This window comes from Sorangium sp. So ce124 (assembly GCF_051525235.1).
Lineage (GTDB): Bacteria > Myxococcota_A > Polyangia > Polyangiales > Polyangiaceae > Sorangium > Sorangium atrum.
In genome coordinates this window covers 6,721,303-6,836,645 of the sequence record NZ_CP150312.1, presented here as the reverse complement: position 1 = coordinate 6,836,645, position 115,343 = coordinate 6,721,303, and the positions used below count along the sequence as shown (strand labels likewise).

87 protein-coding genes (1 of these 87 running past the window's edge) are annotated in these 115,343 nt (G+C 71.1%); 44 read left to right on the top strand and 43 right to left on the bottom strand.

What is annotated here, in order from left to right:
- Positions 1-563, bottom strand: partial view of an N-formylglutamate amidohydrolase gene (locus tag WMF19_RS25490; protein ID WP_437901506.1) — the 5' portion only. 298 nt of this gene lie to the left of the window's left edge; 563 of the gene's 861 nt are visible here — the first part of the coding sequence; its start codon is at positions 561-563; its stop codon lies beyond the left edge, outside the window.
- Between the two features lie 158 nt (positions 564-721).
- On the opposite strand from WMF19_RS25490, the gene xerD reads away from it, so the two are divergent.
- Entirely contained in the window at positions 722-1,612 is an 891-nt protein-coding gene (gene xerD / locus WMF19_RS25485; protein ID WP_437901505.1) for a site-specific tyrosine recombinase XerD, read from the top strand.
- A gap of 13 nt (positions 1,613-1,625) precedes the next feature.
- Here the strand turns inward: xerD and WMF19_RS25480 are convergent, their stop codons facing one another.
- The 8 genes from WMF19_RS25480 to WMF19_RS25445 all read right to left on the bottom strand — a co-directional run bounded on the left by WMF19_RS25480 (position 1,626) and on the right by WMF19_RS25445 (position 10,755).
- Positions 1,626-3,395 (bottom strand): serine/threonine protein kinase, encoded by a 1,770-nt coding sequence (locus tag WMF19_RS25480; RefSeq protein WP_437901504.1) that lies wholly within the window; start codon positions 3,393-3,395, stop codon positions 1,626-1,628.
- Positions 3,396-3,399: 4 nt separating this feature from the next.
- Positions 3,400-4,029 carry a hypothetical protein gene (locus WMF19_RS25475; protein ID WP_437901503.1) on the bottom strand — a complete coding sequence of 210 codons (630 nt, stop codon included), beginning with the start codon at positions 4,027-4,029 and terminating at the stop codon, positions 3,400-3,402.
- Positions 4,030-4,191: 162 nt separating this feature from the next.
- A complete protein-coding gene (locus WMF19_RS25470) occupies positions 4,192-5,238 on the bottom strand; it encodes a DUF4340 domain-containing protein (protein WP_437331068.1) in 1,047 nt (348 codons plus the stop codon).
- Positions 5,235-7,220 carry a Gldg family protein gene (locus WMF19_RS25465; RefSeq protein ID WP_437901502.1) on the bottom strand — a complete coding sequence of 662 codons (1,986 nt, stop codon included), beginning with the start codon at positions 7,218-7,220 and terminating at the stop codon, positions 5,235-5,237. The genes WMF19_RS25470 and WMF19_RS25465 overlap by 4 nt, the downstream gene beginning before the upstream one ends.
- Positions 7,217-7,942: an ABC transporter permease gene (locus WMF19_RS25460; RefSeq protein WP_272093347.1), complete on the bottom strand. Its 726-nt coding sequence runs from the start codon at positions 7,940-7,942 to the stop codon at positions 7,217-7,219. Before WMF19_RS25460 ends, WMF19_RS25465 begins: the two co-directional genes overlap by 4 nt.
- Positions 7,939-9,021 carry an ABC transporter ATP-binding protein gene (locus WMF19_RS25455; protein ID WP_437901501.1) on the bottom strand — a complete coding sequence of 361 codons (1,083 nt, stop codon included), beginning with the start codon at positions 9,019-9,021 and terminating at the stop codon, positions 7,939-7,941. The genes WMF19_RS25460 and WMF19_RS25455 overlap by 4 nt, the downstream gene beginning before the upstream one ends.
- Before the next feature lie 272 nt (positions 9,022-9,293).
- Complete coding sequence (locus tag WMF19_RS25450) at positions 9,294-10,184, bottom strand: hypothetical protein (protein WP_437331065.1); 891 nt, start codon at positions 10,182-10,184, stop codon at positions 9,294-9,296.
- 259 nt (positions 10,185-10,443) lie between these two features.
- The gene (locus tag WMF19_RS25445) at positions 10,444-10,755 is read right to left on the bottom strand and encodes a cupin domain-containing protein (protein ID WP_437901500.1); all 312 of its coding nucleotides are present in this window, start codon (positions 10,753-10,755) and stop codon (positions 10,444-10,446) included.
- Positions 10,756-10,963: 208 nt separating this feature from the next.
- Between WMF19_RS25445 and WMF19_RS25440 the strand changes: the two genes are divergently transcribed.
- Positions 10,964-12,124 (top strand): BMP family ABC transporter substrate-binding protein, encoded by a 1,161-nt coding sequence (locus WMF19_RS25440; RefSeq protein WP_437901675.1) that lies wholly within the window; start codon positions 10,964-10,966, stop codon positions 12,122-12,124.
- 233 nt (positions 12,125-12,357) lie between these two features.
- On the opposite strand, the gene WMF19_RS25435 is transcribed toward WMF19_RS25440, so the two are convergent.
- From WMF19_RS25435 to WMF19_RS25415, 5 genes are all read right to left on the bottom strand, one after another.
- Entirely contained in the window at positions 12,358-13,032 is a 675-nt protein-coding gene (locus WMF19_RS25435) for a cysteine hydrolase family protein (RefSeq protein ID WP_272093342.1), read from the bottom strand.
- Positions 13,029-14,618: an ABC transporter ATP-binding protein gene (locus tag WMF19_RS25430; RefSeq protein WP_437901674.1), complete on the bottom strand. Its 1,590-nt coding sequence runs from the start codon at positions 14,616-14,618 to the stop codon at positions 13,029-13,031. Before WMF19_RS25430 ends, WMF19_RS25435 begins: the two co-directional genes overlap by 4 nt.
- Before the next feature lie 2 nt (positions 14,619-14,620).
- Positions 14,621-15,316, bottom strand: coding sequence for a biuret amidohydrolase (biuH, locus tag WMF19_RS25425; RefSeq protein ID WP_437901499.1), 696 nt, complete (start codon positions 15,314-15,316; stop codon positions 14,621-14,623).
- Between the two features lie 136 nt (positions 15,317-15,452).
- Complete coding sequence (locus WMF19_RS25420; protein WP_437901673.1) at positions 15,453-16,382, bottom strand: ABC transporter permease; 930 nt, start codon at positions 16,380-16,382, stop codon at positions 15,453-15,455.
- The gene (locus WMF19_RS25415) at positions 16,382-17,482 is read right to left on the bottom strand and encodes an ABC transporter permease (RefSeq protein ID WP_437901498.1); all 1,101 of its coding nucleotides are present in this window, start codon (positions 17,480-17,482) and stop codon (positions 16,382-16,384) included. The genes WMF19_RS25420 and WMF19_RS25415 overlap by 1 nt, the downstream gene beginning before the upstream one ends.
- Before the next feature lie 518 nt (positions 17,483-18,000).
- Here WMF19_RS25415 and WMF19_RS25410 point away from each other — a divergent pair.
- The 4 genes from WMF19_RS25410 to WMF19_RS25395 all read left to right on the top strand — a co-directional run bounded on the left by WMF19_RS25410 (position 18,001) and on the right by WMF19_RS25395 (position 23,954).
- Entirely contained in the window at positions 18,001-18,984 is a 984-nt protein-coding gene (locus WMF19_RS25410) for a hypothetical protein (RefSeq protein ID WP_437901497.1), read from the top strand.
- Positions 18,985-19,243: 259 nt separating this feature from the next.
- Positions 19,244-21,655, top strand: a complete 2,412-nt coding sequence (locus tag WMF19_RS25405; protein WP_437901496.1) for a GH116 family glycosyl hydrolase — start codon at positions 19,244-19,246, stop codon at positions 21,653-21,655.
- A 298-nt stretch (positions 21,656-21,953) separates the two neighbouring features.
- Positions 21,954-23,249, top strand: a complete 1,296-nt coding sequence (locus WMF19_RS25400; RefSeq protein WP_437901495.1) for a Kelch repeat-containing protein — start codon at positions 21,954-21,956, stop codon at positions 23,247-23,249.
- Between the two features lie 390 nt (positions 23,250-23,639).
- Entirely contained in the window at positions 23,640-23,954 is a 315-nt protein-coding gene (locus WMF19_RS25395; protein ID WP_129576976.1) for a hypothetical protein, read from the top strand.
- 272 nt (positions 23,955-24,226) lie between these two features.
- On the opposite strand, the gene WMF19_RS25390 is transcribed toward WMF19_RS25395, so the two are convergent.
- Both WMF19_RS25390 and WMF19_RS25385 read right to left on the bottom strand, forming a co-directional pair.
- Positions 24,227-24,430 (bottom strand): hypothetical protein, encoded by a 204-nt coding sequence (locus WMF19_RS25390; protein WP_437901494.1) that lies wholly within the window; start codon positions 24,428-24,430, stop codon positions 24,227-24,229.
- A gap of 887 nt (positions 24,431-25,317) precedes the next feature.
- Positions 25,318-25,530, bottom strand: coding sequence for a hypothetical protein (locus WMF19_RS25385; protein WP_437901493.1), 213 nt, complete (start codon positions 25,528-25,530; stop codon positions 25,318-25,320).
- A 437-nt stretch (positions 25,531-25,967) separates the two neighbouring features.
- Here WMF19_RS25385 and WMF19_RS25380 point away from each other — a divergent pair, with 437 nt between their 5' ends.
- The gene (locus WMF19_RS25380) at positions 25,968-27,233 is read left to right on the top strand and encodes a helix-turn-helix domain-containing protein (protein ID WP_437901492.1); all 1,266 of its coding nucleotides are present in this window, start codon (positions 25,968-25,970) and stop codon (positions 27,231-27,233) included.
- Between the two features lie 248 nt (positions 27,234-27,481).
- Here WMF19_RS25380 and WMF19_RS25375 read toward each other — a convergent pair whose 3' ends face one another.
- The 3 genes from WMF19_RS25375 to WMF19_RS25365 form a co-directional block, all read right to left on the bottom strand.
- Positions 27,482-28,678, bottom strand: coding sequence for a calcium-binding EGF-like domain-containing protein (locus WMF19_RS25375; RefSeq protein ID WP_437901491.1), 1,197 nt, complete (start codon positions 28,676-28,678; stop codon positions 27,482-27,484).
- Between the two features lie 267 nt (positions 28,679-28,945).
- Positions 28,946-29,413 (bottom strand): group II intron maturase-specific domain-containing protein, encoded by a 468-nt coding sequence (locus WMF19_RS25370; protein WP_437901490.1) that lies wholly within the window; start codon positions 29,411-29,413, stop codon positions 28,946-28,948.
- Positions 29,414-30,135: 722 nt separating this feature from the next.
- On the bottom strand, positions 30,136-30,558 hold the full coding sequence (locus WMF19_RS25365) for a hypothetical protein (RefSeq protein WP_437901489.1): 423 nt from the start codon (positions 30,556-30,558) through the stop codon (positions 30,136-30,138).
- A gap of 825 nt (positions 30,559-31,383) precedes the next feature.
- Between WMF19_RS25365 and WMF19_RS25360 the strand changes: the two genes are divergently transcribed.
- A complete protein-coding gene (locus WMF19_RS25360; RefSeq protein ID WP_437901488.1) occupies positions 31,384-32,349 on the top strand; it encodes a hypothetical protein in 966 nt (321 codons plus the stop codon).
- Between the two features lie 216 nt (positions 32,350-32,565).
- Here the strand turns inward: WMF19_RS25360 and WMF19_RS25355 are convergent, their stop codons facing one another.
- From WMF19_RS25355 to WMF19_RS25325, 7 genes are all read right to left on the bottom strand, one after another.
- On the bottom strand, positions 32,566-33,990 hold the full coding sequence (locus WMF19_RS25355; RefSeq protein WP_437901487.1) for a PEGA domain-containing protein: 1,425 nt from the start codon (positions 33,988-33,990) through the stop codon (positions 32,566-32,568).
- Positions 33,991-34,001: 11 nt separating this feature from the next.
- Entirely contained in the window at positions 34,002-34,736 is a 735-nt protein-coding gene (locus WMF19_RS25350) for a hypothetical protein (RefSeq protein ID WP_437901486.1), read from the bottom strand.
- Between the two features lie 11 nt (positions 34,737-34,747).
- Positions 34,748-38,305, bottom strand: coding sequence for an nSTAND1 domain-containing NTPase (locus WMF19_RS25345; RefSeq protein WP_437901485.1), 3,558 nt, complete (start codon positions 38,303-38,305; stop codon positions 34,748-34,750).
- A gap of 56 nt (positions 38,306-38,361) precedes the next feature.
- A complete protein-coding gene (locus tag WMF19_RS25340; RefSeq protein ID WP_437901484.1) occupies positions 38,362-39,381 on the bottom strand; it encodes a hypothetical protein in 1,020 nt (339 codons plus the stop codon).
- Between the two features lie 33 nt (positions 39,382-39,414).
- Complete coding sequence (locus tag WMF19_RS25335) at positions 39,415-39,843, bottom strand: hypothetical protein (protein ID WP_437901483.1); 429 nt, start codon at positions 39,841-39,843, stop codon at positions 39,415-39,417.
- Between the two features lie 123 nt (positions 39,844-39,966).
- A complete protein-coding gene (locus WMF19_RS25330; RefSeq protein WP_437901482.1) occupies positions 39,967-40,689 on the bottom strand; it encodes a tectonin domain-containing protein in 723 nt (240 codons plus the stop codon).
- 214 nt (positions 40,690-40,903) lie between these two features.
- Positions 40,904-42,247, bottom strand: coding sequence for an ATP-binding protein (locus WMF19_RS25325; RefSeq protein ID WP_437901481.1), 1,344 nt, complete (start codon positions 42,245-42,247; stop codon positions 40,904-40,906).
- Positions 42,248-42,363: 116 nt separating this feature from the next.
- On the opposite strand from WMF19_RS25325, the gene WMF19_RS25320 reads away from it, so the two are divergent.
- The 24 genes from WMF19_RS25320 (at position 42,364) to WMF19_RS25205 (ending at position 68,991) form a co-directional block, all read left to right on the top strand.
- Positions 42,364-42,486 (top strand): hypothetical protein, encoded by a 123-nt coding sequence (locus WMF19_RS25320; RefSeq protein ID WP_437901480.1) that lies wholly within the window; start codon positions 42,364-42,366, stop codon positions 42,484-42,486.
- A gap of 97 nt (positions 42,487-42,583) precedes the next feature.
- The gene (locus tag WMF19_RS25315; RefSeq protein WP_437901479.1) at positions 42,584-43,162 is read left to right on the top strand and encodes a DUF4255 domain-containing protein; all 579 of its coding nucleotides are present in this window, start codon (positions 42,584-42,586) and stop codon (positions 43,160-43,162) included.
- A complete protein-coding gene (locus WMF19_RS25310; protein ID WP_437901478.1) occupies positions 43,159-43,968 on the top strand; it encodes a hypothetical protein in 810 nt (269 codons plus the stop codon). The genes WMF19_RS25315 and WMF19_RS25310 overlap by 4 nt, the downstream gene beginning before the upstream one ends.
- A gap of 12 nt (positions 43,969-43,980) precedes the next feature.
- Positions 43,981-45,309, top strand: coding sequence for a phage tail sheath family protein (locus WMF19_RS25305; protein WP_437901477.1), 1,329 nt, complete (start codon positions 43,981-43,983; stop codon positions 45,307-45,309).
- 3 nt (positions 45,310-45,312) lie between these two features.
- Positions 45,313-45,786 carry a phage tail protein gene (locus WMF19_RS25300; RefSeq protein WP_437901476.1) on the top strand — a complete coding sequence of 158 codons (474 nt, stop codon included), beginning with the start codon at positions 45,313-45,315 and terminating at the stop codon, positions 45,784-45,786.
- 9 nt (positions 45,787-45,795) lie between these two features.
- Positions 45,796-46,245, top strand: coding sequence for a phage tail protein (locus WMF19_RS25295; protein WP_437901475.1), 450 nt, complete (start codon positions 45,796-45,798; stop codon positions 46,243-46,245).
- A 63-nt stretch (positions 46,246-46,308) separates the two neighbouring features.
- The gene (locus WMF19_RS25290) at positions 46,309-46,785 is read left to right on the top strand and encodes a phage tail protein (RefSeq protein WP_437901474.1); all 477 of its coding nucleotides are present in this window, start codon (positions 46,309-46,311) and stop codon (positions 46,783-46,785) included.
- A 2-nt stretch (positions 46,786-46,787) separates the two neighbouring features.
- The gene (locus WMF19_RS25285; protein WP_437901473.1) at positions 46,788-46,952 is read left to right on the top strand and encodes a DUF5908 family protein; all 165 of its coding nucleotides are present in this window, start codon (positions 46,788-46,790) and stop codon (positions 46,950-46,952) included.
- A gap of 2 nt (positions 46,953-46,954) precedes the next feature.
- Positions 46,955-47,671 carry a CIS tube protein gene (locus WMF19_RS25280; RefSeq protein ID WP_437901472.1) on the top strand — a complete coding sequence of 239 codons (717 nt, stop codon included), beginning with the start codon at positions 46,955-46,957 and terminating at the stop codon, positions 47,669-47,671.
- An 8-nt stretch (positions 47,672-47,679) separates the two neighbouring features.
- Positions 47,680-49,305, top strand: coding sequence for a type VI secretion system tip protein VgrG (vgrG, locus tag WMF19_RS25275; RefSeq protein ID WP_437901471.1), 1,626 nt, complete (start codon positions 47,680-47,682; stop codon positions 49,303-49,305).
- A complete protein-coding gene (locus WMF19_RS25270; RefSeq protein WP_437901470.1) occupies positions 49,302-49,490 on the top strand; it encodes a hypothetical protein in 189 nt (62 codons plus the stop codon). Before vgrG ends, WMF19_RS25270 begins: the two co-directional genes overlap by 4 nt.
- Entirely contained in the window at positions 49,480-49,896 is a 417-nt protein-coding gene (locus WMF19_RS25265; RefSeq protein WP_437901469.1) for a GPW/gp25 family protein, read from the top strand. The genes WMF19_RS25270 and WMF19_RS25265 overlap by 11 nt, the downstream gene beginning before the upstream one ends.
- A 7-nt stretch (positions 49,897-49,903) precedes the next feature.
- A complete protein-coding gene (locus WMF19_RS25260; protein WP_437901468.1) occupies positions 49,904-50,338 on the top strand; it encodes a hypothetical protein in 435 nt (144 codons plus the stop codon).
- A gap of 15 nt (positions 50,339-50,353) precedes the next feature.
- Positions 50,354-54,568: a baseplate J/gp47 family protein gene (locus WMF19_RS25255; protein WP_437901467.1), complete on the top strand. Its 4,215-nt coding sequence runs from the start codon at positions 50,354-50,356 to the stop codon at positions 54,566-54,568.
- A gap of 70 nt (positions 54,569-54,638) precedes the next feature.
- On the top strand, positions 54,639-55,670 hold the full coding sequence (locus WMF19_RS25250; RefSeq protein ID WP_437901466.1) for a hypothetical protein: 1,032 nt from the start codon (positions 54,639-54,641) through the stop codon (positions 55,668-55,670).
- A 63-nt stretch (positions 55,671-55,733) separates the two neighbouring features.
- A complete protein-coding gene (locus WMF19_RS25245; protein WP_437901465.1) occupies positions 55,734-57,725 on the top strand; it encodes a hypothetical protein in 1,992 nt (663 codons plus the stop codon).
- 4 nt (positions 57,726-57,729) lie between these two features.
- Positions 57,730-59,322, top strand: coding sequence for a hypothetical protein (locus tag WMF19_RS25240; protein ID WP_437901464.1), 1,593 nt, complete (start codon positions 57,730-57,732; stop codon positions 59,320-59,322).
- Positions 59,319-60,848 (top strand): contractile injection system tape measure protein, encoded by a 1,530-nt coding sequence (locus WMF19_RS25235; RefSeq protein WP_437901463.1) that lies wholly within the window; start codon positions 59,319-59,321, stop codon positions 60,846-60,848. The genes WMF19_RS25240 and WMF19_RS25235 overlap by 4 nt, the downstream gene beginning before the upstream one ends.
- A 78-nt stretch (positions 60,849-60,926) precedes the next feature.
- A complete protein-coding gene (locus WMF19_RS25230) occupies positions 60,927-62,192 on the top strand; it encodes a hypothetical protein (RefSeq protein WP_437901462.1) in 1,266 nt (421 codons plus the stop codon).
- An 88-nt stretch (positions 62,193-62,280) separates the two neighbouring features.
- A complete protein-coding gene (locus WMF19_RS25225; protein ID WP_437901461.1) occupies positions 62,281-64,002 on the top strand; it encodes a peptidoglycan-binding domain-containing protein in 1,722 nt (573 codons plus the stop codon).
- A 51-nt stretch (positions 64,003-64,053) separates the two neighbouring features.
- On the top strand, positions 64,054-65,274 hold the full coding sequence (locus WMF19_RS25220; RefSeq protein ID WP_437901460.1) for a hypothetical protein: 1,221 nt from the start codon (positions 64,054-64,056) through the stop codon (positions 65,272-65,274).
- A gap of 41 nt (positions 65,275-65,315) precedes the next feature.
- Positions 65,316-66,659 carry a metallophosphoesterase gene (locus WMF19_RS25215; protein ID WP_437901459.1) on the top strand — a complete coding sequence of 448 codons (1,344 nt, stop codon included), beginning with the start codon at positions 65,316-65,318 and terminating at the stop codon, positions 66,657-66,659.
- An 11-nt stretch (positions 66,660-66,670) separates the two neighbouring features.
- A complete protein-coding gene (locus WMF19_RS25210) occupies positions 66,671-68,413 on the top strand; it encodes a hypothetical protein (protein WP_437901458.1) in 1,743 nt (580 codons plus the stop codon).
- 2 nt (positions 68,414-68,415) lie between these two features.
- Entirely contained in the window at positions 68,416-68,991 is a 576-nt protein-coding gene (locus tag WMF19_RS25205; RefSeq protein ID WP_437901457.1) for a hypothetical protein, read from the top strand.
- 26 nt (positions 68,992-69,017) lie between these two features.
- On the opposite strand, the gene WMF19_RS25200 is transcribed toward WMF19_RS25205, so the two are convergent.
- Entirely contained in the window at positions 69,018-70,286 is a 1,269-nt protein-coding gene (locus WMF19_RS25200) for a hypothetical protein (RefSeq protein ID WP_437901456.1), read from the bottom strand.
- Between the two features lie 179 nt (positions 70,287-70,465).
- Between WMF19_RS25200 and WMF19_RS25195 the strand changes: the two genes are divergently transcribed.
- From WMF19_RS25195 to WMF19_RS25185, 3 genes are read left to right on the top strand one after another with little or no spacing between them, the layout of a single operon-like run.
- On the top strand, positions 70,466-72,460 hold the full coding sequence (locus WMF19_RS25195; RefSeq protein ID WP_437901455.1) for a CHAT domain-containing protein: 1,995 nt from the start codon (positions 70,466-70,468) through the stop codon (positions 72,458-72,460).
- Complete coding sequence (locus tag WMF19_RS25190; RefSeq protein ID WP_437901454.1) at positions 72,457-73,140, top strand: RNA polymerase sigma factor; 684 nt, start codon at positions 72,457-72,459, stop codon at positions 73,138-73,140. The genes WMF19_RS25195 and WMF19_RS25190 overlap by 4 nt, the downstream gene beginning before the upstream one ends.
- A gap of 2 nt (positions 73,141-73,142) precedes the next feature.
- Entirely contained in the window at positions 73,143-74,816 is a 1,674-nt protein-coding gene (locus tag WMF19_RS25185) for a hypothetical protein (RefSeq protein ID WP_437901453.1), read from the top strand.
- A 385-nt stretch (positions 74,817-75,201) separates the two neighbouring features.
- Here the strand turns inward: WMF19_RS25185 and WMF19_RS25180 are convergent, their stop codons facing one another.
- Together WMF19_RS25180 and WMF19_RS25175 are read right to left on the bottom strand one after the other, a co-directional pair.
- The gene (locus tag WMF19_RS25180) at positions 75,202-75,831 is read right to left on the bottom strand and encodes a response regulator transcription factor (protein ID WP_437901452.1); all 630 of its coding nucleotides are present in this window, start codon (positions 75,829-75,831) and stop codon (positions 75,202-75,204) included.
- Positions 75,828-78,044: an ATP-binding protein gene (locus tag WMF19_RS25175; RefSeq protein ID WP_437901451.1), complete on the bottom strand. Its 2,217-nt coding sequence runs from the start codon at positions 78,042-78,044 to the stop codon at positions 75,828-75,830. Before WMF19_RS25175 ends, WMF19_RS25180 begins: the two co-directional genes overlap by 4 nt.
- Before the next feature lie 502 nt (positions 78,045-78,546).
- On the opposite strand from WMF19_RS25175, the gene WMF19_RS25170 reads away from it, so the two are divergent.
- Together WMF19_RS25170 and pbpC are read left to right on the top strand one after the other, a co-directional pair.
- On the top strand, positions 78,547-84,315 hold the full coding sequence (locus WMF19_RS25170; RefSeq protein ID WP_437901450.1) for an MG2 domain-containing protein: 5,769 nt from the start codon (positions 78,547-78,549) through the stop codon (positions 84,313-84,315).
- A gap of 3 nt (positions 84,316-84,318) precedes the next feature.
- A complete protein-coding gene (pbpC, locus tag WMF19_RS25165; protein WP_437901449.1) occupies positions 84,319-86,898 on the top strand; it encodes a penicillin-binding protein 1C in 2,580 nt (859 codons plus the stop codon).
- Positions 86,899-87,007: 109 nt separating this feature from the next.
- Here pbpC and WMF19_RS25160 read toward each other — a convergent pair whose 3' ends face one another.
- Together WMF19_RS25160 and WMF19_RS25155 are read right to left on the bottom strand one after the other, a co-directional pair.
- Positions 87,008-88,282 carry a DUF1501 domain-containing protein gene (locus WMF19_RS25160; protein ID WP_437901448.1) on the bottom strand — a complete coding sequence of 425 codons (1,275 nt, stop codon included), beginning with the start codon at positions 88,280-88,282 and terminating at the stop codon, positions 87,008-87,010.
- Between the two features lie 8 nt (positions 88,283-88,290).
- On the bottom strand, positions 88,291-90,633 hold the full coding sequence (locus WMF19_RS25155) for a DUF1588 domain-containing protein (RefSeq protein WP_437901447.1): 2,343 nt from the start codon (positions 90,631-90,633) through the stop codon (positions 88,291-88,293).
- Positions 90,634-91,069: 436 nt separating this feature from the next.
- Here WMF19_RS25155 and WMF19_RS25150 point away from each other — a divergent pair, with 436 nt between their 5' ends.
- Positions 91,070-92,371, top strand: a complete 1,302-nt coding sequence (locus WMF19_RS25150) for a sigma 54-interacting transcriptional regulator (RefSeq protein ID WP_437901446.1) — start codon at positions 91,070-91,072, stop codon at positions 92,369-92,371.
- Positions 92,372-92,419: 48 nt separating this feature from the next.
- Here the strand turns inward: WMF19_RS25150 and WMF19_RS25145 are convergent, their stop codons facing one another.
- The 3 genes from WMF19_RS25145 to WMF19_RS25135 all read right to left on the bottom strand — a co-directional run bounded on the left by WMF19_RS25145 (position 92,420) and on the right by WMF19_RS25135 (position 95,428).
- Positions 92,420-93,085 (bottom strand): hypothetical protein, encoded by a 666-nt coding sequence (locus WMF19_RS25145; RefSeq protein WP_437901445.1) that lies wholly within the window; start codon positions 93,083-93,085, stop codon positions 92,420-92,422.
- A gap of 68 nt (positions 93,086-93,153) precedes the next feature.
- Positions 93,154-94,302: a GNAT family N-acetyltransferase gene (locus WMF19_RS25140; protein WP_437901444.1), complete on the bottom strand. Its 1,149-nt coding sequence runs from the start codon at positions 94,300-94,302 to the stop codon at positions 93,154-93,156.
- Complete coding sequence (locus tag WMF19_RS25135; RefSeq protein ID WP_437901443.1) at positions 94,292-95,428, bottom strand: quinone-dependent dihydroorotate dehydrogenase; 1,137 nt, start codon at positions 95,426-95,428, stop codon at positions 94,292-94,294. The genes WMF19_RS25140 and WMF19_RS25135 overlap by 11 nt, the downstream gene beginning before the upstream one ends.
- Positions 95,429-95,724: 296 nt before the next feature.
- On the opposite strand from WMF19_RS25135, the gene WMF19_RS25130 reads away from it, so the two are divergent.
- Positions 95,725-97,017 carry a M18 family aminopeptidase gene (locus WMF19_RS25130; protein WP_437901672.1) on the top strand — a complete coding sequence of 431 codons (1,293 nt, stop codon included), beginning with the start codon at positions 95,725-95,727 and terminating at the stop codon, positions 97,015-97,017.
- A gap of 169 nt (positions 97,018-97,186) precedes the next feature.
- Here WMF19_RS25130 and WMF19_RS25125 read toward each other — a convergent pair whose 3' ends face one another.
- Positions 97,187-98,239 carry an agmatinase family protein gene (locus WMF19_RS25125; RefSeq protein ID WP_272093295.1) on the bottom strand — a complete coding sequence of 351 codons (1,053 nt, stop codon included), beginning with the start codon at positions 98,237-98,239 and terminating at the stop codon, positions 97,187-97,189.
- Positions 98,240-98,653: 414 nt separating this feature from the next.
- On the opposite strand from WMF19_RS25125, the gene WMF19_RS25120 reads away from it, so the two are divergent.
- Positions 98,654-99,598: a fatty acid desaturase family protein gene (locus WMF19_RS25120; protein WP_437901442.1), complete on the top strand. Its 945-nt coding sequence runs from the start codon at positions 98,654-98,656 to the stop codon at positions 99,596-99,598.
- Positions 99,599-99,840: 242 nt separating this feature from the next.
- On the opposite strand, the gene WMF19_RS25115 is transcribed toward WMF19_RS25120, so the two are convergent.
- Together WMF19_RS25115 and serC are read right to left on the bottom strand one after the other, a co-directional pair.
- The gene (locus WMF19_RS25115) at positions 99,841-100,161 is read right to left on the bottom strand and encodes a KGG domain-containing protein (RefSeq protein WP_020737259.1); all 321 of its coding nucleotides are present in this window, start codon (positions 100,159-100,161) and stop codon (positions 99,841-99,843) included.
- Between the two features lie 546 nt (positions 100,162-100,707).
- A complete protein-coding gene (serC, locus tag WMF19_RS25110; protein WP_437331048.1) occupies positions 100,708-101,793 on the bottom strand; it encodes a 3-phosphoserine/phosphohydroxythreonine transaminase in 1,086 nt (361 codons plus the stop codon).
- A gap of 193 nt (positions 101,794-101,986) precedes the next feature.
- Between serC and WMF19_RS25105 the strand changes: the two genes are divergently transcribed.
- Positions 101,987-102,961, top strand: a complete 975-nt coding sequence (locus WMF19_RS25105) for a ferritin-like domain-containing protein (RefSeq protein WP_437901441.1) — start codon at positions 101,987-101,989, stop codon at positions 102,959-102,961.
- Positions 102,962-102,975: 14 nt separating this feature from the next.
- Complete coding sequence (locus WMF19_RS25100; protein WP_437901440.1) at positions 102,976-104,133, top strand: 1-aminocyclopropane-1-carboxylate deaminase/D-cysteine desulfhydrase; 1,158 nt, start codon at positions 102,976-102,978, stop codon at positions 104,131-104,133.
- Between the two features lie 34 nt (positions 104,134-104,167).
- Here the strand turns inward: WMF19_RS25100 and WMF19_RS25095 are convergent, their stop codons facing one another.
- Positions 104,168-104,800, bottom strand: a complete 633-nt coding sequence (locus WMF19_RS25095) for a hypothetical protein (RefSeq protein ID WP_437901439.1) — start codon at positions 104,798-104,800, stop codon at positions 104,168-104,170.
- Between the two features lie 159 nt (positions 104,801-104,959).
- Here WMF19_RS25095 and WMF19_RS25090 point away from each other — a divergent pair, with 159 nt between their 5' ends.
- The gene (locus WMF19_RS25090) at positions 104,960-106,171 is read left to right on the top strand and encodes a hypothetical protein (protein WP_437901438.1); all 1,212 of its coding nucleotides are present in this window, start codon (positions 104,960-104,962) and stop codon (positions 106,169-106,171) included.
- A 59-nt stretch (positions 106,172-106,230) separates the two neighbouring features.
- Here the strand turns inward: WMF19_RS25090 and WMF19_RS25085 are convergent, their stop codons facing one another.
- Positions 106,231-107,283, bottom strand: coding sequence for a rhomboid family intramembrane serine protease (locus tag WMF19_RS25085; RefSeq protein WP_437901437.1), 1,053 nt, complete (start codon positions 107,281-107,283; stop codon positions 106,231-106,233).
- Between the two features lie 206 nt (positions 107,284-107,489).
- Between WMF19_RS25085 and apaG the strand changes: the two genes are divergently transcribed.
- Positions 107,490-107,873: a Co2+/Mg2+ efflux protein ApaG gene (gene apaG / locus WMF19_RS25080; RefSeq protein ID WP_044965505.1), complete on the top strand. Its 384-nt coding sequence runs from the start codon at positions 107,490-107,492 to the stop codon at positions 107,871-107,873.
- 237 nt (positions 107,874-108,110) lie between these two features.
- Here apaG and clpA read toward each other — a convergent pair whose 3' ends face one another.
- The 4 genes from clpA to WMF19_RS25060 form a co-directional block, all read right to left on the bottom strand.
- Complete coding sequence (gene clpA / locus WMF19_RS25075; protein WP_437901436.1) at positions 108,111-110,426, bottom strand: ATP-dependent Clp protease ATP-binding subunit ClpA; 2,316 nt, start codon at positions 110,424-110,426, stop codon at positions 108,111-108,113.
- The gene (clpS, locus tag WMF19_RS25070; protein WP_272093285.1) at positions 110,423-110,746 is read right to left on the bottom strand and encodes an ATP-dependent Clp protease adapter ClpS; all 324 of its coding nucleotides are present in this window, start codon (positions 110,744-110,746) and stop codon (positions 110,423-110,425) included. Before clpS ends, clpA begins: the two co-directional genes overlap by 4 nt.
- A 272-nt stretch (positions 110,747-111,018) precedes the next feature.
- Complete coding sequence (locus WMF19_RS25065) at positions 111,019-113,595, bottom strand: glycogen/starch/alpha-glucan phosphorylase (RefSeq protein WP_437331041.1); 2,577 nt, start codon at positions 113,593-113,595, stop codon at positions 111,019-111,021.
- Positions 113,596-113,863: 268 nt separating this feature from the next.
- Positions 113,864-114,727 carry a hypothetical protein gene (locus WMF19_RS25060; RefSeq protein WP_437901435.1) on the bottom strand — a complete coding sequence of 288 codons (864 nt, stop codon included), beginning with the start codon at positions 114,725-114,727 and terminating at the stop codon, positions 113,864-113,866.
- Positions 114,728-115,343 lie beyond the last annotated feature (616 nt).

Below are 115,343 nucleotides of genomic sequence, written 5' to 3'. Positions count from 1 at the left end.
GCGGCGGTCGTCCGCCCGCGCGTGCCGGGGACGATGTCGGCCCGACCGATCGCCCCCTCCGCGTGGCCGCGGCGGCTCTGGCTCGGCATCGAGTGCGCGCAGAGGAGGATCGCGAAGCCGAAGCGCTCGCGCTTGCGGGCGAGGAGCGCGCTGAGGGCCCCGTGATAGGGGCGATAGAAGCGGTCGAGCCGGCGCTCCACCTCTTGCCGCGGCAGCCGGGCGGCGAGGATGGGCTCGCCGTCCGTGGTCATGCGCCAGATGAGCCCCCGCGGGAAGGGCACCCGGCCGCCGCCCTCGACCGCGTCGCCGTCGCAGTCGGCCTCGCTCCGGTTGAGATCGACGACCAGCCGGCTCATCCGGGAGAACAGGAGCGTCGCCCCCTCGGCCGGAGCGTCCTGGAAGAGCGCGTCGACGTACAGGTCCGCGTCGCGCCCGATGCTGCGCGCCGGCGCGATGGTCCAGGACAGCGACTCGGGATCCACGTGGACGCCCGCGTGCGGTACCTCGACGAGGACCGGGCTTTCCGCTCCGCGGGGCTCGATGACCTCGAAGGCTGACACCACGAGGCCCACTGTGACGCATTCCGCGTCCGGCTGGAACCAGGACGGGGAGGTGAAACGCCGGAAGAGAGAAAGACGTACTGCCGTTCGGGGCGTTCTGGGCCGCTCCGCTCCGGCCCGGCTTTCTGGCGCGCTTCGCCGCTTTCGAAGTACCGTTGGCCGTGGACCTCGCGACCTGGGTGGACGCCTACCTGGATCACCTTCGCGTCGAGCGGGCTCTGGCGCCCCTGACGCTCGAGGCGTACGGCCATGATCTCGCCAAGCTCGTCGCTCACGCAGAGGCGAGCGGGATCACGACCGTCGACGGGCTCGACCAGGCGCTGATCGGCACCTACCTGGTCGCGCTCGGCCAGGCCGGGATCAGCGCCAGCTCGGCGGCGCGCCACCTCTCCGCGGTCCGCGGGTTCATCCGCTTCCTGCTCCGCGAGCGCCGCATCGAGCGGGATCCGTGCGCGCTGGTCGAGCGACCCAAGGTCGGACGGCGGCTGCCCAAGGTGCTCTCGTTCGACGAGATCGCGCTCCTCATCGAGGCGCCCGAGCAAGGGACGTTCAAGGGGCTGCGCGACCGCGCGATGCTCCATGTGATGTACGCGGCCGGCCTGCGCGTCAGCGAGGTGGTGCGCCTCAAGCTCGCGGACATCGACCGGCGCAAAGGGATCGTGATGGCGCTCGGCAAGGGGAGCAAGCGGCGGCTCGTGCCGCTCGGCGAGCCGGCGCTCGCCGCCATCGACGCCTACCTGGAGCTGCGCGCCACGCACCCGCGCAGCGCGGCGACCCAGGTGCTGTTCCTCTCGCCGCGCGGCGGGTCGCTCACCAGGCAGGCGGTGTGGAAGCTGCTCGGCGGATATGCGCGCGCCGTGGGCATCGCCAAGCCGAGCTCGCCGCACAAGCTCCGCCACTCCTTCGCGACCCACCTGCTCGAGGGGGGCGCGGATCTCCGGAGCGTCCAGGCGCTCCTCGGTCACGCGAACGTCGTGACGACCGAGATCTACACGCACCTCGCCGACGACCACGTGCGCGCCGCGTACCGGCGGGCGCACCCTCGCGCGTGAGCGCGCAACACGGCTATTTGCAGCGTTTGAGGAATTTGCCGCAAGGCTTGCTCGCCGCCTGCCCCGCCGGCTGAGCCGGGGGGATCTCGGTGAGCTGGAACTCTTGCACGAGCGGCGTTCCGGCCTTGACGACCACGCTCATGCTCCGCGGGAAGTAGCCGGTTCGCTTGACGCTCACCTTGTGCACCCCAGGGGTGAGCCCGAGCTCGACCTCCGGGGCCTGAGTCACCTTGCCGTCGATGGTGATCTCCTCGCAGGCGACGGGCTTGCAGGAGATCTTCACCGTCGCGTCGGTCGCCACGCCGGCGTCGGTCGAGGCGCCGGCATCGATCGGAAGCTCGGCGCTCGGGGTGCCGGCGTCGGCGGCCGGCGCGCTGGGGGCTGGCTCAGGCGGAGCGGGCTCGGCCGACAGCGCAGGGGGAGCCGCCGCGGAAGCGCTGGTCGAGGCGCTGGGGCTCGGCTGCGCCTTGTCCTTGCGGTCCAGGACGTACCATGCGGCGGCCGTGCCCCCGACGAGCAGCACCCCAACGATGCCCACCATCAGGGAGGCCGCCTTGCCCCACGGCGACCGCGGCGCGGTGCTGACCGCCGTCAGCGCGGGGACGCCGCTTCCACGGGACGGGGTCGGGCCCTGGGCCGAAGGCGACGGCGCCTGTCCGGCGGGCGCGTCGGCAGAAGGATGCGGCGAGGGCGCGAGCGGCGGCGAGGGAGAAAACGGCGAGGGCGACGGCTGCGGCGAGGGAGAAAACGGCGATGGCGACGGCTGCGGTGAGGGTGAAAACGACGAGGGCACCAGCTGCGTGGCGTCGCCGGGCGGCAAGGGCGCGGGCGCGCTCGCCGCGGTGACGGCAACGGGCGGCGGCGCGGGCGCGACCGCCTCGTTCACCGAAGGGGACAGGGCGAGCGTCGAGCCGACCTCGATCGCGGCCGCCGAGAAGCCGCTGAGCATGGCCGCGAGCTCGCTCGCCGAGCGGAAACGCTCGCGTGGATCGTGCGCCAGCGCGCGCGCGAAGGCGCCGTCGAGCACGGGGCTCAGCGGGATGCCGAGCTCCGCGGCCCGCACGGACGCGGCGAGGCGCGGCGCCATGAGCTCGCGCTGCCAGGCCTGGACGTCCACCTGACCCTGGCAGGAACGCCAGTACGAGCGACCCGTGAGCGCGAAGAAAGAGACCAGCGCCGCGGAGAAGATGTCGGCGGCCGGTCCCGCCTGGCCGCCCGGCTGAAGCTGCTCGGGCGCCAGCCACGGGGCCGAGAGGACGTACCCCTCCTGCGTCGGCAGCATGCTCCGCGCGAGGGGCGGCCCGAAGTCGGTGAGCTTCACGCTGCCCGGAGCGCTCGGGTCGATGAACAGGTTCGTCGGCTTGAGGCCGTGGTGGGGGACCTCGCGGGCGTGGGCCGCGTCGAGCACCGCCGCGAGAGAGCGGAGCATCGAGCCGACCTCCTCGAAGCCCATCGGCCGGCGTCGCACGAGCTCGCCGAGCGACGGGAACGGGATCATGTCCGTCACCGTGAAGGGCGCGGCCGTCGCCGGGTCGTAGCCGGCCTCGAGGATGTGCGCGGCGAGCTCCGGCGGCAGCCTGTTCGTCTCGGCCACGTACCGCTGGAGGTGCTGCATCGCGTCCGCGCGCTGGCCGACGACCGGCGAGTACAGCTTGAGGGCGACGTCGCGCGCTTGCGCCGTCACCGCGCGGAAGGTGGCCGTCGCGCCCCCGTAGCCGAGGAGCGAGCGGACCGAGAACCTCCCCGCGATGACGCTGCCCGGCGCGACGTTCGGTGCCGTCACGCGATCACTCCGCCGCGACCGAGATCGACTCGATCGATTGCAGGATGGTCTCGTCGGCGCCGGAGTTGTCGTCCTCGGGGACGAAGCCGAGCCCCAGCACGATCTCCCCGTCCTTCCCGGTGTCGCCGAAGATCAGCAGCGGGCCCTTCCTGGCCCCGCGGGTCGCGCCTTCCTTCTGCCAAAGGCCGATCTTCCGCCCGGCGACGTCCTTGATGTCGTCGGGCTTCTTCCAGTTCACCTTCTTCTTCGGCAAGGTCACGTTGATCTCATGCGCCAGCGCCTCGAGCGCGGCGTCGCGCTTCTCGATCGCCTGCTTGCCCTCGCCCGCGTCGATCTGCGCCGTCGCGAAGGCCGGGCCCTCGTCCGCGGCCTGCGCGATCGTGGCGCTCTCGGCCTGGGCGTAGGTCCAGCCCTTCGCGGGCGTGAACACGAGCGAGCTCTGGGCGATCTTCGCCCGGGTCGACGCCTCTGCCTGGCACTGCTCATCGAGCGCCTTGCAGGGCTTCGGAGCAGGGGGAGGCGGAGGCGGAGGCGCCGCTGTCACGGTCGGCGGCGGCGCCACGGGTTGCGGTGGAGGCGGCGAGCTGCACGCCGCGGCGAGCGCCGCCGCAGCGCCCAGCGCTAGGGTAGGCAATCGTCGGAAGAACATTGCGCCCGAGCGTTGCAGGACCGGACCCGGTACGGCAAGTAAAGAGCGACTGGGGGGAGACAGCTTGCGCCGCAGGGTGCGGCCGGCGCCGCACGGAAGGCCGACCGCGCCGGAGCAGCCGCCCGGCGCGGTCGCGAGGCGCAAGGGCTACTTGACGACGGCGCCGACGTCCTGTTCGACCTGCTCGGCGACGCCGACCGGCACCTTGCCGTAGAGGCGGGTGCGCTCCGTGACCAGGAAATAGTCGGGCTTGCCGCTCGCGCCGGGGGGCCCCTTCACGAGCTCGGCGAAGCCGATGTCGCCAGAGCGGCCTGTGTACTCGATCCGCACCACGACCTCCTTCTGCTCCGGGGCAGCGGCCACGTACTCGGTGGGACGGAGGCGGTCGAGCTTGGTCATCCAGTTGCCGACCGTCTCGTCGTTCTGCTCGGGGCTCGCCGGATCGGCCCAGAACTTCTTGCCCTCGTCGCCGCTGCGCACGACCTCGCGGCGCCTGTCCCCGGCGATGACGCGCGCCCTGGCGAGATCGACGTCCTTCCACTCGTGCAGATCCCGCTCCAGGAGCCGTGACTCCGCGGTGTCGAGATCGCGGTAGATGTCGCCCTTGATGGCGTACACCTCGCCCGTGGCCTCGTCGCGCGCGTACCGGTCCGCGCCGCCGGGCGTCGCGCCGCCGAGGACCAGCTTTCGCTCGGCGCCGCGCAGCTTGACGGTGAGCGTGCCCTCGGGCTCGGCCAGGCCGAACTCGGCCGCGCGGTCGTCGCCGATGCGGCCGATCGAGCGCAGCGCCTTCAGCGGCGCGATCGCCTCGGCGAGCTTGTTGCCGGCGGCCACCGAGACGAACGTCGTCGTCTTGACCGTCGGCTCAGCCTGCGCGGGCGGCTCGTCGTCCTGCTCCGCGTCGTCGGGGTTCTGGTGCGGGTCCTTCGGCTTCTCGGCCGGGGGCGTCGTCTTGCGCTCCGTCGTGCCGACGAAGTAGCGGCCCTCCTTGTCCTTCTTCGCCTCGAGGACGACCGTCTTCGATTTCCCCTCGAAGGCGACGCGCTCGACGTCGTCGGCGCGGCCGGCCCAGACGGTCACGTCCGCGACCGAGAGGGCGGCCGCCTTCTCGTCGCGCGTCCAGGCGAGGACCGCGAACAAGGCCGCGACCACAACAAGGCCGAGGTGCACGAAAAAGCTGCGTTCCAACCTCATGCGCGCCTCCCGCTCGCGCGCCGCCCGCGGCGCGTGATGAAGAGCCCGAGACCCAGCACCATGGCCGGAGCCACGAGGATCGTGGCCCAGAACCAGACCTGGTCCTTCTCCTTCGTGTGCTCGATCCGGACGTCCTCGCTCGTCGTGATCTCCCCGGCGTAGCTCTCCTCGCCGCCGAGCCACCGGAGCGCGTCGAGCGCGAGCACGATGTTGGGTTCGTTCCTGAACGCCGCGTCGCTGAACACGTCGGCGTCGGCGACCACGAACGCGCGCAGCTCCTTCTTCTCCTTGTCGTCCCCGCCGGGCGCGAGCTCCTTCGAGACCGCCGCGGCGAGGTTGTAGGCGCTGCGCTTCTCGCTGTCGGCGTCGAATTTGAAGTTGCCGTTCGCGTCGGCGAACGTCTCGCCCAGCGAGCGGACGACGAAGTCGATCTTCAGGTCGCCGCCGTCGCGCTTGTCGAGCGACGACGCGCCCGGGAAGATCGTCGGCGCCTGCTGCGCGTGGCGGCTCAGCGTCGACACCGAGGCGTGCGAGGAGTACCGCGTCGTGACCAGCATCGCCTGGTCCGAGTCGTTGTAGCGCCGTCGCACGTAGACCCGATCGTTCGCCAGGACCTCGGGCTTCCACGTGAGCCCCACGGCGCCGGCGAGCGGATCCAGATCGACCTTGGCGTCCGGATCGAGCGCGAGCAAGAGGTGCCCGCCCTCGTCGGCGTGCCGCTTGAGCGCCGCGACCTCCTCCGGGAGGAACGCCTTCTGCGGGCCGAGCACGATGACGACGCTCGCGTCCTTCGGGATCTCGCTGCCGAGCCCCTGGGCGAGCCCGAGGTCCTTGACGACGTAGTTCTGGGACTCCAGCAGCTTGCGGAGGTTCTTGGTCGTCCGCCCCTCGGGGGAGCTGGCCGACTCGTTCAGCTCGCCGTGGCCGACCGTCAGGTAGGCGGTGCGCTGCGGCCGGATCACCTTGAGCAGCACCTTCTGGAAGTCGGCGTCGAGGCTCTTCAGCTTGGCGCCCGCGCTCTTGATGTCGGAGCCGACGTTGAGCGTCTCGCGCGAGCTGTCGCGCGAGAGCACGATGACGCCGTCTTGCGTGACCTTCGCCTCCTTGGCGAGCGCGGGGACGAGCAGGCGATCCTGCATCTCCACGGTGATCTGCGGCGACGCGGACTTCACCTCGCGCAGGTAGCCCTCCACCTCGGCGCCGACCTCGTTCTGCTGCGGGAAGAAGGCCGTGATCTTGAGCGGCGCGGTCAGGCTCTCGGCGACGCGCTTCGTGGACTCGCCCGGGCGGGCCGTGCGGTAGTACGAGAAGTCCGCCTTGAGATCGAGCTGGCTCGCGGCGAACACGAAGAGCGCCGAGTAGACCGCGGCAAACCCGAGCGTCACGCCCGAGAGCGTCGCGGCGCGCACCCGCCGGCCCTCGATGCGCTCGGCGCGCCGCATCGGCGCGAGCGCCGCCTCGCCGAAGAACAGCGGCACCGTCGCCATGACGAGGAGCGCGATCCAGGCGACCGTCGTGGCCGCGTGGATGCGCGCGCGCATCTCGGGCGCGGCGCGCGAGGCGCCGAGCACGGCCTGCCCCGCGTCGGTCGTCGTGAAGTAGGCCGCCACCGCGACGACGCCGAGCGCCGACAGGATCGCGAGCGCGCGCTCGACCGCGCGGCGCTCGCCCGCCTCGCGCACCGCCGTCGCGAAGCGCAGCGCGGTGACGAGGACCAGGGTCAGGAACCCGAGCCCCGACAGGGCGTAGCGGAGCCACTCGATCGTGGGCACCACGCGCTCGCCGAGGAAGACGGCGAGGAGCGCGCCCGCGTACGCCGGGACCATCCAGCCCCCCGCGCGGATCGCTGGCGCTGTGCGCGGCGCGGCAGGCGCCGGCTCGCCGGCCGGCGGGGCCTCTCGCCCGGCGTCCGGCGGGGGCGCGGAGCCCGCTCCCTCGCCGCGGATCTCGGCCTCGTCGGCCTGAGCTTGCTTGTCCTTCACCGCCACCTCCGCGCCTTCAGGGTGTGGGTCGCCGCGAGCAGGAAGAAGTACGCGACCGCGACGTAGTACAGGACGTTCTCCAGCCGGAGCACGCCGTTCAGGAACGGCTTCTGGTTGAGCGGGTAGAGGTTCAGCGCGCTCACGAAGTCGTTGAGCGGCGGCTCCGTCACGCGGGCGACGAGGAACAGGAAGCCGAGCGTCCCGATGATCGCCGCCCCGAGGATGACCGCGATGACCTGGCTCGCCGCGAGCGTCGAGGCGAAGAGCCCGATCGCGAGCGACGCGGCGCCGAGCAGCAGCACCCCGGAGTAGCCGACCAGGATGTGCCCGACGGACACCTTGCCGTTCACGAAGATGAGCAGCGGCATGTAGATGGTGATCGCCGTCATCAGCGACACCAGCGCGAGCGCGGCGAGGAACTTGCCGGCGATGATCTCGCCGTCGCGCACGGGCGCGGTCTTGAGCAGGATGAGCGTCCCGCTCTCGCGCTCGCCGGCGATGAGCCGCATCGAGAGGATGAGCGCCGCGACCATCGTGATGAACGCCGTGCCGTCGAAGAACTTGAGCAGCACCTCCGCCGACAGCCGCGCGCCCGACCCGAGCGCCGCGACCTGGAAGTAGATGCCGTCGATGAGCAGCGCAGCGGCGGCGACGACGTACCCGAGCGGTGATCTCAGGTACGCGGACAGCTCCCGCCGCGCGACGAGCAATGTCCCTCTCATGTCTCGCCCTCGCCTTCCTCCGCCTGCTCCTCTGCAGGGGCCTTCGTTGCGTCGCCGCCGGCCCTCGCCCTGTCGGCCGCGGCGGACCTGTCCTTCGCCCCGGGCGCCCCACGCGAGGCGAGCCGCAGGAACACCGACTCGAGCTCGCGCTCGCTCCGCTTCACCTCGAGGATGCCGATCCCCGCCTTCACGAGCTCGGCGCACAGCGCCGCGCGCACGTCGCGGTCGGCCTCGACCGCGAAGCTCACGACGTCGCTCCCCGGCTCGGTCGTGGTGAGCTGCTCGACGGACGTGACGCCCTCGACCGCGCGCGTGATGTCGAGCGCCTTCGCCGCCTCGCCGCGCGCCACGCGGTAGCCCGCGCCCTCGGCCGCGGGGCCGCGCACCGTGAGCTCGACCCGGACGCCGTGGAGCAGCTTGGCCGAGAGCTCCTGCTCGGTCCCCTGCGCGCCGATCTCGCCGTCCCGGATCACGAGGATGCGATCGCACGTCTCGCTGATCTCGGAGAGGATGTGGCTGGAGAGCAGGATGGTGTGCTTGCCGCGCAGGCTCCGGAGCAGCGAGCGCATCTCGACGATCTGCACGGGATCCAGGCCGCTGATCGGCTCGTCGAGGACGAGCAGCCGCGGCTTGTGCACGATCGCCTGCGCGATGCCGACGCGCTGCTTGAAGCCGTGGGACAGCGAGCTGATGGGATCCGCGGCCACGTCGTCGAGCTGCGTCACCGCGAGCGCCTCGGCCACCCGCGCGTCGGCCGCGCCGGCGTCGACGCCCCGCAGGCGCGCCGCGAAGTGGAGGAAGGCGCGCACGCTCATCTCGTCGTAGAGCGGCGGCCTGTCGGGGAGGTATCCGATGCGGGACCGCACCTCGTGGGGGTGGTCGACGACATCCAGTCCGTCCACGAGCACACGGCCCGCGGACGGGAGCAGATCGCAGGCGAGGATCCTGAGCGTCGTCGTCTTGCCCGCGCCGTTCAGGCCGAGCAGACCGACGATCTCTCCCGCCTCGATCGAGAACGACAGGGGCCCGATGGCCTTCCGGTCGCCGTAGTACTTGTATAGGTCGCTGATTTCGATCACGGCCGTGCACCCCTCCGCGAAGGGAAGACTCTCCGCGCCGGCGATTCGGATGCCGCAGAGCGCGGCGGTCCAGGCGCCAGCGGCCCCTTACAACAGCGGGTGGCGGAAATCATTCCCGACGCGGAGCGCGGGGGCGCGCTCCGGAGGGCGGTCTTCCCCTCTGACGCGTCGAACGGGACACTCGGTGAAGCGGTGAGCGTAGCGACCAGGACGTGATGGATGTCAGCCTGCTGCGCGGCGAGGTCGGCGATCCGGCAGCGCTCGCCCTGCCGTCAGCAGTGCTCGGCGATGATCGCCCAGCAGGCGTCCGCGAACTCGCGGTACGTCGATCGGTCGAGCGTCGCCTGCGTCACCGGCATCACGTCCTGGTGCTCCGCGAGCATCGGGCGCAGCGCGCCCTCGATGTCCGCGCTCGTCTCGATCCACAGGAACTCTTCGATGCCGTCGGTGATCTGGCCGCGGATGAGCTTCGGCACCTCGCTCAGCCGGACCTTCTTCGGGCTCCGCCGCGCGATCGACGAGGCGATCTGCTCGGCGTGCGCCGGCCAGCGCTTGAGCGCGTCATGGAACGTGGAGCCGACGAGCCGCAGGATCTGCTGGGCGAGCATCGCCACGCGCGGGCGCTGCACGCGCTCCTCGTTCTCCGCCACCATCGCCAGGTACTCGTCGCTCAGGAGCTTGCGCAGGTCGCTCGAGAGGATCTGCTGCGACTCCGGCGTCATCCGCAGATCCGCGACGTGCGCGAGGAAGATGTCCCGCAGCATGGTCAGCCGCGCCGTCACCGAGCCGGTCGGGGTCGTGTCGAGGATCTCGGCGAGCGGGTCGATCAGCCGGCGCCCGAAGGTGGTGAGGATGTGATCGAGGATCCGCTTCTGGTGCTGCTTGTGGCCGAGCACGGACAGCGCGCGTGTGATGTGCGCCTTGCTCGGCGCGTCGACGAGGATCTCCAGCGGCTGGTCCAGCGGCTTCCCCTCGTACATGCGCAGCGACGCGAACATCTCGCGAAACGCGTCCGCCGCGGCCGCCCCCTCGCCCGGCTCGCCGTAGACTCGGATGACGAGCCCCGAGTCGGGGCCGGCGTCGAACAGCCGCCGGAGCTCTTCCCGGATGTCCTCGTCCGTGACGAGCGGCCCCGGAGGGAGCGATTTCCCGCGTGAATCCATGCGCCTCCAGCCTACGGCAAAGCGGAGCGGTCCTGAACCTCTGTGCCCCGAGAAAGCGAGCGCCGGGGGGCGCGCCCGCGGTCCGGTGAGGACGTGCCTGCGGAGATGTCGTACCCCGCACCCAGGTCGCGCCGGCGTGGCCTCGCTGGCCTTCGTGTCTGGAAGCGCCGAAGCCCCGCAGGGCGCGAGGGGGGTGGAGAGGAGATGTCCAGACGCGGGCGGTGCGCTTACATCAGATGAATCAGATGAATCAGATGAATCAGATGAAGACGACGGGCTGCTCCCAGATCGCGAGGACGATGCAGCCCTCCGCGCTCGAGACGCTATGCCGGCTGCCCGGGGCGTTCATCACGAGCGTGCCGGCGCGGTGGTGTCCGCGCTCGTCCGACTGCGAGCCCGCGAGCACGAGGATGTGCTCGTGGCCGCGATGGACGTGCTGCGGCACGGACGCGCCCGGCGCATAGCGCAGGAGCGCGGCCGAGGCGCCGGCGTCGCTGCTACCATAAAGGCGATGAATATCGACGCCCTCCCGGAAGCGCCGCCAGGGGACTGACTCCGGATGAGCGGCCATCGTTGCGACATTCGCAATGATGAATGGCAACTGCACAGGCACAAAATCCCGCGTCGCTGCTGAAAATGTAGCTGTCATCGCGAATCTCCCGTGTTGATGCAACCATGCCACAGCGCGCGGCGCCCACTCAACGGTAATCACGCGAAGCGCGCAAAATTCACGCGTGGGAAAAGTTCCAGAAATGAGGAGTCGCGTACACATCCATGGAGTGAAGAGCACACCGAGAACTCCTCTGTTGCCCGCGGCCGTCGTGGCACGGGGGCAGCGCTTCCTCGCCATCCTCCGTCCACTGCTCCTCTCGCTCTCGCTACTGCCGGCGGCCGGCTGCAGCAAGGAGGGGTCGAGCGATCAGCCGCTCACGGTGGGCTTCATCTACGTCGGCCCCAGGGACGACTACGGCTACAACCAGGCGCACGCCGAGGGGGCCGCCGCGCTCGCCAAGCTGGCCGGCGTGAAGACCCGTGAGGAGGAAAACGTCCCCGAGACGGTCGCCGTGCAGAAGACGCTCGAGAGCATGATCAACCTCGATGGCGCGACGGTGATCTTCCCGACATCGTTTGGCTACTTCGATCCCCACATCCTCAAGGTGGCGGAGAGGTTTCCGGACAAGATCTTCCTCCATTGCGGCGGCCTCTACGACGCGTCGAAGCACCCGAGCAATGTCGGCAGTTATTTCGGTTACATCGACGAAGCCGAGTACGTGTCCGGCGTCGTCGCGGGGATGACCACGAAGAGCGGCAAGCTCGGGTTCATCGCGGCGAAGCCGATCCCGCAGGTGCTCCGCAACATCAACGCCTTCACGCTGGGCGCTCGGAGCGTGAACCCGAGCGCGACGACGGCCGTGATCTTCACCGGTGACTGGTCGATGCCCGTCAAGGAGGCGGAGGCCGCCAACAGCCTCATCGATCAGGGCGTCGACGTCCTGACCGCGCACGTCGACTCACCCAAGGTGATCATTGAGCTCGCGGAGCGGCGCGGCGCGTTCAGCACCGGCTACCACACCAACCAGGCGACGCTCGCCCCAAGGGGGTACCTGACCGGCGCCGAGTGGAACTGGTCCAAGGTCTACACCGACTACCTGACGTTCATCCGTGAGGGGAAGCCGTATCCGCACCTCCTGCGCGGCGGTTTCAAGGAGGGGTACATCAAGATCTCACCCTACGGCCCCGCCGTCTCCGACGAGGCGAAGAAGAAGGCCGAGGAGGCGAAGGCGAAGCTCACAGACGGCACGCTCACCATCTTCAAGGGACCCATCATGAACAACGAAGGCAAGGTGGTGATCGCCGATTCGGTCGCGCAGCAGCAGACCGACATCGCGCTGGAGAGCATGGACTACCTCGTCGCAGGCGCCCTAGGCTCCACCCACTAGAGTGGTGGTCACCCGCTTCGGATACGGGCCCATCTCGACGTTTTCGGTGCTCAGCGCACTGGAGTGCGCTTCCGCGCCGAAAACGCCGAGATGGGCCCGTCTCCTGTGCGGGTGACCACCGCTCTGGAACGGGCATCGAACAGCCGTCTCCTGTGCGGGTGACCACCGCTCTGGAACGGGCATCGAACAGCCGTCTCCTGTTCGGGTGACCACCGCTCTGGAACGGGCCGCGATCAGAGCGCTTCGAGGACGGCGGCGGCGGGGGCGGTCCAGCCGATGATCGCGCCCTGGGCGCGGACCATCTCCAGGGTCGCCGCCTTGAACTCGGGGAAATAGCTCTCGGTGGCGTCCTCGATCAACAGGCACTCGTAGCCGCGATCGTTCGCCTCGCGCATCGTGGTCTGGACGCAGACCTCGGTCGTCACGCCCGCGATGATCAGGTGGGAGACGCCGAGCGCCGCCAGCCTGGCGTCGAGCCCCGTCCGGTAGAACGCGCCCTTCCCGGGCTTCGGTACGACGAGCTCCCCGGGCGCCGGCGCGAGCTCGGGCACGAAGTCGTTGCCCGGCTCGCCCAGGACCAGGATGCGCCCCATCGGCCCGACATCGCCGATCCGCATGCCAGGAGCACCCCGGCTCCGCTTCGCTGGCGGGCAATCCGAGAGATCCAGCCTGTGACCCTCCTTCGTGTGGATGATGGGTAGGCCGTGGTCGCGGAACGCGTCGAGGACGCGCCGGACCGTCGGCACGATGCGCTGGAGCCGCTTGACGTCGTTGCCGAGCGCCGCGCCGAAGCCGCCGGGCTCGAGGAAGTCGCGCTGCATGTCGATGACGAGCAGCGCCACCGCGTCCCGATCGGCGACGCGGAAGGGGTACGGCTTCGCCGCGATCTCGAGGGGCCGCGCCGTCATGGGTGCCCCGCCATCGCGCGGCCGATCTCCGCGACGTCGGCCGAAGCGATCGGCGACTCGTGGACGATGCGGCCTTCGCTCATCACGAGGACACGGTCGGCCATGGCGAAGATCTCGTCGAGATCCGCGCTCACGAGGAGGACGGCGGTCCCGCGGTTGCGCGCCTTCAGGATGCGGGAGCGGATCTCGGCCACGGCCGCGAAATCGAGCCCGAAGCAGGGGTTTGCGGCGACGAGGAGCTCGATGTCCTCGTCCATGCCGAGCTCGCGCGCCAGGACCGCGCGCTGCACGTTGCCGCCGGAGAGCTTGCCTATCGGGGCGTCGACCGAGGGGGCCTTGATCGAATACTCCGCGGCGAGGCGCTCGGCCGAGCGCCTCAGCGCCGCGCGGCTCACGCCCCAGCGGAGCCGCGTGAAGGGCGGCCTGTCGAAGACGCGGAACCCGATGTTCTCCGCGACGGACATCGCGGGGACGCAGGCGTTGCGCAGCGGCTCCTCGGGCAGGCACCGCACCCGGTGCTCCCGGATCTGCGCGCGCCCGGCGCCGTACGGCTCGCCATGGACAAGCACTTTGCCTGCCCGCGCGGGCCGCTGCCCGGCGAGGACCTCGACGAGCTCCTCCTGCCCGTTGCCGGAGACGCCGGCGATCCCGACGATCTCGCCGCGGTGGACCGTGAGCGTCACGCCGTCGAGCGCCGGCCGCCCGCGATCGTCGCTCGCGGCGAGCCCCTCGACGCGCAGGATCGGCTCCCCGGCCGGCGCGTCGCCGCGCGCCGCGGAGATCTGCGCCGGCTGCGCGCCGACCATCATCTCGGCCATGGCCGCCGGCGTGAGGTCCTTGACCTTCCCTCGGCCGGCCATCCGGCCGCGCCGCAGCACCGTGACCTCGTCGGCGAACGCCGTCACCTCGCGGAACTTGTGCGAGATCATGAGCACGCTGATCCGCTGCTCGTCGGCCATGCACCGGAGCATCCCGAGCACCTCGTCGGCCTCCCCGGGCGTGAGCACCGAGGTGGGCTCGTCGAGGATGACGATCCTGCTGCCGAGGTAGAGCTGCTTCAGGATCTCGAGCTTCTGCTTCTCGCCCGCGGCGAGCGCGCGGACGGTCCGCTCCGGATCGAGCCGGAAGGGCATGCGCGCCATGAACGCGCGGATCGCCTCGCGCTCCTTGCGCCAGTCGATCACGAGGGGGAGCGAGGCCCGCGCGAGCACGAGGTTCTCGGCGACCGTCATGTTCATGACGAGGGTGAAGTGCTGGTAGACCATGCCGATCCCCAGCGCCTGCGCGTCGCGCGGGCTCCTGATGGACAGGGCCGCGTCGCCGACCCTCACCTCGCCGGCGTCGGCCTGGTGATAGCCCATGATGCACTTGACCAGCGTGCTCTTGCCGGCCCCGTTCTCGCCGAGGAGCGCGTGGAAGCTGCCGGGCGCCAGGCGCAGCGAGACGTCGTCGAGCGCGAGCAGCGGCCCGAACCGCTTCGTGATCCCCGCGGCGGAGAGCGCCGGCGGCGGCGTGGCGGGGCTGGATTCCCGGGCGGGGGCGCGGGGCGGCCTCGCCGCGGAGCTCGAGAAGACGCGTGGGTCCATGGTCACGAGAGCGCCTCCAGCAGCGCGGCGGAGGTCGAGACCGCGCCGAACACGCCGTTCTGCATCTTGATCATCTTCAGCGCGGCGGCGTGGTTGCCGGGATCCGTGGCCGCGCAGCAGTCGGAGAGCAGCAGGCACTCGTACCCGCGGTCGTTCGCCTCGCGCATGGTGGTGTGCACGCAGACGTCCGTCGTGATCCCCGTGAGGATCAGGTTCTCGATGCGGCGCTGGCGGAGGATGAGATCGAGATCCGTCGCGCAGAACGAGCCCTTGCCCGGTTTGTCGATGATCGGCTCGCCGGGCAGGGGCGCGAGCTCCGGGATGATCTCCCACCCGGGCTCTCCGCGGACGAGCACCCGCCCGCACGGCCCGGGATCGCCGATGCCCACGCCCGTTCCGCGACCGCTGTCGGTCCGGCGGGAGCGCCACCGCTTGTTCGCCGGCAGATCGGAGAGGTCCGGCCGGTGCCCTTCGCGCGTGTGCAGGACGTGATAGCCGCGGCGGCGCAGCTCCGCGAGCGTGCGCTGGATCGGCGCGATGCACGCCCGCGTCAGGGAGATGTCGTAGCCGAGCAGGTCGATGTACCCGCCCTTCCCGCAGAAGTCGGTCTGCATGTCGATGACGATCAGGGCCGTCGTCTCGGGGCGGAGCGCGCCGTTGTAAGGCCAGGCATAGGGATCAGCGGCCACGTAGGGCATCGGTCGAGTCCTCCTGTCATTCAGCGTTTCGCTCGTCTCGTGCGTTTCGCTCGTCTCGCGGGGCTCGCTCCTTTCGTTCGTCTCGTACGGTTCGTCCGGTTCACACGGTTCGTTCAGCGCGCGCAGCCTCGCGCGATCAACGCGCGAGCGTGAGCTCGGCGGGCTGATCGCGCAGGGTCTGGGTCGCGGAGCTCGCGGCGACCATGATGGCCAGCGTCACGATGTACGGCGCGGCGTTGAAGAGGTGGTATCCCCAGGTGATCCCCACGGACTGAAGCGCCGGCCCGAGGGCGCTCGCGCCGCCGAAGAGCAGCGAAGCGAAGAGGCAGCGCACCGGGTTCCAGCGCGCGAAGATGACGAGGGCGACGGCCATGAGCCCCTGTCCGCTCGAGAGTCCCTCGTTCCAGCTGCCGGGGTAGAAGAGCGAGAGGAACGAGCCGCCGACGCCGGCGAGGAAGCCGCCCGCCATGGTCGCGCGCCGCCGGACCAGGTTCACGTCGACCCCCATCGCGCGGGCGCTGTCGGCGCTCTCGCCCACGGTGCGGAGCACGAGCCCGAAGCGGGTGCGGTTCAGCGCCCAGAGCAGGAGCGGGGCGAGCGCGGCCCCGATGAGGAAGAGCGCGTTCACCTGGAGCGCGGAGCGGACCTGAGGGAGATCGCTGAAGAAGCCGAGCGATATCGCGGGCAGGCGGGGCGCCGTCGGCTGGATGAGCGGTTTGCCGACGAAGAAGGCGAGGCCGACGCCGAAGAGCATGAGCGCGATGCCGACGGCGATGTCGTTGACGCGCGGCTTCGAGCAAAGCCACGCGTGCAGCGCGCCGAGCGCGGCGCCGATGGCGCCGGCGGCGAGCACGCCGAGCCAGGCAGAGCCCGTGAGGTAAGAGACGCCATAACCTCCCATCGCGCCCATGACGAGCGTGCCCTCCAGGCCGAGGTTCACGCGGCCGCTCTTCTCGGTGAGGCACTCGCCGAGGCTCACGAAGAGGAATGGCGTGCTGATGCGGATGGCCCCGGCGGCGACCGCGAGGGGGATGCCCCAGAGACCGAGCGCAGCTGCGTCGCTCATCATGCCACCGAAGGCGCCGGAGCCGCCTGAGGGACCTTGGGCTCGCGGACAGCGAGGGAACGGCCGTAAAGCGTCTCGCTCGCGAGGATCGCGATGAACAGGATCCCCTGGAGCACGCTCACCGTCGCGTCGGGGAGCCGCGCCGTCCGCTGCAGCAGGCCGCCGCTCGCGCCGATGCCGCCGAGCAGGAGGGATACCGGCATGATCGCGAGCGGGTTGTGGCGCGCGATGAACGCGACGAGGATGCCGGTGTAGCCATAACCGCTGATCAGCGACGCGTTGGCCCGGCCGTGGACCGCCGCGACCTCCACCATGCCGGCGAGCCCAGCGCACGCTCCGGCGAGCGTGCAGGTGAGCACGACGAGGCGCTTGACCGGCAGTCCGGCGAGGAGCGCCGCGCGGACGTTGCCGCCGCTCATCGCCGCGCCGAAGCCGAACGTCGTCCGGTGCATCAGCACATAACAGAGCGCGCAGGCGAGCACCCCGTAGGCGAGGCCCCAGTGGACCTCGAGGCCGGGCAGGCTCCCCAGCGCGTTCTCGGCGCCGATGGAGGCGGTCGAGGGCTTGTTGAGGCTTGCCGGGTCACGCAGCGCGCCCTCGACGAGGTGGTTCAGGATCGCGATCCCGATGTAGTTGAGGAGCAGGCTGCTGATCGTCTCGCTCACGCCGCGGTAGACGCGCAGCGCGCCGGCGAGGCCGATCCAGAGCGCCCCGGCGGCGAGCCCGGACACGAGCATCGCGGCGAGCACGGCGGCGGGCGGCGCGCCCCACGCCCGGGAGGCCAGCGCCGCCGACGCGGCCGAGAGCCCGCCCATGACGAGCGCGCCCTCGCCGCCGATGACGATCAGGCCGAGGCGCGCCGGCAGCGCCGTGCAGAGCGCGGTCAGCATGAGCGGCGCGGCCCGAAGGAGGGTGTTCTGGAACGAGAACCACGTGCCGAAGGCGCCGCGGTACATGTCGTGATAGACGCTCAAGGGATTGGCCCCCTGGGCGGCCACGAACGCGCCGAACGCGAGGAGCGAGGCCGCGAGGGCCCCGAGGGGGATGGCGATCGCTTCGGTCGTCTCACGCCCGAGCGGCCCGTGCGAGATGACTTTCACGCTGCCGAGGATAAGGCCTCCATTATTTCCACACGTTTTCGGGGAGCTTGCTGGTCGTGACAGGACGGACAGGAGGGGCGCCTCGCGCCCGGACAACCCGCCTGGCCGGCGAGCGGCGCGCCCTTGTCATGACGTGCGACACCCCGGTGGCTCACCTGGTCGAGTGATGCTGTGATGTGGTGACCGCGCTGCAATGTGGCGGTCGCGCTGCGATGGGGTGGCTGCGACGTGGTGGCCGCGCTGCGATGTGGTGGCCGCGGCGACCGCGAACGGTTCGCACAGCGCGGCGGTCTCCGCCTTGCACTCGCCGTCGCCTGCCGGTGAGTTTGCTCGGCGATCATCGCGTAGACGGCGAAGAAAGCGGCGAGCGCTCGCGGGCCTGAAAGATCCGGGAACGCCGAGGTCCGCGTCGTGCGGTCCCGGCGAGCCTCGTTCGTGTGCCCACGTGCACAGCGCGCCGCGCAGAGGACCGCCGATCGATCCCACCCGCAAACCCCTGATTTGGAGGTAATGCTGTCATGCGGTTCGAACGATCGATTTTGTTCCTGCTCGGCGCTGGCGTCCTCATGGCGTCTCGCCCGGCGGTGTCGGCGGACCTGACCTGCTCGTCGAGCGCGACCCTGGAGGCGCTCGTGATGTGCATTCGCGATCAGATGCCCGGCAGGGACTCAGGTATCTTCGTCACCCCGAGCTCGACGCAGCTGAGCGCGTGGCGGAGCGTCGTTCGCACCATGATGGGCGGCAGCTGCAAGTTCGTGCTTCCGTCCAGCCTATCGTCGTCAGCGCGGATCCGGCTCCTCCGCGACGTCGACAATGGACGAAGATACTGTGTGCTCATGGAGGTCGGCGATCGGGACAGCGACGGAGTCGTCGATCTCGGGCTGGGCACGTTCATCGTGGACTCGGCTGCGGAGCGAGAGCTCGCTCATTCGGCGCCGCACGCGACAGCGGACCTGGAGACGGAGATCCAGGCCGTCAGCATCTTCAAGGCGACGAGATCCCGCAGTTTCCTGATGGCCGGCGCTCACCGCGATGCGAGCTTCACCGAGAGCGTTTGCCAGAGCTCGACCATGATCTCGGACGTGGCCCACAACGTGACGAACGCGTTTCACGCGACCTATCTGGAGCTCGCGGCCTTTTACGGATCCAAGCCCTGGTGGGCGATTCAGTGGCATGGCATGGCGAGAGACACCTGCGCGGAGGACGTGTTCGCCTCGCACGGCATGGATGTCGCCCCCGTCTCGGGGGACAAGATACTGGAGCTCAGGCGCAACTTGCTGGCCGACAAGCCCACCTGGCGGGTCGGTGTTCCCGGCAGCAGCGATTGTTCTCTGAACGCGACGACCAACGTTCAAGGCAGGCTCCTCAACCTCGTCTCGTCGAGCCAGGTCTGTGGTCGCTCCGCCGCGAGCTATAGCGGACGCTTCGTGCACATCGAGCAAGATCCGGCCTTCCGCCTCGCTGACTACTGGATCAATGCGGTCAAAGCCACCTGGCCCTGAGCGCCGCTCCTCGGCCGTGAGCTGCGGAGCAAGCCTGGTGATGAACATGAGGAACGCATTGGCCTCGCTCGCGCGCTCGAGTCGTGCGCATCGTGGACGATGCCTGGGACATTTCGCGTCGCGTTAACATTGCCTGGATGAGCGGTGACGCGCGAAGAGGGGTTTCCCCGGAAACGACGGAATCTTCCAGCGGCAACGAAGTGAATGCATTGCCATTGGTACGGTGACGTGTGGTCGAGAACCGCATATGCTCGCCGTCATGACATTGCCCCTTATCCCACTACGCTCTCTGGGTGTCGTCGCTGCCGGTGTCGTCCTCGTCGCCGCGACAGCCGCGTCGTGCGGTGGAGGTAGCTCGAGCTCGTCCTCGTCGGATGGCGGCTCGGGGCCTGGCGGCGCCGGAGCCGGAACAGGAACAGGAGCCGGAGCTGGAACAAGCCAGGGCCCTGCGAGCAGCTCGTCGTCAGCGGCGGGCACCGGCGGCGCTCCCCCCGCCGTCGGCTCCGGCGGCAGCGAAGGCGGCGGCCCGCCGGCGCACGTGCCAGGCGAGCCGATCTCCATCCCGGCTCAGGCGTGGAGCAGGGGTATCACGGACGGCGTCTACGAGGACGGCGCGCCCATCGGCGGCTTCGGTGCCGGCACGATCACGTGGCGGTTCGACGGCAGGTTCTACAAGGGTCGCCTCGACATCGGGAGCAGCGACCAGAGCGTCGACAACAACGCGGGCTTCTTCATGTACCAGAAGGCCGAAGGGGGAAACGCGCAGACGAAGCGCCTCGACAAGGACGGCCTGGGCCAGGGGCAGGCGACGTACTCCTCGCTCTTTCCGCGCTCGTGGGTCGATTACCACGGCGCGGCATTCCCCTGCAAAGCGAAGGTCGAACAATACAGCCCCATCATCCCGGGCGACTACAAGAAGACCAGCTATCCGGTCGGCGTCTATCGGTGGGAGATCACGAATCCGACCGGAGCGCCTTGCGACGTCGCCGTGATGCTGACCTGGAAGAACGATCACGGCGGCAACGGCGCCATGGTGCAGACCTCCGGCGATGACGTCGGCCTTGTCCTCACGCGCGGCGGCGGGGCGCCGAACGCCGAGGGGCAGGGGGAGTTCACGCTCGCCAGCCGGAACGCGCCGGGCGTTGTCGTCTCGTACCAGTCCGCCGACAGCGTCGCCGCCCTGCAGAGCGAGCTCGCCAACGACGGCGCGCTCGCCAACACGACGGGAGGGCACTCGCTCGGGGCGATCGCGTTCAAGGCCACCGTGGAGCCGGGGAAGAGCGTCATTGTGCCGATCGTGCTCGCGTGGGATATCCCGGTCACGCAGGCGGGCTCGGGGGACAGGTGGTACCGCGCGTACACGCGCCACTTCGGGAGGACGGGGAACGCCTCGTGGACGATCGCGGCCGAGGCGCTCGCCGAGCACGAGCCGTGGCTCTGGGCGATCCAGGACTGGCAGGCGAGCGTGCTCGACGACCCGAAGTACCCAGAGTGGCTCAAGGGCGCTCTGTTCAACGAGCTCTATTACTATGCCGTCGCGGGCACGTACTGGGAGGCCGGCGCTGCGTCCGGCCAGCCGGACGACCCGGACGAGGACATGTTCACCAGCCTCGAGTCGTACATCTATCCGTTCTACGGGACGTCGGACGTGCGCTTTTACGGCTCATGGGCCCTGTTCTCGCTCTGGCCTGACATCGACAAGCAGGAGGTGCGGCAGTTCTGCGACAGCGTGACGACCACGCGCTCCGACAGGCCGCGCGCGATCGGGACGACCGCGCACGACTTCGGAGACACCGACACCGTCTTCCGCAAGTGGAACGCGTACACGTACCGCGACTCGACCAACTGGAAGGATCTCAACTCCAAGCTGGTCCTGATGGTCTATCGCGACTGGGCGCTCACCGGGAAGACCGACAAGGAGTTCCTCGATTACTGCTGGCCCGCCGTGAAGATGGCGATGCAGAAGGTGAAGGGCCAGGACGGCGACGGGGACGGGCTGCCGGAGAGCAACGGCATCGATCAGACGTACGACGACATGGATCTGCACGGCAACACCGCCTACTGCGGGGGCCTCTTCCTCGCCGCCAGCGAGGCCGCGAAGGAGCTGGCGACCGCGGTCGGTGACACCTCGCTCGCGGGCACCTACCAGACGTGGTTCGATCAGGCCAAGGGCGGCTTCGAGTCGAAGCTCTGGACGGGGGCGTATTACAAGATCGACACGGGGAGCCGGGACACGAGCCGGATCATGTCGGACCAGCTCGCAGGCCAGTGGTACGCGCGCGCCCTCGGGCTGCCGCCGATCGTCGACCCGAGCCACGCGGTGTCGGCGTTCACGAAGATCTACGAGAACAACTTCAAGCGGTTCGACGGCGGGACCCGCGGCGTCGTCAATGTCATGACCGCCAATGGCTCGGTCGACGGGACGAGCAACCAGACGCGGGAGTGCTGGGTGGGCACGTCCTGGGGCGTTGTGTCCGGCATGATCCAGGAGGGGCTCGCCGCGCAGGCCGGCGAGATCGGCGCGAGCCTGGTCGACACGATCTGGAAGACCGACGGCCTGTGGTTCCGCACGCCGGAGGCATGGGAGGGCAACGGCAGCATCCGCGCGCCCTACTACATGCGCGCCACCACGCTGTGGGCGGCGAAGCACGCGTACGATATCGCGCCGTAGGCCAGTTCCCGCTGCCGACGCTCCGAGGGCTGGAGCGCCCTCTTCCTCATGGGGCCGGAACCACGAACGACGCCGTGAACGGGGCCGGCCCTCCTCGAGGGGGCCTGACGGCACGCGCGCAAAACGGCGCACTTTACCGTACCTCGCTCTCGCTCCGCAATACGACGAACGGGCACCTGTCGCCGGCGTGGGCCCCGTCGTAGCGTACCCGTCGCAGCCATATCACGCACATCCACACGCACATCCAGGCGCGGCCCGACCCTGCTGAGGGCGCCCGAACTGGAGCCGGAGAACACCCATGACCCGTAAAGGTTCGCTCGTCCCGATCGCCTCCCTCCTCCGCATCGTCGTCCCGATCAGCTTCGCGCTCCTCGCGGGCGGCTGCTCGCAAGCGCCGGCGGAGATCCAAGAGCCCTTCGGCGAGGACGAGGCCGCGCTGACCGACGCGCAGCGCCTACCCAGACATCGAGAGGGGGGCCGAGTTCACTCCGCGACCTGCGGGGACCGCCCGAGCGCCGCCCAGCCGAGCTTACCCTACTGGACCGCGATCGCGCAGAACGGAGCCATACCCGACGCCCTCTGGGACGGCTCGAGCGTGTATCAGGACGGCCGCTTCTACATCTTCGGCGGGTTGAACGGGACCTACCCGAACGACGAGCCCGTGGCCGATTTCAGCGTCTTCGACGTCGACACCCGGACCTGGCACGATCTCGGCCAGTACGCGGGCGGGCCCTCCGCCCGGGCCGAGGCGATGATGTGGAGCGTCGCCGAGGACGATGCCCTGATCGTCTCCGGCGGGAGAGGTCCTTTCCGGCGCGGGCTCGATCTCACGCACCAGGACACGTTCCGGTTCGATCGGGGGCACGGGTGGACGCAGATCGCGCAGAAACCGGCCGAAGTCGGGCTCGCGAATCGCTCCGCGGAGGCGGTCGCCGTGCGAGGGAAGGGGAAACACAAGACCGTCGCGTACGCCTTCTCGGGCTCGTCGTCGACGTTGTCGGCCTTCATCAACCGCCCGGACGGCCTCCAGCACGACCTGGTTCGCTACAAGAACGGCTGGAAGCAGGTCGCGACCGGCTCGCCTGTCCCGCGCGCTCGAGCCCATCATCCGCTCGTGTACTCCGAGGGCTGGAACGCCCTCTTGGTCTACGGCGGATACACGAACGACGCTGTGAACGGGACCGGCCTGTTCACGCCGGAGAACTACCTCGGCGATCTCTGGAGGCTCGACGTCGACACGGAGACCTGGGAGCAGATCGCCTTCGACGAGGACAGCGGGCCGGGCCACCGCGACAACGCGAAGCTGCTCGCCGACGAGCGCGGCAATCGAATCTGGCTCTTCGGGGGCAGCCAGTTCGACGGTACCACCCTGTCCGATGTCTGGTACTTCGATCTCGACACCCGGGGCTGGACGCGCGTGGACACCGCGATGGCGGGGCCGGCGCCGGCGCCGAGGTTCGGCCAGTTCTCCTTCTCTCGCAGGACCGCCACAGCCTACGAGCTCTACATCTTCGGGGGAGCGACCGCGGAGTTCGCGCCGGTGCTGCTCAACGACATGTGGCGATTGACGATCCCCATCGCCGGCGACGACTGAACGAACAGGAGGTCGGCCACGGCCAGGAGGAGCCTCGAAGAGCTCCTCGAGCCACCGTTCCATGAACGGCGTGAAGCGCGGTCGTTCACGTGTCTCTTCCGGACACCTCATGACCAGCACCTCTTGCTCCAGCCCGGTTGCTGCGAGGACGACGAGGCCGTCCAGGGCCTCGTCGTCCTCTCGATAGCTCGTCTCGAGCATCCCGAGGGGCTGCGGCGCGATGCCCACCCGCACGATGTTCTTAGGAATGATTAAGGCGACATCGGACGAGTTCGGCGTTACCAGTCGTGGAGCAGCGACATCCTCGAAGCGCGTAGGAGGTCACAGGGCCTTGCTGGTCCTGGCCTCCACGGGCGCGCGTGTCGCTGACAGCAAGATAGGAGAAGAGAAATGGCAACGTCCGTAGTGTTTGGTTCGGTGAGGCAGTCTGACGGCGGGATGCTGAACCCCGGCTCCGGGGGCTGGTCTTCCACGAGGGTTTCGACGGGGAGGTACAAGATCACCTTCAATGCCACGTCGTCGCAGGCTCCGATCGTCGTCGTCACGCCGGTCGACGATGCCGGCAGACAGTCCGCCGACAACCAGTTCTCGACGTACAACCACGAGCACAGCCCACCAGCGGTGTATGTCTGCTCGGTCGACAAGGCTAGCGGTGCGCTGGAAGACGCGAACTTCTCGTTCGTCGCCTACGTCGTTCAGTCGTAGGGCGCATCCTGCCCGGCGGCTCTCCTCGGGTCGCCGATGGCGACGATCCTCCTCCCTCCGTTGAAGACCACGCCACGCCCTCACACCCCTCCACGGCCGCGACTCCCGACGTGATGTGCGGACGGCGCTCTCCCCACCCGGGGTGGATTCGCCGCTCCCAGCCTGCATCTGTCGCGACCTCCACCCTCCGGCGGCGGGAGGGCGGAGGTCTTCCCCAAAAAAACGTTTCGGCGAGGCGCGCATCACTCTCAGCGACCAGAAAATCCAGTATCTCAGCCAGTCACCCACGACGGCAAAGTCGTCTTCTTCGGCACCGCCCCCGACGGGACCATGCCGCAGTACGGCACGAACCTCGACGGCAAGAGCTCGTTTTCGGATCTGGTCCAAGAGATGTACATCGACTCCAGCAAGGCGAAGGCGCCCGGCAGCGAGAGGACGGCCATCCACCTGCTGGTGCCGAAGAAGAGCTCGAGCACCGGCGATCCCACGCTGCCACGGGGCTCGGACCGAATCAAGATTACCCAGTGGAACGGCCGGCGCTGGGGAATAGCGGTGGCCAAAGAGCAGCGCGACCAATACCACCAGCAGGCGCTCAGCGGGCTCTCCGACGCCGACACCGGCTCCCGATCGGCGCTGTCCGACCCCAGGTTTACCTGTGGGGGAAGTAGGGGAGCCGAGCTCGACTGGGAATTTTTCAAGGCGCAGCTGCCGTCCGACTGGAAGCAGCGGGCGGAAACGATGGGGCTCATCCGATCTCAACCGCCGCAGCTCAACGCCAAAGTCACCGAGATCGAACAGGTCCTGCGGCCGCTGATGCATCGGGTCGGCCTGAACAAATCGCTGAGCAGCACGACGGCCGAGGCCGGCAGCGCTGGTGTGGCGGATCTGTCGTCGGTGGCGCTGCAGAAGTGGGAGCACAAGCTCGGCCCCTACTTGGCGACCCTGCTCGCCGAGCTTGCCAAGGAGCAGGCGGAATTCGAGTTCTGGCGCTGGGCCGGCTACGAAGTCGTCATCGCCGATGGGACGACGATCACGCGTCCAGGGGCGACGGGGACCACGGCTCGCGTGCACTACGCCCTGCGGCTCGTCGACTTGACCATTGTGCAGCTGCACGTGACCGATGCTCACGTCGGCGAGACCATCAGGATGTTCGACCTCCAGCCGAACCAGCTCTGGGTGGTCGACCGCAACTTTCTCTGGTTCGGCTCAGCCAGCGACCGGTTAACGCCCATGGGTGGAGGGGGTCGGGTTTGGTGCCCTAAGCGCGACCGAACGAGCTTGGTTAACACCGATGAGAGGGTATGCCTCCCTCAACGGCACGCACCGCCAGAAAATCCCACGAAAATGAGGGATTCTCGCAGGCTCAGGCCTTCAGCCCGTCGAGCAGATCGGCCGGCGGTGGCCATTGCGGCTCGGTCGCCGGCGAGCGCCAGTCGAGGCCGAACACGTAGCCCTTCTCGCACCGGTAGCGATCGGTCTCGTCGCCCTCGTAGATCCGGTGCGCGCGGACGACGGTGCGATCGTCGAGCAGGCACTGCATGCACGCCACCTCGGCTGCGAACTTTCCATCGGCCATGGCATCAACCTACTGTCTAGTACTACAGCCGTACTTGGTCCGAGGTGTGGATGTAGACATCAAAATCGTCGAGAAATCCGTGCCCGTCCGCCCGTCTACAGCCGCAGATGGGCCGCAAGCGCGGCTGTAGTACTAGCGACGCCTGGGATGAGCGGGAAGGTCGCCTTGCACACGACGGTGAGCCGAGAGCCACCCACCCCGAGCTTCCTGAATGCCCGCCGCCGGGGGAAGCCGTTGGTACGACGACCGCACTGGCTGCAATCCGCAGTTCGTTCTGTGGCTGGCGGCTGAGTTCCCCCTGATGCGGACGCGCAGCAACCGCCAAGCATGCCGGGGGAGCAAGCCTCGATCGACAGTCGGCGGTAGCCCCCGCGCATGGAGCGCTCCGTGCGCGGCCGTGGCGTATGGGCCGCCATTGTTCGTATGCTCGGGGTTCCATGACACGCACCTTCCAGCCCTCGCCGCCGTGCCCGCACGATCCGCCCGCCCCGCGGGTCAGATCCCTGATCCGCACGAGCGACGTCGACGAGGCCCGGCTGGCCTTCGGCCGGCTCTACGGCGACGCGACCATCGACCCTCCGCGTCACCACGCGTTCGGCTGCGCGCTCGACGTCGTCCCGTGCGGCGCGGTCAACGTCGTGGCGAGCTCCTGGAGCGGTGGCGGGCGCGCGGCCGGGCCGACGTTCGGCGACCGTTACGGCCTGTGGAGCGTCGCGCGGGGAGTGGGCAGCGGCGAGCACCGGGGCGCGAGCTTGGCCGTGGAGCCCGGCAGGTGCGGGGCGCTGATCTCGCCGGGACGCCCCTTCGTGTTCATGGCGCGCGCGGGGCACGAGGGCCGGATCATCACGATCGAGCGCAGCGCGCTCGAGGCGCACCTCGCGGCGCTCCTGGGCAGCGCGGTGAAGCCCCCTGTCCAGTTCGACGCGCCCGTGGACTTCGAGCGCGGGGCGGGCCCCACGCTGCTCGCGATAGCCCAGGCGTTCCGGCGCGAAGCGGCGCGCCCGGACGCCTCGCCCCTCCTGGTCGCGTCGCTGCGGGACGCGCTCTTCACCGCCCTCCTGACGGGCGTGCCGCACAGCGCCTCGAGCCTCCTCGAGCCCCCGCCGGCGCGCGCCGCGCCCGCGTGCGTGCGCCGGGCCGAGGAATACATCGCTGCCCACGCGCACGAGCCCATCGGGCTCGCCGACATCGTCGCCGCGTCGGGCGCGCCCGCGCGCTCCCTCCGCGCCCTGTTCGCCGCGCGCCACGGCATGACGCCGCTCGCGTTCCTGCGGGAGCGCCGGCTCGCGCTGGCGCGGCGACGCCTCGTCGAGGGCGCGCCGGGGACGACGGTCGCGGGGGTGGCCGCCGCGCTCGGCCTCGGCGACGCCCGCCGGTTCGACGCCGCGTATCGGAAGCGCTTCGGCGAGAGCCCGCATCAAGCGCTCGCGGACGGGCTCGGGGGCCCCGCGCGCGGCTTCGTCGCGCCCTCCGCGCCGCTCCCCACGGAGTACGAAGAGGCCGCCCGGCTCGCCACGCTGACGCCGCGCGAGCGCGAGGTCTGCGATCGTGTCGCGCGGGGCATGCTCAACAAGCAGATCGCCGCGGATCTGCGCATCAGCGAGTGGACGGTGATCGAGCACCGGGGGCGGGCATTCAGGAAGCTCGGGGTGGGCTCCGCCGCGGAGCTGGGGAGGCTCGTGGGACGGCTGCGCGGCGGGTGAGGACGGCGCGGCAGCTCGAGCGGGCGGATGGCTCATCGCATCCGCCCGGCCGCCGAGGGTGGATACGGCGGCGTTGCCGGGCGCGGATCGGGATGCGCCGCGCGCACGCCCGGCGGTCCCGCGCCGCGAGACGCATCATCCACCCAGCGGGATGCGGAAGCTCGAGGCCGGGTCGGTCGCGGAGCTGCTAGGCCTGCTCCGGTTCTCGGGCGGGTGGAGGCGGGCGCCTGCGGCGCGGCCGGCGGGAATCAGTAGAGCCTGCACGAAGCTGCGTAGGTCCAGACGCCGGGCGGGACGGGGGCCAGTTCGTCGCAGGTCGCCTGGGGGTCTTGGCAGCCGACCGCCGGAGGCAGCGTCAGGATGATCCATCCGTAGGGATAGGGGGCGCCGCACTCAATTTGCGTGTAGGGGCAGAGCAGCGTGCCGCCGCAGCCGTCCGACACCCGGTAAGCGTCCGTCGCCGGATCGCAGACAGTCTTCGGCGTGCACGCGGGGACGTCGCAGTTCGCCCCCGTCCAGCCGGTTTCGCAGTCGCAGGTGTACCCGTTGACCTGATCGTTGCATGTGCCATGGACGCAGGGGGCGGACGCGCATTCGTCGATCTCGATGTCGCAGTCGGTGCCCGCCCAGCCGGGAAGGCAGTCGCAGGTGTAGTACCCGTTGACGTGATTGATGCAGTCGCCATTGATGCAGGGGGAAGACTCGCATTCGTCGATGTCGGTGTCGCAGAGTCTGCCCACCCAGCCGGGCTCGCAGTCGCAGGTGTACCCGTTGACCTGATCGTTGCACGTGCCATGGACGCAGGGGTCGGACGCGCATTCGTCGATTTCGGTGTTGCAGTCGGGCGCCGTCCAGCCGGGCTCGCAGTCGCAGGTGTACCCGTTGACCTGATCGTTGCACGTGCCATGGACGCAGGGGGCGGACGCGCATTCGTCGCTGTTGGTCTCGCAGTTCGTCCCCGAGAAGCCGGGCGCGCACGTGCAGGTGTACCCGCTCTCGCTCGCCGCGCAGGCGCCGCCGTTCTGGCACGGGGCCGAGGCGCAGGGGTCCGTGCAGGTGCCGTTCTGGCACAGCAGGCCGTCGCAGCACGGGAGGGTGGCGTCGCACGGCGCGTTCATGGGGAGGCAGCCGCCGCCCTGGCAAGTCGGGTCGCCGACGGCGACGTAGTCGTGCGCGTGGTCGGCGTGCGCGTTGATGCAGCCCTCCTCGCTGGTCTTGAGGATGGTGTAGGGGTGCTTGTCCGAGCCGGTGTAGTGGCAGATGGTGTCTTTGCCGTCGACGTCGAAGTAGCTGCACTGCTCGGCGGTCAGCGCGGCCTCGTCCGCGCCGAGGTGCTCGTCCGTCCCCACCGGCTGCAAGCAGCCGCCCGCGACGAGCGCGAGGCTGCTCATGGCGAGAGCGGGGAGGAGGAAGGCGATCTGCAGAAGCGTACCTTTGTGGGTCACGGGTGCTCTCCGGTTCCCGGGCAGGGCACCAGCCGGAGGGCCGGGCCGCATCGGGAAGTGACTGACGGCACAGCATGGATCACGGAGGAGGCCGGCCGGCACCCCCATCTTTGTGGGGGTTGTCAGGGAGAAGCAGGTTGTGGTATCGTAATGGGTTTCCGCGCCGGAGCCTGATGCCGCGGGATGGGAGGCGGACGTGGCATCAACCGATACGGCCGGCAGCGCCGAGCCGAGGTCGTGACGGTCGACGGCTCGACCGTCCTGGCTCTATGCAAAGCTGCTACTCGCTCCAGCTGCAGGATGCGGCTCAGGACGTCGCGTTCGACGAGCTTGCGCTTCTTGCGCGCAGAGGCGCGGAGCGCGGTCGTGGCGAGTCGGTCGGTGTCGCGCAGGCTGCCGGCGGCCGCCTCGTGCAACATCGCGATCGCATCCGAGGTGAAGAGCTCTTTTGTGCAGCCGACTCGGCCGAGACGTACACGCAGATAGTCGGCCGTATCGTCCGGCGTGAGCGGGTCGATGGTCAGCGTGTCGGTAGAAGTTCGCCCAACCCCGCAGGATGGGGTTGAGCCTCTGGAGCAGATCCCGCAGCGAAGAGCCAGCAGATCTCTTCTTGAAGAGTTGCTTGATCTTCTCCCGGAGGCGCTGGCTGCGCTCCTTTGGGACGAGGCTCGCGCTCACCTGCCGGCCATGTCCGGGGCGGCGTCGGACGAGGACGTGGTGCCCGAGGAAGCTCATCGGCTCCGTGACGGGGGTCACGAGCGTCTTTGCCTCTGCAAGCTCGGCTTTCAGGAAGCTGGTCAGTGCAGCCTTTTCCTCGTTCGCGACTCGCTCGGCCTCCGCAGGCTGCTGCGGTCCGGGCGGGGCGGCAACGAGGATGATGAAGTCATCCGCGTATCGGATGGGGACTCTTCGATGATTCCGCTCACGTGGTCACGCCCGGACGGCGTGAGCGAGGGCGTCGAGCTCGCCAAGGCACCACCCGCACGGCGTCCGGGACGTCGCGGACGAACGAACAGTCACGCGGCCGATCCCGCTTTGCTTCCAGAGATCGACGGGGGGGCCGATCGATGCGTCCGGTCCACGTCGCAAATGCTCGTTGACAGCGCACCCATTCCCTGGGGCGCAGCCGCCCCTCGGACGTCAGGGCCTACGGGCCATGAAGCGGCTTCGAGCCGAGGGACGCGGCACGCTCGCGGGGTCGACATGGCGTTCTGGGTGCGTGAGCCGGTCGGGCCGATGGTCGGCTCGGCGCCGCTCGCAGGCGCCCTGGTCGCGGCCCTCCGCAACGAGGAGCGCGGAGAGCTCGCGGATCGGGTGGAACTGTTGCCGAGCGCGAGGCGATGATCACCTGGTTTTCTCGCGGGCCTATGCCTGGCAGCAGAACGTTGACGGTTCGGCCGGCAGCAACTCGCCGGTGGGCTCGCCGCCGCTCGGAGCGCAGCCGCCTGGGTCCGCGGTCACGACCTCCGCCGACTTGCTGCCGAGGGCGACGCCGTGCTCAGCACGCCGATCGCGAGCTCCAGCCGCTCTCGCTCCGCGACGCGCTGGTCGCTGCTCGGCGCGGGATCGACGGCCTGGCCACGCGGCACGGGGTGCAAGCCGTCCGGCACCTCGCGGCGGCGGTAGGCGCGGTCCAGGTGGTGGCTGACCTTCCGCCACGCGATCCCGCGCACCCAGCGGGCCTGGGGGCTGCTGTGCTGGCGCCGGCCGTCTAGGCGCGGCGGCTCGCCGGCGGCACCGGCCTCGCGCTCCGGCGGGGACCAGGCGGGGTCGAACCGATCCAGGCTCTGGTACGCCGCGAGCAGGATCTCTTGCAAGACGTCGTCGATGTCGGGCTCGGCGACCCCCAGGAGCCGAAGCGCGCGGGGGAGAATTCCCATCGCGGCAGCGTGAACGGAATTCCATGTGCGGTCGCGGGAGGTGCCTTCAGCAGGGGAAAGATGTGCGCTCATATTCTCAAATTGCGCGGGGCTTTCCGGCGCTGTTTGTAAAAATGCGCCTCCCGGTGCGCGGGGTTGGAGGCACGCCTGCCCTGCACACCGCCCGCGGTGGCAGGCGACCCGCTCTGCCGCCCTCGGCGGACCGGCCGCGGTCGTCCCAGGCTAGCTCCGCTGCCTTCGGCGCACCGGACACGGTCGTCCCAGGCTAGCCCCGCTGCCCTCGGCGGACCGGCCGCGGTCGTCCCAGGCTAGCTCCGCTGCCTTCGGCGCACCGGGCACGGTCGTCCCAGGCTAGCCCCGCTGCCCTCGGCGGACCGGCCGCGGTCGTCCCAGGCTAGCTCCGCTGCCTTCGGCGCACCGGGCACGGTCGTCCCAGGCTAGCTCCGCTGCCTTCGGCGCACCGGGCACGGTCGTCCCAGGCTAGCTCCGCTGCCTTCGGCGCACCGGGCACGGTCGTCCCAGGCTAGCTCCGCTGCCTTCGGCGCACCGGGCACGGTCGCCGTCGATGCCCTTCGTCGCAGATGGCACAGCCTTCGCTCCAGGTAGACGCAGGCGCGAACGCCATGGCGCAAGATTACGAATCTGGCGGTACCTCGCTCATGAATTCAGCCGGCAGAGTTGACGGCCTGCGAGGCATAGTTATCCCTGGCCGGAACGTCCGGCATACGCCGGGCGCTCGCATCAGGTCCAGCGCGGGGGGCGAGGAGCATGGCCGTCATGTTCATTCGGCGCCCGGCGAAGGACCACAACGAGAGGTGCTCCCTCATGGCCAAGCCTTCGACTCCCATCAAGAAAATGCCGGCTCCCAAGAAGCCCGCAGCCCCGCCCCAGGCGGCGGCGGCGTTCGACAGGGCTCTCCCCGAGATCGAGGGGCTGAGCCCGGATCGGCTCATCACCATCAACCTCGATATCCCCCGCGCGGTCTCCCAGGTGCTGGGCGTGCTGCCTGGCCTCCTCGCGTTGCGCCCCGCCATCGCCGAGCAGCTCCAGAAGCACGACATCGCGCGGCTCGACCGGCTCGAGACCTATGCGCTCGCCGCGTGGCACGCGCACCTCGTGTACCTGTCCAGCAGAGACCCCGAGAGCGCGCTGAAGCCGCTCCTCGCAGAGGCGGTCCCCCTCCGCGAGAACCTGCTGAGCGACGCCGAGGCGCTCGCCCGTCGCGGCCTGCTCGACGCGGAGACCGTGGCGGAGATCCGCGCGGGACAAGGGCACATCGATACAGCCAACGACCTCGTCGCGCTCTCCGCGCTGTTCAGCGAAAGCTGGTCCGAGATCGCGACCAGGACGGCGGCGACCGAGGAGGAGGTGAAGCGAGCCGGGGAGATCGGGCCGCAGCTGCTCGCCACCCTCGGCGTGAGAGAGCACGGCGCAGGGCCCGGGCCGACCGAGGCCGCGGACAGGAGGGCGCGCGCGTTCGCGCTGCTCGTGCACGCCTACGACCAGACTCGGCGCGCCGTCGCCTACCTGCGGTGGGACGAGGGAGACGCTGACACGATCGCGCCGTCGCTCTACAAGGGCCGTGGCCGCGCGGCGTCGTCCAGCGACACCGCCGCTGCGCCGGAGGACGCCGCGCCGTCCGGCGCCGCGGCGCCGGCACCGCTTGGCACTGGGCCTGCTGTGGCACCGCGTGGCACGGCGGCGCCGGCGGCGCCCGGCGCTGCGCCGGCGGGCACGACGGCACCGGCGGCGCCCAGCGCAGCGCCCAACGGCGCACCGTCGATCAGCTAGCTGGCTGACTGGCTACTCTGCAAGCGTCTTCACACGGTCAGGGGACGATGCAAGGCGGTGTAACGCGCATGCGGCGTCCGCCTACCGTCTTCCTCGAGGGCGGCGCGGGCTCCGGGGGGATCCTGACTCCCATCACTCGATCGACGAAAGGAACCATGACCATGCTTGCTCAACCGAAACGCCCGCTCGCGGCAGCGCGCCGGAGGCACCTCGGCCTCAGTAGAAATCGTATCTGGCGCTCAGGGCAGGCATGAAGAGCGGGAAGAGCGGGGCCGTGAGGGGCCCGCCCGGAAACCAGGCCGAGGCGGCGTGATCGACCCCAGCCGCGGTGTCGACGAGCACCCGCTGGCTCGACGGCGGCCTCGGCACGGCGATGAGCAGGGGCACCTCGAGCCCCAGGGCGAGCTCGACCCGCCTGGCCAGCCGTACGCCGGCGCGCACCTCGGGCGCGACGTACACGAAGCGCGCCGCCGCGCTCTGCTCGAGCGGGCCGAACGACAGCGCGCCGCTCGTCGACGCCCGCGCGCTCGCGCGCGACCCCGCGACCGCGCCGAACAGCCCGCCGGCGCCCAGCCGCGCGTGGAGCAGGAGGCGCTCGCCCGACGAGTACCCGATCCAGGCGCCGAAGAGCGCGCCGCGGATCGCTGTCGTGTCGTCGACGCGCACCGAGTACGACGCCCCGTTGACGGCCTCGATCTCCGCGATGCGCCCGCGGACAGCTTGCTGCACGCTCAGATAGCCCGCCGAGGCGCCGAACGAGAGGTGGTCGATGCCGTACCCTGCGTGGGCGATCAAGCTGACGCCAGACCCGAGGGGGTTGCTGCAGGGCTCCACGCACCCCGTCGGCGTATCTCCGCCGAACGACACCACGAGCGGCGCCGCGGCGCTCACCTCGGCGAGCAAGCGGGGCGTACTGCGCGGGCCGCGCTCCTCGCGGTCGTCGATGGACCCGGCGCCTCGCGCCGGCCGGACCCGGCGTGCGTCCGGCCCCTCCCTCGTCGGCTCGGCGATTTGGAGCGTGCCCGTCTCCTGGAGCCGGATCAGCCGTGCCGTCACCTGGACCGTCTCCCCGCCGTCCACGTCGAGGCGATGCTCGAACGGCTGGTACCCCGCCTTGACCACGCGGACGGTGTGGGGGCCGCGAGGTACGCGCAGGGGCGCGCCGAGCGGGAGCTCGCCGCGCGGTACGCCGTCGAGCAGGACCGTCGCGCCCGGCTCGGCGCCCGCGATCCCGATGGCCCCGACGGCATTGTAAAGGAGCTTTACCACCAGCAGGATATCGCGCTTGTCCTCGCCCTTGAGCCTCTCGGAGAACTCGTGCAGCGCGCTCTCGTACAGCTCGATGGCCTCCAGGTAGCGCTCGAGCTGGATGAGACACGCGGCGGCGTTGGTCGTCCCGTTCAGCGTCATCAACAGCGAGCGCGATGTCTGGAACTCGGCGAGCGCCTCGGCCCAGCGCTCCTGATCGCGCAGCGCGATCCCGCGCTGGAAGTGCGTGCGCGCGTCCTCGCGACGCCGGGCCTCGCCGGGCGCGCGAGGCTGCGCGGCCGCGAGCGAGCCGAAGGGCGGCGGCGCCAGGAGCACCGCGGCGAGAAGGAGGAGGCCGCCACGCGCGGCGCGTGGGCGCGTCGTGCCCGGCATTGCGCGCGCCCTCATTCGAAGGAGTCTCCGGCCAGCACGCCGCTGCGCGGCTTCCCGTGCGCCTCCGCCGCCGCGCCGGTCGGGCACCTGGGGATGACCTGCGCCGCCGGGGGACAACCGCAGGCCGGACCCTCGCTCGGCCGCGCGGCGCCGAGCGCAGCGCCCAGCGCGGATTCGGGCGGCGACTCCATCGCCACGGGACCCGCCAGCACGTCGTGCTCGGCGGCGACACCGGGCAACATGGAGTCGAGCGCGAGCTCCGGCGTCTCGGCGAGCTCCGGCGCGGCGGGGTCGACGGCTTCGGCGGCCGGCGGCTCGGCGGGAGCGGCCGGGAAGAGGCCGCGCCCGGAGCGGCGCGCCGCCCGCGCCAGCGCGGCGAGATCGAGCGAAGGCGGCGAGGCGCCGGCGTCCGTGAGGGTCACGGTCGTCTCGCCGTGCTGTGCTCCCCTGGAGACGCGCACCCGGTGCGTCTGCCCGACCTTGCCCGAGAGCTCGATGACGCCGTCCCGCCGCCGCACCGGGACGCCGTCGACCTCGACCACGGCGTCGGCGGGCAGGACGAGCAGCTTCACCCGGCGTTCGCCGCCGCCGAGCCTGTGCACCGCCGATCGCGGCGTCGCGGGGGCGCCGGTCTCGACGGCGACCTCGCCGGCGGACGTCGCCGGCTCGGCTCCGCCCTCGTCGACGCCGGGCTGCCCGCACGCGCCCAGGGTCGACAGGAATAACAGCGCCGCGGTCGCGGCCATGTCGCGAGCTCTCATTGCCTCGGTACCTCCACGGGGCGCGGCGAGCGCTGGTAGGAGCGCTCGCACGCCGTGTACTGATTGCGGGCGACGGACGCGGGCTCGCCAAGGTAGGTGACGCGCACGTCCGGCGTCAGGCAATCGGTGTGCGCGGCGAGCAGCCGCTGCCTCAGCGTGTCCACGTCGGTCATCCAGGTGTGGATGCCGTTGTCCATGGCCACGGCCATGAGCCGTTGCCCTCCGTCGAGGAAGGTCATGGCGATGATCGGCGTCCGCGCCCCGAGCACGATGGGCGCGCTCGAGCGGTCCGCGCTCCAGAGGCGGACGGTGCCGTCGGCCGACGAGGTGGCCACGCGCCTGCCGTCGGGGCTGAAGAGCGCGCCCGTGACCGCGCCCTCGTGCCCGCGCAGCACGACGGGATCGCCCTCGCCGTCAGCGCTCCACACGCGCGCCGTCCCGTCCTCCGAGGCGGTGACGACGCGCTTGCCGTCGAAGCTCCACGCGCCGGCGTAGACTTCGCCGTCGTGGCCCTCGAGCACGATGGGATCGCCCTTGCCGTCGGCGCTCCACACGCGCGCCGTCCGGTCGAGCGACGTGGTCAGGACGCGCGTGCCGTCGGGGCTCCAGGCCGCGGAGGTGAGCCAGTCCTCGTGTCCGCGCAGCACGACGGGATCGCCCTTGCCGTCAGCGCTCCACACGCGCGCCGTCCCGTCGTCCGAGGCGGTGACGACGCGCGTGCCGTCGGGGCTCAGGACGGCGGCGCGCAGCTCGGCCTCATGGCCCCTGAGCACGACGGGATCGCCCTTGCCGTCGGCGCTCCACACGCGCGCCGTCCGGTCGAACGAGGCGGTGACGACGCGCGTGCCGTCGCCGCTCAGCGACGCGCTCGCGATCCAGCCCTCATGGCCCCTGAGCACCACGGGCTCGCCCTCGCCGTCGACCCTGAAGACGCGCACCGTGCGGTCCTCGAAGGCCGCGACGACGCGCGCGCCGCCTTCGGCGACGGACGCCGCATGAAAAAAGCCGAGGTTGCGACGCCGGTGCGGCATCGATCGAAGCGGCTCGGTGCTCCACACCCTCGCCGTGCGGTCGAGCGAGCGACCCCGCGGATCGGACGCGGCGGTGACGACGCGCGTGCCGTCGGGGCTCCACGCCGCGGCGCCGAGCGGCGCGCCGTGCCCGACCAGGACGAGCGGCGGGCCGCTCCCGTCCGCCGGCCAGAGGCGCGCCGTCCTGTCCGCGGAGGCGCTGGCGATGTACTTGCCGTCGGGGCTCCATGACACGGAGCTCACCGCGAGCGTGTGGCCGGTCAGGACGACCGGCTCGGCCTCGCCGTCGGCGCTCCACACGCGCACGGTCCGATCGGCCGAGGCGGTGGCCACGCGCAGCCCGTCGGGGCTCACGGCCACGTGGCTTATGCTGTCCTCGTGCCCGGCGAGCACCACCGGCGCGCTCTCGCCGGTGAGCCTGAAGACGCGCGCCGTCCGGTCGCGTGAGCCGGTGACGACGCGCGTGCCGCCGGGGCTCACGGCCACGGAGACCACCTCGCCGGTGTGCCCGCGCAGGACGAAGCTCCTGCGCTTCCCACCCAGCTCCCAGACGCGCGCCGTCCGGTCGCTCCCGGCGGTGATGACGCGCTCGCCGTCGGGGCTCCACACGGCCGCGTTGATCGGGCCGACATGGCCGGCGAGCACGATCGGCTTGCCCGTGCCGGCAGCGCTCCACACACGCGCCGTGCCGTCGCTGGAGGCCGTGAGCACGCGCGCGCCGTCGGGGCTCGCGGCCACCGCCGTGACGCCGCCGTCGTGCCCCTCGAGCACCACCGGCGTGCCCGCGCCGTCGGGGCTCCACACGCGCGCCGTCCCGTCCTCCGAGCCCGTCAGCACGTGCGCGCCTCCGGCGCTCCAGGCGGCCGCGAGGATGGCGCCGCCGTGGCCCTTCAGCACCACCGCCTGGCCGGTGCCGTCGGCGCTCCACACGCGCGCCGTGCCGTCGGCCGAGGCCGTGAGCACGCGCTTGCCGTCGGGGCTCCACGCGGCGGCGGAGAGGGCGCCCACGTGCCCGCGAAGGGTCGTGCGGAGCGCGTTCGCGGCGAGGGCGTCGCTCGCCAGCTCGATCCAGCCGCGCCGCATCGCGGGCAGCTCCACCTCGGGCAGGAGCTTCATCGCCACCGGGAGCCGGGCGCGCACCGCGAGCTCGCGGAAGCCGGCGAGGATGCTGGCGTCGTGCGCCTCGGAGCGCTTGCGCTCGGCGAGGTCTCGCAGCCGGTCGGCCTCGCGCCTGGCCCGGACCTCCGCGGCGCGCAGGCGGTCCGCGCGGAGCTTCTGGGAATACGCCACCGAGCCGAGCGACACCGCGAAGGCCGCGATCAGGAGCGACGCCACGGCGACGGCGGCGAGGCGGCGCCGCCGTGCGCGCTCCTCGGCGAGCCTCGCCTGCGCCAGGGCGCGCTCGCGCCGGTGCGCCTCTTCCTGCTGGCGCCGCTGCCGCTCTTCGAAGACCTTGCGCGCCAGCCAGTCGTGGCCGATCTCGAAGTACCGGCTCCCCTGGTGCTCCGCGGCGTGAAGGATGGCCGCGCCTTCGAGCGCCTTCAGCGTCGGCCCGAGCTCGTCCGCGGGGAGGACCCGGAGCAGCTCCTTCTCGGTGCGCAGCGTGCGGCTGCCGTCCGCCGTCACCAGGTGGTCCTCGAGCAGCCGCTGCGCCCCGTCGCGCAGCGCGCGGAGGTCGGCGAGCGTCGCCTCGAGGTACCGGCGCAGGATGGGCTCGGCTTCGGCTGCGTCGGCCGCCTCGCCCTGGTCGCGCTGCTGGAAGAGCGCGCGGCACACGATCTGCGCGTACGCCGCCTGCCCCTCGGCCTCGTCGCCCTCGGCCTGGCCGGGCACGCGCACCTGGAGCATGAGCGGGCGCATCTCCGCCGGCGTCCACGTCTGCGGCGGCTCGCCCGCGGCGGCCGCCTGGCAGACGGCCTCGCAGAGCTCGGCGACCGTGAGCGGACCGACGCGAAAGCCGTGATCCAAGATCCGGTGGTGCTCGCGCAGTCGATCGCGGAAGCGGCCGAGGTAGTCCTCGCGGAGCGACAGCACGAGGCGCAGGGTGCGGATGGGGAGCTCGGCGAGGCGGCTCACCGCGTCGAAGAACACCTCGGCCTCGGCCGCGGGGCGCGCTGCATAGAGCAGCTGCTCGATCTGATCCAGATACACGACCACGAGCCGCGGCGACCCCCGCGCGGCGCGCTGCGCTGCCGTGACCAGCGCCTCCGCGGGCGAGGTGTCGGCCGGTCGCTCGCCGAGGCCGAGGGCGCTGTACACGGCGTCCGCGAGCCAGCGCGTCGGGTCTTGAGCCTCGGGCCAGCCATCGACCCATGCCACGCGGATCGCCTGCCTCTCGATGAGCGAGGGGAGGACCGCCGCCTGCACCAGGGACGACTTGCCCGCGCCGGACGGCCCGAAGACGGTGACGCAGCGGTTGGCGAGGATGGATCCCTCGAGCCTGTAGGCCAAGTCGCCTCGCCCGTAAAAGCGATCACGGTCGGAAGCGCGGTAAGGTTGCGGACCTGGAAAGGGGTTCTGCATTGCGGGGCAGCGAGAGCGAGTAACAGATGAATTCGGCGCGAACACCTTATTGGTTCTTAAGGATCCAAAGGTTGCTCCGGGGCTCGCGATCGACCCGGGTGTGGCGCGCTCCCGGGGGGCGCGCATTTGTCGGGCGACTCCGAGCGGGTCACCCAGCGGCGGAGGTCGATGTTCACCGTCCCCAGGAAGGCTCCCTTGAGCACGCGGACGTTGTAGGTGACGCCGGGCGCCGTCTTCTGCGCCTTTCCCCACGCGCCGAGGGTGCCGCCGAGATCGACCGACGCGCCGCCCTCGCACGAGAGCTTCCCCTTCCAGGCCGCGCCGCCGGTGTCGAGCGCCGCGACGTTGAACGAGCACGCATCGAGATCGCAGACGTTGCCGGGACCCACGGCCGCGCGGGCGCAGTCCTTCTTCTGGTAAACCACGCTGAAGCACTCGGGGTAGTCCGCGAAGAAGAGAGAGGTCCCCTGGAGCCTCCGGCCCGACGTGCTCGACGCGCTCACGGCGGTCCCCCCGAGCGAGGAGGCGTCGATCGCCAGGGTCGCCGCGACCGCCTCCTCGGCCGCCACCTCGAGCGTCCCCGCCTTGATCGCGCGCGTCAGCACCCTGACGTAGCTGGTCCCGGTGTCGGCGAACAGGCTGGTGCACGCGCCGCTCGCGTCGAGGTACACCGCCGAGAGCCTGCTCTCCACGAGGTCCGTCAGCGTGACGCTCGCGCTCCGCTTCGACGACACGCCGGCCGAGGAGGCGACCTTGACGGCAGCGCCGAAGTCGCCGGACAGCTTCCCGTCGAGCACGTCCCCGTAGTGGAGCGTCACCTTCGACCAGCTCGGCGCCGCGGCGCCCTGGTCGCCGTCGAAGCAGGCGTTGGTCTCGGGCTGGTCCCCGAGCAGCCGGCGTCCGAGGCTCGCGGAGCCGCTCGCCGGCGTCCGCGCGCGGTAGTCCGGCGCGAGGTCCTTGATCGCCTTGTCGAGCGTGACCGTCGCGGTGCTCGCGCAGGCCGCGACCGGGAGCGCGGTCAGCGCCGCGATCGCGAGGCGGAACGGTGAGCGGTTTCTGTCATCGTCAATCTTCACGGTGGATCTCCTTCGAGCGCGCCGTGGCCGCGGTCAGGGCGAGACGGCCGAGAGGACGTCCTCTATCTCGCCGGCGAGCTGGTCGACGTCGGCCGACGCGTCGTTGGCGAGCCAGTCGACATCGTCCTTCCGACGGTAAACCTCGGCGCGGATCCGTGGGACGACCACGAGCTCTTCGTCCTGGGTGAGCTCGTCGGCGAGCAGGGTGACGGAGAGCTCGCACACCTTGATGCTGCCCTCCGGTTCGGGGATCCGCAGGGTCACCGAGGCCGTGGCGCGCTCGGCGTCGAGGCGCGCGGCCGCGCGGCCCTCGAAATGGACGGACAGGGCCTTGCCCACCGACCGCAGCAAGGCCTGTATCGCGCGCCTCGGTGGTTCGCCGGGGCCGAGCCGTATACAAAAAGAGACGCCCACCGTCACCGACGACGAGCCGCCGAACGCGATGGGCTCATCCCGATTCATGTGTTCTTTCGCTGGCACGGGCATACCTGCCATGAAACGGACGACGCCGCGGTTTGTCAGCTCAAGAGGCGTCAGAGCGCGTGCTCGCCCGAAAGGGCGCGGGTCGTAAGGACGGCTGCGGTATCAGCCACCATGCGAATCATACACGATAGTTTTTCCGGTGGTGTCGATGAGCGCAAAGGAGTAATCGGAAGGGCAACTGATAGACTTTGCCTTCGGAAGCAAGTCCAGTTGGGTCCACCAGGTGGGTGCGCCCTGATACATCCACGTATTGCCGGCTGAATCGAGGCTATAGAACGTCATGGAACCTACAGACGCCACCTGGACCAGGGTTCCACTGGTATGGTCGTTGGGGATGGGGGAGGTCCAGCTGTTGGTTCCGAAGCTGTACTGGCACATGTTTCCAGAAGTAGTGAGTCCCATCAGATACCAATTCCGCCCCGGTGAGTTCCAGAAGGCACTCACCTGCTTCATCCCGCCACCGTTGAGCGTGCTCCAGGAATTCGTGCTCGCATTGTACTGCAAGACGTTGCCTGCAGCATTGACCCCCCAGACCCCAGACCCGTTGTTGACCCCAACGGCCACCTGAACCAGCGAGCCGGGCATCTGGACCCAGGGGTTTGTTCCGTTGTACTTGTACACGTTGCCCGCCGCATTGACTCCCCACACCGTCCCATCAGAGGAGGCGCTCACCTGGACGAGCGAGCCAGGGATCTGCGTCCAGCTGCTTCCGGTGTAACGGAAGATGTTCTGGGCGCCATCAACCCCCCAGATAGTGGGGCGGCCTCCAACAGGGTAAGAGACGGCGGAAATCTGAGTCATGGTCGTGCTGAGCGTGAGGGGCATGATTTCTGTCTCCTTTGTCCATTCTGCGCCAGGCCCGTCGAGCGGATCGCCCCGATGGGACGGTGCTTCGAGGCCGCGCGGACGACGCCATCGTCCTTCCGTCGGTGCCATCTCGATATCGGTCGTACCCGCCGTCGGTCGCGCTGACAACTTAAGCTATTTTAATGCGCCTCGGATCCGGCGGCGTGGCCGGGCGTGTCGCGCGGGCGTTCGCTCAACCCGCCTTCCCCTGCTTGGCATACTCCTTCCGGATGCCCTGCAGGAGGTCTTCCACCGTGAGGGGGCGGCCGCCCTCCCTCAAGGCCTGGAGCGAGGCGTAGCGGATCACGTTCATGATCGCGCCCCCCGCGAGCGCGTGCTCGCGCGCGATCTTCTCCAGGTCCACGGCGCCGTCGAGCCTCGCCCTGGGCGAGAGCCCCTGCCGCCACAGCCGCGCGCGCTCCTCGGCGCGCGGCATCGGAAAGTAGATGATCGACTCGAACCGCCGCGCAAAGGCGTCGTCGAGGTTGTCGCGCAGGTTGGACGCCAGGACCGCGAGCCCGTCGAAGGTCTCGATGCGCTGGAGGAGGAACGAGACCTGCTGGTTGGCGTAACGGTCGTGCGCGTCCCGCGTCTCGCTGCGCTTGCCGAAGAGCGCGTCGGCCTCGTCGAAGAACAGGATCCAGCCCCTGCGCTCGGCCAGGTCGAAGACCCGGCCGAGGTTCTTCTCCGTCTCGCCGAGGTACTTCGACACCACCAGGGAGATATCCACCTTGTAGACCTCACGGCCGGTGGACTTGCCGAGCAGGCAGGCGGTCATCGTCTTGCCCGTGCCCGGCGGGCCATAGAAGAGGCTGCGGTAGCCGGGGCGCAGCTTCCCGGCCATGCCCCAGTCCGCCATCAACGTCTCTCCGTGCTCGATCCATGTCTCGATCTCCTCGAGGTGCTTGCGGGTGCTGGGCTGCAGCACCACGTCCTCCCAGCCGAGGCGCGTCTCGATCCGCTGGGCGGGGAAGCCGGGCCCGCAGCCGAGCCGCCGCGGCTCGCCGGTGGTGAAGCGACAGAGCAGCTCCTCCGAGATCCGGAGGGGAGCCTTCATCGGCGTCACCTCGTCGCCGCCCCCGGGCCTGAGGACATCGTGCCTGGCGAAGAGGTGCTCTGGATCCAGGAGGAGCTGCACCGAGAACCGGACCGCGAGGTCGTCACCGCCGAGGAGGAACGCCAGCGTCTCGGCCGTGGGCAGGAGCTCGCCGTCGGAGCTGAGCCGGGCGCCGCCGAACTCGGTGAGCCTCCGGTCCACGGCCGCGTCGCGGCCGAAGCAGACGTCGAGGAGCTGCGGCCGCAGGTGCGGGACCAGGGCGAGCACCAGGGCGAGGCGCTCGACGAAGGAGAGCTGATGGCGCCGCACGAAGCCGGCGTACTCGGAGCTCGACCCGCCGAGGTCGGGCGGCGCGATGTCGAGCACGCTCCGCTCGGTCGCATCCTCGCCGAGATGGATCTTGACCCGCGCCTCCAGGACGCTGCGAAACCAGAATAGCTCCCGCTCGAGGTCGGCGGCGTTCTCCACGATCTTGGTCATCCTTGCCATACCGATCGAGCCGCGGCGCTCCTCCTCGCTCCAGAACCGCTGCGCGAAGGGTGGCACGAGACGCACAGGCCACGCCGCAAATACGAGGTTTCTTAAGATAGCTTAAGTTGTCAATGCGGCCGGCCGCGGGTACTACCGGTGTCGAGCTCGGCGCCGGCGGGGGACCCATGACGTCGCCCGCGCAGGTCGAGGCGCCGTTCTATCGTGGCGATCCGCTCGACGCCGCCTGACGCTCAGGCGTCGCGCCGGGGACGCCCTGACCCCAAGTCTTCGAGGATGAGAGCCCATGGGAGCGGGACAAGCTCAGGGCTCCAGGAGCCGTCAGCCGTGATCAGCGAACTCCTCGTCTTGCTCAGGAACACGGTGAACGAGCACCTGACCGCGAGCGCGGGCTGGCGCGGCCCGGTGCCCGACCAGGGGCCAGTCGCCTTCCTCGACAGCGAGGCGGCGGACAGCCTCGAGCTCAAGCTCGGAGCCGTCACGCTCCTCCTCGTCAACCTCGAGGAGGATCACACGCTCCGACCGGCCGACCCATTCCGGGTGACGCTGCCGGACGGCACCACGCAGCGCGTCCAGCCGGCGATCCAGATGAACGCTTATGTCCTCTTCGCCGCCCGCTTCAAAGAGTACGAGCAGGGCCTGCGGTGCCTCTCGCTGATCCTGCAGTTCTTCCAGGGCCGCCGGGTCCTCGACCACGAGAACACGCCGGCGCTGAGCGGCAGGATCGAGCGGCTCACCATGGAGCTCCTGACGCTCCCCCTCTCCGAGCTGAACCAGCTCTGGGGCGTGCTCCGGAGCGCGTATCAACCCTCGCTCCTCTACAAGGTCCGGATGGTCGTCTTCCAGGACGAGGACGGCCTCGGGGCGCCGCAGATCACCGAGCCGGTGCTGAGGATCCACCAGTGAAGCACGCCGCGATCATCGAGGTGCTCTTGCGGCACGCGTACTACGCCGATCTCCGGTGTCCGGACCTGTCGATCGAGCCGAGCGACGCCACGGCGCGCCTGCTCCGCGATCATCGCTGTGATTGGCGATCGAGCCCCCAGGGCGTCCGGGTCCTCTCTCCGCTCGACCCCGCGGGACAGCCGTTCCTCCCGCTGCCGGGGGACGCGGCGCTGCTCTTCTACCTGGCGGTCCGGGGCGGCGACTTCGACGTCGTCACCGATCTCGCCAGCCTCCGCGGGCGACCGGCGCCGGTCTTCACGGACGCCGGCGCGGGGACCGACGGCGAGCTGCGGCTCGCCCCCGACGACCCGGCGCGGCCGCGGCTCCCGCCGGGCGTCCTCGCCGTCGTCGAGATCCGCCCCGGGAGCGCGCCGCGGCCCGCCCGCTTCCAGGTCAGCTTCCCGGCCAGGCAGGCGCGATGGGCCTATTACTGCGTCACCGACCTGGCGCCTGCCGCGGGCGAGCTCGCGGTGGTGGACGCCTCGCCCGACGCCGCCGGCGCGCTGCGCTTCAGCGCGGTGACGCTCGAGCCGACGGACCCGGTCGCGGCGCAGATCGAGCGCCGGTATCCCGGGATGCGCTGCGCGTGCTTCGTCTCCGACCAGCCCGTCGCCGCTCGCGCAGAGCCGAGGAGGAGCCTCGAGCTCCGGCTCGGCCCCGACCGCGTGGCGGGGCCGCTGCCCAATCCGTCGATGCAGAGCGCTGCAGAGGAGGACCTGCTGTTTCAGATCATCAAGTATCGAGCGCAGTCGTTTCAAACCCCCTGAGATCGAGGAACAATGCCTGCTTATATGACGCCCGGTGTCTACGTGGAAGAGGTGTCGACCCTGCCGCCCTCTGTGGCGGAGGTCTCCACCGCGGTCCCCGCCTTCATAGGATATACCGAGAAGGGCCCGCCGATAGCCCAGGTGAGCACGATGCTCGAGTACGAGCAGCTCTTCGGCGGACCGAAGCGCGCGAGCTTCACGGTCACGGTGGACGCCTCGTCCCAGGTGACCGGCGTGACGCGGAGCCCCGATCCCGGGTTCCTGCTGTACTACGCCGTGAGCCACTACTTCAAGAACGGCGGCGGGAGGTGCTATATCGTGTCCGCCGGAGACTACTCGTCGCCGCCCGCCAAGGACAGCCTCGCCGACGGCCTCTCGCTGCTCGAGAAGGAGGACGAGCCGACGCTGATCGTCCTGACCGACGCCGTGAGCCTCGCCCCCGCGGACTACCACGAGCTGTGCCAGGCGGCCCTCGCCCAGTGCGGAAAGCTGGGTGATCGATTCGCGATCTTCGACGTCAAGAAGGACGCGGAGCCGGGCAAGAAGGACATCGACGTGTTCCGGGACGGGATCGGGACGAGCGATCTGGCCTATGGCGCCGCCTACTACCCGTACCTCCAGACCTCCCTGAGCTACGCGTACGCGGACGCGGACGTCACCATCCACGAGGGCGCGGCGTCCGGGATCGCCCTCGACACCATCAAGGCGAGCCAGACGGCGACCTACCAGCAGGTCAAGGCGAGGCTCGCGGCCGAGCGGGTCGTCCTCCCGCCGAGCGCGGCGGTCGCGGGAATCTACGCCAGCGTCGACCGGGATCGCGGCGTGTGGAAGGCGCCCGCCAACGTCAGCGTCGCGGCCGTCATCGGGCCAGTGCTGAAGATCACCAACGACGCCCAGGACGCCCTCAACGTCGACCCGACGGCGGGTAAATCGATCAACGCGGTGCGCGCGTTCACCGGCAAGGGGACGATCGTGTGGGGGGCGAGGACCCTGGCCGGCAACGACAACGAGTGGCGGTACATCTCGGTCCGGCGGCTCTTCATCATGATCGAGGAGTCGGCCCGAAAGGCGACCTCCTTCGCGGTCTTCGAGCCCAACGACATGACGACCTGGCTCAAGGTCAAGGGCATGATCGAGAGCTTCCTCTACGGCCTCTGGGAGCGCGGCGCCCTGGCCGGGGCCTCCCCGGCGGCGGCCTACTTCGTCAACGTGGGCCTGGGCAAGACGATGACCAACCAGGACATCCTCGAGGGGCGGATGATCGTCGAGATCGGGATCGCGGCGGTGCGACCGGCCGAGTTCGTCGTCCTTCGCTTCTCTCACAAGATGCAGGAGGCATAGGCCATGGCACTGACCAAGAGCGATATCATGACCGCGTATCCTCTCCCGTCGTACAACTACCGAGTCGAGATCGCGGGCGCCGCGGTCGGCTTCTCGGAGATCTCCGGGCTCACCATCAAGCGCGAGACGACGACCTACAAGGAGAGCCCCGTCGGCGGGGCGTCGCCCGGTCCGGTGGTGATGAACATGCCGGCGCAGCGCACCGCGCCGACGATCACGCTGAAGAAGGGCGTCGTCAAGAAGACCAGCGTCGCCACGCTCTACGCCTGGATCAGCGCGATCCAGGTGAACCAGGTCGAGAAGAAGGACATCTACGTCCGCCTCTGCGACGAGAAGGGAGACGCGGTGATCAGCTGGAAGGTGCAGAACGCCTTCCCCACGAAGCTCGACGCGCCGACGTTCACGGCCACCTCCAACGAGGCCGCGATCGAGAGCATGGAGCTGATGGCGGACGCGATCCTGATCGAAGAGGCGTAGAGCGGCGCGATGGCCCAGTCGACGGACATGCAGCGGACGAGCTACCCGCTCGCCGCGTACAACTTCCGCGTGAAGGTGGGGGAGGCCTCGATGAGCTTCACCGAGGTCTCGGGGCTCGCGGTGGAGCGCGAGCACGTGACGTACGAGCACGGACTGAGCTTCCGGGAGAGCCCCGTGATGGTGAGGTTCAACTCCAGGCGTTTCACGCCTGTCACCTGCAAGCGCGGCGCCGTCCTCGGGGCAGATCCGCTGTTCCTGTTCGACTGGTTGGAGGCGGGGGACGGCCGGCGCATGGAGGTCAGCCTCTGCGACGCGACGGGCGCGGCGGTGCTCGCCTGGAGGGTCGCCGTCGCCATCCCCGTCAGCCTCAAGGCGCCCACCTTCAGCGCCGCCACGAACGAGGTCGTCGTGGACGCGCTCGATCTGCAGGTCAGGGAGGTCTCCGTTGTCAGGCTCTGACGTTCGCGAGAGCGGCAGCCGCCTCGGTCTACGCCCCGGGCTCCGGGGCTGGAGGTAAAGCGCATGATCACGTCCATCCCGGATCTCCTCCCGCAGCGCGAGCTGGTCGCCGACTTCCGCTTCGGCGTCTTCTTCCTCGTCGGCGGCGTGGCGCCGAACCCGCTCGACATCCGGTTCAAGCGGGTGAACGGGCTCTCGGCGACGGTGAAGACGACGCCGCTCGCGGAGGGCGGCCAGAACCTCTACACCCAGCGGCTGCCCGATGGGGTCGAGTATGGCAACCTCGTCCTCGAGCGCGGCTTGATCGTGGGCTCGCCGCTGCACCTCGAGGTCGAGGCCGCCCTGTCGCTCTTCAAGTTCGCCCCGTCGAACGTCGTCGTCACCCTCTTCAACGACGCGTACGTCCCCGTGTCGGCGTGGTTCTTCTTCAAGGCCTATCCGGTCCGGTGGGCGATCTCCGACCTCGACGCCGCATCGAAGGGCGTGCTCGTCGACACGCTCGAGCTCGCCTACGCCCGGATGCAGATCCTGAGGGTGTGACCATGGCTGTGGAGATCAAGGAGCTGGTGATCCGCGCCGTCGTCGCGCCCCCGGAGGGGGCGCCGGGCGCGCGCGCCGCCGCGCCCGACGCCGCCGGGCTGGAGGCGGTGGTGGAGGCGGCTGTCAAGGAGGTCCTCCGGGTCCTCAGGGCGTCGAAGGAGAGATGATCGTGGGACTGAACCTCTTCAAGCTCGAGAAGCTCAAGATCAAGGCGTTCAAGGACGTCGGGCGCCGGCAGCCGATCGGGGCGCCGTTCGAGGCGATGTTCAACCCGGCGTCGTTCTCGCAGCGCTACGCGATCGCCTGGGGGGCCAAGCAGGGGGTGGGCTCGAGCGGGCCGCAGCTCTCGTACAGCCGGAGCAAGCCGAGCGAGCTCACGCTCACCCTGGTGGTCGACGGCACCGGCGTGGAGTCGATGGGGATCGCCGCGCCGGTGCGGAAGAGCGTGAAGGATCGCGTGAAGACGTTCCTCGACGTCACCTTCCGTTACAACGGGGTCATCCACGAGCCCAATTATCTCCTCGTGGAGTGGGGATCGCTGATCTTCTCCTGTCGCCTCTCCGCGGTCGACATCAAGTACACCGCGTTCGAGCGCGACGGCACCCCGCTCCGGGCAGAGATCGAGGTGACGCTGATCTCCGACAAGGCCGCCAAGGCGCGCGCCAGGGAGGAGGGCAAGACGTCGCCGGATCTGACCCACAGCCGGATCGTGCGCAGCGGGGACACGCTGCCGCTGCTGACGAAGGACATCTACGGCTCTTCCGCCCGCTACCTGGACGTGGCGCGGTGGAACCGCCTGGACGACTTCAGGCGCCTGATCCCCGGCCAGGAGATCTTCTTTCCGCCGCTCGCCGACCTGGGCGCCGGCACCGCCGGGGAAGGGTAGTCGACGCCATGCCCGCGGTGACTCCCACCATCCTCAGCGACGGCAAGCCGATGGACCCGGCCTACCAGCTCCTCTCCATCGACATCCGGCGAGAGGTCGACCGGATCCCCCGAGCGGAGCTGCGCGTGCTCGACGGCGACGCCGCGCAGCAGGCGTTCGCCGTCAGCGATACGGGCTTCTTCGCGCCGGGGGCGAAGATCGAGATCAAGCTCCGGTACGAGGGGGAAGAGGACCAGCGCGTCTTCAAGGGGATGGTGGTGCGGCACGGGGTGGAGGCGAGCGGCGACGGCTCCGTCCTGGTGATCGGGCTCAAGGACGCCGCGGTCAGGCTGACCGGAGCGCGGCGGAGCGCCGTGTTCCGGAAGATGACCGACGGCGCGATCGCGAAGCAGCTGATCGAGGCGGCGGGGCTCGAGGTCGGCACCATCGCCGAGACGAGGCCGGAGCACGCGGAGATGGTGCAATACCACGCCACGCCGTGGGACTTCATCCTCGCGCGGGCTGGCGCGCTCGGCCTCCTCGTGGTCGTCGAGGACGGCAAGGTCTCGCTCCGGAAGATGGCGATCGAAGGCGCGCCCAGGCACCGCTTCGCCTATGGCATCACCGAGATCTTCGACGTCGAGATCGAGGCCGACGCCGAGCACCAGTACCGCGCCGTGGAGAGCGTCGCCTGGGACGTGAAGGAGCAGAAGCCCACCCCGGCGAGCAAGGCGAAGAGCGTCCGCGCCACCCAGGGGGACCTCGACGGGGGCAAGCTCGGCGACGCGGTCGGCAACGGCACCTGCACGCTCTCCCACCCGGTCCCGGTCGCCGCGGAGGAGCTCCAGGCCTGGGCCGACGCCCGCATGGCGAGGAGCCGGATGGCGCTGCTCCGCGGGCGCATCGCGGTGCCGGGCTTCGCCGGCATCAGGCCGCTCGACGTCATGGAGGTCGCGGGGGTCGGCAAGCGATTCAACGGCACGACGCTGGTGACGGGGCTCCGCCACCGGGTCGACGCGTCGGGCTGGCGGACCGACGTGCAGTTCGGGCTCTCGCCCGAGGAGCTCTCCCGCAAGGAGGACATCCGCGAGGCGCCGGCGGCCGGGCTCCTGCCCGCGGTGAGCGGGCTGCAGATCGGCGTCGTCGCAGATTTCGAGGACGATCCCGACGAGGAGCTCCGGGTCAAGGTCATCCTCCCCGGGGTCGACGCGAAGCAGGACAAGGCCGTCTGGGCCCGGCTCGCCGCGCCCGACGCCGGCAAGGAGCGCGGGTACTTCTTCCGGCCGGAGCCCAAGGACGAGGTGGTGGTGGGCTTCTTCAACGACGATCCGCGCCGCCCCGTGATCCTGGGGGCCCTCTTCGGGTCGAAGAACGCGCCCCCGGACACGATGGGAAAGCCCAGCAAGAAGAACGACACGAGCGGGATCGTCACCAAGTTCGGGACGACGATACAGCTCCTCGATCCCGAGAAGAACAAGGCGTCGGTGTCCATCGAGACGGCCAAGAAGAACAAGCTGCTCATCGACGACGGCGCCGAATCGATCGTCCTCTCCGACCAGCACGAGAACTCGATCACCATGGGCAAGAACGGGATCCAGATCAAGAGCGAGAAGGGCAACGTCACGATCAGCGGCAAGAAGGTCGACATCCAATGAGCCGATCGGAACAAGAGATGAGGGCGCTCCACCTCTCGGTGACGGTGGACGAGGTGAATCTGATCCTGGAGGGGGTGGGGCTGCTCCCGTTCGCCAGGGTCTACGCGCTGGTCGCCAAGGTGCAGCAGCAGGCGAGCCAGCAGCTCGGCGGCAAGCCCGCCCAGGAGGAGCCGGATGCGACCTGAGAGCTCTTTCCTCGGTCGAGGCTGGGCCTTCCCGCCCTCGTTCAGCCGCGGCGGCGCTGACGCGGAGATGGTCTCCGGCCCCGTCGACATCCAGCAGAGCCTGCAGATCCTGGTGGGGACCTCGCCGGGCGAGCGGGTCCTTGCGGAGACGTTCGGCTGCGACCTCGCGAGCCTGGTGTTCGAGGAGCTGGATCAGGGCCTGATCAACACGATCGAGCGGCTCCTGACGGACGCGATCCTCGAGCACGAGCCCCGGATCCAGGTCGATCGGATCGACGTCGCGGCGAGCGACACCCAACCGGGCTGCGTGCTCGTCGGGGTCAACTACACCATCAGGGGTACGAACTCGCGCTTCAACATGGTCTTCCCGTTCTACCTCACGGAGGCGACCCTCCCCGGGTGGTGAGCGCGCCATGAGTAGATTCATCCTCATCGAGGGCGACAAGGCGATCTTCCTGCCCAGCTTCACGCCCGCGCTCGTCGCGCCCAGGCCTGGGGAGCTGAAGGGGAGCGGCCCGGCGACGCTGAACGGGAAGAAGCTCTGCGTCGAAGGCGACGAGGGCAAGGTCTCGGTCGCCAACTGCTCTTACGTGATTCCTGGGTACTCCATCCCGGGCACGGGGACGCTGAAGATCACCGCCCTCGGGAGCGATCAGAAGGCGAAGAAGACGAAGACCGGCGACAAGGCGGTCCTCCTGAAAGGGACCACGTTCACCGCGACGTTCGAGGTCCAGAACCCGGCGAAGCAGCCGCCGAAGGGGCCGGGGCCGCCGATCCCGGACGCTACCCTGAAGTACCAGGGCAAGGGCATGTTCACGACGACCAACAAGATCTTCAAGGGAACCTGAAAGGCAGAGCCATCCATGTCGAGCACGTCGAGAGAGCCTGCGGGCGCGGAGCGCGACGGTACGAGCCAGGCGGGGCGCGCGCTCGCCGCGCTCGATCCCGGGCACGTCTCGGTGGACGAGCGGACGTCCGCGGAGCTCCTATCGTTCGCGCGCGCCTACGGCAAGGAGCTCACGTACTACGGCGCCGGCGGCGCGCCGGAGGGCGACTGGAGCGACTTCGTCGGCTCGACGCTCCGGCCCGAGGACGTGGCGGCGTTCCTCCGGGATCCCGGGAAGTTCACCCCCGAGGCCGCGCCCGAGCTCTACCGGCCGCATTTCGTCCTCTTCCTCGCGTTCCTGCAGCTCCTCGAGAAGTCGCGGGCCGAGCTCAACACGCTGACAGGACGGCACCTCGACTTCTACTATCGCGAGGTCCTGCGGATGGCCCGGCGGCCGCCCGCCCCGGATCGGGTGAGCCTGATCGTCGATCTCGCCTCCCGCGCCCGGGACGTCCTGCTGCCCGCCGGGACGCGCCTCGACGCCGGCCCGGACAGCCTGGGACGAGCCCGGGTCTATGCGACCGATCGGGATCTCATCGTCAACCGGACGCAGGTCGGAGCGCTCAGCTCCCTCTTCATCGATCGACGGCGCGTGGGGCTCCGCGAGATCTCGAGCCGCCACGCGAACGACAAGCAGCGGGCATGCGAGGCGATGTTCGCCCTCGCGGTCGGAGACCCGCTCCCGCCCTATCCCGGCTTGTCCCGACCGGTCGACTTCGCCGAGCTGACGAGCCTCCGCGACCTCGTGAGGCGCTCGGACAGCGACTTCTTCATGTCGCCCCCCACGCTGCGCGACCTGATGAACCGGCGGAAGCTGCGCGCGGAGACGCCCTCCGAGTGGGACGATATCTACGCCGCGCTGGAGCTCGCCGGCGCGAAGAAGAGGGGCGCGCCGTTCACGCTCGCCCGGAGCTCGCGGGACCTGGAGGCGAACCTCCAGGAGGCCGTGGGGCCTTTCACCTACGGCACGCTCGCCCAGGTGAGCACCGTGGACGACCTCTACGAGTACCGGGCGCGCGGCGACGTCCAGGCGTTCATCGAGGGGACGCTGTACTTCGCGCTCGCCGACTTCGAGCGGATGATGCAGCTGAAGAGGCGGTTCGACGCCGCGTGGGGCGAGATCAACCGCATCCTCGAGAGCGCCGGGCAAAAGAGGCGGAACGACCCCGACTACCGGCTGTCGCCGGACGACGTCACGGCCTTCGCCGACAACGCGAAGGCGGCTGTCGGCACGGACGGCATCGAGGCGTACTGGGGACAGGTCCTCGCGCTCGAGGGGTACTTCTACGTGCCGGCGGAGCGCTTCGGCATCGCCATGGACGAGGTCCTCGACACGCCGCAGGACGACTGGAACCAGGTCTTTTCGATCCTCGAGGAGGCCCACCGGGAGAAGCTCCGCCAGGACCGCAGAGACGAGCTCCGGCGGCTCCACGAGGCCACGCCGCCGGCGCGGCTCGTGGACCTGATCCGGTACGTGCTGGGCGAGGCCCCGAGCCCGGACGAGGACCCCGCCGCGATGGACCGCCTCGAGCCGTACCTCGGCAAGCCGGATCTCGCCAAGCTCCAGGCGTCCGAGGCGGCGAGCGACTGGGAGGAGGTCTATGTCCTCCTGGAGATCGCCGAGCGCAATCGGCTCGGCGAGCCGCCGGCGGAGAGGGAAGAGTGGTTCAACCTGTTCCCGGCGGAGGACGCCACCGCGGTGTCCATCCGCCCGCCGGTCACCGCGGGGGGAGCGCCCGCGTGGGCCACCTTCGGGGCGGCGCGGCCCTCCTCGAGCGCGGGCCCCGCTCCGCAGCCCGTCCTCGGCTGGGCCCTTTGCTCTCCGCTGCTGGTGCTCGGCGAAGGCGAGCGCGTCATCACCCTCACCCTGGGGTTCAGGTCCGCGCGCGCCCCGCTCGAGGACCTCTTCCTCAAGGGCGGAGAGCTCCCGCTGCTCTTCCAGCTCAGCACCGCCAAGGGCTGGATCGAGTGCTCTTCCGTCGCGGTGCAGATCGGCTCGTACAAGGATCTGACCGGCACGATGCCCGAGGACGACCCCCTCGGCGCTCGATTCACATTGACCCTGCCGCCCGGCGCCGACCCGATCGCGGCGCCGCCTGCGGGGCTCGCCGCGATGGACGGCCCGTGGCCCGTCCTGCGGTTGATGCTCCGGCCGATCTGGAGCGAGGCAGACCAGAAGTACGTGGTCCGCTACCGGGAGCTCGGCGCGCTCCTGATGGTGTCCGCGCACCTCAAGGTGGAGGCCCGAGGGCTCAGGGCGATCAAGCTCCAGAGCGACGAGACGGCGCTGGACGCCACGAAGCCGTTCGAGCCGTTCGGCAGCGCGCCGGCGGTCGGATCGCGCCTCCTCATCGGCCATCGCGAGGTCGCCGGCAAGAAGCTCGACAGCCTGGCCATGAGCTTCCAGTGGATGGGGGCGCCGGCGGACCTCGCGGCCCATTACGCCAACTATCCGTCTGCCCCCTTCGCGTTCACCGCCAGGGTCAGCTTGATCGATCCGCGCGGGGAGACGGAGCTCGCCAAGGCGGCGCCGCTCTTCGGCGCGAAGAGCTCCGATCCTACGTCGATCGCCGTCACCACCGCCCTCACCGCGGCCGCGGCGGTCGACCCCCTGGCGCTCGTCGAGGGCTCCAGCGACGAGGATCTGCCGGCCTCGGGGCGCTACCTGCAATGGGAGCTGAACGCCCCGGATTTCCAGCACGGGAGCTACCCCGTGGTGGCCTCGAGCAAGGCGCTCGCCCTGTCGGTCGCCGTCGCCAGTAACCCCGCGGCGGTCGACGCCGCGCAATACCAGGTGAACCCGCCTTACACGCCGAAGCTGAAGAGCCTGACGCTCGACTACGCGTCTTCGCTGGAGCTCCGCTTCGACGGCGCGCCGCGCGCGGCGGGCGCGGATCGGGTGTTCCACGTCCATCCCTTCGGCGCCTGCGACGGGGAGAGCGCGCGGTCGAGCGCCGGCCTTCCGTTCCTGCCCAGGTACGAGAACGACGGCGAGCTCTACCTCGGCCTGCGCGACCTCGCCCCGCCCCAGACCGTCTCCATCCTCTTCCAGATGGCGGAGGGCAGCGCCAACCCGGATGTGCCGCCGCCGCCCGTCCGCTGGAGCTGCCTGAGCGGCGATCGCTGGATCCCGCTGGAGCAACATCGGATCTCGGACACGACGCGCGGCCTGATCAACTCCGGGATCGTCGAGCTCGCCCTCGACCCGGTGGAGCCCAGCACCCGTCTGCGCGGCGATCTCTACTGGATCCGCGCCGCCGTGGAGCGTGACACCCGGAGCCTCTGCGACACCATCGCGGTCCACACCCAGGCGGTGACGGCCACCTTCGTCGACAACGACAACGCGCCGGATCACTTCGCCGAGCCGCTCCCCGCCGGGACCATCACCAAGCTCAGCTCGGCGGTCGCGGAGATCGCGGGCGTGCGCCAGCCCTACGCGTCCTACGGGGGCCGGGTGGCCGAGGGCGCGGACACCTGGGCCACGCGCGTCAGCGAGCGCCTCCGCCACAAGCAGCGCGCGCTCACGGTGTGGGACTACGAGCGGCTGGTCCTCGATCGGTTTCCGGCGATTTACCGGGTCAAGTGCGTCCCGGCGACGCTCGGCGAGCCCGGGGCGGTGAAGGTCGTCGTCATCCCCGATGTCCGGAACAAGCTGCCGGCCGATCCCTACAAGCCCAAGGCGCCGACGAACCTGCTCGCGGACATCCGGGAGCACCTCGCGGCGCGGGCCCCCGCCGCCGCCTCGATCGCGGTCGTGAACGCCCACTACGTGGACGTCCGTGTCCGCCTCGGCGTGCGCTTCCGGGGAGGCGGCGATGACGCTTACTACACCCGGCGGCTCAACGACGACCTCAACCGGTTCCTCGCCCCGTGGGCCTACGCCGAGGGCGCCGACCTCGCCATCGGCGGGAGGATCTACGCCAACAGCATCGTCGATTTCGTCGAGCGCCGCCCTTATGTGGACTTCGTCGCGGGCATCAAGCTCTTCCGCAGCGACGACGGAGAGCGTTTCCAGCTCGTGCCGCCCCCGGCCGACGGGAGCGGCGCCTTCGTCGGGACGACGAGGCCCGACGCGGTCCTCACCGCGGCTCGGGAGCACCAGATCGACATCCTCCGGGACGGTCTGTACGAGGAGGCGCTCATGACGGGCATCAACTTCATGAAGCTCGAGCTCGATTTCTTCATCCACTGAAAGCCTGGGCTCACGCCCAGGCGCCCGAGGCGACGTGTCGGCCGCTCGGTGAGAAAGGCAATCGCACACCATGGAAATCAACAAGAAGAGCCGTACTGAGCTGAAGGCGTACTTCGTCAAGAACGCCCTGCCGACGGAGGGCAATTTCAAGGACCTCATCGACGCAGGGCTGAACCAGAAGGACGACGGCCTGGTCAAGTCGGCCGATCAGCCGGTGCAGATCGCGGCGTCGACGGCCGGCGACAAGCCGGCGATCCACCTCTACGAGAGCTTCGCGACGGACACCAAACCCGCCTGGGTGCTGAGCCTGCAAGCCAGCGGCAAGAAGGGCCTTGGCATCGGCGACGGCGACGGCCAGAACCGCCTCTTCATCGACGCCACGACCGGCAACGTGGGTATCGGCACGGCCGATCCGGCCGGCAACAAGCTCCGGGTGGCGGGGAGCGTCCTCGTCGACGGCGCCGACGGCAGGGCCAGCTTGAGCTTCGGCTCGATCTCCCGCCAGATGCTCAACCTCTCGACCGCAGCTCAGGGGATCGGCGTCCAGGCCAGCACCACGTACTTCCGCAGCAGCTCGAATTTCGCCTTCTACAAGGGCGGCGTGCACAGCGACGGTGCGCTCGATCCAGGTGCAAGTGGCGCCGCGATGCTCGTGATCAAGGACGGCAACGTGGGCATCGGCACGGCCGATCCGGGCAGCTACAAGCTCAACGTCGCCGGCGACGTGAACGTGACGGGGACCCTCCGAAGCTCGAAGTGGAAGGTCACGCAGGTCCTCAGACAGCGGACTGGAGCGCTGCCCGTCTCCGGCACGTTCACGTCGGGCGGCGGCACGCTGATCCTGTTGACGTCCGGATCCGCGTTTTTGACGTCGGGGACTGGGCTAATAACGATGAACATCAGACTGGACGGCAATCAGGTCGGCTCCACCACCATGTGGGTGAACGATGGGTATAAACACCGGACGTTCGCCCCCGACTGGCTGGTACTCTCGAACATCGCGTCGGGCGACCACACGATCCAGCTGACCCTCACAGGGTCGAACGCTCTCACGGACGTGAATGACTTCTTTTCCGTGACGGTGCTGGAGCTCCCGTTCTGACCGGGCGAGGAGGCGCTCGCGAGCCGACAACGGGTGAACGGGGGAGAGGACTGGAGCCGGACAATGGACTACGAATTTCTGCGCCAGGAAGGCATCCGCCAGCTCGAGCGAATGACAGGCGGGCAATGGACGGACTTCAACACCCACGATCCGGGGATCACCATCCTGGAGCAGCTCTGTTATGCGCTCTCGGATCTCGGCTACCGCACCGGGTACGAGATCCCCGATCTGCTCGCCGACGGCGGGGACGATCCGTACCAGAGCCTCCACCTGCCGGCGGAGATCCTCACCTCGCACCCGGTGACGCCGGCCGACCTGCGCCGGCTCGTCCTCGACGTGGAAGGCGTCAGGAACGCCTGGGTCGAGCCGGCCGCGGCGGACGCGCTCCAGCTCTACTATCTCCCCGTGGAGCGGGAGCTCCGCCTCGCGCCCAGGGACGTCGCCTCCGAGCCGGTCCGCCTGCGCGGCCTCCACCGCGTCCTCATCGAGGCGTCGGATCACACCCAGGGCACCCAGGTCAGGGCCAAGGTCGCTCGGAGGCTCCACCAGAACCGCCCTCTGTGCGAGGACTTCGCCGAGATCACGGTGCTGGAGCCGCAGCTCATCCAGGTCGAGGTGACCGTGGAGATCACGCCGGTGGACAACCCCGCGGCGCTGCTGAACGAGATCGGCGGCGCGCTTGCCGACGAGATCGCGCCGCCCGTCCGCTTCGCGACGCTCTCGCAGCGGCTCGGCGCCGGCGCCAGCGTCGAGGCGATCTTCGAGGGGCCCCGGCTCGAGCGCGGGTTCCTCTCCGACGAGGCGCTCGCGAGCGCGACGCGGCGGACCGTGATCCACACCTCCGATCTGATGCGCGCGATCACGGACATCGCGTCGGTGCGGGCGGTGAGCCGGATCCGCGTCTCCACGGGCGGCGCCAAGGAGGAGTGGTCCCTGCCGGTCGACCCGAATCGGGTCCCGAGGATGAACTTCGATGCCTCGGTCATCACCCTGATGAGCGCCGGGCGGGTGATCGCCCAGGCGAAGCCGGAGCGGGCGCCGGACGCGCCCTGGCGCGCGGGCGACAGCGCGCTCGCGGTGCCCGTGGGGCGCAACCGGAACGTCGGCACGTACACCTCGGTACGGCATCACCTCCCCATGCTCTACGGGGTCGGCGAGGCGGGGCTGCCGGACTCGGCGACGCCCGCGCGCAAGGCGCAGGCGCGGCAGCTCGCGGCGTACCTGATGTTCTTCGATCAGCTCCTCGCCAACGCCTTCGCGCAGCTCGCCCACGCCAAGGATCTGTTCTCCCACGGCGGCGGCACGCGGACGTACTTCACGCAGGCGCTCGACCAGCCCGGCCTCCGGCTCGAGGAGATCCGCGCGCTCGACGACGCGCACCTCGCCCGGCTCGGCGACCTCGTGGAGACTCCGGACGAGGCCGCGTCCCTGGAGCGGAAGAACCGCTTCTTGAATCACCTCCTCGCCCGCTTCGCCGAGCCGATCGCCGGTCACGACGCGGCCTCCGCGCCGATCCCTGCGGCGGAGCGCGTGCGGCGCAAGCAGCGCCTCTTGCAGCGATACCCCCGGATCAGCAGCGCGCGGGGGACGGGGTTCGATGGCCTCGCGCCCGCCGGCCCCGCCAACATGTCGGGGCTGGAGGAGCGACTCCGCATCACGCTCGGGCTCGCCGGAGGCGAGGAGATCGCCGTCGTCGAGCACATCCTGCTCCGCCCCATGCCGGGCGACGAGAAGCAGGAGCGCCCCGGGCCGACGGACGCGCCCACGGACAGGCCGCCCGCGGTGCTCTCGGCCGCGCGGGAGAAGGACCCCTACTCGCTGCGATTGACGTTCGTCCTCCCCGACGGGGTGGGGCGATTCAGAGATTTGGCGTTCAAGCAGCTCGTCGAGAACACCCTCCGCGCGGAGACGCCGGCGCACCTGACACCGTATGTGCTCTGGATGGCGGCCGACGCCTGGGCGGCATTCCGGACGGCTCACGGGCAGTGGTTGCAGAAGCGGCGGGAGGTCCTCGCCGCGACGCTGGGCGTACACCTGGAAGAGCGGAGCTCGTAAAACCATGTCCACCGCGAGACCTATCGACGTGCGCTGCGCCCGGGACCGGCTCATCGATCTCCTCGGGCTCGGGGAGACCACCCCGATCCGGGACGTGAACGTCCAGGAAGCGCAGCTCACCGTGAACGTCGGCGCCCCCTGCGAGATCACCCTCGATCCCGCCCAGGCGGGCGTCAGGTACGAGCTGTTCGACGGAGACGCGGCGGTGGCGCCCGCCTGCTCCGTGGACGGCACCGGGGAGAAGGCGATCCTCCAGGGGCCGATCATCGACAGGGTGGACAAGACCTTCCGGATCCACGCGAGGAAGCTCGATCCCCTGACGCGCGAGACCTTCCTGCTCCAGACCGCGACGGTGAAGGTCGGGCTGGCCACGGATCTCCCTGTCTCGACGCCCGAGATCGCCCAGGTGCCCCGCCTCGTCGACCACGGGAGCCGCGTGGTGGTGAGCATCTCGGGCAGCCAGGCGGGCGCGACGTACGCGCTGATCGACGGTGCGGGGCTCCCCATTCCCATGACGCCCCCCGAGCGCGTGAGCGGGAACAAGGACGGCGCCATCACGCTGACGGCCAGCCGGGTGACCGAAGACACGGTGATCCGGGTCGACGTCCAGAGGACGTTCGACGAGAGCGAAGGGCGCGCCCCGCTCCGCGCGGTGCTCGCCACGGAGCTGCCGATCGCGGTCCGCGCCGATCGGGATCTCGCGGTGTCGGCCGTGGGATCGCCGGTCCTGCCGCAGGGCAGCGCCACCATCACCGTCGCCGCGAGCCAGCCGAGCGTGCTTTACAGCGCCCACGTCCGCGCGCTCTCCACCGTGGACTTCGTGCCCGGCGCGGGGCCCACCGAGAGGGCGATCGCCGTCCCCGGCGCGCCCGGCGTCGAGGTGTACACCCCGCGGCCTCCCGCGCTCTGGGAGGCGCCGGCCGGCTTCGTGCAGCACGGGGACGCGGCGCCGGGCAACGGCGGTATCCTCGAGCTCGGCGTGGGGCCGCTCCCGGACGACAGCCTCGTCGTGGTGCAGGCGCGCAAGATCCACGCGGCGGCCGGCGCGCCGCTCGAGTCCGCGGTGCAGCTCGAGCAGGCGGCCGTCGTCCTGGTGAGGCCGGAGCCGGCGCCCCCGCTCGTGCTGCAGATCGCGGCGAACGCCGACGGCGCGAGCGGCACGCTGCTCGTCTCGGGCGGCCAGCCCGGGGTCTTCTACCACTTCTACCCGAGCGACGAGGCCGGTGAGCTCGGCCTGCCGGCGTATTTTCACCGGCGCGACGAGCGGGACCCGTCGAGGAACAAGGGCATTGCGGCCACCGAGCCGGAAGGGTCGGACAAGGCTCCTCGCCGGGGGCTCCGGGTCGAGATGGATCTCGTGATCACGCGCGATCCATCGGCGCCTGCGGCCCTGGAGCCGGCGTACGCGCGCCCGCTCGATCCCGCGGTCGACATCGCGCCGCTGCCCCTCGGCGGCGCGGTGGACGTGATGGCCGTCAAGGCGCGCACCGGGATCGGGTGGGTCGCCAGGCGATCGGTCGCGATTACCCCTGTTGCCGAGGAGAGCTCGCCCGGTGAGCTCGGCGCCGCCCCCGAGCCTGCGGCGACGGAGCCGTGACCGCGCCGCGCCACCGGATCCGCAGGCAGGTCCTGGAGGTGACCGTCCACGATCGCGACGCGGCGTGGCGGCTGCAAGCCGAGCTGGGCCGCGTCCAGGCCCGGCGCCTCGAGGCGGTCATCGATCGGTGTTGCACCGAGCTCGACGCCCCAGGCCGCCTCCAGCGGGTCGCGCGGCTCGAGGTGGATCTCGGGCGGATCGACCCCGACCACCTGGAGCGCGATCTGGTGGACAAGCTCGGCCCGCTGCTGCGCGAGGCGCTGGCCGCGCGGCTCCGCGAGGCGGACGAGGAGCCGGCGCTCCGGGGCGGCGATCCCGAGGTGATCTCCCGGCTGGAGCTCGTGGCGTCCTTCGCCCGCACCGGCGCCGTGCCCTGGTGGGCGGACAGCGCGCGGCCGCGGCTCGTGGATGAGACCTTGGCGCTGCTCCTCCAGCGCGCGGCCCGCCCGCTCGCGGCGCTGATCAGGGCGCTCGAGCCCCAGCGCGGCGCGCTGATGAGGATCGTCCGCCACAGCCGCGACGCGCAGCTCTGGGCGCTGTTCGACGCGCTCGCGGCGTCCTCGCAGGCCGACCTCCCGTCGATGCCGGTGGAGCTCGGGGCGCTGCTGCGCGCGCACGGCCCATCGTCGGCGCCGGTCGCTGGGGCGACGCCGGACGGCTTCCGGGCGTGCGTCTGGACGGGCGCCCTGCGGGCCGCGTGCATCGACGAGGGCCCGAGCGACGGGCGGGTGGGCTTCTGGCGTGGCGCGCTGGCCCGGATCGCGCTGGAGGCCGGCGTGCCCCTCGGGGCTCTCCTCTCGGGGCTCCACGCGTCTCTCGGGCCGAGTCCATCGGCCTGGCCGGGCGCGCTCGCGGAGGTCGGGCAGAGCCCTGGTGCAGCCGTCTCGAGCGCGGTCGGGCAGCGTCCCGGCGCGGTCGAGGAGAGGCCGGTCCGGGGGGCGCGGGGAGGGGACCCGTCGAGCGATCCGAGGGCCGCGGCCGCGGACGAGGCGCTGTCCGTCGATCCGGCGCACGGCGACGCCGACGCCGACGCCGTCTACGTGGACAACGCCGGGCTGGTGGTACTCTGGCCCTTCCTCGGGCACCTGTTCGAGCGCCTGGGCCTCCTGGCCGACAAGCAGCTCAAGGATCGGCGCGCCCTCCACCGCGCGGCCGGCCTGCTCCAGCACCTCTGCACGGGGGATCTCGAGCCGGCCGAGTACCAGCTTCCCCTGGCCCGCGTGCTCTCTGGCATGCCGATGACCGAGGTCTTCGACTTCGGTCCTCTGGTCGCCGAGGCAGAGGCCGAGGAGTGCGTCCACCTGCTCACGGCGGCGATCGCGAGCGCCCCGATCCTGGGGGAGATGTCGATCGCCGGATTCCGTGGCTCGTTCTTGATGCGCAAGGGCGCGCTCTCTGCCCGCGATGACGCGTGGCTCCTGCGCGTGGAGCGGGCCTCTCACGACGTGGTGCTGGATCGGTTTCCCTGGGGGGTGAGCTGGGTGCTCCTTCCCTGGATGGCGGCGCCGCTCTGCGTGGAGTGGTGACCGCGGCTTCGTGGATCGCAGGACTGGCGGTGACGCGCGGGGCCGCCCCATCTCTCCGCCCGCGCCGAGGAGAGTCTCATGCAATTCGCTGTTGACCGGTCCGCTCCGAAGACCTCGGGGAACGCCGCCCGCACGTCGCGCGCGCGTCCTCCGGCGCCGATGCAACTGCCGCGGAGGGCGCCGCCGCCGACTCGACCGCTGGCCGAGCCGTTGCGCGCATGTCTGGAGCGGGCGTTCGGGGTTGATGTGTTCGCGGATCGGGCGCCGCGCTCGAGCGCGCCGCCGGCCGGAGCGCCGAGGGTCGACACGGCCGCGTCCGAGGCGCTGGCCCAGAAGCCGGCCGAGGGGGCCGAGCGGCTGCTCGATGCGGCCTCCGCCCTCGCGGCCGCGCTGCCGGGCTCCGCCGGGAAGGCTGCGCCGCCGAAGCTCGACTGGGAGACCCACCCGGCCCACCTTCGCCTCTCGGAGCGGGTCGCCGTCCTGGAGGAGCGCTATCCGGGCCTGGAGCTCCGCTGGGTCATCGACTGGGCGCGCCGGTTCATCGAGCAGGTGGTCGCCAAGGCGGACGCCACGCCGGCGGACAAGGGCGTCTTCGACGATCGCCTGGAGCAGATGGCCAAGGAGCTCGCGGCGAGGATCGACGCCACGAACCCGCAGCTGCGGGCCGGGGGTGAGGCCCCGCAGAAGGGGATCTCGGGCGGCGCGGGCACCCACCTGTGGACGGGCGGGGTCGACTACAAGTCCGCTCAGGCCGCCGCCCGGCGGGCCGCCGAGGCCGAGAGCCAGGCTGGCAATCTGGACGCGGCGTCGGTGGAGATGACCATCGCCGGGGAGCTCCTCGACAGCATCAATTTCTCGGGGAACGGGATCGACTACGCGCCCGAGGCGGACAAGCTGTGGAACGAGCTATCCCGCGCCTTCGCGGGAAACGCGCGGGGGACGGTCCGCGTCCACACGTTGTACGGCGTCCGGAGCCCGAGCATCTTTTACTCGGTGGAGAGCCTGGCGCTGCTCCTGGTGCTCAAGGCCCAGGAGGCGCGCGAGAAGGCGGGCAAGAAGCAGGACGGCCCCGTGGTCGACGAGATCCGGATGGTGATCTACTTCCGCAAGGGCGAGATCGACCCGGAGACGGGGCAGCTGGCGGTCCCGAAGGACGAGAGCGGCAAGATGAAGGAGGAGCTCGTGAAGCAGCGGGAGGACCGCGTGACCACCTCCTACCAGCTCGAACGGGCGCGGGCGAACGCGTGGGACAAGGCGCTTGCCTGGGAGCCGACATTCGCTGTCGCCGGCTCGGTGAAGCACCGCGCCGCGCTCCTCGACGCGCGCCGCGCTGACGGGGCTTGAAGGAACACCCAGTTTAATTTCTCTTAAGATGACGACACCAGGTCTCGTCGGTTTCATACGGAGACGTCACCGCCGAAAGGGACCTGCCATGTCACGGAACGTCTTCCTGTTCGAGATCGCCGCCACGCGGGGCGACGCGGACGCGGACGAGGTCGAGCGAGCCCTGCTCTCACGCACCTCGGCCTTCGCGCTCGGAGCCTTTCCCACGCTCGATCCGGCGCTCTTCGCGCACCGGATCCTGCGCGGGAAGGGCGCGTCGTACACCTGGGAGATCGGGCTCGACGAGATCGAGGAGGCCCGGCGCGCGGAGCTCCACGCCGCGCTGCTGGAGCAGATCCAGACCTCGCTCGCGGGCGTGGCCGAGCTCCGATCCTCCGCCGCGTACGCCGACCTGTCGCTCCCCGCGCCCGGCCCCGATCCCGCCCGGGCCAGGGGGGGCCCGGGCGGGGCCCTCTCGTTCGCGGACGGCGAACTCCCGGTCTGGGAGGATCACGCGCGCGGCTCGGGCGCGGCGGAGGCAGGGAGCGCGCTGCCCGAGGATCTCACCGCCGAGATCGCGCAGTTCCGCGCCGCCGTGCCGGTCGAGCCGGGGCTCAAGCCCTGGGGCGCAGGGCACATCTACACAGGCAGCGCGGACAAGGCTCATCTCGCCTACCTGCACGGGTATTTCGACGCCCGGGCGGCGAAGGCGAGCCCCGCCGATCGGCGGAAGATCATGGCCTTTCGCGCGTTCCAGGCGCGCGAGGGCAGCACGGCCGCAATCAACACCTACGATAACCAGATCGTCACGTGGGGGACGGGCTGGGGCGGCCTCGGCTGGCTGGGCAAGGTGATGGAGCGGGCGACCGCGAACGACGCCGTGCGCGAGGCGCTGGGCGCCGCCGGCGTCCGCTACCGCGGCGGCAACGTGTACGACGTCGTCGATCTCGACTCCGGCATGGTCGTCACCGGGGGCAAGGAAGCGCTCGAGATCCTGCGCCGCTCCGTCCCGCTCCTCCACCTGCTGATCGATCTGGCCAGGAACCCGGCCACGCGCGATGCGGTGACCGAGGCCCAGCTCCGCACGTTCATGGATGGCTCGGGCAACATCCGCGGCGCCGACGCGATCGCGACGCAGGCGCTGTTCAACCTGATCGCGCACCTCAAGCACTGGGCGCCCGGGTACGTGATCGGGTGTCTCGAGTGGGCCGTCCCGCAGCTCGGCCCCGGGTCGCCGTCGGAGGAGCGCGACCGGCGCCTCGCCGCGCTCGTGGGCCGCTACTTCTACGGCAAGGCGCGCAAGTACAGGTGGATCCCGGACTTCAGGCAGTTCCGGCTCTACTTCCAGCACATGAAGGATGACGGGCTCGATTGCCTGCATGAGCCCTTCCTCCAGGCCGCGGGGCCTCCGGCGGACGACCCGTTCGTCGCCGCGACGGGAGCGCCCGCGGCGGCGCCCCCGCCGGAGGCGCCGAGCGCGGCGAAGGCTCCGCGCCTCACGCGCGCCCCCCTCGCCGGGCGACCCGATCTGGAAGGCATCGTCTCGGGTCGGAGCGCGCTCCGGAGAGGGGCGAGGGGACCCGGGGTGAAGGCGCTGCAAGAGGCGTTGATGGCGCTGGGCGAGAGCGCGCCCGGCGGCGCCGACGGCGCGTTCGGTCCGGGCCTCGAGGCGGCCGTCAAGCGGTTCCAGGCCGAGCGCGGCCTCGCCGCCGACGGCGTGGTGGGCGCGGCGACGATCGCGGCGCTCGACGAGGCCGTCGTCGCGAGCGCGGCGGCCCGGGGGACAGGCGCGGAGGCATCGAATCGAAGAGAAGAGGAGGAGCGCCGATGACCGCAGAGAAGAGCGAGAGACATCGAATCGGAGAGGAGAGGAGGAGCACCGATGACCGCAGAGAAGAGCGATGAAGGCGCCCCGCCGCGGGCGGGCGTCCCCGCGTGGGTGGACATGGCCCCAACGCCCGCCGAGCCGCCCAAGGAGTGGCTGGCTCGCCCGGTCGCGTTCGCCGACGACGAGCCGCCACCGCAGCTCGTCCGCACCGTGAACCTGCTGGACCCGCCCGAGCACGGCCTGCGCGGGCCCGAGGACGCCGAGGGCCTCGCCGAGTTCATCCTGTCCCGCGCCAGGGAGGGGATCGGCGACGTCTTCTCGCACCCCGATTACGACACCGCCTCCGGCGACCGCGAGGACTGGGCGCGGGCGGTCGCCGAGCACCAGACCGGCATTCCGTACACGATGCCAGCCTTCTTCTACGGCGCGCAAAGGGGGGTCGCGAAGGCGATCACGGGCGGCGGGCGGTACCCGATCGTGGGGCAGTGCCAGCAGTCGGTGACCACCGCGCTCTGCATCGGCGGCTGGGACGGCGGCCCGTACGGCGACATCGGCTGCGGGACCGACGCGCTGCCGGCTGCAGCCAGGCTGGGCGACGGCTGGACCTCCGTCCCGAAGGTGCTCGCCGACTGGCCCGACGATCTCTGGGAGAAGGTCACGGTTGGCTCGTGCCTCTTCTGGTCGGCGTCGGGAGCCGCGGGCGCCGGGAGCGGGCACGTGGCGATGGTGATCCGCAAGCACCCGGTCGAGCGCAAATGGCAGCTCTGGGACACCACCACCTCGTTCAACGACCCCGCGACGCACGCCGCCGCCGCCAGGGGCGCGCGCATGCTCTGGGAGTCGCACTGGTGGCCGTTCATCCCGCCGGCGCTCTCCGGCGGTCAATGGTTGTTCCGCGGCATCGCCCGGATCGACGGCCTCGGCGAGATCAAGAGCGACCTGAAGCCGCGCGGGCGCGCCCGCCTGCTCCTCCGGCGCCGCGGCGACGGCGAGCTGCTCTATCGCTCGGAGTGGATGTCGATGGAGGACGAGGGCCTCCCCATCTCCTGGCTGCTCCGCTCGCTGCGCGGCGCGCCCTTCCACGATCGCATCGAGCCCACCTGGTGCGTCAACTCGAAGTCCGACGCGCCGACCAAGCTCGCCCCGGACAACCGGCCGCTGCTCGACGTCTTCTGCGATGCCAGGGGCAACGCGAAGATGTCGTGGAGCCCGGCCCAGGGCCTGCACAACCGCCCTCACCAGGCGATCTGGGCGCCGCCCGCGGCGCTCCGCTGAGCCGCGGCGTGGGCGCCACGGCAACCCGGGAGACAACCTTCATGCGTACCCTCATCATCAGTGATCTGCACCTCGGCAACGGGGGTGACTACGACGTCTTCGCCGGGGGGGAGGCGCTGCCCGCGCTCCTCGACCGGATCGCGGTCGAGCCCGCGCGCGTCGTGGTCAACGGCGATGGCGTCGACTTCCTCATGAACGAAGACCCGCTGGAGCTCGACCCGGCGCGCGCCGCCGCGCAGGCCCGCGCGATCGCCGCCGCGCCCGCGAGCGCCGCCGTGCTGGAGGCGTTCGGGCGCGTCCTCGCGCGCGGCGGTGAGGTCATCGTCCGCCTCGGCAACCACGACGTGGAGCTCGCCGTCCCGGAGGTGCAGGAGATCCTGCGCGCGGCGATGGCTCAGCCGCCCGAGGTCGCGGCGCGACTGACCTTCCAGCTCGGCGACACCCCCGCGATCCTCGGCGTCGGCGGCGCCCGGATCCTCGTCACCCACGGCGAGCACAGCGACAACTGGAACAAGGTCGACTATGGGCGCCTGGCCCGGCTCGACCGGTTCAGGTACGCGGCCGGCTCGGTCCTCGTGAAGCAGCTCATGAACCCGATCGCGCGCCGGCACGGACTGCGCTTCGTGAGCCTGCTCAAGCCCGATTTCCAGGGCGCGGCGCTCGCGGCGCTCGCGGTCGCGCCCGGGATCGTGAAGCAGCTCTTCAGCGCGGCGTCGCTCGACATCGCCTGGCAGCTCTTCAAGAAGGCGGGGTCGGCGGCCTCCTTCGCCGAGGAGGAGGAGGAGCTCGGGCTCGCCGAGAGGCTCGCCGACGCCGGCCTCGACGCCGACGAGGCGGCCGCGATCGAGGCCACGCTCGGCGACGGGCCCGCGGCGTTCGCCGATGAAGAGACGATGTCGACCGCGAGCCTCAAGCTCGCGCGCGCCGGCCTGAAGCTCTACGCGGGCATGCAGAAGAGGCTCGCCGGCACCCTCGGTGACGAGTACTTCCGCCTCGAGCCCGATGAGGCCGAGTGGGCCGACGCCCGGCGCCTGGCGAAGAAGTTCGACGCCGGCGCGGTGGTGCTCGGCCACACCCACGCGGCCCGCTGGAAGGTGGCCGACGGCGTCGCCTTCGCCAACACGGGCACGTGGATCTGGCTGATGCAGCTCCCGCGCTCGGACGCCGGCGACGAGGCGTGGGCCGAGTTCCTCGAAGAGCTGCGCGACAACCCGAGGCTCCTGCCCGAGAGGCAGAGGGCGGCGAAGACCGTCCAGCGCCTCACCGCGGTGCTCCTCGACGCGCACCCGGACGGCGGCGCGACGATGCGGCTCGTGCAATGGGACGAGGGAGAGCTCCACTCCCTGGGGGCCGCGCGCGTGCCTCCGGGCGGCGTGGCGCGCTGAGGGGAGGAGTCATGTCCGACATCGAGTTGCTCCTCTGCCACGCCGACGATCAACGACCCGTCCTCGAAGAGGGGTTGCCGCTCGAGTCCGCCGCGGACGAGCCGCAGCCCGGCGGAGAGGACCTGGTCCACGATTTCGCCGACTTCTCCGACGATCCGAACGATCTCTCGCTCCAGCGCTGGTCCGTCATCGCGCCCGAGGGGCCCGCGGGCGACGCCCTCCTCGCGCTCGTCGAGCCCCTGATCCGCAAGCGCGAGCAGGACCAGGGCGCGCCCGTCGTGCCTTACCGCGTCCCCGCCGGCATGGACGCGGACGCGGCGATCCGGTGGAGCAAGAGCGTCTATCATGACGAGTCGATCGCGCTCGAGGATCTGCCGCGGTATCTGCTCGTGCTCGGCGACCTCGACGAGGTCTCGCTCGAGCTCCAGCAGGCCATGGCGAGCGAGGCGCTGGTCGGTCGCCTGGTGTCCCGGTCCGCCGCGGGCTACGCGGCGTACGTGGACAAACTCCTCTCCTTGGAGCGCGCCCCTTCGAGGGAGGCGCAGGCGCGGGCGCTCTTCTTCACGGCGCAGGACGGCACCGCGGCGACCACCATCGGCCACAGGGCGCTCGTCGCGCCCAGCGTGGCGCGGTGCCGCGACACCCGGCAGCGGGGCGGCTTCAAGGCGAGGGACATCGAGGAGATGGGGTATGACGGCGCCGAGGCGGCGAGGAGCGCGCTCCTCGAGCAGCTCGCGCGGCCGGAGCCGTCGATGCTGTTCACCATGAGCCACGGCCTGGGCGCGCCCCGCAGGGGATGGACATCGGCGGACGAGCAGCGCGCCGTGCAAGGAGCGATGAGCCTGGGCTCCGGCGTGCGCATCGCGGCCGAGGACCTCGGCGACAGGCCCTTTCTGCCCGGCGGGATCTGGTTCTTCCTCGCGTGTTATGGCGGCGGGACGCCGGCGGAGAGCGCCTATCACCACTGGCTCGCCCGCCTGCGCGACGCGGGCGGCTTCGGCGGGCGGGTCGACGGCGTGCTCGCCGGCCTCCCCAGGCCGGGCGATCGGCCCTTCATCGCCGCGCTGCCGCAGGCCGCGCTGGCGAGCCCGCGCGGCCCGCTCGCGGTCATGGCCCACATCGATCTGGCCTGGACCTACAGCTTCCAGGACATGGGGCCCGACGGCAAGGACAGGGCGTCGCGGTTCGAGGGCGTCTTCAGCTCGCTGGTCAAGGGCGCCCGCGTGGGCAACTCGTACAACGAGCTCCTCCGTTACCTGGGGAACGCCAACCACGAGCTCGCCGCGATGTACAACCAGGAGGCGAGGGCCGAGACGGCGGGCAAGCCCCTCGCCGTCGACCAGGGTCGCGCGAAGCGGCGGGCGAACCTGTGGATGTTGCGCGAGGATCTCGCGGGGTACGTCCTCCTGGGCGATCCGGCGGCGCGGCTCGCGATCGACCGCGACAGGGCAGCCGTCAAGGCCACGCCCGCGCCGGCGGAGGTGCGCTCGGCCGTCCCGCCGCCGCCCGCCGCTCCGCCCGCGCTGGCGGAGGTGCGCTCGCCCGTCCCTCCGACGCCCGCCGCGCCGCCGGCCCCGGCGGCGCGGCGCGCGCGGGACGCGGCGCGCATGCAGCGCGCCGTTCACGAGAAGATCCTCGGCGAGGAGGGCGACAGGAAGATCGCCGAGAGATACGGTATCACGCGCGAAGAGCTCCAGCGCTGGTACGATGCCTATTGCGAGGCCGGGCTCGCGGCGCTGGGCGAGCTGCCGTAGCGGTGCGCACGCGCGAAGAGGAGCCCGGCGCCCCGCCGGCCCGCCCTGCCGCCGCGCCCGTGGGCGAGGCGCCGCCACGCAGGGCCCGGCGGCGCCTCGTCCTGCGGTCACGCCGCCGCGCTCGCGTCGACCGCGTCGACGCCAGCAGCCGGCTCCTCAGGGAGCAGCTCTGGGCACTCGCGCTGCTCGCCCTTTTCGTCCTCCTGCTCCTCGTGGCGCTCACGGCCACGGCGCGCGCTCCCGTCCAGCAATGGCCTGCCTGGGGATGTCGGACCCTCCTCGGCGTCTTCTCCTTTGGCGCCTTGGGAGCCATCTTCAGCGCTGCTCGATCGCTCAAGGGGTCTTCCCTCCGGGCCAGGGCTCACGCGCAGGTGTCGGACGCGCGGGTCACCCTCTCGCGCGCCGTCCTCGGGGCGCTGCCGGGGCTCGCCGCCTACGCGTTCCTCGAGTCGAGGGTGCTGAACCTCGGGGACGCCGACAACAGCAAGGCCTTCGCGATCGCGTTCATCGCTGGCTTCAGCGAGCGGCTCGTGCTCAAGGTGGCAGAGACGTTCGCCGGGGAGCAGAAGGCGAGGTAGCGACGCCGGGGGGCGCGCCGCGCCCGTCACGGGGCAGAGCGCGTGTCCTGAGGTCGGGCGTGCTCGGTCCGGGGCGAGACGAACCGGACGACGGCGCGCGGCGCGAGGCGATAACCGTGCTCATTGCGCTCGATGACGTCCCTGAGCCCCATGCGGCGGAGCTGGGTCAGGGCCACGTAGACGCGGTTGGCCCCCGCTTCCGCCACCGGCCGCTCGCCGGGCCAGCCGGCCTCGAGCAGGTCCTGGAGCGAGAGCGAGGCGTCCGGCGCCTCGTCGTGCCTGTCGACGAGGGCCGTCACGATGCGGCTGAGCGCGTGCCCGAGCGTGTGCTTCACGCCGTCCTTCGCCGCGATCCAGCGCACCTCGCAGCCGAGGACCAGCGTGGGCGGGCAGGCCGGCGCCGCCTCCGCGGCGAGCGGCAGCGGCCGCCCGGCGAGCACGCTGGCCACGAGCGACGCGAACCCCTCGGGATCAGGCGCCTCGCTGCAGGGCGCGAGGTGGTGGAGGAGGTACGCCTCGTCAGCGCACATCCGCGCGCGCGCCGGCGCGCCAGGGACGCGCCGCTCCAGCGGCTCGGGTGAATCGAGGTCCATCGAACGGATGTTCCGGTCGGCGCCGCGCGCGCTCGCCCCGCTGCCCTGGATCGCATGGCGGAGCGACCGCACGAGGAGCGACAGCGCGAGCTCGTCGCCCGCCGGAGTCGGCTCGCCGCCCGCCGCCACCTCGGGCGCCTGGAACTCCAGGACCCTGTCGATCTGCTGTTCTCCCGCTCTCTCGAGCGGGGCACTCCTGCCGTAGCCGACGAGATAAAAGCGCCCTTCGCGTGAGAAGAGGATATCAGCGCACGAGACGCGGCCGATGCAGACGGGCCGCCCGTGCTTCGGATCGACCACCGCGTGGGCCGCCCGCATCGCCTTGCGGAGGCTCGCGACGAGGCCGGCCGCGCTCCCGGGCGGCACCTTCCAGCCGGCGTCGTTCAGGAGGCTCATGAGGTCGACGCCGTCGATCACGGCGTCACAGGCGAGCTCGATGTACGGCATGCCGTCGGCGACCCCGCGCGCCGCGACCTTCGGGATGAGCGGGTGATCGAGGAGCGCGTGGACGCGCTCGATCTCGGCAAATACGGTGTTCGCCCGCGCCGCGCTGGCGGCCGGGCCGGGCACGATGACCACGCAGGGCGCCGCGTCTCCGGCGCGCGCCGCCGCGACGACGTGGAGGCCGTCGCGACGGCGGATGGAGCGCGGGGTTTCATATCTGCCGAGCCATCGTGAACGAGAATCGTCCGTGAGTCCCATGATCGTGTCCGTTCCTCAGTCGCGCACGCCTGCCGGCACACATCATTAATCACGTCCCAGGGACGAGCCCGCCGATGCGTTCTTAATAGTTTTTAAGGTGAGAATTCCTCCTGCTGCAGTCTACAAAGCCACGGAGTCAGACACGGCAGGGCGCACAACGTAGCGAGGCTTGTCTTTCGATGTGGTTGGAGATCGAGCTCGACATCAGCGGTGATGAGGTGCGCGTCAGCGCGCGTGGCAGCCGGGGAGAGCGCCCCGCGGGACACGCGATATCCTCCGAGCGGGGCCTCGATGCCCTGCAGGCCTTCGCCAACAAGGTCGGGAGGGCGGTCCGCGGCGGTAAATCGCTCGATCCAGCGGCGGTGAGCGACTCGCAGGCGCTTCATGAGGGGGTCTTCAAAGGGGAGCTGCGCGACGTCCTCGTGCGGCTCGGCGAGGTGTCGAAGGGCGGTCCGCTCCTGGTGCGGCTCTTCGCCCGCGAACACGCGCTCCAGGCCATCCCCTGGGAGGCCCTCTGCAGGCCGGGGACGTCCGAAGGGTTCCTGGGGACCGACCCCAGGGTGCTCTTCGCGCGCGGCGTCACCTCGTCGGAGCCGTGGGAGCCGCGCGAGGTCAAGGGCGCCGTCCGGGTGCTCGGCATCGCGCCGGGCACCGGCGAGCGGGCCCTCGACGTGCTGCGCGAGGCGCTCGCCCCGTCGATCGACGCCGGCGAGGTCGAGTGGCTCGATCCGATCGCCGGGCCGGAGATCGGCGCGCGGGCCCTCTTCGATCGGCTCCGTCGCGGCAAGAGCCCGCACGTCGTGCACTGGCTCGGCCACGGCGGCGTGGATCTCTCGGGCAAGCCCGTCCTGCGCGTGGCGGACGACGAGGACGGCGAGGAGGCCTGGATCACCGCCGAGGCGCTGGGGCGCGAGCTCTCCGCCGCCTTCTGCGAGGAGCTGCGCCTCGTGATCCTCGAGGCCTGCGAGGGCGCCAGGGCCGGCGCGCTCGGCAGCGCGGCGGAGATCCTGGCCAGGGCGGGCGCGGACGCCGTGGTGGCGCACCTCTGGCCGGTGAAGGCCGACGTGGCGCGCGCGTGCTCGACCGAGCTCTACCGGGCGCTCACGGGCGCCTCGCTGAGCCAGGGCGACATCGGCGCGAGCGTGGCGGCGGCGCGGCGGACGCTGCTCTCCCAGAGCGCCGAGGCGTTCTCGCCGATCCTGTACCTCCGCGGCTCGGACTCGGTGGTCTTCAACTTCCAGGGCCGCCGCGTGGCGAGGCCGGGGAAGAAGGGCCGATCGAGGGCGCTCGCGCCCGCGCTCCAGAGCCTGCTCGAGCGGCCGTTCACGATGGTGCTCGGCGATCTCGAGGACGATCGCGCCGCGCTCCTGAGGGAGCTCGAGCAGTTCATGCAGGAGAGCGGCGACCCGGCGGCGCAGGGGATGTCGCTGAGCGCGCTCACCCAGCGCTGCGTGCTCCGGTTCGGGCAGGAGGTGCTGCACTCGCTCTTCCAGCAGGCGTTGACCACTTCGCCCGCCGCGACGGCCCCGCCGCTCGTCGAGGCGCTCGCGCGCTTCGTCCGGCCGGGGGTCCACGTCACGCTGCTCTGGCGGCCCTGCCTCGAGCACGCGATCGCGCAGAAGCTGCCGCAGCGGACCGTGTACGCCATCCAGCCGTCGCTCCTGGGCGCCGGCGGCAAGCCGCGCGTCGTCAAGCGCGCCGCGGGGGCGGCGACGTGGAAGATGGATCCCGTCATGCCCAAGCGCTTCGATCTCGACAGCGAGATCGTCGTGCTCCGCCTGTACGGCGGCTACTCGGCCGAGCCGCGCCCCATCTTCTCGCCGCCGCTGCTCACCGAGGACGATCACATCCACGGCCCCCTCGGCGCCGATGGCGCCCGGCCGCCGCTATGGATGGAGGAGCTCCTGGCGCGGCCGCGCGTCCAGCCCGGCCTCTTCGTCGCGCTCTCGAGCCTCGACTTCCGCCACCGCATGCTGCTGCGCTGGCTCTACGATCAACGCCCGGCGCCCCCGGACAGCCTGGCCGTCCTCGCGCCTGGGGTCGAAGGGAGCGAGATCGAGATCTGGGGCAACGGCGGCGGCCTGCCCGGCACGGGCCACATCGCGGCCACCACCGGAGATCTGGTGGAGCTCGCGGAGCAACTAGACGCCTTCGCGCTGGAGGACGCCTCGTGACACACCCTCCCTTCCAGGCGACGCCCCTCCGCGATCCCGTCGTCGACGCGCTCCTGCGCTGCTGGGTCGAGCAGCGGGCGGAGCTCCTCCGCTCCTGCCGGCGCTCGCTCGGCCGAGCGGACGGTGAGGAAGCGTTCAGCCGAGCGACGTTGTCGATGCTCCAGGCCAACGCCTCCACAGGCGGTATCCGCCGCCCAGCGGCGTGGCTTCAGGAGGTCGTGCGCCATGCCTGCGTGGACCTCCACCGCGAGCGGACGCGGCGCGGAAGGCTCCTGTTGATCGTGGACGAGGATCTGGGCGAGCTCGCGGCGACCTCCCAGGCCGCTGCGCGCGATCCCGAGCGGACCCTCCTCGAGCGGGAGATGCTCGCCCGGCTGGAGAGTGCCCTTCGCGCCTTGTGTCCGGCGCTGCGCGCTCCTCTCTTGCTGCGGGTTGAAGAAGAGCTGTCGTACGCGGAGATGGCCGCGCTCCTGGTCGAATCGGAGGAGAACCTGCGCAAGCGCGTGCAGATCGCGCGGCAGAGCGTGCGGCGTTCGGTCCTCCTGCAACGGGAGCGGGCGCCGCGCCGCCCCGCCGGGGACCACTCCGCCGCTCGCGCCGGCCTGCGTCGGGGCAGGGCGCGCGCCGCGGCGGACATGGATCCTCTCCACCCGGGCTCCGGCCCATCGAGGAGCCAATGACCATGAACCCCCGCGAGGACCGGCTGGACCTCTTGCTCGCCGACGCCGACGAGCGCCGCCCCGTGCTCGACGAGGGGCTGCCTGACGACGCCGCCCAGCGCGCGCCGAAGCCCAGGAAGGCCCGCGATGCCAACCACTGGCGCCGCACCGACGCCGATCGCAACGACCTCACCCTCCAGCGATGGGCGGTGATCGCGCCCGAGGGCCGGGAGGGCGACCGGATGCTCGAGGCCATCCAGCCGCTCGTCGCGCTGCGCGAGGCCGAGCAGGGCTCGCCCGCGCGCGTGTACCGCGTGCCGCACGGGATGGACGCCAAGCGATCCGCGGACTTCCGGAGAGATATCTACTGGTCCGAGGAGGTGGCGGAGGAGGACAGGCCCCTTTACCTGATGATGCTCGGCGATCTCCATCACACCTCGGTGGAGCTCCAGCACGCGCTCGCCAATGACGCGCTCGCGGGGCGCGTCCACTTCGCGGACGGCGCGGGAGAGACGGATCTCGCCGGCTATGCCGCCTACGCGGAGAAGGTCGTTCGCTACGCGCAGCGTGGCACGCCCGAGACCTCGCCGGAGCTGCTCTTCTATGCCGCGCCCGACGGCTCGGCGGCCACGGTCACGGGCAAGCTCAGGCTCGTCGGCCCGAGCCTGGCCACGTCGATGGAAGCGCACGCCAGGGGCAAGCTCCCCGTGGCCTCGGTGCGCGAGATCTCCGCCGCCAGCGTGGACGATCTGGTCGCCGGGGGCGGCGGCGCGCGTCCCTCGGTGCTGCTCTCGGTGAGCCACGGCCTGGGCGCGCCCCGGCGTGGCTGGCGCAGGGAGGAGGACGCGTGGCGGCGCCAGGGGGCGCTCGTGATCGCCCACGACGAGATCCTCGACGCCGAGCGGCTGCGGGGCCAGGCGTTCTTGCCGGGAGGCATGTGGTTCTATCTGGCCTGCCTCGGCGCGGGTACGCCGGCGGAGAGCGTCTATCACGCGTGGCTGTCGCAGCTCGCGCAGGAGGACCGTTATGGTGGCAGCCTGAAGGCCGTGCTGCACAGCCTCCCCGCGTCTGGCCAGCGCCCCTTCGTCGCGGCCTTGCCGCAGGCCGCGCTGGCCAACCCGGCGGGGCCGCTCGCCGTCATCGGCCACGTCGACCTCGCGTGGACGTACAGCTTCTCGGGCACGAAGAGCCTGTCGGAGAGCAAGAAGTCCCGCATCTATCGCCCGCTCGAGGTGCTGGTCCGCGGCAGTCGCGCGGGGATCGCGCTGGAGGCGCTGATGGAGTTCTACCGCGGCGCGAACGACGATCTCGCGCAGAGCTACCAGCTCGAGGCCGACGCGCGCGCGGCGGGCCGCGCAGATCCCACCGATCGCCCCGATCGCGCTCACCTGTGGATGCTGCGCAACGATCTCCGCGGCTACGTGCTGCTCGGCGATCCGGCGGCGCGGCTGCCGCTCCAGCAGCTCGCGCTGCGCGCCGAGGCGCGCGCGCCTGCCGAGGTGGCGTGTACCCAGCCGGAGGCGCCGGGCGCCGACGCTGCGCCCGCGGCGCCGGCGCGGGAGGCGGCCGTGCTGGCGATGATCCGCGGAGACGAGGCGCCGCGCGCGATCGCGGCGCGCGCGAGGGTGTCGCTGGAGACGTTGTGGAGCTGGGTCGACGCCTATCGCGCAGGCGGCCGCGAGCGACTCGGGCGATGAGGGAGCTCCGCGGGGTCGTGCAACCCACATCATCGACCAGGCAGTGTTTGCCGGCATCTGCACATCACGTGTGCTTCATGATCGAGGTTGCCGCGGCCGCGCTCTCTGCTCGGGCGCCGCGCTTGCCGATGCGGTCCATCACCCGCTCAGGAGCGTGCGGCCACGTACTTAACGCCGGCGCAGGCGTGCGCGCCATCGTCCCTTCGGACAGCTTGACGCGCGACGGGACCCATGACTTCGTGCGGCGTTTGGGCTCAGGAAAGCGGGCTGTTCGTCACGCCCGGATCCGGCGCCCGCCGACATCGTCGATCGTGAGGCCGTATCGGCTCTCCAGGCGTTCGGTCATCGGACAGACCTCGCAGGTCGAGAGACCCCGGCGCGGCGTTTACCCGTCGCGCCTGCGGCTCCGCTCCAGCAGCGCCGCGAGCTCCGCCGCCGACGTCACCCCGAGCTTCGCCGTCGCGCTCGCCCGGTGCTGCTTCACGGTCGACTCGGCGAGCCCCAGCTCCGCCGCGATCTGCTTGTTCAGCTCCCCGCGCGCGATCCGGTCGCACACCTGCCGCTCGCGCGGCGTGAGCGCGTCGAGCCGCGCCGCGAGCGCCTCCCGCTCCACCCGCGCCGCCCGCGCCCGCGCGTCGAGGTCCATCGCGCGCCTCACCGCCGCGAGGACCTCGTCTGCCTCGAGCGGCTTCAGCAGGAAGTCGACAGCGCCCTCCTTCATCGCCTGCACCGACGCGCGCACGTCACCGTGCCCGGTGATGAAGATGAGCGGCAGCCGGCACCCGGACGCCCTGAGCGCCGCCTGAAGGTCGAGCCCGCCGAGCTCCGGCATCGCCAGATCCACGATCACGCAGCCGGCCCGCGCGTCCGGCGCCGCCGCCGCGGACGCCAGGAACGCGCGCGCTCCCTCGAACAGCTCCACCTCGTAGCCCGAGGCGCCGAGCAGCCGGCCCACGCTCCGCAGCACCGCGCCGTCGTCGTCGATCACCACGACCTTCGCCGTCACGCCCGTCATCGTTCCTCCTGCGCCGCCTCGCCCGGCAGATCGAGGCGCGCAGCCACGCCGCCCGCAGGCGCGCGCTCGGCCCACAGCCGACCGCCGTGCGCGGCCGCGATCGACCGGCTGATGCAGAGCCCGAGACCCAGGCCCTCCGACTTCGTCGTGAAGAACGGCTCGAAGAACCGCTCGAGATCGTCCATCGCGCCCCCCTCGCCCGAGTCCTCCACCACGAGCGCCACGCGCCCGCCGGCGCGCGCCGTCCTCACGATCACCCGGCGGTCGCCGTACGGCCGCCCGGAGACGGCGTCGAGCGCGTTCGAGATCAGGTTCAGCGCCACCTGCTGGAGCTGGACCGCGTCGCCGCGCACGGCGGGCAGGTCGGGCGCGAGCTCCAGCGCGATCGTCGCTCCGCGCAGGAGCGCGTCGTTGCCCACGAGCCGCGCCACCTCGCGCGCCGCCTCGTTGAGGTCGCACCGTTCCCTCTGCGCCTCGCCCTTCTTCAGCAGCACGCGCATCCGCCGTATCACCTGGCCGGCCCGCCGGGCGCCGGCGACGATCTCCTCGAGGGCAGCGCTCACCTCCGCGACGTCCGGCGCCGCGCGGCCCAGCAGGATCTCCGCGGTCTGCGCGCTCGTGAGCACCGCGGAGAGCGGCTGGTTGATCTCGTGCGCGATCGAGGACGCGAGCTCGCCCATCGCCGCCACGCGGTTGAGGTGCGAGAGCGCGCTGAGCGACTCGCGCGCCTGGCTCTCGGCGCGCTTCCGGCCCGTCACGTCGAAGTGGGAGACGACCGCCCCTCCGTCCTTCCACGAGAGCCGCCGCGCCCGCACCTCGGTCCAGCGCTCGGCGCCATCGTGACGGTACTCGACCGTGCCCTCGACGTCGCGCCCAGCGAGCACCCCCTCCACGAGCTCCACGACCTGCCCGGCGCCAGCGTCGCCCGCCGCCGCGGCCCGCCGGAACGCGCCGAGGTAGCTCTCTCCCTCTGCGACAAGCTCGAGCGGGCCCGGCGCGCCCTCGCGCGACGCGCGCGCCCACGTCCAGTTCGTGCGGTGCATCACCCCGGTCCTGTCCACGACGGCCACGAAGCCGACCATCGAGGCGAGCACGGCGTCGCTCATCGCCTGAGCGCGCCCGCGCCGCCGCCGCTCGATGACGAGCCCGGCGATCAGGGTGGTCTGGAGCGTGACCGCGCCCGCGGCGCCCGCCGCCCACCGGCGGTAGAGATCCCAGAAGGACGGCACCCGGAAGTGGACCTCGGCGCCGGGCGGCAGGCGGTCCTCGGGGATCCGGAAGACGGCGAGCTCGCGGGCGTCGAAGGCGAGCTCGTTCGCGTCCGCGGCGCGGATCGGGATCGACGCCGCGGGCTCGCCGCCGAGGAGTCGCAGCGTGATCCCGCCCAGGTCGCGCCCGACCCGCCCGTAGTCGACGATCTCCCCGCCGACTATCCCTTTGCCGAGCCCGACGCCGTGGACGGAGAAGAACGGGCGCTGGGACTGCGCTCGGACCCGCTCGAAGGCCTGTAGCCCGACGAAGCGGTTGCCGGCGCCATCCATGTAGAACGTGTCGAACAGGACGATGGCGTTCTCCGGGAGCGTGGCGAGGCGCCGATCGAGCTCGGCGAGCGGCAGGCTCGCGAGGTCCAGGAGCGCGACGCGGTCGGCGAGGGGGCTGAGTTCGCGGGCGATCCCGTCGTGGCGCGCGCGTTCCCAGGGGCTCGCGCCCATGACGAGCGCGACCTCTCGCGTGTCGGGGAGGAGGCGCAGCGCGCTCTCCGCCGTCCGGAGCCACGCGAAATCGAGCCAGATCCCGGTGACGTCCGGCGCGGCGGGCACCGCGAGGGCGGCGCTCCGGTCCTCGCTCAGGAAGAGCACGGGCACGCCGGACCACAGCTCGCGCCGTAGATCGAGCACGACCCGGAGCACGTCGAGCCGGAGCGCGACGATCACGCCGGGGTGATAGCTGCTGTATTTGGTCCGATAGAAGCGGCGGAGCTCGCGCGCGTAATCGGGGGTGTCGAACCACGACAGATCGAGGAACTCGAGCTTGAAGGTGACCGGCCCGTCCCACCCGACCCGCACCGATTCCCGGAGCTCGCCGGTGATCGAGGCCATGGCCGGCGCGGTCGGGTCATCCGACTGAAACACCAGGACCTGCGCCGGCGCTTTGTCGGCCAGCGCCGGCGCGGGCGCGCAGAAGGCGATCGCGAAGGTCGCGAACAGGAGCATGAGCGCCGAACAAGAATTCCGGTGATGCCTTGACGGAGCTGCAGAACGCTCCCGATCCCTTCGTCGCGCTGGTATCGGCAACAAGAGAGATGAGCTTATCACGGCTGTTCACATCGCTTCGCTGCGTGACGTCGTCAAACACCGAGGGCAGGGGAGGTCTCCCCCGGCCCATGGGACGGCGGTGAGCGTCAACGGCCTGGCTGTGCGCTCAACGAGCGACTTGGACGACGACGCGACAGTGTGAATGATCGGCGTTCTCATCATGTCCAAAGGGGTCACCGAGGCGCGCAGACGACATGCGCCGAGGTGACCAACGCGCGCCTCGACGTCCACCGCCCCCTGGCCGCGCAGCCCGGATGAAGGGCACGGTCGAGCACGCCGGGGCGGGGGCCGCGCGTCACCGGCGCTCGTCGGGTGTGTCTTGCCTGCCACATCGCGCGCCCGGATCCCGCCGCGGACTCGCCTCTTGCGCCCGCGGCATCCCCATTGCTGAGTCGCGGCCATGTCCGTCGCTCCGCGCCTCCGACCTGCGCCCGCCGTTCTCGCGGCCATCGCCCTCAGCCTCGCGTGCGTTCAGGGCGCGCGCGCCCCCAACGTCCCGCCCCGAGGGACGCTCGCTCCCGGAGCGCTCGATGTGGGCGGAAAGGCCGCGGCAGGGCCGTTCGCGGTGGTGTTCGGCGCGCCCCGCGGGCAGACCACGAGCCCCGCCGAGATCAGCCTGGTCTTCAACCGGCCGATGCGGTCGCTCGATCTCGCGGGCAGCGAGGCCGCGGCGCCCGCGGTCCTGAAGCCGTCCGCGCCTGGAAGCTGGCGCTGGGTCGGCACGAGCGGCCTCACGTTCGTCCCCGAAGGGCGCCTGCCGCGCGGCACCGAGTTCACCGTCGAGGTACCTGCGGGCACCCGCGCGCTCGACGGCAGCGCGCTCGCCGAGCCGTACTCGTTCACCTTCCGCACCGAGTTGCCAGCGGTCGCGCGCGTCGAACCGTGGTCGGGCAAGGACGACCTCAAGCCGGACGCGCGGTTCGAGCTGCGGTTCAACCAGCCGGTCGACACCGCCGAGATCGCGCGGCGCGCGTCCCTCACGGTGGGCGATAGAAAAGACAAGGTGGCGTTCGATGTGCGGCGCCCCGACGCGAAGAACGAGATGCTCGCCGAACTCGTCCCCCGCGCGCCGCTGCCGCGCGACAGCGAGATCGAGATCGCCGTGGCGGAGGGCCTCCGCGGCCGTGAGGGGCCGCTGCCGGCGGGCGAGGAGCAGCGGTTCACGTACCGCACCTACGGGCCGCTCCGAGCGCTGCGCCCCCAGTGCGATCGCGACACGCCGCAGGGGCGCTGCGCGGCCGACGGCGGGTTCACGCTCGCGTTCTCGAACCCCATCAAGTTCGCGGACGCGAAGCGGGCGATCTCGGTGGAGCCCGCCGTCAAGCTGCTGTGGCCGTCGTGGATCGAGGACGACGAGCCCACGAGCCACATCCCCCTCGGCGGCGCCTTCGCCCCGGGTCGCAGCTACCGGGTGCGCGTGGCCGCCGGGCTGCGCGACGTGCACGGGCAGGCGCTCGCCGGCGTCGTCACCGAGGAGATCGCCTTCGACGATCGCTGGCCCGAGGCGCAGATCGGCCTCGTCGGGAGCGTGTTCGAGCCGGCCCAGCGGCGCGAGATCCCGGTCGTGTCCGTGAACGTGCGCGAGCTCTCGCTCGCCGTCGGCGCGATGACCGAGGAGATGATCCTCGCGCTCCAGGGCGATCCGCACAGCCCGGGGCGCAGCCCGAAGATGAGCGAGATCGCGGCGCTGCCCTCCGGCAAGCAGACGGTCCTGCGCCCGGCCGCCGCGACCAACACGCCGGCGACGCACCTCGTGCGCGCCGCCGAGGTGCTGGGCGGCGAGGGCAAGCGCGGGCCGCTCGCGATCGGGATCAGCTACACCAGCCGGCCCGGGACGCGGCACGCGCGCGCCACCTCCGAGGCGGTCATCGCGCAGGTGACCGACCTCGGGATCAGCGCGAAGGTCTCGCCGAGCGGCTCGCTCGTGTGGGTGACGCGCCTGTCGACGGGCGCGCCGGTGCCCGGGGCGCGCGTGTGGATCCGGGCACCGGGCGCGCCCGCGCCCGCGGCGGTGGCGACCGACGCAGAGGGGTTCGCGATGGTCCCCGCGACGGCGCACGGTCCGGAGGCGACGACGACGCTCGGGCGCAGCGTGGTCTTCGCGCGCGCGGGCGACGACTGGACGTACCGGAGCGTCGCCGACTCGCTCAACGGGTGGCGCTTCGGCGCGCCGTCCGACTTCAGCGAGCCGCGCCCGTTCGGGATGATGTTCTCCGATCGCGGCATCTACCGGCCAGGCGACACGGTGCGTGTGAAGGGGATCTTCCGCGAGGAGGGCGCGCGCGGGGCGAGGACGCCGGCCGGCAAGAGCGTCGCGTTCAAGGTGGAGGGGCCCGACGGCGAGGCGCTGGTCTCGCTCTCCCCGACGCTCGGCGCCTTCGGCACGTTCTCGGCCGACGTGAAGATCCCCGAGAGCGCGCGGCTCGGCACGTACAGCCTCGCCGCCACGGTCCAGGGCGGCGAGGCGGGGTGGCCGGACGTGTGGGGCAGCGTCGAGGTCGCCGAGTACCGCCCCGCCGAGTTCAAGGTCGGCGTCGAGAGCGACAGGCCCAGCTATGTCCGCGGCGACAAGGCGCGCTGGACCGCGCGCGGCGATTACCTGTTCGGGGCGCCGATGACGAACGCGGAGGCATCGCTCTCCGTGACGCGCGCGCCGGCGTCGTTCTCGCCGCCGGGGATCGAGGGGTTCACGGTCCGCGAGGACGAGCTCACCGGCGCGCTGCGGGACCAGGCGCCGCGCGAGTTCGAGGTGCAGAGCGCGCGCGAGAAGCTCGACGCGGCCGGGCAGGCGGCGATCGGCGCGGCGCTCTCCATGCCGGGGCAGCGCGGCACCGAGCTCGTCACGTGCGAGGCGTCGGTGACCGACGTGTCGCGGCAGGCGATCGCCGGGAGCTCGACGGCGCTCGTGCACCCGGCCGAGTTCTACGTCGCCCTCAAGGAGCCCGAGCGCTTCGCGAAGGCGGGCGACGTGCTGCGGCCGGAGATCCTCGCGGTCGATCCGAAGGGGGCGCGCGTGGCGCAGGTCGCGGTCCGGGTCGAGCTCGTGCACCGCACGTGGACGCTCGCGCGAGAGGAGAGCGGCAGCGCGTACCGCAGCGTGAGCGCGCCTGTCGACAAGGTCGTCGCGCGGTGCGGCGTCACGACGGCGGCGGCGCCGCGGAGCTGCGAGCTCACGGTCCCGTCGGGGGGCTATTACCTCCTGCACGCGACGGCCAGGGACCGCCGCGGCAACCCCGTCGGCGCCGCCGCCGGGGTCTACGCGCTCGGCGAGGGCGGCGGGGGCTTCGGCGACAGCGACGAGCTCAAGGTCGACCTCGTGCCCGACCGCGACAGCTACGAGATCGGGCAAACGGCGCGCCTCATCGTGAAGTCGCCGTTCGCGTCCGCCGACGCGCTGGTCACGGTCGAGCGCGCCGGCATCTCCACGCACCGGAAGGTGACGCTGTCGGGCGCCATGCCCGTGATCGACGTCCCGATCACGGAGGACCTCCGGCCGAACGCCTTCGTCTCGGTGCTGCTCCTGCGCGGGCGGACGAAGCCGCAGCCCGCGCCGGGGAAGGGCGGGGTGCCTGGGCCCGACGTCGGCGCGCCGGCGTTCCGCCTCGGCTACGCGCCGCTCCGCGTGAACCCGGAGGCGCAGCGGCTCGCGGTGCGCGTCCGCGCCGACAAGGCGGACGCGCGCCCCGGCGATCCGATCCGCGTGGACGTCGACGTCCGCGATCGCGCCGGCCAGCCGGCCCGCGCGGAGGTCACCCTCTACGCCGTGGACGAGGGCGTGCTGTCGCTGACGGGGTACACGACGCCGGATCCGATCCCCGTGTTCGGCGCGCCGCGCCCCTTGAAGGTGGCGACGATCGAGACGCGTGAGGCGCTCGCCCGCGTGCGCAACCCGTTCGCGGACCTCGGCGCCGACAAGGGGCGCGCGGGCGGCGGCGGCGCCGAGGGCGGCACCGGTGTGCGCCGCGATTTTCGCCAGAGCGCCTACTACAACCCCGCGCTCGTCACCGACGCCTCCGGGCAGGTGCACGCGAGCTTCAAGCTGCCGGACTCGCTCACGACGTACCGGGTCATGGCGGTCGTGGCCGCCGAGGACGATCGCTTCGGCTACGGCGAGTCCAGGGTGACCGCGAGCCGCCCGCTCATGGCCCGGCCCGCGCTGCCCCGCTTCCTCCGCGCGGGCGACGCGATCGACGCGGGGGTGGTCGTGACCTCGAAGGGGCTCGGGAAGCCGGCGACGGTCGAGGTGGAGGTCACCGCGTCGGGGCTGACGCTCGCGGGCAGCGCCAAGCGTACGGTCGAGCTTGCCCCGGGCGGGTCGGCCGAGGTCCGCTTCGCGCTCTCGGCGCCGCGGGCAGGTCCCGCGACGCTGCGCTTCCGCGCGACCGGCGGCGGCGCGTCGGACGTTGTCGAGGTGAACCGCGAGATCAAGGCGCCCATGGCGCCGGAGGCCGTGGCGCTCTACGGCGACACGACGACCGCGAGCGCGGAGCGGCTCGGGGACCTGTCGGCGATCCGCGACGACACGGGCGGGCTCACCGTGAGCCTCGCGCCGACCGCGCTCGTGGGCCTCGGCGGCGGCGTGGAGCAGCTCCTCGAGTACCCGTACGGCTGCACCGAGCAGCTGACGAGCCGGATGGTGCCGCTCCTGTCGCTGCGCGATCTCGCGAAGGCCTACGGGATCGCGCTGCCGAAGGATCTCACGGCCGTCATCGGCAAGACGGTCCGGGAGATCGTCTCGCACCAGCGCGGGGACGGGGGCTTCGGCTTCTTCGCCGAGTCGGACGGCGCGGACCTGTGGACCACGGCGTACGCGCTGTGGGGCCTCACCGAGGCCAGGCGCTACGGGGTCGCGGTCCCGCCCGACGCGGTGGAGCGCGCGACGTCGTACCTGCGCCAGGAGCTCAACCGGATCGGCGCCGACCCGCTCCTCCGGGCGACGGCGCCGTTCCTCGTCGACGTCCTCGCGTCGAGCGGCGCCCCCGACCCCGGGCGCGTGAGCCAGCTGTTCGACGAGCGCGACAAGCTGCCGCTCTTCTCGAAGGCGCTCCTCGCGCACGCGATGGTGATCGGCAAGAGTGACAGGGGGTCCGTGGATCAGCTCGTCCGCGAGCTCGAGGGCGCGCTGCGCCTCGACGGTCCGGTCGCGCGGGCCGTCGACAACCACGGCGACGCGTACGCGGTCCTCATGGACTCCGAGGCTCGCACCTCGGCGCTCGTGCTGCGCGCGCTGCTGGCGGCGCGGCCGGCGCACCCGCTCGCGCCGCGGCTCGCGGCGGGGTTGCTCGCGGATCGCCGCGGCGGCACGTGGCGCAGCACGCAGGAGACGGCCTGGGCGCTGCTCGCGCTCGATCAGTACCGCAAGGCGCAGGAGAAGACGGCCCCGGACTTCGACGCGCGGGTGTTCCTGGGGCAGGCGGAGCTGTTCTCCGCGCCGTTCCACGGCCCCACGACGGAGCAGGTCAAGACGTCGATCCCCGCGGCGCGGCTCGCGAGCGCCGCGGGCGCGCCGCTCGCGTTCGCGGTCGACGGGCGCGGCCGCCTGTTCTACGAGGCGCGGCTCCGCTACGCGCGCAAGCAGCTCCCGACGGCGGCGCTCGACCGCGGCTTCTTCGTCGAGAAGTCGCTCCGCGCGCTCGCTCCCGAGGACCTCGCCGCCGTCGTCGGCGGCGCGACGACGTCGAGCGAGCGCGCGGCCCCCGCGTCCGTCGCGTTCGCCGGCGGCGACCTCGTGCTCGGCGAGATCGTCGTGGTGACGCCCTCTCCGCGCGACTTCGTGGTCATCGACGATCCGCTGCCGGCCGGCCTCGAGGCGGTCGACGCGCGGCTCGCGACGTCCGCGCGCTCGCTCGACGTCGACGCGGCCGAGGCTCAGGCCGAGGCGGATGACGCCGACGTCGATCAGGACGACGAGCGCGCGACAGGCCGCGTCTACGACCCGAGCCGCTTCGTCCGCGAGATCCGCGACGATCGCGTCCTGTTCTTCGTCGAGCACATGGCCGCCGGGATGTACCGGTACCGGTACCTCGCGCGCGCCACCACGCTCGGCTCGTTCGTGGTCCCGCCCGCGCGCGCGGAGGAGATGTACAGCCCCGAGGTCTTCGGCCGGACAGGCGCCGTCACGGTCCAGGTCTCCAGCCGAGGGCCGGACGCGGCGCCGCGTCCGCGCTGAGCCGTGAACGCGCACTCCCCGCCCGGGCCCGGCCGCGCGGCGCGGTGGCTCGCGCGCCTCGGCCCGCGCGCGCGGCGGATCCTGCGCCGCGCGGCGCAGATCGCGCTCGCCCTCGCCGTCGCGCCGTGGCTCCTGCTCGCCGCCCTCGCGGCGCTCACGCCGCTGCCCCCGGAGCTCGGGGCGACCGAGGACCACGCCGTGTCCACGGTCCTCCTCGACCGCCACGGCACGGTGCTCCGCGAGCTCCGCGCTGGAGACGGCGCGCGGGCGCGCTGGCTTCCGCTCTCCGAGGCCGGCGATCGCATCCAGCGCGCGCTCCTGGCCGCGGAGGACAAGCGGTTCGCGCGCCACCCCGGCGTCGATCCGATCGCGATCGCGCGCGCCATCGGCCAGCTCGCAGCCGAGCGGCGCGTCGTCTCGGGCGGGTCCACGATCACGCAGCAGCTCGCGCGCACGCTCGTGCCGCGCCCCCGCACAGCGCGCGGCAAGCTCGGCGAGGCCGCGCTCGCGCTGCGCATCGAGGCGTCGCTCTCGAAGCGCGAGATCCTCGAGCAGTACCTGAACCGCGTCGCGTTCGGCCCGGGCCTGCGCGGGGTCGAGGCGGCGAGCCGCTTCTACTTCGACAAGCCCACGCGCGACCTGTCGCTCGCCGAGGCCGCCGCGCTCGCCAGCATGCCGCGCGGCCCGGCGCTGTACGATCCGCGACGCGGCACCGGGCCGCTCGAGCGCCGCAGGAACCGCGTCCTCGATCGCATGCTCGCGGCCGGCCTCGCCGGCGAGGCCGAGGTGGCCCGCGCCCGCGCGGAGCCCATCGCGCTCGCCCCGAAGGGGGGCGGCCTCGGAGCGCCGCACCTCGTCCGCGCCGTGCTCGGCGGCACCCTGGGCCCGGGCGCGGGCCTTCACGCCGAGGGCCCCGGCGCCGCGTCACCCCTCGTCCGGGCGACCTCGATCACCCTGACGATCGACCGCGGCCTCCAGCGCGAGATCGAGGTCCTCGCGCAGCAGACAGTCCGCGGCCTCTCGGAACGCGACGTCGGCGCGGCGGCGGTTGTGGTGATCGAGAACGCGACCGGCGAGATCCTCGCGTACGTCGGCTCGCACGACATCGACGACGCCGCCGGGCTCGGCCACAACGACGGCGTCCTCGCGCTGCGCCAGCCCGGCTCCGCGCTGAAGCCGTTCGTCTACGAGCTCGCGATGGAGCAGCTCGGGTTCACCGCCGCGACCGTCCTGCCCGACGTCGAGCTCTCGTTCCCGACGGCGGACGGAAACTACGCGCCGCGGAACTACGACGGCCGCTTCCACGGCCCCGTCCGCCTGCGGGATGCGCTTGCCAATTCCTACAACGTCCCTGCGGTCTGGGCGGCGGCCGCGCTCGGCCCCGAGCGCGTCATCGCGCGGCTCCGTGAGCTCGGCCTCCGCTCGCTCGATCGCGAGCCGTCGCGCTACGGCGTCGCCGTCGCGCTCGGCGACGGCGAGGTCCGCCTGGTCGACCTCGCGAACGCCTACGCCACGCTCGCGCGGGGAGGCCTTTACCTGCCGGTGCGCGCGGTGCGCTCGTTCGCCCCCTCGTCGCCTCCCTCGCCCTCCTCGCAAGCGGCCTCTCCCGTGTCGCCCGCGCGCAGCGGGAGCGACGCGCCCGCCGAGCCGCCCGAGCGCGGCGCGCGCGTCCTCGACGCCGCGCGCGCCCGGGTGATCGTCGACATCCTCGCCGACGACAGGGCGCGGCTCGCGTCGTTCGGCGAGGGCAACGCGCTCGATCTCCCGTTCCCCGTGGCCGCGAAGACGGGCACGTCGAAGGGCTTCCGCGACAACGTCGCGGTCGGCTTCACGCCCGACGTCACCGTCGCCGTCTGGGTCGGCAACTTCGACGGCTCGCCCATGGGCGGCGTCAGCGGCATCACCGGCGCGGGCCCGCTGTTCCGCGACGCCATGCTCGCCGCCGCGCGCGTCCGGCCGCCGCGCCCGTTCGATCCGCCCGATCCCGAGCAGCTCGCCGAGGTCGAGGTCTGCGCGCTGTCCGGCATGAGGCCGACCGCCGCGTGCCCGCACCGCCGCCACGAGCTCCTCCCGCGCGGCGACGCCGCGGCGCTCTCGCCGTGCGACATGCACGAGGCCGTGCGCATCGATCGCCGCAACGGTCTGCGCGCCGGGGCCTGCCTCGACGCGGCGGTCGAGGAGCGCGTCTTCGAGCGCTACGACGCGGAGCTCACCGCCTGGGCGCGCGCCGCCGGCCGCCCCCTCGCGCCCGAGGCGGCGTCGCCCCTCTGCGGCGCGCTCGCCGGGCTCGACGGCGCGCCCGGCGCTCCTCCGACCGGCGCCGGCGCGCGCGTCCGCGTCGCGTACCCGCCCGACGGCGCCCGGTTCGTCCTCGACCCCTCGATCAACTCGCTGCAGGCGATCCGGCTGCGCGCCGACGTTCCTCCGGGCGTGCCCCGCGTGCGCTTCGTGCTCGACGGGCGCCCCATCGAGGTCGGCTCGCCGTTCGCGCTCGACTGGCCGCTCGTCGCCGGCGCGCACCGGCTCCGCATCGACGCGGACGGAGCCGCAGCCAGCGAGGAGATCGCGTTCTCGGTGGAGTGAGCGGCGGGCGAAGCGACATCCCGTCTCCTCACCCGCCGGCTCCGATGAAGTCACCCGCGCTTCAGACGATGGCGTCGACCGCGGCGCGGCGCGCCGCCCGCGGGCCACGTCACCCGAAGATGGGCAGGTCTTCTTCCTCGGAGAGCGGGAATCGCTCGACGAGCGGATCGTCCGCGATCCCCGCCAGCTTGCGCAGCGCCTTGTGGATGTGCCCCGGCTTGAGCCGGACGCCCCCCTCCTTGGGCGCGAGCGTGACCGGATCGACATCGAGCGGGTTGTGCCGGTCGTCCGTCGCGCCGATCACCCGGTTCCCCGCGATGCCTGCGCCGGCCAGGATCATGCTGGTGATGTTCCAGTGGTCCTTGCCGTTGCCCTCGTTGTAGCCCGGAGTCCGCCCGAAGTCCGAGCCCACGACGAGGACGATCCGGTCCGCGATGCCCTGCTCCTCCGCGGCGGTCAGGATGAAGTCGATCCCGTCGCAGATCTCGGTGAGCCGCGGGATGTGGTTGTCGTCGTGGTTCCCGTGGGTGTCGAACCCGCCCACCGACAGGTTGGCGCTCACGCAGATGCCGGCGCGGTAGGCCGCGAGCGCGACCTGCGCTTGCCGCCGCAGCGACGCCCTCTCGAACTCCGCGGGCAGGTACTGGATGAGCTGCTTGAGCTCGTTCTGCCCGACGCGCGAGGTGAAGAGCGTGCTCATCGCCTCCTTGACGTGGGGCAGCCGCTGCTGCTCGAGCTTCGCCGCGTGCCGCGCCTGCCGCGCCTCCAGGATCCGCGTCATCGTGGCGTCGGTGTGGTACTGCTCGCGGTTCTCTTCGTTCCCCGGATCGATCCTGTTCGGATAGGCGAGCCGCTGCAGCAGGCCGGTGTCGGGTATGCGGGTGACGGCCACGACGTTCGCCGTCGCGTCGTAGCCGCCGTTGCTGATGAACCCCATCGGCAGCGCGCCGCCGTGGACGCCGGCCACGAGCGCCGCGAAGCCCGGTTTGCCCTCGCGGAGCGTGCCGCACCACGTGTTGCGCACGCCGGCGTCGTGGCTGTTCGTCCCGGTGTCGATGCCGTTGATGACGAGCAGCTTGCTGTAATGCTTCTCGAAGAACGCGTCATTGCCGCCGACCGGCGCGTACTTGAGATTGCCGGCGGTCCCGATCGCCTCGCGCAGGTAGCTGCGGTTCATCGCTTGCCGCGTCTTCTGCTCCTCTTCGTCCGTCGCGCCCTTGGGATCGCAGAGGCTCGTCGGGTCCCAGCCGCCGCTCGCGTGGATGTGGACCCAGAGGGGGCCCTCGTAGGGGCCGGCCGCGGCGGCGTCCCTCGACAGGACGCCCCCTGCGACGACGCCGAGGCCCGCCATAGATGCCAGTTTGAGGAAATCTCGACGTTCCATGGCTGCTCCTACTGGTAAAGAAACCTGAAGTCCGAAAGGAGATAGGTCATGACGCTCATCCACGCGCGGATCGTGTAGTTCTCGTCGCGCGTGAGCTTCTGATCGTCGGGGAGCCCCTCTCGAGTCCAGTAGTCGTTGTGCACCTGGCAGGGGCCGGGCAGCGATTTCGAGAGCCGGCCCTCCTCGCCCTCCGGCTTCGCCATGCCCGCCTTGCCCTCCTCCCACGTCTCGAGGAAGACCTTGTACGTCCGCTCGATCTCGGGATCACCGAGCTCCAGCGACTCGCCCAGCACCCGCTTGTGCAGGTACTGGATGTTCTGCTTGATCCCCTCGACGGCCGGCAGCACGTCGAAGTCGTTCGTGTCCCGCGGCTCGAACGTCGTCTCGACGTACGGGAAGAGGAGCCGCTCCTCCTGCGGCAGGTAGAGATCGCGCGGCACCGCGACGCACGCCATCTCGTTCGCCATCCGGTCGGCGATGTTGGCCATGATCCCGTTCGGCTCCGTGATCCGCTGGATCACGTCCTGCGAGTCGATGCCGCCGTACAGCATGCGGTAGGCGTCGCGCCGGAGCAGGAAGTCGTAACGGACGCCGTCGTCCTCGAACGCCCGCGGGCGCCACGGATACCCCGTCACCGCCCAGATCTTCCGGTGCAGCTGCTCGGGCCCGAGGAACCGCGTGCCGCCGAGCTGCGTGAGCGCCTCGCCCCGGGACGCCTGCGCCACGTTGCGCGCCCGGAAATAGGGGCTCTTGACGATGGCCTTGACGACCGTCTTCAGGTTGTAGCCGCTGTCGGCGAAGTCGTGCGCCATCGTGTTGAACGCATGGTACTGGGCGAGGTACGCCCGGAACTTGGCGTTGAACTCCGGATCTTCGTTGGTCGGCGCGACGAGCGGCTGTTGCCCGGTGAGGCCGCTGTACATCGTGTAGACCGCCGAGAGCGCGAAGCGGGGGTCGTCGGCGACCCGCTTCGCCACCCACGAGAGCGCGCTCGGGAACTCGCTGAACGGCACCGATTCGGCGCCGAAGCCCGGCGGACGCATGTCCTCGTACCAGGTGTCGTCCTCCTTGTACCGGCCCGCGGAGTCGAAGCTGTGGAACCCGCCTGACAGCGGGTCCAGGGCGGCGTGGCAGACGGTGCACGCCGCGTTGTTCATCGTCGGGTTGAAGTCGGTGATCTTCGTCTGATCGAGCGGCTGCTCGGCCGTCTTCAGGATGTCGGTGCCGAGGAAGAACTGATAGACCATCCTCGCGCGGTGGCGGTTCCTGTTGGTGTTCGTCGTCGGGTGCCTGGACAGGAAGACGGGGGAGGTGAGCACGCCGGCGAGCGGGATCGGATCGCGCTTCGCTGGGACGAACTCGTCCGGATCCGCGTCGTTCTTGAACTCGGCCGTCACGCCGTACGCCCTGGCGGAGAAGGGGCTCACGACCGTGTAGTCCGCGGTGAGGACCTCCTTGAAGGACCTGTCGTTCCGCACGATGTAGGCGATGAGCTCGAGCGGCTCCCTCCCGACGGCCCGGTTCGTCCAGCTCTTCAGCTTGTTGGCGACGTCCTCCAGGTCCCGCGCGCCGTACCTCGCGACCAGCGCCGGATCCTGAGGGAGGCTGTTGTACCACTTCGGATCGTACGCGTCGCTCCGCAGCAGATCGACGGCCTCCTCGCCGTTCAGATAACGATCGGTGAGGAAGAGATCGTTGTAGATCTCCTTCAGCCGCACATAGAACGTCTCCTCGGTGAGCATCTGGTCCAGGATCGGATCCAGCGCGGCCATGCCGCTCTGCGCGACGGCCTCCTCCTCGGCCTCGGTCGGCAGGCGCCCGGCGAGCTCGAGGCTCGCCGTGCGGAGCGTCTCCACGGGCCCGCTCATCACCACGCCGGCGAAGGACGCGTTGACGTCCGTCTCGCAGGACGACGGCTCCTTCGTGCGCTCCACCATCGCCCGGAGCGCCTCGACCTCGGGGCTGTCCGAGGCGAGGACCTGGCCGCCGCCGTGCTCGATGGCCTTCGTGGGCTTGAGGAGGACGTACGACTCGCCGCCGAGCTCGAGCCCGGCGAGCGACTTGAACGTCGCGAGGTTCTTGTCGAGGAACCCCGCCTCGCTGCTCCCGGCGAGGATCAGCTTGGATTCCGCCGCCTGCCCCTGCGGGTTATGGCAGCCGATGCATTTCGTCGAGAGGATGGGGACCCACACCTTCTCGGCGAAGAATTGCTCGTCGGAGATGCACGGGCCTTCGGCCTCGCTGCTGCAACCGGTGGACACGGACGCGAGCGCGCTCGCGCCCGCGGAGAGCCCCAGGAGCCCCAGGGCCGTCGCGGCGCGCTTCCGGAGTGACCATCCTATTCTCGGCATAAGCATCCTCGCCGGGAGCGCTCGCGCGACTCCCACGTTGAGGGGACCGGGAGAGCGGAGCCCCGAACCGCGTTGAAAGAACCACACACCGACAGCCCTATCGCAGGGCGCCTCCGCCCCGCGATGGTCGGGTCCTCGTTCATCGACCATCGACACCCGATGAGGCGAGCTGGACGAACGCCCGCTTCATCGCTTGCGTAGACCACGTACTCTAACCTCTCGAGGGCCTCTCCCGCTATGCGCTCAGCACATCGCTTGATCAGAATTTCTCGTCGCTCATGTCAATTCCTCTAGCAATTGTGAAGTTTTGCGACGAGAGGCTGCGGCTCCTCCGGAAGGCACGTACCCGGTGCGCCCAGGTGGGCGCTCGCTGCCGTGGGCGGGCGGAGCGTGCGTGGATGTGGTCAAGACCAGGGAAATCGAATAACCGTTGGATATGAGCTCGACGAGGGATGCGACCCGCGCTCGCGCGGTTCAGTGGTTTGTTCGCGGCGGCACGCTGCGGTCGACGGGCCGGGATCCCGTCAAGATCGGCATCGCGCCGATCGTGGTGGGGCGCGATCTGAGCTGCGGTGTGGTCGTCGACGATCCGGAGGTCAGCTCGACGCATTGCGATCTTCGCGCGGAGGGGCCGGGCGTGCTCGTCCGCGATCTCGGCAGCAAGAATGGGACGTTCGTGTCGACGGTCCGCATCCGCGAGGCGATCTTGACGGCCGCGTGCGCCATCCAGATCGGCGGCTCGGTGCTGAGCTTCGAGCCGCTCGACAAGGAGCGCGTCGACGTCGGCTTCGACGAGAGCTTCGGCCCGCTGATCGGCGCCTCGCCGCGGATGCGCCACCTGTTCCGCCTGCTGCGCGAGGTGGCCTCGACGGAGCTCTCGCTGCTCATCACCGGGGAGACGGGCACGGGCAAGGAGCTCGCGGCGCAGGCGATCCATGACGTCTCGAGCCGGCGCGGCGGCCCGTTCGTCGTCGTCGACTGCGCCTCGCTGCCGGGCGCGCTCGCCGAGAGCTTCCTCTTCGGGCACGAGCGCGGCGCCTTCCCCGGGGCGAACGATCGGAGGAGCGGCGCCTTCCACGAGGCGAACGGCGGGACGATCTTCCTCGACGAGCTGGGCGAGCTGCCGCCCGATCTCCAGCCGAAGCTGCTGCGCGCGCTCACCGAGCAGAAGGTGAAGCGCGTCGGGTCGCGGATCTACGAGCCCGTCGACGTGCGGATCATCGGGGCGACGCGCCGCGACCTCGGCCGCAGCATGAACACCGGGCGCTTCCGGAGCGATCTCTTCTTCCGGATCGCCCAGATGCGCATCGAGCTGCCGCCGCTCCGCGAGCGGCGGGAGGACATCCCGCTGCTCGTCGAGCGCGTCTGCGAGCGCCTGGGGTGCCCCGAGCGCGCCGTGGAGATGGTCAATCTCATCACCACGACGCTCGGCCAGCACGATTTCCCCGGCAACGTCCGCGAGCTCATGAACGTCACCAGCGTGGCCGCGAGCCTGCCGCCCGGGGCCGAGGCGATCGCCTCGATCCTGCCGCTCGAGGGCGGCGGCGACGTGGTCGTGCCGACGTCGGCGTTCGGCGAGGCGAAGCGGAGCGCCGTCGCGGCGTTCGAGCAGCGTTACTTCAGCGAGCTGATCCGCGCGACGGGCGGCAATGTCAGCGAGATGGCGCGCCGCGCGGGCATGGAGCGCCACCACGTGCGGATGTTCTTGAGGAAGCACGGGCTCACCGCGAAGCAGTGAGGGCTCGGCGCGGCGAGGGCGCGGAGCAGCGAGGGCGCCGAGCGTGCCCTAGGCGCCGCCCGCGCCGCCGCTCCCGGTCGGTCCGCCGCCCGCGCCGCCGCTGCCGGCCGGGTCGCCGCCCGCGCCGCCGCTGCCGGCCGGGTCGCCGCCCGCGCCGCTGCCCGTCGTGGCCGCGGCCGTGGTCGTGGCCGGGCCCCCGCCGCAGCGCTCCACGCCGCGGCAATCCGCGCAGGAGCAACCCTCGAAGTACTCCGCGCACGAGCCGTTGTCCGTGCAGTGATCCGTGCACCGCGGGGTGCCCGTGCAGTCCGGGCAGGTGCAATCCTCGTTGACGTTGCACCCCTCGGCGTCGTTGCACCCGCGCCTCGGGCTGCAGGCCGCGACGGTGCCCGCGCAGTCCTGGCAGGTGCAATCCTCGCCGTCGGTGGCGTCCGGCCGCATGTCGCAGGCGCCGTCGTCGTTGCAGCGGCCGAGGCAGCTCGCCGTGTCGGAGCAGTCGGGGCAGCTGCAGCTCTCGGGGACCTGGGCGAGGATCGTACACCGCCCATCCGGGCTGCCGCCGAAGCAGCCGAAGCCGAGCGAGCCGCCGGCGCCGGCGACCGTGGCCGCCACCGTCGTCGAGGTCGTGTCGGTCGCTTCATTGCTCGAGCAGCCGCCGCTCGCGGCGAGCCCGAAGACGATGGAGGAGGCGAGGAGTGCAAGAAAGGCGCGCATGTCCGGCAGCATCCCTCTCCAGCGCGCGTCACGTCAACACCGCACGTCGCGCTGCGCCAGGAAGGCGCTCAGCGGAATGCCACGCTCCTGTCCGCCGTCTTCGCGCGGACGGCCGCGCGCTCGCGCACGAGGAACTCGCGCACCGCGGCGTCCAGGCGCGGATGCGCGATGTGGTGCGCGCTGTGGGTGACGCTCGGCGCGAAGCCGCGAACGAGCTTGTGCGACCCCCCTGCGCCCGGCTCGAAGCGGCGCAGTCCCCGGGCGATGCAGTCCTCGACCGGGTGATAATAGCAGACGTTGAAATGCAGGAACGGGCGCTCCTCCGATGCGCCCCAGTAACGGCCATAGAGCGTCGTGGGCCCGGCGAGGTTGAGCGCGCCCGCGATGGGGCGTTTGCCTTCCCGCGCGAGGACGATCTCGACGCCTCCCTGGGCCCCGCCGCCGCGCAGCCGGGCCGTGATCTCCTCGAAGAAGGCGCGGTTCAGGTACTGCCGGCCCCAGGCGAACTTCTCCACGGTGGAGACGTAGAAGCCGAACATGGCATCGACGATCTCCGGCGTGATCTCCGCGCCGCGCAGCGTATCGATCGACAGCCCCTGCCTCGTGGACTCGCGCATTTCGCGCCGGATCTGGTGCCGCCGCTTCGCGTTGAAGCGCGCGAGGAAGTCGTCGAGCGTCTGATACCCCTCGTTCTCGAACTGGAACTGGACGCCGCAGCGGTGCGCCATGGCGGCGTCGGAGAGGGCGGCGGCCTCGTCCTCGGTCGGGAACAGGACATGGGCGCTCGAGATGCGGCTCCGCGCGACCAGCTTGCGGAGCGTCTCCGCGAGGACGGGGAGGAGCGCCGGGCGGTCCTCCGGCCGCCGCACGAGCAGCCGCGGCGTCGTCGCGGGCGTGAACGGCACCGCGACGACGAGCTTCGGGTAGTACGGCGCGCCGATCTGGTGGGACGCAGAGGCCCAGCCGTGGTCGAAGACGAACTCTCCCTCGCTGTTGTCCTTGAGGTAGGCGGGCGCCGCGGCGAGCAGCGCCCCCTCGGCCCGGAGCGTGATGTGGTGGGGCAGCCAGCCCGCCTCCTCGCCCACGCACCCCGTCCGCTCGAGCGCGTCGAACCACGCCCAGGTCAGGAACGGCGCCTCGCTCACCCCGTGGAGCGCGTTCCACTCGCTCTCCGGGATGTCGCGGATGGTGTCGTGGACGTGCGCTTCAAGCTCCATGGCCGATCATAGCAGCGCGCGTCGCGCCGCCTGGTCGGCTCACGAGATCCTGGATCGACCGCGCGCCGGAGCGGGCCACGAGGTCCGACAGCCCGCGCGCGATCGCGGCGGGGAGGAGGGGGCCGCCGTAGATGAAGCCCGTGTAGATCTGCACGAGGTCGGCCCCGGCCTGGAGCTGGTCCATCGCGTGCTCCGCCGACTCGATGCCCCCGGCGCCGATCACCGTGACGTTGCTCCCGAGGCGCGCGCGGATGCGCCGCACCATCGCGAGCGAGCGCTGCCGGAGGGGCGGGCCGCTCAGCCCGCCGGCGCCCATCGCCTCGACGGCCTCCGGGCTCGTCGCGAGCCCGTCGCGCCGCACGGTCGTGTTGGTCGCGATGACGCCGGCGAGGCCGACCTCCTCGACCACGGCGAGCAGCGCCTCGAGCTCCTCGTCGCCGAGGTCCGGGGCGACCTTGATGAGCAGCGGCAGCGGCGCCCCGGCCGCGCGGTTCTCCCGCGCGATCGCGGAGAGCAGCGCCCGCGCGATCGCCGGCCCCTGCATCACGCGGAGGTCCTTCGTGTTCGGCGACGACACGTTGATCACGACGAAGTCGGCCGCGCGCCGCGCCTCCCGGAAGCTCGCGAGGTAGTCGTCGATCGCGGGCTCGATGGGATCGAGCGGCGCGACCCTGGACTTGCCGATCGAGATGCCCACCGGCACGCCCACGGCCGCCGCGCCGCCGCGGCCGAGGAGCCGCTCCGTGACGCGGGCCGCGCCCTGGTTCGGGAAGCCGAGCCGGTTGATGAGCGCCCGGTCGGCCGGCAGCCGGAAGAGGTTCGGCGGCGGGTTCGCGGCCTGCGGCTGCGCCGTGACGGTGCCGAGCTCGACGAAGCCGAACCCGAGGGCGGCGAGCGCGCGGGCCCGGCGCGCATCCTTGTCGAAGCCGCCCGCCACGCCGAGCGGGGACGGGAAGTCGAGCCCCATGGCGCGCACCGCGATGCGCCCGTCCCGGGGCGCGAGGCGGGCGTGCACGAGGGCGCGGAGCGGCGCTGCGTGCTCGAGCGGGGCGAGCGCGAGCATGCCGAGCTCGTGCGCAAGGCTGGTCGGCAGCGCGAAGAGGAGCGGTCGGACGAGGCGGTACATCGGGGCGCGTCTCCGTTGCGGGTTGCGGCGTGCGGCGCGCGGCGTCGGAGGGAGGTCCTGCGAGCGGCGCGGTGGTGGCGGATACCATGGCGCACCGGCCGCGTGGGCCGCCATCTCGGCGTGCGGCGTGAGCGAGCGCGTCCGCGCACGGAGGCGCTCGCCGGCGCGCCGGGCGGGGCCCGGCTGCTCTGCTAGACTCCGCGCCTTCCATGACGTCCCCCGAGATCCTCGATCGCCCAGGCGATCCCAGGCCACTGACCGACCTTGGCGAGCGCTTCGCGAGGAGCGCGGACGAGATGGCGGCGCTGCGCGAGCGCGGCGTCGCGGCCGCCCGCGACCTCGGCGTGTTCATCGATCGCTCGCCGACGCCGTACCACGCCGTGCGCGAGGTCGCCTCGCGGCTCGTGGCGGCCGGCTTCTCGGAGCTCGGGGAGCGCGACGCGTGGGCGGTCGCTCCGGGCGATCGCCGCTTCGTCATCCGGGGCGGGTCGACGATCGTCGCGTTCGTGGTCGGGGCCGAGCACCCGGCGCTCGGCGGCTTTCGCGTGATCGGCGCGCACACCGACTCGCCGAACCTCCGGGTGAAGCCGAGCGCCGAGCTGTCGCGGAGCGGCTACCAGCAGCTCGGGGTCGAGGTCTACGGCGGCGTCCTGTACTCGACCTGGCTCGACCGCGATCTCAGCGTGGCCGGCCGCGTCCACGTGCGCAGGGACGGGCGGATCGAGCGCCTCCTCGTCGACCTGGGCCGGCCGGTCGCCCGCGTCCCGAACCTCGCGATCCACCTGAACCGCGGGGTCAACTCCGAGGGGCTCGTGCTGAACGCGCAGAAGCACCTCGTGCCCGTGATCGGCCTCGGCAGGGAGGCCGATCTCAACGCCCTGCTCGCGCGCGCGGTCGACGCGCCGCGCGACGCTATCCTCGGCTTCGATCTCTGCCTGTACGACACGCTCAAGGCGTCGCTCGGCGGCCTCTCCGACGAGTTCATCTTCGCGTCCCGCCTGGACAACCTCGCGAGCTGCCACGCCGCGACGGCCGCGCTGATCGGCGCCGCTCCTTCCGCCGCGACGCGCGTCATCGCGCTCTACGACCACGAGGAGTGCGGCAGCCGGAGCGCCGTGGGGGCGGCGGGGAGCGTCCTCCGCGACGTGCTCGCGCGGATCGTCGACGTCTACCCGGCGCGCGAGCCGCAGGCGTTCGCCCGCGCGATGGCCGGGTCGCTGCTCGTCTCGGCGGACATGGCGCACGCGGTGCACCCGAACTACGCCGATCAGCACGAGCCGCGCCACGCCCCGCAGATCAACCGCGGGCTCGTGATCAAGTCGAACGTGAACCAGTCCTATGCGACCGACGGCGCGACGGCCGCCGCGCTCGAGGCGCTCTGTCACGACGTGGGCTACGCCCCCCAGCGCTTCGTCGTTCGCAGCGATCTCCCCTGCGGCAGCACGATCGGCCCGATCACCGCGGCCTCGCTCGGCATCGCCACGGTCGACGTCGGCGCGCCGATGCTCAGCATGCACTCCTGCCGCGAGATGGCCGGCACGCTCGACGTCCACCTCTCTATAGAGACCTACCGCCGCGCGCTTTCATGAGCGTCTTCCAGATCCGCGCTTCGCTGAAACTCCAGCACAACGCGGCGCGGCGGTCACCCGCACAGGAGACGGGTCCAGATCGGCGTTTTCGGCGCGCAGGCGTGCTCCAGCACGCCGAGCACCGAAAACGTCGAGATGGGCCCGTATCCGCAGCGGGTGACCGCTGCGCCTAGCGGCCGCGGGTGTCGTGGGAGAGGAGCGTGAAGCCGATGAGCTTGTAGAGGAGGCGGGCGCCGACGTTGCCGTCCCAGTCGTCGTTGTCGTCCTTCGGCGCGACCTCGTTCAGGTCGAAGCCCACGATGCGCCGGCCGCTCTTCTGGATGCGGCCGATCAGGGCGACGGCTTGCTGGAACGTCAGGCCGCCGGGGACGGGCGTGCCGGTGCTCGGGCACAGCGTCGGATCGAGGCCGTCGATATCGAAGGTCACATAGACGTCGTCGGGGAGATCCTCCACGATCGAGTCGGCGATCAGGTGGAACGGCTCCCCCTCGAAGAGCCGATCGGCGATCGATGCGTCGATGTGGGCCACGATGCGCCCGTTCGACTCGCGGATGAACCGGAGCTCGTCTTCGCTCATGTCGCGCAGCCCGACCTGGACGATCCGCGGGATCTTCGGGTGGTTCGTCGCGACGTTGTGCATGATCGAAGCGTGGGAGTCGGTGAATCCCTCGTACGCGTTGCGGAGATCGGCGTGCGCGTCGATGTGCAGGATCCCCATTCCCGGGTAACGCGCGGCGTGCGCCGCGATCGCGCCGTAGGGGGAGGAGTGGTCGCCGCCGATGACACCGACGAGCTTGCCCCGCTCCATCCATCTCATGGCGATCTCCGTGACGCGCTCGTTCAGCCGGCGAGACAGCGCGTTGACCGCCGCGAGGCGCGCCTCCAGGTCCCGGTCGCCGGCGACCTCGCCGTGCGCCGCGATCACCGGTTCGGCCGCCGCGGACGCCTCCGCGTTCCAGCGCACGATGTCCGGATCGACGTCGAGCATCGCGATGCCCTGCTCGTACGGTCTGCCCGTGTGCAGGTCGAAGAGGTCGACCTGCCGGCTGGCCCGCAGGATCGCCCCCGGGCCTTTGGCGGCGCCGCGGCGGTAGGACACCGTCGGCTCCCACGGCACCGGGACGAGGACCACCCGGGCGTCCTCGGCAGTGTGTGGCAGCCCGTAAATCCCGTTTCCGATGGCGGGACCGTTGGGATCGAAACCGAGAGGGGATGAGCTCACGCGGCCACGTTGGCGGTTCGCGACCAGGTCGTCAAGCGCGAGCCGCCTCCGGCCCAGCGCACGCCGGAGCGCGCCGGAGCGCGCCGGAGCGCTCCACCGCACGCGCCGCCGAGCACCGGCGGAGCGGCTTCCTCACCGGCACACCGGCGGAGCGGCTCCCACGCCTGCACACCGATGCGAGGTGCGTAGAGACGATCGCACCGAGCGCGAGACATCGGCGTGAAACACGGATGTCGGGTGAGGATGGCGCGACGCGCGCGTCGGAAATGCAACTTCTGGCTTCCAGCTGCGACGAAATGCGCTAGGAAGAGCGCCGAGAAGATGGGCCGCTGCGCCCGTCCGGGCCGGCCAGCGCTGCTCGGCGCTGCCGGTCGGTCCGGCGCGCGGTCCTGGTAGTAGCCGCGAAGAACAGCCATGCTCCGGTACCGCGCCGATATCAAGACGCTCCTCTTCGTCGCGACGTATTTCGTGCTCGTGACGCTGCAATGGGTCTACGCGCCGCGCGCGCTATGGCTCGCGATTCCGCTCCTCGCCGCGACGTGCGTGCTCTCGTTCCTCGGAGCGGTCGCGACCCACAACGCGGTCCATTGCCCGGTGTTCCGGCGGCGATGGATGAACCGCGCGTTCCAGCTCGCGCTCACGCTCACCTACGGGCACCCCGTCAGCGCCTACGTCCCGGGCCACAACCTCAGCCACCACAAGTACACGCAGTCCTCGCGCGACGTGATGCGGACGACGAAGGTGCGCTATCGGTGGAACCTGCTGAACGGCCTCTTTTTCATGAGCCGCGTGGTCCGGGACATCCTGCCCGCCGACATGCGCTACTTCAAGGCGATGTACCGACGGAACCCGCCGTGGTTCCGTCAGATGCTGATCGAGTCGGCGGTCTTCCTCGGCGCGATGGGGGCCCTGCTCGCGCTCGACTGGCAGAAGTTCCTCCTCTACGTCCTGATCCCGCACCAGTATGCCGCGTGGGGGATCGTGACCATGAACTACCTCCAGCACGACGGCTGCGACGAGAGCAGCGAGTACAACCACTCGCGCAACTTCGTCGGCCGCGTGGTCAACTGGTGGACGTACAACAACGGCTTCCACTCCATCCATCACATGGAGCCGGGCCTCCACTGGAGCCTTCTTCCCGCCGAGCACGCGAGGCGCGTGGCGCCCTTCATCCACCCGGGCCTCGACCAGCCGTCGCTCCTCGCCTACCTCTTCCGCAGCTTCGTCTGGCCTGGCAAGCGCCTGCGCTACGACGGCGCCCCGGTCGTGCTCCCGCCGGAGGAGCCCGACGAGGAATGGATCCCTGGCCCGAAGGAGACGCCCAGCGACGTCTCGCTGGGCGCGATCGCGCCCGGCTGAACCGCCGGCACCTGCCCCGCGCTGGAGGCTCGGCGCCGCCCTCCTGGGGCGGCGCGCCGGGCGCTTGACCGAGTTCTGCGGGGGGTGGGGCCACGCCGGCGTGGCGCGCGCGGTCCTGCGGCGCCTGGACGCCTCCCGAGAGGCACCTCGCGGCGACGATCGGGAGGCCAGGGTCGTGGCCGTCGCGAGGGGGCAGGGGGCTGGCCCGGCGCCGGGGGCGCCGGGCCCTTCGCGTCCCCCGGTCAGCGCGGCTGATTCTCCCGCGGCTGGTCTCCCCGCGACTCGCCGCCCCGGCGGCCGATCTCGGCCATGTGCTGGCGATCGCCGCTCACGGCCTCGCCGCCTTTGCGGCCGATCTCGGCCATGTGGGCCCGGTCCTGGCTCACGCGCTCGCCGCCCCGGCGACCGATCTCGGCCATGTGCTTGCGGTTCTGGCTGACGACCTCGCCGCCCTTCTTGCCGGCGGCGCGGGCCTCGTCGCGCGTGAACTCGTGCGCCGTGCCCTTCTCGTGGGCTGCCTTCCCGCCCTTGCTGGCGATCTTGCGCTGACGCTCCTCGTCCATGGCAGCGAAGCCGCGCTGCTGCCGCTCGTTGGCAGCTCGCTGCGACGCTGACGAAGGCGGGGGTTCGCTCGGCGAGGCCCCTCTCTCCTCCTGCCCCTCCTCACTCCTGGAAATCATACGATCATCCATGCTCGCCATCATCCTCTCCTTACGGTTGGCTCGCTCGATTCAGGTCTCCGAACGGGGCCTGCGAGCCGGTAAAAGACGGCGTTCCCCCCGTCCCCTCCCGGGCCGGTCGAGACCGGCGATGGCCGCTCTCTTCCGGTGCTGGTCGGGGAGCGGCGTTCGCCGTCCCCTTCCGGCGCTGGTCGGGGAGCGGCGTTCGCCGTCCCCTCCCGGTGCTGGTCGGGGAGCGGCGTTCACCGCCTCCCTCCCAGCTGCGGAAAGGCCGACAGACCCTTTCCGCGAAGGCCTGTTGTGCCGGGCGGAACAACGTCAAGCGGGCTGAAGGTTGGGACGCGACGAATTAGGGGGAGGTTCACCGAGCGTGTTTTGGAAACAGCGGCGAACCTGGAAATACCGAGAACGTCGTGCTCCCGCAGCGAGTCAAGCCCTCTTGGCGAAATCCCGCATGAACGCCGTGAGGCGCTCCACCGATGCAACGGGTACTGCGTTGTAGATCGAAACCCGGATACCCCCGGTCGACCTGTGTCCGGCGAGCCCCACCATACCCTCCTTTGCGGCCTCGGCGACGAAGCGTTTTTCCATCTCCTCGCTGGCCAGCCGGAACACCACGTTCATGAACGAGCGGCTCTCCTTCTCGACCGGCGCCCGGAAGACGTCCGGATGCGCGTCGATGGTTTCGTACAGCAGCTCACCCTTCTTGCGATTCCGTCGCTCGACCTCCTCGAGCCCACCGATCTCAAGCGTATACGCGAGCACGTTGCGCATGAGGTAGATTGCGAATGTCGGAGGTGTGTTGTAGAGCGAGTTGTTGGCAGCGTAAGTGGCATAACGGAAAATGACGGGAATGTCTTTTCGCGCGCTGTCAACGAGATCCTTGCGGGCGATCACGACCGTGATCCCGCTCGGCCCGATGTTCTTCTGGGCACCGGCGTAAACCAGGGCAAACCTGGAGATATCCATCTTGCGCCACAGGATGTCGGACGACATATCCGCGACGAGCGGCACGTCGCCCGTATCGGGCAGCCAGTGCCACTGGGTGCCGAACAGCGTGTTGTTCGTCGTCATGTGGACGTAGGCGGCGTTCGGATCGAGCGAGAGCTCTCCCTGGTGGGGGATGCGGGTGTACCGCTTGTCGACGGCTGTGCTCCCGGCCACGCGCACCGTCCCGACGCGCTTCGCCTCCTCCAGCGCCTTCTCCGACCAGCCGCCGGTCAGGATGTAATCGGCGCTCCTGCCGGGCGGCAGGAGGTTCATCGGCACGACCGCGAACTGCATGGCCGCGCCGCCCTGCATGAACAGCACGTGGTAGTCGTCGGTCAGGCCGAGCAGCTGTCGGAGCAGCGAGATCGCCTCGTTGTGCACCGCCTCGAACGCTTTGCCGCGGTGGCTGTGCTCCATGATCGACATGCCCGTCCCCTCGAAATCGAGGAGCTCGCGCTGCGCGCGCTCGAGGGCGGGGAGGGGGAGCCCGGCAGGGCCGGCGTTGAAGTTGTGGACACGCGCCATGGTGCTTCTCCTGAGGTTCAAGTCGGCGATTCCTGATGCCGCCGTATCGGCCGTATACCACGGGGGGCACCGCCTCCGCCGGACGGGCCGAGCAGGAGCGCAGCCGCGGCGGATGGAGCCGCGCCGGGTCCGGCGCCTCGGACCTGCCCGCGGCCGCGATCTGGGCTAAATTCACCGCTCCGGAGGGCGAGTGATGCTGGTGACCCGCGAAGAGATGGCGTTCGATTTCCAGGGCGCCAGGCTCGATCCCGTCAAGGACAAGGACGTGATCGTCTGGGCCGTGCAGCAGTTCCTCTACGGGGAGATCACGGGCGTCCAGATAGGGCACTGGCTCTACAACGCCCCCGACCTGGAGTCCGCGCGCTTCCTCGCGCGCCAGGCCGTCGAGGAGTTCCAGCACGTCGGCAACTTCCTCCGCATCCTCGAGATCCTGGGCGCGCCGCCGGACAAGGCCGCCTGGAGCGTGCGCTTCCTCGCGACCGGGCTGATGGGCGGGGACTGGGCCGAGCATGTCGCCCTAGAGATGGCCCTCGGCGAGGGGCTCGTCCTCCAGGCCTTCTACGCGATGATCGAGACCGTGGATGAGCCGGAGATCGTCGCCATCCTGAAGCGCGGCGTGCGGCAGGAAGAGCGGCACGTCGACTTCGGCGAGCAGCAGACGAGGAAGGCCATCGCGGGCAGGCCGGCGCTCCGGAGGCGGCTGCTCGGCCTCGCGCTGGTGTCGCTCTGGGGCGTGTCGCGGCTCGAGGCGTTCATGAAGAAGCGCCTGCCGATGGACCACCCGGCGCTCAAGCGCCTGCCCGATCTGGTGCGCCATACGGTGCGGATCGCGGAGCTCCGGCTCATGCGGATCGGCCTGACCGAGGCGCCGATCTCGTCGATGTCGGCCGGCCGCAAGCTCGCGCTGGTGGCGGAGGCGTACGCCGGCAAGCTCGCGCTCGGCCTCGCGTCGTGGGTGCTCTCGGTGCTGCTCTTCCCGCTCCGGCTGCTCGGCCTCGCGGGGCCGAAGCGGCTGACGGACACCTACCTGAGCGATCCCCTGGTCGCGCGCGGCGGTCGCCTCGGCGCTGGCGCGGACGCTGGCACGGACGACGACCCCGGCGACGCCGGTGAGCAGGCGGGCCCGGGCGGCACGCAGGCGGGGCACGGCGCGGCGGCGCGCGCCTGAACGCGAGGTGGAGCGTGCGTGACGGCGAGGACGAGGAGCGAGCCACCTCCGCCGGGGCGGCCTTCGCGGCGGGGCCTCCCGGAGCGTGCCCCGCCGTCTTGCCCGCGTCGCGGGAGCTGCCGCTCTTCGCCGAGCTGCCCGAGCTCTCGGGGCAGGTCCCGTGGCGCCCGCTCGCGCACGCGCCGACGCCGGTCGTCCCGTGCGCCGCGATCGAGGGGTACCTCGGGCGCGGCGGCGTCTGGGTGAAGCGCGACGATCTGATCTCGCCGCTCTACGGCGGCAACAAGGTGCGTCGCTTCGAGTTCCTGCTCGCGGACGCGGAGCGGCGCGGGGCGAGGACGCTCGTCACCGTCGGCGGGCTGGCGTCGACGCAGGTCACCGCCACGGCCCTCTTCGGCCGCGCGCTCGGCTTCGCCGTCACCGCGGTCCTGTTCGATCAGCCGATCACCCGGTTCGGCCGCGGCGCGCTCCTCGCCGACGCGGCCAGCGGCGCCGAGCTCGTCCATGGCGGCGGCTACGCGACCACCGCGGTCCGGGCGATCCGGGCGCTGCGACGGGCCGAGCGGCCATATTTCATCCTGCCAGGCGCCTCGTCCGCCCTCCCGTGCCTCGGCTACGTCGACGCGATGCTCGAGCTCGCGGAGCAGGTCCAGCGCGGCGACGCCCCCCGGCCCGATCGCATCGTCGTCCCCTCGGGGACGGGCGGCACGCTGGCTGGGCTCGCGCTGGGCGCCGCGGTGCTCGGCTGGCCGACCACGATCGTCGGCGTTCGCATCACCGAGCGCATCGCGTCGAACCGCGCCGTCGTCCGGTACGAGATCGGCAGCATGAAGCGCCTGCTCGCCCGGCGCGCGCCGCGCTTCACGCGGCGTCGGCTCCCGCCGGTCCGCTTCGAGATCGATCACCGCGCGATCGGCCCCGGGTACGGCATGCCGACCCCCGCGGCCATCGCCGCGATCCCCGAGGTGGAGCGGCTGATCGGCGTGCCGGGGGAGGTCACGTACAGCGCCAAGGCGCTCGCCGCGCTGCGCGGGATCGCGCAGGAGCGCCCGCGGGAGACCATCCTCCTCTGGCAGACGCTCTCGAGCGCGCGACCGCCGCTCGCGGAGGGCGGCGCGGCGGCGCTCCCGCCGGCGTTCGCGCGGTTCTTCGAGGGGGAGATCGCGTACTGACGGCGCGGCGTGGTCGACGCGCCGCGCCGCGGCGTCACTTCAGGCGCAGGCTGTTCACGAGCTTGTCGAAGTCGGCGCGCGCCCCGGTGACCGTCTTCTCGGGGCCGGTCATCTTGAAGAACCAGAGCCCGCCGGACGGCGTCTCGGCGATCGCGCCCAGGAGGGCATAGTTCGGCTTCGGATCCGAGGCGGGCATGCCGGGCATCCCGGAGCCGGCGAACGTCCCCTTCACCTCGACGACCGTGACCTTGAGGTCGCCGGCCTTGAGGTCGGTGCGCTTGGGGGAGTCGTCGCTCTTCTGGGAGAACTGGCCAGCCCAGCGCGTGATGTTCGCGTCCACGCTGCCGCCCGCCTGGCTCACGCTGAGCTCGGCGTCCTCGGTGTCCCCGGCGGCGCGCTTGATCTTGTACGTGGCCTTGCGCATCGCGTTGGGGTTCGGCGCGCTCTCGAAGCTCGCGGGGGCGTCCCACGCGAGCTCGCCGCCGCCAGCCTGCTGGCCGCTGGCCGGCGCCGGCTTCGGAGCGGGCTTCGCCTCGGCAGGCGCGGCGGGCGTGCTGGTCGCCGGCGGCTCGGGCGCTGATGTGGCTGTCGGCTCGGGGGTCTTCGAGCACGCCGCGGCGAGCGCGGCGACGAGCGGCAAAACCATGGCGGAGCGGAGCTTGATCATCGTGGGAGGCCTCGGCGGGGTTCGCGGCGACTGTAGTCGCCGTGCCCGCGGCCTCAAGCCGGATCGGACCGCGGGGAAGTCCCGGCGCGCTCTTGCCAGAGGCGCCCGGCGGGTCGTTCAGCCGCGCGCGTTGCCGTGATACCACCAAAATACAAATTCATGGACCCCACCTTACGGCGCGCGTTCAACGCTGCCTTCGGGCCGTCGACCTACGCGGACTACCTCGGCCGGCTCGAGCGGCGGCTCGGGTGCGCGATCCCGTTCCGTGTCGCCGAGACGCCGCTGTTCCTGCCCGACAGGCTGCGCGAGGACCTCGAGCGCTCCGCGACGGAGATCGTTCGGCAGATATCGAGCCCTGAGCTCATCGAGCAGATGAAGCGCGCCATCCCTGCGCACCTCGACGTCCCGGGCATGGATCCGCTCCCCAACTGCGCGCAGGTGGACTTCGCGATCGTGCGCGGCCCGGACGGCGAGCTCACGGGCAAGGTGGTCGAGCTGCAGGCGTTCCCGTCGCTCTACGCGCTCATGCTCGTCCAGGTCGAGATCATGGCCGAGGTGCTCGCGGGGATGCCGGGGCTCGACCGGCGCTGGTCGTGCTGCTTCGGGGGCCGGAGCACCGCGGACGTCCTCGCGCATCTGCGCCGCGCGATCCTCGCGGGAGAGCCCGAAGAGTCGGTGATCCTGCTCGACCTCGCGCCGGAGAAGCAGAAGACGTACCCCGATTTCGTGGCGACGAAGCTCCTCCTCGGCGTCGACGCCGTCTGCCCGACGGCGCTCGTCCGGGAGGGCAACCGGCTATTCCGCCGGGTGGGCGGGCGGCTCGTCCAGGTCCGCCGCCTGTACAACCGCGTCGTGTTCGACGAGCTCGAGTCGAAGCGGGTCGAGCTCCCGTTCCGGTACGGCGAGCCGCTCGACGTCACGTGGTGCTCGCACCCGAACTGGTACTGGACCTGGTCGAAGTACACGCTGCCCTACATCGATCACCCCGCGCTCCCGCGGTCGCGGACGCTGAGCGCGCAGGACGGCGCGCCTCTGGATCTCGAGCGCTACGTGCTCAAGCCGCTGTTCTCCTTCGCGGGCTCCGGGGTGAAGGTCGACGTCACGCCCGGGGACATCGCCGCGATCCCGGAGGGGGAGCGATCGCGCTGGCTGCTGCAGGAGAAGGTCGCGTACGAGCCGGCGCTCGCGATGCCTGATGGGAACGGGGTGAAGGCCGAGGTCCGGATGATGTTCCTGCGCGCGCCGGACGAGCCCGATCTCTCGCTCGTGCTCAACCTGGTGCGGCTCTCGCGCGGGAAGATGCTCGGCGTCGATCAGAACCGCGACCTGACCTGGGTCGGCGGCACCGTGGGGATCTGGCCTGTCGACTGAGGTCGCGCGCGAGGGCGCCTCACGCGCGCCGCGCGCCGAGGGCGAGCGCCGGCGCGCGCTCAGGCGATGAGCGCGATCTGCCACGCGCCGAGGACGAGCGCCGCCGCGGTCGCGCCCAGCGCCACCTGGACGACGGGGCGCCGCGGCGCGGGCCGGTTGCGCAGCGAGAGGCCGGCGACGACCCCGATCGCGGCGCCGCTGAGCAACCCGAAGGCGTGCGCGCCGAGGTCGGAGCGTGGGCTCGCGCCGAGGGCGCCGAGGAGGGCGAGGCCTCCCACGAGCGGCGCGACGAGGTGGAGGAGGTGGCGCTTCTCGCCGCTCTCCCTGTCGTGCGCGCGGTCGAGCATGAGCTGCGTCGCGGCGAGCAGCCCGATCGCGCCGAACACCGCGGTGGAGGCGCCGATCGAGGCGTGGTGCTGTCCCATGCTCTGGTGCCAGAGCGCGTTCGCGAAGTTCCCGATCGCGCCCGAGGCGACCACGGCGAGCGCGGCGCCGCCCGGCCCGAGGCGGCGCTGCACCGCGGACGCGAAGACCGTCCCGGAGATGACGTTGCCGAGCACGTGGGCCGAGTCGGCGTGCAGCGTGAGCGCGGTGATGGCGCGCCACGGCTCCGGTCCCACGACGAGGTCGGCGACGGAGGTGCCGCGCTGGAACCAGCGTCCGCCGCCGCTCGCGGGCCCGGTGACGAGGAAGAAGAAGAGGGCGAGCGCGGCGAACGCGACGCCCGCGACCATGGACGGAGGGTGGCGCAGGCGCTCGCGCGGGCGGCGTGGGGGCCAGTCGCGGTTCTCCGCTTCGTACCGATCGATCGAGCCTGCGGCGAGGGCGTAGTCCTCGTCGCGCACGAGGATCACCCAGCCCGCCGGCGTGTACCGCACGGCGTGCCAAAGCTCGCTCGACTGGAGGACGAGGGCCCATTCGCGGACCTTGCGCTCCGGCATGACGGGCCCGATGGCCGTGAGCCCGAGGCCGTGATTTTCCGCCTCTCCGGAGGAGGCATCGCCGTTCTGGATCATCGCCGTCCTCTCCCAGCGCGCCGGCGGCAGGATCGCGATCGGGACGAACGGTTCGCCAACTGCATCTCGAACACAGACACGGTTCTGTTCGCCCACGGCGGGTCCTCCACGGTTCGTCGACCCCAGGTTCATCGAAACGTGCGGATGAGCCCGGAAGCTGTCAACGCCGGGCCTCCGGGAGCCTGACCGTCTCGTCGTCACGCCCAGCGCGGCTCTCCTTGCCCTTGCCGGTTGCCGGCTCTGTGCGCGCGCTGCGCGGCCGAGCCCTTGTGCGCGCGCCGCAGCGGTGGCAGTGCGTGGTTGTGTCGACGGCCATCACGCAGGGCATCCGGGTCACCGTCTCGACGGTCTACGTCCCCACGCAGTCATCCCCGACGGAGCACCGCTACGTCTTTGCTTACACGGTGCGGATCGCCAACGAAGGCACCGAGCCCGCCCAGCTGAGGACGCGGCACTGGATCATCACGCACGGCAGCGGAAAGGTGGAGGAGGTGCGCGGCCCTGGTGTCGTCGGCCAGCAGCCCTCGCTCAAGCCTGGCGAGCACTTCGAGTACACGAGCGGCTGTGTGCTCGAGACCCCGCGCGGCACGATGCGCGGCACCTACCAGATGCACCGCCCCGACGGCCGCGTCTTCGACGCCGAAATCGCGTCGTTCACCCTGGCGATGCCGCACTCCCTGAACTGACCCCGCCCCTTCGCCCTCGATCCGGAAAGAGTCGGCGGGGAGGGGGTGCCCGTGCGCGCGGGCGGCGGGGTAGGGCCCCACGAACCCGAGCGCCGGCCCGCATCGCAGCCTATCGCTCCCGGCCCACCTCTCCGGTACCCACGGCAATAGCCTTCTACAAGGCGCGAGTTCGTGGGAGGGGCCCCCGCCGCCCGCGCGCACGGGCACCCCCTCCCCGCCGGCTCCGTCGCTGCCGTCCTATCCGACCGTCTCCGGCTCGACCGCCGCCCCGTTCGCCTTCGCCTTCTCCGTGCCCCCCCCGTTCGCCGCCGAGAACTTGAACGTGAACTCCCCGTCTTCGAAGTCGACGGCGACGTTCCCCCCGTTCTCGAGGGCCCCGAAGAGCAGCTCGTCCCCGAGCCGCCGCTTGATGTCGTTCTCGATGACGCGCCCGAGCGGCCGCGCCCCGTTCGCCGGATCGTACCCTCGCGTCGCGAGCTCCGCCCGCGCCCGGTCCGTCACCTCGACCGTCACCGACCGATCCGCCAGCATTGCCGCGAGCTCGCCGACGAACTTGTCCACGATGCTGCCCATCACCGACGGATCCAGGGGCCGGAACATGATGCGCGCGTCCAGCCGGTTCCTGAACTCCGGGCTGAACGTGTTCTTGTAGGCCTTGTCGTCGTCGCCCGCCGTCCCTCGCTCGCCGAAGCCGACGCGCGTCTGCGCGAGCTCCCGCGCGCCCACGTTGCTCGTCATGATCAGCACCATGTGGCGGAAGTCGCTCTTCTTGCCGTTGTTGTCGGTCAGCGTGCCGTGGTCCATCACCTGGAGCAGGACCTGGAACACGTCCGGGTGCGCCTTCTCGATCTCGTCGAGCAAGAGCACCGCGTGCGGCGTCTTCGCCGCCGCCTCCGTGAGCAGGCCGCCGCGGTCGAAGCCGACGTAGCCGGGCGGCGCGCCGATGAGCCGGGAGACGGTGTGGCGCTCCTGGTACTCGCTCATGTCGAACCGCAGGAACCCGATGCCGAGCGCCTTGGCGAGCTGCTTCGCGAGCTCCGTCTTGCCGACGCCGGTCGGCCCCGAGAAGAGGAACGAGCCGATCGGCTTCTCCGGCGCGCGCAGCCCCGCGCGCGACAGCTTGATCGCCGACGCGAGCTGCTTCACCGCCTCGTCCTGCCCGAAGATCACCGAGCGCAGCGATCCCTCGAGATCCTTGAGCTGCGCCTTGTCCGACGTCGACACCTGGCGCGGCGGGATCTGCGCCATCTTCGCGATGACGAGCTCGATGTCCGACGCCTCGACCGTGTACCCGTCGCCGTGGCGGAGGCGCGCCGCCGCGCCCGCCTCGTCGAGCAGATCGATCGCCTTGTCGGGCAGCCGGCGATCTTGCAGGTACCGCGCCGACAGCTTGGCCGCGGCCTCGATCGCCTCGGCCGTGTACGTGATCTTGTGGAACTCCTCGTAGCGCTTCTGCAGGCCCTTCAGGATCTGCGCCGTGTCGTCGACCGAGGGCTCCGACACCTCGATGCGCTGGAAGCGCCGCGCGAGCGCGCTGTCGCGCTCGAGGTGGCCGCGGTATTCCTGGAACGTCGTCGCCCCGATGCAGCGCAGGCGGCCCGAGGCCAGCGCGGGCTTGAGCAGGTTCGACGCGTCCATCGTCCCGCCGCTCGCGGCGCCGGCGCCGATGATCGTGTGGATCTCGTCGATGAAGAGGACCGAGCCCGGCTGCTTCTCGAGCGCGCGCAGCACCGCCTTGAGGCGGTTCTCGAAGTCGCCGCGGTACTTCGTGCCTGCGAGCAGCGCGCCCATGTCGAGCGCGTAGACGGTCGCGTCCTTGAGCGGCGCGGGCACGTCCTTCTTCTCGATCCGCTGCGCGAGCCCCTCCACGATCGCCGTCTTGCCGACCCCGGCGTCGCCGATGAGCAGGGGGTTGTTCTTGCGCCGCCGCGCGAGCACCTGGATCGTGCGGGCGACCTCGTTCTCTCGGCCGACCAGCGGGTCGATGCGGCCCTCGGCCGCCTCCTTGTTGAGGTTCATCGTGAACGCCGCGAGCGGATCCTTGATCGGCTGCGCGGCGCCGGGCTCGCCGCCCTCCTCCGGCGGCTCCTCGCGGAGGCCGTCGTCCTGGCCCGTCTTCGAGATGCCGTGCGAGATGTAGTTCACGACGTCGAAGCGGCTGATGCCCTGCTCGCCGAGGAGCGTCACCGCCGGGCAGTCGCGCTCGGCGAACATCGCCACCAGCACGTTCGCCCCCTTGAGCTCCTTCTTGCCCGAGGACTGCACGTGCATCGCGGCGCGGCCGACCACGCGCTGGAACCCGAGCGAGAGCGTCGGGCTCGTGTCCGTGTCCTCCGGCAGCACCTCGATCTCCTCGTCGAGGAAGCGCTCGAGCTTCTTCTTGAGCAGCGGGGTGTCGCCCCCCGCGTGCCGGAGGACCTCGGCCGTCTCCTCGTCGAAGAGCAGCGCGTAGAGCAGGTGCTCGATGGTCACGAACTCGTGCCGGCGGCGCGAGGCCTCCCGGGTGGCGAGCGAAAAGGCGATCTCAACTTCGGGGCTGATGCGCATGGTCATTCCGGCTCGGCGGTCAACCGAAGGGGCATCGCGTGCTCCTTGGCGAAGTCCTGTACTTGGGCGACCTTGGTCTCGGCGACATCCTTCGTGTACACGCCGGCGACCCCGTGGCCGCGGTGGTGCACGCTCAGCATGATGTGCGTGGCCTCCGTCTCGGTGCGGTGGAAGAACTTCATGAGGACGAGCACGACGAACTCCATCGTCGTGTAGTCGTCGTTGTGAAACACGACCTTGTAGCGGCGGGCCTTCTCGACCTTCCGTTCCCGCTCGGTCGCGAGGTCGCCCTGCTTGTCTTCTCTTTCCTCAGGATCGTTCGGCATAAATCCGTCGGGAAGGATAGCAAGAGCCCCGCCCCGGCGAGCGGCCGACGAAGCTGGCTCATGCCCCGGAAGCATGCTCCGCCGCGGCGCCGTTCGCCACGCGTGGGCCTGGATTTTCCGTCCGCTGTGGCGCCCGGCTCATGGAACCGGGCCGAGGTGCTGCTGGGTTCGTTCGCGGGCGCCGGCCTGGCCTGGCTGGCTCCGGCCGGCGGGGCGCCGCCGCCCCGCCGCGGGCGCGCGAGCGGCCTGCGGCGGGGGGCGCGCCGGCGTCGTCACACGAGCGACATGGCCGCGCCGAGGTCGATCTCGACGGGCGTGAGGCCCCAGATGTCGCGCGCGTACTCGCGCACCGTGCGGTCCGAGGAGAACTCGCCCACGCGCGCGATGTTGAGCGCGGACTTGCGCAGCCAGCTCTGCCGGTCGGCGTAGGCCGCCTCCACCTCGCGCTGACAGGCGGAGTAGGCCTTGAAGTCGGCCAGCATCATGTACTCGTCCCGGCCGAGGAGCCGGTCGAGCAGGGGCTGGAAGAGCTCGCGGTACTCCGGGGAGAAGAAGCCCGACGAGATGAGCTCGATCACCTCGCGCAGCTCCGGGTCGGCCGCGACCGCGGAGCGCCCCTCGAAGTGCTCGTTGCGGCGGGCGATGACCTCGTCGGCGGTCAGGCCGAACAGGAAGAAGTTCTCCGGGCCCACGGCGTCGCGGATCTCGATGTTCGCGCCGTCGAGCGTGCCGACGGTGAGCGCGCCGTTCAGCGCGAGCTTCATGTTGCCGGTGCCCGACGCCTCCATGCCCGCGGTCGAGATCTGCTCGGAGACGTCGGCGGCGGGGATGATGCGCTCGGCCAGCGAGACGCGGTAGTTCGGCATGAACGCGACCCGGAGCCCGGTGTGGCGCCGGTCGCCGTTCACGACGTAGGCGACGGCGTGGATGAACTTGATGATGAGCTTCGCCTGCCGGTAGCCGGGCGCCGCCTTGGCGCCGAAGATGAAGGTCCGCGGCGTGATCTGCTCGCCGCGCTTCTGGCGCAGGTAGAGCGCGACGATGTGGAGCGCGTTGAGCAGCTGGCGCTTGTACTCGTGGAGGCGCTTGATCTGGACGTCGAAGATCGAGGAGGGGTCGACGTGGATGTCGAGCTCCTGCGCGATGACCTTCGCGAGCGCCGTCTTGTTCGCGCGCTTCACCGCGGCGATCCGCTCGATGAACTCCGGGTCCTCGAGGTGGCGCTCGAGCTCGCGCAGCCGCTCGAACTCCGTCACCCACTTCGGGCCGACCTTCTCGGTGACGAGCGCGGCGAGCGCGGGGTTACAGGCGAGCAGCCACCGCCTGAACGTGACGCCGTTCGTCTTGTTGTTGAACCGCTCGGGCCAGAGGTCGTAGAAGTCGCGGAGCAGGTCGCGCTTGACGAGCTCGGAGTGGAGCTTGGCCACGCCGTTCACCGAGTGCGAGCCGACGACCGCGAGGTGGGCCATGCGCACGTGCCGCTCGTGGCCTTCCTCGATGAGGGACATCCTCGCGACGCGGTCCTGGTCCTGCGGGTGGGCGTCCATCACCTCGCGCAAAAACCGCCGGTTGATCTCGTAGATGATCTCGAGGTGCCGCGGCAGGAGCCGCTCGAAGAGCGCGACGGGCCAGCGCTCGAGCGCCTCGGGCAGCAGGGTGTGGTTCGTGTACCCGAAGGCCCCGACCGTCTGCTTCCACGCGTCCTCCCAGGGGAGCAGGTGGTCGTCGATGAGGACGCGCATCAGCTCGGCGATCGCGATGGCGGGGTGGGTGTCGTTCAGCTGGATCGCGTTCTTCTCGGCGAAGCGCGAGAAGTCCGGGTGGACGCGGTTGTAGCGGTTCACGATGTCGGCGATCGAGCAGGCGACGAAGAAGTACTCCTGCCGGAGGCGCAGCTCCTTGCCCTTGTCGAAGTTGTCGTTCGGGTAGAGGACCTTGGAGATGACCTCCGACTGGTTCTTCTCGTGGACGGCGTGCACGTAGTCGCCCGCGTTGAAGAGCTCGAAGTCGAACTCCTCGCCCGCGCGGGCCGACCAGAGGCGGAGCGTGTTGACGGTGTTCGACTGGTAGCCCGCGATGGGCGTGTCGAACGGGACGCCGATGACCTGCTCGGAGTGGCGCCAGACCACGCGGAAGCCGCCGCGCTTGTCGGGGACGCGCTCGGTGTAGCCGCCGAACGAGACCGGGACGGCGTGCTCGGGGCGCTCGATCTCCCAGGGGTTGCCGAAGCGGAGCCACTCGTCGGCGCGCTCGACCTGGTAGCCGTCGCGGATGACCTGCTCGAAGATGCCGAACTCGTACCGAATGCCGTACCCGTAGGTGGGCAGGCCGATCGTGGCCATGGAATCGAGGAAGCACGCCGCGAGCCGGCCGAGGCCGCCATTGCCGAGCCCGGCGTCGGGCTCTTGCTCGACGAGCTCATCGAGGTCGAGGCCGAGCTCGCCGAGCACGGTCTTGTAGCTGTCGTAGATGTCGAGCGCCTGCAGGTTGGCGACGAGCGCCCGGCCGAGGAGGAACTCTGCGGAGAGATAGTAGCCGCGCTTGACGTCCTGCTCGTAGTAAGTGTGCTGCGTCTTCGTCCACCGGTCGACGAGTCGATCGCGCGCCGACAGGGCGAGGGCCACGTACCGGTCGAACGGCGTGGCGGTCATGGACTCCCGGGCGCGCGAGTAGTGCAGGTGATCGGCGAAGGCGCGGCGCAGCGCGACGGGGTGCATGCCGGTACGGGCGTCCGGCGCCGAGTTGCCGCGGAAAAATGCGGCGGGGGTGTCGCGCTGCTGGGTGACGTTGTCTCGCTGGGCGGGGGTTTCTCTCTGACGGTTGGGGTCGGCGTCGATCGGGTTGGCCATGGCGGCGCACTTTAGACGGATCCGGCCCGCCCTGGTTGGCTGCGCGACGTGCTCGGATGAGGTTCCGTGTGGGCGGGGGTTGCCGATCGTTCATGGCTGCCGGTGTGGTAGGAGCGGAATACAGGCCGGCGGCCGGGAGCTGCGGGCGGGAAGGCGTCCCGAAGGGGTCCTCTAGAAGGGGTCCTCTAGAAGGGGTCCTCTAGGGGACGGCTGGCGCGGGGCAGGGCGCTGCGTGGGCCCGGGGTGGGGGCGCACGGCGCCGTGCGGGTCATGGATCGGCGGTGATCCCGGGCGGCGCGGCCGGGGCAGGCGCGGCGCTGGCCGGTTTCGTCTTCACGGTCGGCTGCGCGGTCGAGGGCGACGGGGTGCGGGCGCCGATCGGCGGCACGTGGGCGTCGAGCTGGCGCAACCCGAACACGGCGACGCCGGCTTCTCGCAGGTGGTCGTAACGCCGGTTCACGACGGTCCAGAACTGGTCGCGGACGACGGCTTCTGGGGAGCGCTCGGAGGGCTTCTGCTGGGCGCCCCGGGGCTTGAGCTGGACGAGGAGCCAGCTCGCGTGCTCGGCCATCGCGGCGAGGTAGTCTGGCGAGAACGGGTGTTTGCCGTCCAGGGTCTCCGCGAGCTCGTGGAACACCCCGGCAATATCGACGCCGTCACGCGCGCTGTCGACCGGGCCCGAGCCGCGGCGGATCGCGGCGACACGCTGCTTGGGCACGAGCTTGAGCTCCGCGAAGATCTCGAGTTGTCGCAGCGTGAGATCGCGCATGGGGCGGAACTTCTCGAGGCGGGACTCGATCTCGCGCTCGCTTGCGGCGGCCACGACGCGCCCTGCGGCGGCGACGAGCCCGAGCGCGAGGCTCGGGAGCTCGAGCATGCCGTCGATCGGGCACAGCGGCAGCTTCTCCACGACGCGGCCGAGGTGGGGGCGTATCGCGCCGACGCCGCGGTCGACGTTGGCGCGGACGAGATCGACCGAGAGCCGGCATATCTCGGCGCGATCGGCCGGGACCTCCGCCTGCACCAGAGGCAGGAAGTGGCGGTAGGCCTCGTTCGCGTCCGACGTGGTGAAGGTCTGGCTTGCTGACACAGACGGATTGGTGTTCTTCGATTTGGATCGGGTCTTGGTCATGGCCATTCTCGCAACCTAGGCGCCGCGCGAGCACATGTCATCTCGAATCTCGTGCCCAGGGGGAGAAGGCAGGTTTTCGACGGGGGCGAGGGGAGCACGCTGTCGAAGGTCGGCAGGAGGCCAGTGGGAGGCCAGCAGGAGGCCAGTGGGAGGCCAGTGGGAGGCCAGCAGGAGGCCAGCAGGAGGCCAGTGGGAGGCCAGCAGGAGGCCAGCGGCTCGTCTCGAAGCGAGGGTGAGGTCTCGCGGGGAGACGTGAGATTGTCGCGGACGAAGGGGGGACCCTTCGCGTCGAGACCGGAGGTGGTCTCGAGGGAAGGGTTGGGTCTCGCCGGGAGACGGGAGATCGTCCCGGAGGGAGAAGGGCCCCTCCACCTTTCGACCGGAGGTGGTCTCGGAGGAAGGGTTGGGTCTCGCCGGGAGACGGGGATCGATCTCGGCGGAGAGTCGATTGCTGGAAGTGGATTGACTCGCCACCATGACCATGGTGTTTGCCAGCTCCCCGGCGAGCTGCTCTTCAATGGCAGCGGAGCGCAACGGATTCGGCGGGTCTGCGTCGGTGGAAGCCCCGCCCCATGGGTGGACGATATGAAGACTGAACCTCGGCGCGAGGCCGTCC

Coding starts and splice junctions, on each gene's coding strand:
- WMF19_RS25060 (WP_437901435.1), bottom strand. CDS start 114,727: ATGACCAAGACCCGATCCAAATCGAAGAACACCAATCCGTCTGTGTCA.
- WMF19_RS25065 (WP_437331041.1), bottom strand. CDS start 113,595: ATGGCCAACCCGATCGACGCCGACCCCAACCGTCAGAGAGAAACCCCC.
- WMF19_RS25115 (WP_020737259.1), bottom strand. CDS start 100,161: ATGGACGAGGAGCGTCAGCGCAAGATCGCCAGCAAGGGCGGGAAGGCA.
- WMF19_RS25470 (WP_437331068.1), bottom strand. CDS start 5,238: ATGAGGTTGGAACGCAGCTTTTTCGTGCACCTCGGCCTTGTTGTGGTC.
- WMF19_RS25355 (WP_437901487.1), bottom strand. CDS start 33,990: ATGCCGGGCACGACGCGCCCACGCGCCGCGCGTGGCGGCCTCCTCCTT.
- WMF19_RS25360 (WP_437901488.1), top strand. CDS start 31,384: ATGGCCAAGCCTTCGACTCCCATCAAGAAAATGCCGGCTCCCAAGAAG.
- WMF19_RS25395 (WP_129576976.1), top strand. CDS start 23,640: ATGGCAACGTCCGTAGTGTTTGGTTCGGTGAGGCAGTCTGACGGCGGG.
- WMF19_RS25435 (WP_272093342.1), bottom strand. CDS start 13,032: ATGACGGCGCGGCCCCTCGAGATCGCGGCGAAGCCGTACCCCTTCCGC.
- WMF19_RS25400 (WP_437901495.1), top strand. CDS start 21,954: ATGACCCGTAAAGGTTCGCTCGTCCCGATCGCCTCCCTCCTCCGCATC.
- WMF19_RS25385 (WP_437901493.1), bottom strand. CDS start 25,530: ATGGCCGATGGAAAGTTCGCAGCCGAGGTGGCGTGCATGCAGTGCCTG.
- WMF19_RS25215 (WP_437901459.1), top strand. CDS start 65,316: ATGCGTACCCTCATCATCAGTGATCTGCACCTCGGCAACGGGGGTGAC.
- WMF19_RS25250 (WP_437901466.1), top strand. CDS start 54,639: ATGGAAATCAACAAGAAGAGCCGTACTGAGCTGAAGGCGTACTTCGTC.
- clpA (WP_437901436.1), bottom strand. CDS start 110,426: ATGACCATGCGCATCAGCCCCGAAGTTGAGATCGCCTTTTCGCTCGCC.
- WMF19_RS25450 (WP_437331065.1), bottom strand. CDS start 10,184: ATGGATTCACGCGGGAAATCGCTCCCTCCGGGGCCGCTCGTCACGGAC.
- WMF19_RS25445 (WP_437901500.1), bottom strand. CDS start 10,755: ATGGCCGCTCATCCGGAGTCAGTCCCCTGGCGGCGCTTCCGGGAGGGC.
- WMF19_RS25220 (WP_437901460.1), top strand. CDS start 64,054: ATGACCGCAGAGAAGAGCGATGAAGGCGCCCCGCCGCGGGCGGGCGTC.
- WMF19_RS25270 (WP_437901470.1), top strand. CDS start 49,302: ATGAGCCGATCGGAACAAGAGATGAGGGCGCTCCACCTCTCGGTGACG.
- WMF19_RS25410 (WP_437901497.1), top strand. CDS start 18,001: ATGCGGTTCGAACGATCGATTTTGTTCCTGCTCGGCGCTGGCGTCCTC.
- WMF19_RS25225 (WP_437901461.1), top strand. CDS start 62,281: ATGTCACGGAACGTCTTCCTGTTCGAGATCGCCGCCACGCGGGGCGAC.
- WMF19_RS25325 (WP_437901481.1), bottom strand. CDS start 42,247: ATGACCAAGATCGTGGAGAACGCCGCCGACCTCGAGCGGGAGCTATTC.
- WMF19_RS25300 (WP_437901476.1), top strand. CDS start 45,313: ATGGCACTGACCAAGAGCGATATCATGACCGCGTATCCTCTCCCGTCG.
- WMF19_RS25145 (WP_437901445.1), bottom strand. CDS start 93,085: ATGCGCGCCTTTCTTGCACTCCTCGCCTCCTCCATCGTCTTCGGGCTC.
- WMF19_RS25295 (WP_437901475.1), top strand. CDS start 45,796: ATGGCCCAGTCGACGGACATGCAGCGGACGAGCTACCCGCTCGCCGCG.
- WMF19_RS25200 (WP_437901456.1), bottom strand. CDS start 70,286: ATGGGACTCACGGACGATTCTCGTTCACGATGGCTCGGCAGATATGAA.
- WMF19_RS25460 (WP_272093347.1), bottom strand. CDS start 7,942: ATGAGAGGGACATTGCTCGTCGCGCGGCGGGAGCTGTCCGCGTACCTG.
- WMF19_RS25120 (WP_437901442.1), top strand. CDS start 98,654: ATGCTCCGGTACCGCGCCGATATCAAGACGCTCCTCTTCGTCGCGACG.
- WMF19_RS25230 (WP_437901462.1), top strand. CDS start 60,927: ATGCAATTCGCTGTTGACCGGTCCGCTCCGAAGACCTCGGGGAACGCC.
- WMF19_RS25170 (WP_437901450.1), top strand. CDS start 78,547: ATGTCCGTCGCTCCGCGCCTCCGACCTGCGCCCGCCGTTCTCGCGGCC.
- WMF19_RS25290 (WP_437901474.1), top strand. CDS start 46,309: ATGATCACGTCCATCCCGGATCTCCTCCCGCAGCGCGAGCTGGTCGCC.
- WMF19_RS25160 (WP_437901448.1), bottom strand. CDS start 88,282: ATGGAACGTCGAGATTTCCTCAAACTGGCATCTATGGCGGGCCTCGGC.
- WMF19_RS25130 (WP_437901672.1), top strand. CDS start 95,725: ATGGCGGCGCTGCGCGAGCGCGGCGTCGCGGCCGCCCGCGACCTCGGC.
- WMF19_RS25430 (WP_437901674.1), bottom strand. CDS start 14,618: ATGGACCCACGCGTCTTCTCGAGCTCCGCGGCGAGGCCGCCCCGCGCC.
- WMF19_RS25180 (WP_437901452.1), bottom strand. CDS start 75,831: ATGACGGGCGTGACGGCGAAGGTCGTGGTGATCGACGACGACGGCGCG.
- WMF19_RS25090 (WP_437901438.1), top strand. CDS start 104,960: ATGGACCCCACCTTACGGCGCGCGTTCAACGCTGCCTTCGGGCCGTCG.
- vgrG (WP_437901471.1), top strand. CDS start 47,680: ATGCCCGCGGTGACTCCCACCATCCTCAGCGACGGCAAGCCGATGGAC.
- WMF19_RS25365 (WP_437901489.1), bottom strand. CDS start 30,558: ATGGGAATTCTCCCCCGCGCGCTTCGGCTCCTGGGGGTCGCCGAGCCC.
- WMF19_RS25140 (WP_437901444.1), bottom strand. CDS start 94,302: ATGGAGCTTGAAGCGCACGTCCACGACACCATCCGCGACATCCCGGAG.
- WMF19_RS25265 (WP_437901469.1), top strand. CDS start 49,480: ATGCGACCTGAGAGCTCTTTCCTCGGTCGAGGCTGGGCCTTCCCGCCC.
- WMF19_RS25285 (WP_437901473.1), top strand. CDS start 46,788: ATGGCTGTGGAGATCAAGGAGCTGGTGATCCGCGCCGTCGTCGCGCCC.
- WMF19_RS25195 (WP_437901455.1), top strand. CDS start 70,466: ATGTGGTTGGAGATCGAGCTCGACATCAGCGGTGATGAGGTGCGCGTC.
- WMF19_RS25370 (WP_437901490.1), bottom strand. CDS start 29,413: ATGAGCTTCCTCGGGCACCACGTCCTCGTCCGACGCCGCCCCGGACAT.
- biuH (WP_437901499.1), bottom strand. CDS start 15,316: ATGCCCTACGTGGCCGCTGATCCCTATGCCTGGCCTTACAACGGCGCG.
- WMF19_RS25345 (WP_437901485.1), bottom strand. CDS start 38,305: ATGCAGAACCCCTTTCCAGGTCCGCAACCTTACCGCGCTTCCGACCGT.
- WMF19_RS25185 (WP_437901453.1), top strand. CDS start 73,143: ATGAACCCCCGCGAGGACCGGCTGGACCTCTTGCTCGCCGACGCCGAC.
- WMF19_RS25350 (WP_437901486.1), bottom strand. CDS start 34,736: ATGGCCGCGACCGCGGCGCTGTTATTCCTGTCGACCCTGGGCGCGTGC.
- WMF19_RS25105 (WP_437901441.1), top strand. CDS start 101,987: ATGCTGGTGACCCGCGAAGAGATGGCGTTCGATTTCCAGGGCGCCAGG.
- WMF19_RS25135 (WP_437901443.1), bottom strand. CDS start 95,428: ATGTACCGCCTCGTCCGACCGCTCCTCTTCGCGCTGCCGACCAGCCTT.
- WMF19_RS25240 (WP_437901464.1), top strand. CDS start 57,730: ATGTCCACCGCGAGACCTATCGACGTGCGCTGCGCCCGGGACCGGCTC.
- WMF19_RS25095 (WP_437901439.1), bottom strand. CDS start 104,800: ATGATCAAGCTCCGCTCCGCCATGGTTTTGCCGCTCGTCGCCGCGCTC.
- WMF19_RS25335 (WP_437901483.1), bottom strand. CDS start 39,843: ATGAATCGGGATGAGCCCATCGCGTTCGGCGGCTCGTCGTCGGTGACG.
- WMF19_RS25380 (WP_437901492.1), top strand. CDS start 25,968: ATGACACGCACCTTCCAGCCCTCGCCGCCGTGCCCGCACGATCCGCCC.
- clpS (WP_272093285.1), bottom strand. CDS start 110,746: ATGCCGAACGATCCTGAGGAAAGAGAAGACAAGCAGGGCGACCTCGCG.
- WMF19_RS25150 (WP_437901446.1), top strand. CDS start 91,070: ATGAGCTCGACGAGGGATGCGACCCGCGCTCGCGCGGTTCAGTGGTTT.
- WMF19_RS25405 (WP_437901496.1), top strand. CDS start 19,244: ATGACATTGCCCCTTATCCCACTACGCTCTCTGGGTGTCGTCGCTGCC.
- WMF19_RS25210 (WP_437901458.1), top strand. CDS start 66,671: ATGTCCGACATCGAGTTGCTCCTCTGCCACGCCGACGATCAACGACCC.
- WMF19_RS25260 (WP_437901468.1), top strand. CDS start 49,904: ATGAGTAGATTCATCCTCATCGAGGGCGACAAGGCGATCTTCCTGCCC.
- WMF19_RS25175 (WP_437901451.1), bottom strand. CDS start 78,044: ATGCTCCTGTTCGCGACCTTCGCGATCGCCTTCTGCGCGCCCGCGCCG.
- WMF19_RS25420 (WP_437901673.1), bottom strand. CDS start 16,382: ATGAGCGACGCAGCTGCGCTCGGTCTCTGGGGCATCCCCCTCGCGGTC.
- WMF19_RS25255 (WP_437901467.1), top strand. CDS start 50,354: ATGTCGAGCACGTCGAGAGAGCCTGCGGGCGCGGAGCGCGACGGTACG.
- WMF19_RS25245 (WP_437901465.1), top strand. CDS start 55,734: ATGGACTACGAATTTCTGCGCCAGGAAGGCATCCGCCAGCTCGAGCGA.
- WMF19_RS25330 (WP_437901482.1), bottom strand. CDS start 40,689: ATGCCCCTCACGCTCAGCACGACCATGACTCAGATTTCCGCCGTCTCT.
- serC (WP_437331048.1), bottom strand. CDS start 101,793: ATGGCGCGTGTCCACAACTTCAACGCCGGCCCTGCCGGGCTCCCCCTC.
- WMF19_RS25155 (WP_437901447.1), bottom strand. CDS start 90,633: ATGCCGAGAATAGGATGGTCACTCCGGAAGCGCGCCGCGACGGCCCTG.
- WMF19_RS25305 (WP_437901477.1), top strand. CDS start 43,981: ATGCCTGCTTATATGACGCCCGGTGTCTACGTGGAAGAGGTGTCGACC.